Source organism: Allomuricauda sp. XS_ASV26 (assembly GCF_041224615.1).
GTDB lineage: Bacteria > Bacteroidota > Bacteroidia > Flavobacteriales > Flavobacteriaceae > Flagellimonas > Flagellimonas alginolytica.
In genome coordinates, this window is record NZ_JBGFGK010000031.1 from 115,344 (window position 1) to 230,686 (window position 115,343).

Annotated in this window: 102 protein-coding genes and 2 tRNA genes (2 of these 104 cut by a window edge); 61 read left to right on the forward strand and 43 right to left on the reverse strand. The window is 42.0% G+C overall.

What is annotated here, in order from left to right:
* Both AB9K32_RS08015 and odhB read left to right on the forward strand, forming a co-directional pair.
* Positions 1-1,932, forward strand: partial view of a 2-oxoglutarate dehydrogenase E1 component gene (locus AB9K32_RS08015; protein ID WP_252078911.1) — the 3' portion only. 867 nt of this gene lie to the left of the window's left edge; the window shows 1,932 of its 2,799 coding nt (coding positions 868-2,799); its start codon lies off the left edge, out of view; the stop codon is at positions 1,930-1,932.
* A gap of 22 nt (positions 1,933-1,954) precedes the next feature.
* Positions 1,955-3,172, forward strand: a complete 1,218-nt coding sequence (gene odhB, locus AB9K32_RS08020) for a 2-oxoglutarate dehydrogenase complex dihydrolipoyllysine-residue succinyltransferase (protein WP_224835530.1) — start codon at positions 1,955-1,957, stop codon at positions 3,170-3,172.
* Between the two features lie 67 nt (positions 3,173-3,239).
* Here odhB and AB9K32_RS08025 read toward each other — a convergent pair whose 3' ends face one another.
* Complete coding sequence (locus tag AB9K32_RS08025) at positions 3,240-3,680, reverse strand: retropepsin-like aspartic protease (protein ID WP_252078913.1); 441 nt, start codon at positions 3,678-3,680, stop codon at positions 3,240-3,242.
* A 102-nt stretch (positions 3,681-3,782) separates the two neighbouring features.
* On the opposite strand from AB9K32_RS08025, the gene AB9K32_RS08030 reads away from it, so the two are divergent.
* The 9 genes from AB9K32_RS08030 to AB9K32_RS08070 all read left to right on the forward strand — a co-directional run bounded on the left by AB9K32_RS08030 (position 3,783) and on the right by AB9K32_RS08070 (position 9,491).
* The gene (locus AB9K32_RS08030; RefSeq protein WP_369884886.1) at positions 3,783-4,394 is read left to right on the forward strand and encodes a hypothetical protein; all 612 of its coding nucleotides are present in this window, start codon (positions 3,783-3,785) and stop codon (positions 4,392-4,394) included.
* Complete coding sequence (locus AB9K32_RS08035; protein WP_369884887.1) at positions 4,391-5,158, forward strand: TatD family hydrolase; 768 nt, start codon at positions 4,391-4,393, stop codon at positions 5,156-5,158. The genes AB9K32_RS08030 and AB9K32_RS08035 overlap by 4 nt, the downstream gene beginning before the upstream one ends.
* A 3-nt stretch (positions 5,159-5,161) precedes the next feature.
* On the forward strand, positions 5,162-6,193 hold the full coding sequence (locus AB9K32_RS08040; RefSeq protein WP_252078915.1) for an asparaginase: 1,032 nt from the start codon (positions 5,162-5,164) through the stop codon (positions 6,191-6,193).
* A gap of 66 nt (positions 6,194-6,259) precedes the next feature.
* Positions 6,260-6,347 (forward strand) — tRNA-Ser (locus AB9K32_RS08045).
* A gap of 77 nt (positions 6,348-6,424) precedes the next feature.
* Positions 6,425-7,153, forward strand: a complete 729-nt coding sequence (locus tag AB9K32_RS08050) for a MotA/TolQ/ExbB proton channel family protein (RefSeq protein ID WP_224835525.1) — start codon at positions 6,425-6,427, stop codon at positions 7,151-7,153.
* Between the two features lie 26 nt (positions 7,154-7,179).
* On the forward strand, positions 7,180-7,617 hold the full coding sequence (locus tag AB9K32_RS08055; protein ID WP_224835524.1) for a hypothetical protein: 438 nt from the start codon (positions 7,180-7,182) through the stop codon (positions 7,615-7,617).
* A gap of 10 nt (positions 7,618-7,627) precedes the next feature.
* Positions 7,628-8,233: a biopolymer transporter ExbD gene (locus AB9K32_RS08060; RefSeq protein ID WP_224835523.1), complete on the forward strand. Its 606-nt coding sequence runs from the start codon at positions 7,628-7,630 to the stop codon at positions 8,231-8,233.
* A 12-nt stretch (positions 8,234-8,245) separates the two neighbouring features.
* Positions 8,246-8,728, forward strand: coding sequence for a biopolymer transporter ExbD (locus AB9K32_RS08065; protein ID WP_224835522.1), 483 nt, complete (start codon positions 8,246-8,248; stop codon positions 8,726-8,728).
* Positions 8,729-8,801: 73 nt separating this feature from the next.
* Positions 8,802-9,491 (forward strand): porin family protein, encoded by a 690-nt coding sequence (locus tag AB9K32_RS08070; RefSeq protein ID WP_369884888.1) that lies wholly within the window; start codon positions 8,802-8,804, stop codon positions 9,489-9,491.
* Here the strand turns inward: AB9K32_RS08070 and AB9K32_RS08075 are convergent.
* The 10 genes from AB9K32_RS08075 to rplM all read right to left on the reverse strand — a co-directional run bounded on the left by AB9K32_RS08075 (position 9,486) and on the right by rplM (position 20,045).
* Positions 9,486-10,088 (reverse strand): hypothetical protein, encoded by a 603-nt coding sequence (locus tag AB9K32_RS08075; protein WP_224835520.1) that lies wholly within the window; start codon positions 10,086-10,088, stop codon positions 9,486-9,488. The two genes, AB9K32_RS08070 and AB9K32_RS08075, sit on opposite strands and share 6 nt — an antisense overlap.
* Positions 10,088-11,545: an RNA polymerase factor sigma-54 gene (rpoN, locus tag AB9K32_RS08080; protein ID WP_224835519.1), complete on the reverse strand. Its 1,458-nt coding sequence runs from the start codon at positions 11,543-11,545 to the stop codon at positions 10,088-10,090. The genes AB9K32_RS08075 and rpoN overlap by 1 nt, the downstream gene beginning before the upstream one ends.
* Positions 11,546-11,593: 48 nt before the next feature.
* The gene (gene asnS / locus AB9K32_RS08085) at positions 11,594-13,027 is read right to left on the reverse strand and encodes an asparagine--tRNA ligase (RefSeq protein ID WP_224835518.1); all 1,434 of its coding nucleotides are present in this window, start codon (positions 13,025-13,027) and stop codon (positions 11,594-11,596) included.
* Positions 13,028-13,117: 90 nt separating this feature from the next.
* Positions 13,118-15,517: an RND family transporter gene (locus tag AB9K32_RS08090; protein WP_369884889.1), complete on the reverse strand. Its 2,400-nt coding sequence runs from the start codon at positions 15,515-15,517 to the stop codon at positions 13,118-13,120.
* A 75-nt stretch (positions 15,518-15,592) separates the two neighbouring features.
* Positions 15,593-16,147: a ribosome recycling factor gene (gene frr, locus AB9K32_RS08095; protein WP_224835516.1), complete on the reverse strand. Its 555-nt coding sequence runs from the start codon at positions 16,145-16,147 to the stop codon at positions 15,593-15,595.
* Positions 16,148-16,189: 42 nt separating this feature from the next.
* On the reverse strand, positions 16,190-16,897 hold the full coding sequence (gene pyrH, locus AB9K32_RS08100) for a UMP kinase (protein WP_224835515.1): 708 nt from the start codon (positions 16,895-16,897) through the stop codon (positions 16,190-16,192).
* A 132-nt stretch (positions 16,898-17,029) separates the two neighbouring features.
* A complete protein-coding gene (gene tsf / locus AB9K32_RS08105; protein WP_224835514.1) occupies positions 17,030-17,854 on the reverse strand; it encodes a translation elongation factor Ts in 825 nt (274 codons plus the stop codon).
* 79 nt (positions 17,855-17,933) lie between these two features.
* Positions 17,934-18,986 (reverse strand): 30S ribosomal protein S2, encoded by a 1,053-nt coding sequence (rpsB, locus tag AB9K32_RS08110; RefSeq protein WP_338193198.1) that lies wholly within the window; start codon positions 18,984-18,986, stop codon positions 17,934-17,936.
* A gap of 217 nt (positions 18,987-19,203) precedes the next feature.
* The gene (gene rpsI, locus AB9K32_RS08115; protein ID WP_224835512.1) at positions 19,204-19,590 is read right to left on the reverse strand and encodes a 30S ribosomal protein S9; all 387 of its coding nucleotides are present in this window, start codon (positions 19,588-19,590) and stop codon (positions 19,204-19,206) included.
* Positions 19,590-20,045 (reverse strand): 50S ribosomal protein L13, encoded by a 456-nt coding sequence (rplM, locus tag AB9K32_RS08120; protein ID WP_224835511.1) that lies wholly within the window; start codon positions 20,043-20,045, stop codon positions 19,590-19,592. The genes rpsI and rplM overlap by 1 nt, the downstream gene beginning before the upstream one ends.
* A 248-nt stretch (positions 20,046-20,293) precedes the next feature.
* Between rplM and AB9K32_RS08125 the strand changes: the two genes are divergently transcribed.
* Complete coding sequence (locus tag AB9K32_RS08125) at positions 20,294-22,945, forward strand: DUF5916 domain-containing protein (protein ID WP_369884890.1); 2,652 nt, start codon at positions 20,294-20,296, stop codon at positions 22,943-22,945.
* Here AB9K32_RS08125 and AB9K32_RS08130 read toward each other — a convergent pair.
* From AB9K32_RS08130 to hppD, 6 genes are all read right to left on the reverse strand, one after another.
* Positions 22,927-24,042: a histidinol-phosphate transaminase gene (locus AB9K32_RS08130; RefSeq protein ID WP_338193202.1), complete on the reverse strand. Its 1,116-nt coding sequence runs from the start codon at positions 24,040-24,042 to the stop codon at positions 22,927-22,929. The genes AB9K32_RS08125 and AB9K32_RS08130 overlap by 19 nt on opposite strands.
* 12 nt (positions 24,043-24,054) lie before the next feature.
* Positions 24,055-24,924 carry a flavin reductase family protein gene (locus tag AB9K32_RS08135; RefSeq protein WP_252078925.1) on the reverse strand — a complete coding sequence of 290 codons (870 nt, stop codon included), beginning with the start codon at positions 24,922-24,924 and terminating at the stop codon, positions 24,055-24,057.
* A 116-nt stretch (positions 24,925-25,040) separates the two neighbouring features.
* The gene (gene fahA, locus AB9K32_RS08140; RefSeq protein ID WP_369884891.1) at positions 25,041-26,261 is read right to left on the reverse strand and encodes a fumarylacetoacetase; all 1,221 of its coding nucleotides are present in this window, start codon (positions 26,259-26,261) and stop codon (positions 25,041-25,043) included.
* A gap of 150 nt (positions 26,262-26,411) precedes the next feature.
* A complete protein-coding gene (locus tag AB9K32_RS08145) occupies positions 26,412-26,849 on the reverse strand; it encodes a hypothetical protein (protein ID WP_252078927.1) in 438 nt (145 codons plus the stop codon).
* A gap of 64 nt (positions 26,850-26,913) precedes the next feature.
* Positions 26,914-28,071: a homogentisate 1,2-dioxygenase gene (locus tag AB9K32_RS08150; RefSeq protein WP_369884892.1), complete on the reverse strand. Its 1,158-nt coding sequence runs from the start codon at positions 28,069-28,071 to the stop codon at positions 26,914-26,916.
* Positions 28,072-28,154: 83 nt separating this feature from the next.
* Positions 28,155-29,288 (reverse strand): 4-hydroxyphenylpyruvate dioxygenase, encoded by a 1,134-nt coding sequence (gene hppD / locus AB9K32_RS08155; RefSeq protein ID WP_224835505.1) that lies wholly within the window; start codon positions 29,286-29,288, stop codon positions 28,155-28,157.
* 175 nt (positions 29,289-29,463) lie between these two features.
* Here hppD and AB9K32_RS08160 point away from each other — a divergent pair, with 175 nt between their 5' ends.
* Positions 29,464-29,919, forward strand: a complete 456-nt coding sequence (locus AB9K32_RS08160) for a MarR family winged helix-turn-helix transcriptional regulator (RefSeq protein WP_369884893.1) — start codon at positions 29,464-29,466, stop codon at positions 29,917-29,919.
* On the opposite strand, the gene AB9K32_RS08165 is transcribed toward AB9K32_RS08160, so the two are convergent.
* Entirely contained in the window at positions 29,907-30,644 is a 738-nt protein-coding gene (locus AB9K32_RS08165; RefSeq protein WP_224835503.1) for a sulfite exporter TauE/SafE family protein, read from the reverse strand. The genes AB9K32_RS08160 and AB9K32_RS08165 overlap by 13 nt on opposite strands.
* Before the next feature lie 177 nt (positions 30,645-30,821).
* Here AB9K32_RS08165 and AB9K32_RS08170 point away from each other — a divergent pair, with 177 nt between their 5' ends.
* Positions 30,822-31,385 (forward strand): hypothetical protein, encoded by a 564-nt coding sequence (locus tag AB9K32_RS08170; protein ID WP_369884894.1) that lies wholly within the window; start codon positions 30,822-30,824, stop codon positions 31,383-31,385.
* Positions 31,386-31,467: 82 nt separating this feature from the next.
* On the opposite strand, the gene AB9K32_RS08175 is transcribed toward AB9K32_RS08170, so the two are convergent.
* The 5 genes from AB9K32_RS08175 to AB9K32_RS08195 all read right to left on the reverse strand — a co-directional run bounded on the left by AB9K32_RS08175 (position 31,468) and on the right by AB9K32_RS08195 (position 37,654).
* Positions 31,468-31,737 (reverse strand): thioredoxin family protein, encoded by a 270-nt coding sequence (locus AB9K32_RS08175; RefSeq protein ID WP_369884895.1) that lies wholly within the window; start codon positions 31,735-31,737, stop codon positions 31,468-31,470.
* A gap of 69 nt (positions 31,738-31,806) precedes the next feature.
* Positions 31,807-32,985 carry a nitrate/nitrite transporter gene (locus tag AB9K32_RS08180; protein ID WP_369884896.1) on the reverse strand — a complete coding sequence of 393 codons (1,179 nt, stop codon included), beginning with the start codon at positions 32,983-32,985 and terminating at the stop codon, positions 31,807-31,809.
* A gap of 123 nt (positions 32,986-33,108) precedes the next feature.
* The gene (gene polA / locus AB9K32_RS08185; protein WP_369884897.1) at positions 33,109-35,943 is read right to left on the reverse strand and encodes a DNA polymerase I; all 2,835 of its coding nucleotides are present in this window, start codon (positions 35,941-35,943) and stop codon (positions 33,109-33,111) included.
* 156 nt (positions 35,944-36,099) lie between these two features.
* Positions 36,100-36,612, reverse strand: coding sequence for a hypothetical protein (locus tag AB9K32_RS08190; protein WP_369884898.1), 513 nt, complete (start codon positions 36,610-36,612; stop codon positions 36,100-36,102).
* Between the two features lie 43 nt (positions 36,613-36,655).
* Positions 36,656-37,654, reverse strand: coding sequence for an isoaspartyl peptidase/L-asparaginase family protein (locus AB9K32_RS08195; RefSeq protein WP_369884899.1), 999 nt, complete (start codon positions 37,652-37,654; stop codon positions 36,656-36,658).
* Positions 37,655-37,694: 40 nt separating this feature from the next.
* Here AB9K32_RS08195 and AB9K32_RS08200 point away from each other — a divergent pair, with 40 nt between their 5' ends.
* The 3 genes from AB9K32_RS08200 to AB9K32_RS08210 all read left to right on the forward strand — a co-directional run bounded on the left by AB9K32_RS08200 (position 37,695) and on the right by AB9K32_RS08210 (position 40,082).
* Positions 37,695-38,414, forward strand: coding sequence for a copper homeostasis protein CutC (locus AB9K32_RS08200; RefSeq protein ID WP_369884900.1), 720 nt, complete (start codon positions 37,695-37,697; stop codon positions 38,412-38,414).
* A gap of 54 nt (positions 38,415-38,468) precedes the next feature.
* The gene (locus tag AB9K32_RS08205; RefSeq protein WP_369884901.1) at positions 38,469-39,701 is read left to right on the forward strand and encodes a metallophosphoesterase; all 1,233 of its coding nucleotides are present in this window, start codon (positions 38,469-38,471) and stop codon (positions 39,699-39,701) included.
* A gap of 84 nt (positions 39,702-39,785) precedes the next feature.
* Complete coding sequence (locus tag AB9K32_RS08210; protein WP_224835494.1) at positions 39,786-40,082, forward strand: co-chaperone YbbN; 297 nt, start codon at positions 39,786-39,788, stop codon at positions 40,080-40,082.
* A 43-nt stretch (positions 40,083-40,125) separates the two neighbouring features.
* Here the strand turns inward: AB9K32_RS08210 and AB9K32_RS08215 are convergent, their stop codons facing one another.
* A complete protein-coding gene (locus AB9K32_RS08215; protein WP_369884902.1) occupies positions 40,126-43,452 on the reverse strand; it encodes a DUF2723 domain-containing protein in 3,327 nt (1,108 codons plus the stop codon).
* A 189-nt stretch (positions 43,453-43,641) separates the two neighbouring features.
* Between AB9K32_RS08215 and AB9K32_RS08220 the strand changes: the two genes are divergently transcribed.
* Positions 43,642-43,713: transfer RNA gene (locus tag AB9K32_RS08220), tRNA-Gln, on the forward strand.
* A 389-nt stretch (positions 43,714-44,102) separates the two neighbouring features.
* Here AB9K32_RS08220 and AB9K32_RS08225 read toward each other — a convergent pair.
* On the reverse strand, positions 44,103-44,810 hold the full coding sequence (locus AB9K32_RS08225) for a ribonuclease activity regulator RraA (RefSeq protein WP_369884903.1): 708 nt from the start codon (positions 44,808-44,810) through the stop codon (positions 44,103-44,105).
* 116 nt (positions 44,811-44,926) lie between these two features.
* On the opposite strand from AB9K32_RS08225, the gene AB9K32_RS08230 reads away from it, so the two are divergent.
* From AB9K32_RS08230 to AB9K32_RS08290, 13 genes are all read left to right on the forward strand, one after another.
* On the forward strand, positions 44,927-47,266 hold the full coding sequence (locus tag AB9K32_RS08230) for a polysaccharide lyase 6 family protein (protein WP_369884904.1): 2,340 nt from the start codon (positions 44,927-44,929) through the stop codon (positions 47,264-47,266).
* A gap of 25 nt (positions 47,267-47,291) precedes the next feature.
* A complete protein-coding gene (locus AB9K32_RS08235) occupies positions 47,292-49,505 on the forward strand; it encodes an alginate lyase family protein (RefSeq protein WP_369884905.1) in 2,214 nt (737 codons plus the stop codon).
* A 13-nt stretch (positions 49,506-49,518) separates the two neighbouring features.
* Positions 49,519-49,869, forward strand: a complete 351-nt coding sequence (locus AB9K32_RS08240; protein ID WP_369884906.1) for a cupin domain-containing protein — start codon at positions 49,519-49,521, stop codon at positions 49,867-49,869.
* 402 nt (positions 49,870-50,271) lie between these two features.
* Positions 50,272-53,445, forward strand: a complete 3,174-nt coding sequence (locus AB9K32_RS08245; protein WP_369884907.1) for a SusC/RagA family TonB-linked outer membrane protein — start codon at positions 50,272-50,274, stop codon at positions 53,443-53,445.
* Between the two features lie 10 nt (positions 53,446-53,455).
* Positions 53,456-54,796: a RagB/SusD family nutrient uptake outer membrane protein gene (locus AB9K32_RS08250; protein WP_369884908.1), complete on the forward strand. Its 1,341-nt coding sequence runs from the start codon at positions 53,456-53,458 to the stop codon at positions 54,794-54,796.
* A 233-nt stretch (positions 54,797-55,029) separates the two neighbouring features.
* A complete protein-coding gene (locus AB9K32_RS08255) occupies positions 55,030-55,737 on the forward strand; it encodes a FadR/GntR family transcriptional regulator (protein ID WP_252078945.1) in 708 nt (235 codons plus the stop codon).
* A 233-nt stretch (positions 55,738-55,970) separates the two neighbouring features.
* Positions 55,971-57,281, forward strand: coding sequence for an MFS transporter (locus AB9K32_RS08260; RefSeq protein WP_369884909.1), 1,311 nt, complete (start codon positions 55,971-55,973; stop codon positions 57,279-57,281).
* 37 nt (positions 57,282-57,318) lie between these two features.
* Positions 57,319-58,083, forward strand: coding sequence for an SDR family NAD(P)-dependent oxidoreductase (locus tag AB9K32_RS08265; RefSeq protein WP_369884910.1), 765 nt, complete (start codon positions 57,319-57,321; stop codon positions 58,081-58,083).
* Between the two features lie 24 nt (positions 58,084-58,107).
* Positions 58,108-58,857 carry an SDR family NAD(P)-dependent oxidoreductase gene (locus tag AB9K32_RS08270; RefSeq protein ID WP_252078948.1) on the forward strand — a complete coding sequence of 250 codons (750 nt, stop codon included), beginning with the start codon at positions 58,108-58,110 and terminating at the stop codon, positions 58,855-58,857.
* 27 nt (positions 58,858-58,884) lie between these two features.
* Complete coding sequence (locus tag AB9K32_RS08275; RefSeq protein WP_369884911.1) at positions 58,885-59,931, forward strand: PfkB family carbohydrate kinase; 1,047 nt, start codon at positions 58,885-58,887, stop codon at positions 59,929-59,931.
* Between the two features lie 21 nt (positions 59,932-59,952).
* Positions 59,953-60,621 carry a bifunctional 4-hydroxy-2-oxoglutarate aldolase/2-dehydro-3-deoxy-phosphogluconate aldolase gene (locus tag AB9K32_RS08280; protein WP_369884912.1) on the forward strand — a complete coding sequence of 223 codons (669 nt, stop codon included), beginning with the start codon at positions 59,953-59,955 and terminating at the stop codon, positions 60,619-60,621.
* 27 nt (positions 60,622-60,648) lie between these two features.
* Complete coding sequence (locus tag AB9K32_RS08285; RefSeq protein WP_369884913.1) at positions 60,649-61,653, forward strand: sugar kinase; 1,005 nt, start codon at positions 60,649-60,651, stop codon at positions 61,651-61,653.
* A 38-nt stretch (positions 61,654-61,691) separates the two neighbouring features.
* Positions 61,692-62,975 carry an Nramp family divalent metal transporter gene (locus AB9K32_RS08290; protein ID WP_369884914.1) on the forward strand — a complete coding sequence of 428 codons (1,284 nt, stop codon included), beginning with the start codon at positions 61,692-61,694 and terminating at the stop codon, positions 62,973-62,975.
* 187 nt (positions 62,976-63,162) lie between these two features.
* Here the strand turns inward: AB9K32_RS08290 and AB9K32_RS08295 are convergent, their stop codons facing one another.
* From AB9K32_RS08295 to AB9K32_RS08365, 15 genes are all read right to left on the reverse strand, one after another.
* On the reverse strand, positions 63,163-63,543 hold the full coding sequence (locus AB9K32_RS08295) for a group III truncated hemoglobin (RefSeq protein ID WP_369884915.1): 381 nt from the start codon (positions 63,541-63,543) through the stop codon (positions 63,163-63,165).
* Positions 63,544-63,567: 24 nt separating this feature from the next.
* Positions 63,568-63,891, reverse strand: a complete 324-nt coding sequence (locus AB9K32_RS08300) for a hypothetical protein (protein WP_369884916.1) — start codon at positions 63,889-63,891, stop codon at positions 63,568-63,570.
* Positions 63,872-64,333 carry a hemerythrin domain-containing protein gene (locus AB9K32_RS08305; RefSeq protein WP_224835490.1) on the reverse strand — a complete coding sequence of 154 codons (462 nt, stop codon included), beginning with the start codon at positions 64,331-64,333 and terminating at the stop codon, positions 63,872-63,874. The genes AB9K32_RS08300 and AB9K32_RS08305 overlap by 20 nt, the downstream gene beginning before the upstream one ends.
* Positions 64,334-65,065, reverse strand: coding sequence for an iron-sulfur cluster repair di-iron protein (gene ric, locus AB9K32_RS08310; RefSeq protein WP_369884917.1), 732 nt, complete (start codon positions 65,063-65,065; stop codon positions 64,334-64,336).
* Between the two features lie 51 nt (positions 65,066-65,116).
* Positions 65,117-65,551 (reverse strand): Rrf2 family transcriptional regulator, encoded by a 435-nt coding sequence (locus AB9K32_RS08315; protein ID WP_369885327.1) that lies wholly within the window; start codon positions 65,549-65,551, stop codon positions 65,117-65,119.
* A gap of 88 nt (positions 65,552-65,639) precedes the next feature.
* Positions 65,640-66,842 (reverse strand): hypothetical protein, encoded by a 1,203-nt coding sequence (locus AB9K32_RS08320; protein ID WP_369884918.1) that lies wholly within the window; start codon positions 66,840-66,842, stop codon positions 65,640-65,642.
* Positions 66,843-66,863: 21 nt separating this feature from the next.
* Positions 66,864-67,646 carry an ABC transporter permease gene (locus AB9K32_RS08325; protein WP_293296703.1) on the reverse strand — a complete coding sequence of 261 codons (783 nt, stop codon included), beginning with the start codon at positions 67,644-67,646 and terminating at the stop codon, positions 66,864-66,866.
* The gene (locus tag AB9K32_RS08330) at positions 67,639-68,352 is read right to left on the reverse strand and encodes an ABC transporter ATP-binding protein (RefSeq protein WP_293296702.1); all 714 of its coding nucleotides are present in this window, start codon (positions 68,350-68,352) and stop codon (positions 67,639-67,641) included. The genes AB9K32_RS08325 and AB9K32_RS08330 overlap by 8 nt, the downstream gene beginning before the upstream one ends.
* A complete protein-coding gene (locus AB9K32_RS08335) occupies positions 68,349-69,536 on the reverse strand; it encodes a nitrous oxide reductase family maturation protein NosD (protein WP_338198086.1) in 1,188 nt (395 codons plus the stop codon). Before AB9K32_RS08335 ends, AB9K32_RS08330 begins: the two co-directional genes overlap by 4 nt.
* A gap of 118 nt (positions 69,537-69,654) precedes the next feature.
* Positions 69,655-69,948 carry a cupin domain-containing protein gene (locus AB9K32_RS08340; RefSeq protein WP_252078960.1) on the reverse strand — a complete coding sequence of 98 codons (294 nt, stop codon included), beginning with the start codon at positions 69,946-69,948 and terminating at the stop codon, positions 69,655-69,657.
* 23 nt (positions 69,949-69,971) lie between these two features.
* Positions 69,972-70,406: a nitrous oxide reductase accessory protein NosL gene (locus AB9K32_RS08345; RefSeq protein WP_369884919.1), complete on the reverse strand. Its 435-nt coding sequence runs from the start codon at positions 70,404-70,406 to the stop codon at positions 69,972-69,974.
* 10 nt (positions 70,407-70,416) lie between these two features.
* On the reverse strand, positions 70,417-71,028 hold the full coding sequence (locus tag AB9K32_RS08350; protein WP_293296696.1) for a hypothetical protein: 612 nt from the start codon (positions 71,026-71,028) through the stop codon (positions 70,417-70,419).
* 122 nt (positions 71,029-71,150) lie between these two features.
* Positions 71,151-73,103, reverse strand: coding sequence for a Sec-dependent nitrous-oxide reductase (gene nosZ / locus AB9K32_RS08355; RefSeq protein WP_252078963.1), 1,953 nt, complete (start codon positions 73,101-73,103; stop codon positions 71,151-71,153).
* 32 nt (positions 73,104-73,135) lie between these two features.
* A complete protein-coding gene (locus AB9K32_RS08360; protein WP_369884920.1) occupies positions 73,136-73,717 on the reverse strand; it encodes a fasciclin domain-containing protein in 582 nt (193 codons plus the stop codon).
* A 6-nt stretch (positions 73,718-73,723) separates the two neighbouring features.
* Entirely contained in the window at positions 73,724-74,233 is a 510-nt protein-coding gene (locus AB9K32_RS08365) for a cytochrome c (RefSeq protein ID WP_252078965.1), read from the reverse strand.
* A 310-nt stretch (positions 74,234-74,543) separates the two neighbouring features.
* Here AB9K32_RS08365 and AB9K32_RS08370 point away from each other — a divergent pair, with 310 nt between their 5' ends.
* From AB9K32_RS08370 to AB9K32_RS08415, 10 genes are all read left to right on the forward strand, one after another.
* Complete coding sequence (locus tag AB9K32_RS08370; protein WP_224835478.1) at positions 74,544-75,398, forward strand: AraC family transcriptional regulator; 855 nt, start codon at positions 74,544-74,546, stop codon at positions 75,396-75,398.
* A 91-nt stretch (positions 75,399-75,489) separates the two neighbouring features.
* Positions 75,490-75,891 (forward strand): DUF5367 family protein, encoded by a 402-nt coding sequence (locus tag AB9K32_RS08375; RefSeq protein WP_369884921.1) that lies wholly within the window; start codon positions 75,490-75,492, stop codon positions 75,889-75,891.
* A gap of 12 nt (positions 75,892-75,903) precedes the next feature.
* A complete protein-coding gene (locus AB9K32_RS08380) occupies positions 75,904-76,419 on the forward strand; it encodes a DUF1772 domain-containing protein (protein ID WP_369884922.1) in 516 nt (171 codons plus the stop codon).
* 2 nt (positions 76,420-76,421) lie between these two features.
* Positions 76,422-77,264: an NmrA family NAD(P)-binding protein gene (locus AB9K32_RS08385; protein ID WP_369884923.1), complete on the forward strand. Its 843-nt coding sequence runs from the start codon at positions 76,422-76,424 to the stop codon at positions 77,262-77,264.
* Positions 77,265-77,450: 186 nt separating this feature from the next.
* Entirely contained in the window at positions 77,451-77,735 is a 285-nt protein-coding gene (locus AB9K32_RS08390; protein WP_369884924.1) for a hypothetical protein, read from the forward strand.
* A 675-nt stretch (positions 77,736-78,410) separates the two neighbouring features.
* Positions 78,411-79,889, forward strand: a complete 1,479-nt coding sequence (locus AB9K32_RS08395) for an amidohydrolase family protein (RefSeq protein ID WP_369884925.1) — start codon at positions 78,411-78,413, stop codon at positions 79,887-79,889.
* 90 nt (positions 79,890-79,979) lie between these two features.
* On the forward strand, positions 79,980-80,870 hold the full coding sequence (locus AB9K32_RS08400) for a DUF5050 domain-containing protein (RefSeq protein WP_252078972.1): 891 nt from the start codon (positions 79,980-79,982) through the stop codon (positions 80,868-80,870).
* A 244-nt stretch (positions 80,871-81,114) separates the two neighbouring features.
* Entirely contained in the window at positions 81,115-81,327 is a 213-nt protein-coding gene (locus AB9K32_RS08405; protein ID WP_369884926.1) for a hypothetical protein, read from the forward strand.
* A gap of 7 nt (positions 81,328-81,334) precedes the next feature.
* Positions 81,335-82,279 carry a hypothetical protein gene (locus tag AB9K32_RS08410; protein ID WP_369884927.1) on the forward strand — a complete coding sequence of 315 codons (945 nt, stop codon included), beginning with the start codon at positions 81,335-81,337 and terminating at the stop codon, positions 82,277-82,279.
* A gap of 35 nt (positions 82,280-82,314) precedes the next feature.
* Positions 82,315-82,767 (forward strand): GNAT family N-acetyltransferase, encoded by a 453-nt coding sequence (locus AB9K32_RS08415; RefSeq protein ID WP_338193236.1) that lies wholly within the window; start codon positions 82,315-82,317, stop codon positions 82,765-82,767.
* A gap of 7 nt (positions 82,768-82,774) precedes the next feature.
* Here the strand turns inward: AB9K32_RS08415 and AB9K32_RS08420 are convergent, their stop codons facing one another.
* On the reverse strand, positions 82,775-83,875 hold the full coding sequence (locus AB9K32_RS08420; protein WP_369884928.1) for an adenylate/guanylate cyclase domain-containing protein: 1,101 nt from the start codon (positions 83,873-83,875) through the stop codon (positions 82,775-82,777).
* A 239-nt stretch (positions 83,876-84,114) separates the two neighbouring features.
* Between AB9K32_RS08420 and AB9K32_RS08425 the strand changes: the two genes are divergently transcribed.
* Positions 84,115-86,046 carry a propionyl-CoA synthetase gene (locus AB9K32_RS08425; protein ID WP_369885328.1) on the forward strand — a complete coding sequence of 644 codons (1,932 nt, stop codon included), beginning with the start codon at positions 84,115-84,117 and terminating at the stop codon, positions 86,044-86,046.
* A 9-nt stretch (positions 86,047-86,055) separates the two neighbouring features.
* Here the strand turns inward: AB9K32_RS08425 and AB9K32_RS08430 are convergent, their stop codons facing one another.
* Positions 86,056-89,463 carry a PA14 domain-containing protein gene (locus AB9K32_RS08430; protein ID WP_369884929.1) on the reverse strand — a complete coding sequence of 1,136 codons (3,408 nt, stop codon included), beginning with the start codon at positions 89,461-89,463 and terminating at the stop codon, positions 86,056-86,058.
* A gap of 338 nt (positions 89,464-89,801) precedes the next feature.
* On the opposite strand from AB9K32_RS08430, the gene rimP reads away from it, so the two are divergent.
* Genes rimP through infB form a run of 3 tightly spaced genes read left to right on the forward strand, consistent with a single transcriptional unit; the run spans position 89,802 to position 94,301 of the window.
* Positions 89,802-90,263 carry a ribosome assembly cofactor RimP gene (gene rimP, locus AB9K32_RS08435; protein ID WP_369884930.1) on the forward strand — a complete coding sequence of 154 codons (462 nt, stop codon included), beginning with the start codon at positions 89,802-89,804 and terminating at the stop codon, positions 90,261-90,263.
* 12 nt (positions 90,264-90,275) lie between these two features.
* Entirely contained in the window at positions 90,276-91,508 is a 1,233-nt protein-coding gene (gene nusA / locus AB9K32_RS08440; RefSeq protein WP_224835464.1) for a transcription termination factor NusA, read from the forward strand.
* A 42-nt stretch (positions 91,509-91,550) separates the two neighbouring features.
* The gene (infB, locus tag AB9K32_RS08445) at positions 91,551-94,301 is read left to right on the forward strand and encodes a translation initiation factor IF-2 (RefSeq protein ID WP_369884931.1); all 2,751 of its coding nucleotides are present in this window, start codon (positions 91,551-91,553) and stop codon (positions 94,299-94,301) included.
* Positions 94,302-94,350: 49 nt separating this feature from the next.
* Here infB and AB9K32_RS08450 read toward each other — a convergent pair whose 3' ends face one another.
* Positions 94,351-94,725: an SPOR domain-containing protein gene (locus AB9K32_RS08450; protein ID WP_369884932.1), complete on the reverse strand. Its 375-nt coding sequence runs from the start codon at positions 94,723-94,725 to the stop codon at positions 94,351-94,353.
* A 235-nt stretch (positions 94,726-94,960) separates the two neighbouring features.
* Here AB9K32_RS08450 and AB9K32_RS08455 point away from each other — a divergent pair, with 235 nt between their 5' ends.
* From AB9K32_RS08455 to AB9K32_RS08530, 16 genes are all read left to right on the forward strand, one after another.
* Positions 94,961-96,316, forward strand: a complete 1,356-nt coding sequence (locus AB9K32_RS08455; RefSeq protein ID WP_369884933.1) for a c-type cytochrome — start codon at positions 94,961-94,963, stop codon at positions 96,314-96,316.
* A gap of 32 nt (positions 96,317-96,348) precedes the next feature.
* Positions 96,349-99,468 carry a TAT-variant-translocated molybdopterin oxidoreductase gene (locus AB9K32_RS08460; protein WP_369884934.1) on the forward strand — a complete coding sequence of 1,040 codons (3,120 nt, stop codon included), beginning with the start codon at positions 96,349-96,351 and terminating at the stop codon, positions 99,466-99,468.
* Positions 99,469-99,501: 33 nt separating this feature from the next.
* Entirely contained in the window at positions 99,502-101,253 is a 1,752-nt protein-coding gene (gene nrfD, locus AB9K32_RS08465; RefSeq protein WP_369884935.1) for an NrfD/PsrC family molybdoenzyme membrane anchor subunit, read from the forward strand.
* A 2-nt stretch (positions 101,254-101,255) separates the two neighbouring features.
* Positions 101,256-101,783, forward strand: coding sequence for a DUF3341 domain-containing protein (locus tag AB9K32_RS08470; protein ID WP_224835458.1), 528 nt, complete (start codon positions 101,256-101,258; stop codon positions 101,781-101,783).
* Between the two features lie 4 nt (positions 101,784-101,787).
* Positions 101,788-102,357, forward strand: a complete 570-nt coding sequence (locus AB9K32_RS08475; RefSeq protein ID WP_252078982.1) for a c-type cytochrome — start codon at positions 101,788-101,790, stop codon at positions 102,355-102,357.
* 17 nt (positions 102,358-102,374) lie between these two features.
* Positions 102,375-103,709: a quinol:cytochrome C oxidoreductase gene (locus tag AB9K32_RS08480; protein WP_224835456.1), complete on the forward strand. Its 1,335-nt coding sequence runs from the start codon at positions 102,375-102,377 to the stop codon at positions 103,707-103,709.
* A 28-nt stretch (positions 103,710-103,737) separates the two neighbouring features.
* Complete coding sequence (locus tag AB9K32_RS08485) at positions 103,738-104,865, forward strand: cytochrome c oxidase subunit II (RefSeq protein ID WP_224835455.1); 1,128 nt, start codon at positions 103,738-103,740, stop codon at positions 104,863-104,865.
* Positions 104,866-104,903: 38 nt separating this feature from the next.
* Entirely contained in the window at positions 104,904-106,727 is a 1,824-nt protein-coding gene (locus AB9K32_RS08490) for a cbb3-type cytochrome c oxidase subunit I (protein WP_224835454.1), read from the forward strand.
* Between the two features lie 125 nt (positions 106,728-106,852).
* Positions 106,853-107,674 carry a GIN domain-containing protein gene (locus AB9K32_RS08495; protein WP_369884936.1) on the forward strand — a complete coding sequence of 274 codons (822 nt, stop codon included), beginning with the start codon at positions 106,853-106,855 and terminating at the stop codon, positions 107,672-107,674.
* Positions 107,675-107,749: 75 nt separating this feature from the next.
* Positions 107,750-108,772 (forward strand): Holliday junction branch migration DNA helicase RuvB, encoded by a 1,023-nt coding sequence (gene ruvB, locus AB9K32_RS08500; protein ID WP_293296657.1) that lies wholly within the window; start codon positions 107,750-107,752, stop codon positions 108,770-108,772.
* Between the two features lie 210 nt (positions 108,773-108,982).
* Positions 108,983-110,062, forward strand: a complete 1,080-nt coding sequence (locus AB9K32_RS08505) for a c-type cytochrome (protein ID WP_369884937.1) — start codon at positions 108,983-108,985, stop codon at positions 110,060-110,062.
* 12 nt (positions 110,063-110,074) lie between these two features.
* On the forward strand, positions 110,075-110,758 hold the full coding sequence (locus AB9K32_RS08510; RefSeq protein ID WP_369884938.1) for a Tat (twin-arginine translocation) pathway signal sequence containing protein: 684 nt from the start codon (positions 110,075-110,077) through the stop codon (positions 110,756-110,758).
* A 5-nt stretch (positions 110,759-110,763) separates the two neighbouring features.
* A complete protein-coding gene (locus AB9K32_RS08515) occupies positions 110,764-111,174 on the forward strand; it encodes a DsrE family protein (protein ID WP_369884939.1) in 411 nt (136 codons plus the stop codon).
* A gap of 44 nt (positions 111,175-111,218) precedes the next feature.
* Positions 111,219-112,139 (forward strand): tRNA epoxyqueuosine(34) reductase QueG, encoded by a 921-nt coding sequence (queG, locus tag AB9K32_RS08520; RefSeq protein WP_369884940.1) that lies wholly within the window; start codon positions 111,219-111,221, stop codon positions 112,137-112,139.
* A gap of 121 nt (positions 112,140-112,260) precedes the next feature.
* Positions 112,261-113,586 (forward strand): MFS transporter, encoded by a 1,326-nt coding sequence (locus tag AB9K32_RS08525; protein ID WP_369884941.1) that lies wholly within the window; start codon positions 112,261-112,263, stop codon positions 113,584-113,586.
* Between the two features lie 122 nt (positions 113,587-113,708).
* On the forward strand, positions 113,709-115,343 hold the 5' portion of the coding sequence (locus AB9K32_RS08530) for an NADP-dependent malic enzyme (protein ID WP_224835447.1). It continues 663 nt past the right edge of the window; only the first 1,635 of its 2,298 coding nucleotides appear in the window; its start codon is at positions 113,709-113,711; its stop codon lies beyond the right edge, outside the window.

Below are 115,343 nucleotides of genomic sequence, written 5' to 3' on the forward strand. Positions count from 1 at the left end.
GGTTGGACCTCTACGCGAGAAACCGATTCAGGGAAAATAGTGAACATGAACATTGCCCCGAACCCATCACATTTGGAAACCGTTAACTCCATCGTGGAGGGAATCTCAAGGGCAAAACAAGACCGTGACCACGGAGATAATATATCTGAAGTATTACCGATTTTAATTCACGGAGATGCCGCATTCGCTGGACAGGGCGTCGTGTACGAAGTAATCCAAATGGCGCGGTTGGACGGTTATACCACAGGAGGTACCATCCACATTGTAGTGAACAACCAGATCGGGTTTACCACCAATTATTTGGATGCAAGGTCCTCTACCTACTGTACCGATGTGGGTAAAGTGACCCTGTCGCCCGTACTGCATGTAAATGCCGATGATGCCGAAGCGGTAGTGCATGCCACAACATTTGCCCTAGAGTATAGAATGCGTTACAAACGCGATATTTTCTTGGATTTATTGGGGTACAGAAAATATGGGCACAACGAAGGCGACGAACCCAAATTTACCCAGCCCTTATTGTACAAATCCATTTCCAAACACGATAATCCTAGAGATATCTATGCTGCTAAATTGATAGCGGAGGGTATCATCGACGAGAATTATGTGAAGGATTTAGAGGAGAAATATAAAAACGATCTCGAAGAAGATCTTTTGGACTCCCGTAAAATTGAAAAAACCAGGATAACACCTTTTATGCAAGATGAGTGGGAAGGCTTTGAGCAAGTTACCGAAGAGGTAATGCTAAAACCTATGGATACCACTTATGATCTTAAAAAGATGGATCAGATTGCACAGAGCATCACAAAGCTTCCAGAAGATAAAAAGTTCCTAAGGAAATTGGTTCGACTGGTAGAAGGTCGTCATAAAATGTATTTTGAGGACAACAAACTCGATTGGGCCATGGGCGAACTATTGGCCTATGGATCATTACTGGAAGAAGGGTACGATGTAAGGATGACAGGTCAGGATGTCGAGAGGGGAACTTTCTCCCATAGGCATGCTGTCATCAAAACAGAAATGCACGAGGAGGAAGTAGTCTTGCTGAACGAAATGGGCGAAAACCAAAACGGAAAGTTCCATATCTATAATTCATTGCTATCGGAATACGCCGTGATGGGGTTCGATTATGGTTACGCCATGGCAAGTCCAAAAACGTTGACCATTTGGGAAGCCCAGTTTGGAGACTTCAGTAATGGGGCCCAAATCATTATTGATCAATATTTGTCATCCGCAGAAGATAAATGGAAGTTGCAGAATGGATTGGTACTGTTGTTACCGCACGGTTACGAAGGACAAGGTGCCGAGCACTCGTCTGCCCGTATGGAAAGATACCTGCAATTGTGTGCCAAGGACAACATGTTCGTGGCGGATGTAACCACACCCGCCAACCTGTTCCACTTGTTCCGTAGACAAATGAAAGCCAATTTCCGCAAACCTTTGGTGGTATTTACCCCAAAGAGCTTGCTAAGACATCCAAAAGTAATGTCCACCAAAGAAGAAATGGCCAACGGAAGTTTTCAAATGGTCATTGATGATGCCGAAGCAAAAGCGGCCAAAGTAAAAAGCTTGGTATTTTGTACCGGTAAATTTTACTATGATCTTTTGGAGAAAAAAGAGGAACTTGGTCGAGATGATGTAGCTTTGGTAAGGGTGGAACAATTGTTCCCGTTGCCGGCGAAGCAAATGCGGGCCATAATCAAAAAGTACAAGAACGCCGACGATATTGTTTGGGCACAGGAAGAGCCAAGAAATATGGGTGCATGGAGCCATATGTTAATGCATTTGGACGAGGCCAAACAATTTAGGGTGGCATCACGTAGGTTTTACGGTGCGCCGGCAGCAGGTAGTGCAGTTCGTTCCAAGAGACGACATGCCCAAGTATTGGACTATGTGTTCGATAAGAGTAAGGACAATATGTTAATAAGATAATTCAAGTATAAACTATAATAGAATGGTTTTAGAAATGAAAGTTCCCTCACCAGGGGAATCCATTACAGAGGTAGAAATCGCCGAGTGGTTGGTAGAGGATGGAGACTATGTGGAGAAGGACCAGGCCATAGCCGAGGTAGATTCGGACAAGGCAACATTGGAGCTTCCTGCAGAGGAGAGCGGAATTATTACCCTAAAAGCTGAGGTAGGCGATGCCGTAGCGGTAGGTGAGGTCGTTTGCCTTATCGATACCAGTGCGGAAAAACCAGAAGGCGCAGGGTCATCGGCCAAAAAAGAAGAGCCGAAGAAAGAAGAACCAAAAAAGGAGGCTGCCAAAGCAGAGGAACCCAAGAAAGATACATATGCTTCTGGGACCCCGTCTCCAGCGGCCAAAAAAATATTGGACGAAAAAGGAATCGAGCCATCATCTGTTTCCGGTAGTGGAAGAGATGGCCGCATCACAAAAGACGATGCGGTAAAAGCCAAGGCCTCCATGGGTACGCCAACAGGCGGAAGCCGTGGGGAAAGCCGTTCCAAGTTGTCCATGTTGCGCAGAAAAGTTGCCGAACGTTTGGTAGCTGCCAAAAATGAGACTGCCATGTTGACTACCTTTAACGAGGTGGACATGACGGCAATCTTCGAACTGCGAAAGCAATACAAAGAAGAGTTCAAGGAGAAACATGGGGTTAGTCTTGGGTTTATGTCTTTCTTTACCAAGGCCGTTATCCGTGCATTGCAAATGTATCCTGCGGTAAACTCCATGATAGATGGAAAAGAAATGATCTCTTACGATTTCTGCGATATCAGTATAGCGGTTTCGGGGCCAAAAGGATTGATGGTTCCGGTAATCAGAAATGCAGAAAATCTTACGTTCCGTGGTGTTGAATCCGAAGTTAAACGTTTGGCGATAAGAGCAAGGGAAGGGGAGATTACAGTAGACGAGATGACAGGAGGTACCTTTACCATTACCAATGGAGGTGTTTTTGGTTCCATGTTGTCTACCCCGATCATTAATCCTCCACAGAGTGCCATTTTAGGAATGCACAATATTGTGGAACGTGCCATTGTTAGGGATGGTGCCATTGCCATAGCCCCGGTTATGTATGTAGCACTTTCTTACGACCATAGGATTATCGATGGAAAAGAATCCGTTGGTTTCTTGGTTGCGGTAAAAGAAGCGTTGGAAAGCCCGGAAGAATTATTGATGGACGGCAACGTGAAAAAAGCGTTGGAACTATAATATAAAGAGAGTCAAGTGCCCTGAGTATAGTCGAAGGGCCTTGTATTGCTCGAACTTGCAAATGCCTTTACTTTTTTAAGTAGAGGCATTTTTTGTTGTAATCGATTATGGCCTTGCCTTTTTTAAGAATGTCCGCACCGATAATTCCGTCTACGGGCAATGCATTATGTGCAAGCAGTGCATGGTTCACATGTGAAAGATCGAACACAACTACCTTCTGTTTTTTCTTTGTCCACTCCCCGATCTGTATTTTGTTGCTGGAGGATATCAAAGTTTCCATTTCTGTGGCCCCGGCTCCCGCCGCCTTAATATCGGTAGCTTCCGAAATCATTTCAAAAAACTCGATTTTATCCATTCCAACACAAGTGTTGGAGGCACCGGTATCCAAAATAAATTTGCCTGTAATACCATTAATGCTGGCCGTAAGCTCAAAATGATCGGTTTGCGTAAATGTCAAGGGGATTTTAATATAATCTTTAGATCTCAGGAATTTTTTAAGTGATGTCATATTATTATATGCGGGAGTGTTGAACCTTGAACGATCAAAACATCTTTTAATATAATCGTAAACAAAGTTTTTGGACGTCTAAGATAAACCTATTTTTGTGTTATGGTTTGTTTTAACAGCAATAAGGTCGTCCTTTCGGTTTTTGCCATGTATTTGTTGGTCGCATGTGATTTTAACAAAAAGGAAATCGATAAGGAGGCTATAGCAAAAGCTTACATCCATGGATTGAATACCTCCAACTATGATCAAGTGGTAGGTTTGTTTTTGGACAGTGTTCGGTTCAACGAAATGGATTACAGGAGAACTTTTTCCAAACAAGGGTACAGAGATCTGTTCCAGTGGGATTCTGTATTTAGGCCAAAGTATGTCATTTTGGAAATAAAAGGTAAGGATAACGAACTCCATTTAAAGGTTTCCAAAAAGTGTGACCGCATACTCTTTTTGCAGAATAAACCATTTGTCACACATGAGGTCATGAAGATGAAAGAAGGCAAAATACAAAGTATTGATGTAGTGGAATATTTGGATTTTAATGATGACCTGTGGGTAAGAAATAGAGAACAATTGGTCAACTGGGTCAGTGAGCACCATCCCGAATTGGATGGGTTTATCTATGATCAAACCAAAGTAGGTGCACAAAACTTCACAAAAGCAATGGAATTATACGGCAATAGGAACAATGTTGCTGCAGAGCAAGAAAATAGCAGTAAATGATCATAACAGATACGCATACCCATTTATATAGCGAAGCCTTTGAGGAGGATAGGGCGGAAATGATGCAGAGGGCTTTCGATCAAGGAGTGCAAAGGTTTTTTGTACCGGCAATAGATTCTACCTATATAAAATCCATGCTGGATTTGGAAGCCGGTTATCCCGAGAATGTTTTTCTGATGATGGGATTGCACCCGACCCATGTAAAGGAAAACTACAAGGCAGAATTGGCCATTGTGGAGGAATGGCTGGCAAAACGAAAGTTTTACGCCGTAGGAGAAATTGGAGTGGACCTATATTGGGACAAAACCTTTTTGAAAGAACAACAAGAGGCATTTGCGCATCAGATCCGACTGGCAAAAAAATATCAATTGCCAATAGTAATACATTGTCGTGATGCCTTTGATGAGGTCTTTGAAGTGCTGGAGCAAGAAAAAGGAGAAGGGCTTTTTGGTATTTTTCATTGTTTTACCGGAACCATGGAACAGGCTCAAAAAGCCATTTCCTATAATATGAAGTTGGGCATCGGTGGGGTGGTTACGTTTAAAAACGGGAAGATTGACCAGTTTTTGCACAATGTTGGACTGGAGCATATTGTTTTGGAAACCGATGCTCCCTATTTGGCACCCACCCCATATCGTGGCAAACGGAACGAGAGTTCCTATATTGTAAATATATTGCAAAAACTATCCTCCATTTATGGAATGCCGGAGGAAGAAATTGCCGAGATTACGACTAAAAACTCCAAGGACATATTCGGGATCTGACCTATGAAAAAAAAGCCCAACATATTATTGATCTACACCGGGGGTACCATTGGTATGGTAAAGGACTATAAAACCGGTGCGCTCAAGGCTTTTAATTTTGAGGAGCTGGTAAAAAATATCCCGGAGTTAAAACAATTGGATTGTAATTTGCACGGAGTGTCGTTCGAAAATCCCATAGATTCTTCCAACATGAATCCGGAATACTGGGCGGTCATTGCATCAATTATCGAGTCTCATTACGAAGAAAACGATGGTTTTGTGGTGTTGCACGGTAGCGATACCATGAGTTATTCCGCGTCGGCACTCAGTTTTATGTTGGAAAATCTGGAAAAGCCCGTCATTTTCACAGGTTCCCAATTACCCATTGGAGATTTGCGCACCGATGCCAAGGAAAACCTGATAACCTCAATAGAAATAGCGGCACTTCAAAAAAAAGGCAGGCCGGTTGTGCAAGAAGTCGGATTATATTTTGAATACAAGCTCTACAGGGCCAACCGAACCACTAAAATAAATGCAGAACATTTTGAAGCATTTGATTCATTGAACTATCCGCCCTTGGTGGAATCCGGGGTACATTTAAAGGTGAACGAGAATATTTTATTGAAGAAAACCACCAAAGGCAAGTCGTTGCAGGTGCATAAAAATATGGACAACAATGTGGCGATTTTAAAATTATTTCCGGGATTAAACCGAAAAGTACTGCATTCAGTGCTCCAAATTCCCGAATTAAAGGCGCTTATTTTGGAAACTTATGGTGCAGGAAATGCCCCAATGGACAAATGGTTTTTGTCAGAATTAAAAAAGGCTGCAGAAAAAGGATTGCATATTATTAATGTAACCCAATGCTCGGGAGGCAGTGTTTTTATGGGACATTACGAAACCAGTGAAAAACTCAAGGAGATGCAACTGGTTAATGGAAAGGATATTACGACCGAAGCTGCCATTGCCAAGGCAATGTACCTTTTGGGGACAAGGGTTCCGGACAAGTTGTTCAAGACGATTTTCGAGACACCGCTCCGTGGTGAAATGCTGTAAAATTAACGCCTCAAATTTCTATAACTAATAATTTTTTTGTTTATTGGTCGCCCTAAAAGAAACAATAGAGAGGTGGCCGAGTGGTCGAAGGCGCACGCCTGGAAAGTGTGTATACACCAAAAGTGTATCGAGGGTTCGAATCCCTTCCTCTCTGCAAGGTATTTTAGTTTTTCTATTATAAAATTTTATATCTTTAACATTATTAACTAACTAAATTTAAGTTTAAGTAAAATGAAAAAAATATCCTTTTCTCTGGCTGCTGCCGGAATGTTTGTGATGGGAACTACAACTGCATCTGCAGCAATGTTGCAAGAAGAAGCTGAAGCCAGCAAAGGTTTCACCCAAGTGTTAAAAGAGCAATTTATCCAAGGAGGTCCTGCCTTTATGGGTATCGTGTTGCTTTGTTTGATTTTGGGATTGGCCGTAGCCATCGAAAGAATTATTTATTTGAATTTAGCAACCACTAATTCCGCTAAATTGAAGCAACAAGTTGAGGATGCTTTGGCTTCAGGTGGTGTTGAGGCCGCTAAAGAAGTTTGTAGAAACACTAAAGGACCTGTTGCTTCTATCTATTATCAAGGTTTGGATAGAGTTGACGAAGGATTGGAATCCGCAGAAAAAGCTGTTGTAGCTTATGGTGGTGTACAAATGGGTCAATTGGAGAAAAACGTTTCTTGGTTATCCTTGTTTATCGCTATTGCTCCCATGCTTGGGTTCATGGGTACGGTAATCGGTATGATTCAGGCTTTCCAGAAGATTGCTGCAGTAGGTAACTTGAGTGCCTCATTGATTGCAGGGGATATCCAGGTGGCGTTATTGACGACCGTATTCGGTTTGATCACGGCGATTATCCTACAGATTTTCTACAACTATATTATTGCTAAAATCGATAGTATCGTAAACGATATGGAAGACAGCTCAATCGCTTTGATCGATATGTTGGCTGCCCACAAGAAATAATTACGAATTAAAAACTATCGAGAATCATGAATAAAATAGTAAAAATATTACTCATCGTCATCGGATTGCTTGCGGCCGTTCTTTGGTTCTCCCTTCCGTCTGCCGATGATCCAGGAGCCATAAATAGCGGCTCAATGAACTTCATGTTCATTATCATGTACATCCTTTTGGCTATTGCAGTTGTAACTTCAGTAGTATTTGGATTTGCAAAATTGTTTTCCACAAAGGGAAGCTTAAAGAAAGCTCTTTTTGCCATTGGTGGATTGGCCATTGTAGTGGCCATATCCTACGGGCTTTCTTCAGATAACATGGCTGTGGTAGAAGCTATGTCCGAAAGAGGCGTAGAGACCACGGAAGGCACTGTGAAAAACATTGGAATGGGATTAAATGTATTTTTTATCCTTACCCTAGTAGCGGTAGTTCTAATGGTAGTACCAGGTTTGAAAAGAATGTTTGTAAAGTAAAAAGTTAATTATGCCTAGAAGAAAAGGAGCACCGGAAGTAAATGCCGGCTCCATGGCGGATATCGCGTTCCTCTTGCTTATCTTTTTCTTGGTGACCACCACCATAGAAACTGATGCAGGTCTGGATCGAATGTTACCGCCGATCGAGCCGCCAGACACAGATGTTGTTATTAAGCAGAAAAACATTTTTACTGTTAATATCAACAAGAATGGACAACTTTTGGTTGAGGATAACTTGATGGAAATTAAGGATTTAAGAAAAGCTGCTACCGCGTTTTTGGAAAACGGTGCAGACGGTACTTGTGCATACTGTAAAGGTAGAAAAGATCCTTCCTCATCAGATAACCCGACCAAAGCCATTATCTCATTAAAAAATGACAGGGAGACCAAGTATAGTACATACATTACCGTTCAAAACGAACTGGTGGGTGCGTACAACGACTTGCGTAACCGTGAAGCACAACGTTTGTTCGGAAGGGATTTTACCAAAATGGAAGCAGAATACCTTAATCCAGAAACCCCATCCAGCGTTAGAGATGATTTGAAAGACAAAGTGAAACGTATCCAGGATATGTTCCCACAAAAACTTTCAGAAGCAGAAACCACAACCAATTAACAACTATTTAATATGGCTAAGTTTACCAAAAAGAAGGATGGCGATTTGCCAGCGGTATCAACGGCATCGTTACCAGATATCGTTTTCATGCTACTGTTCTTCTTTATGACCGTGACCACGATGAAAGATAGTTCTTTAATGGTTGCCAATACTCTTCCAAACGCTTCGGAAATAAAGAAGTTGGAAAAGAAAGATCGCGTGATTTATATTTATGTGGGGACACCTACGCAAGAATATCAAAAGGTATTTGGTACAGAACCAAAAATCCAATTGAATGATAAATTTGCCAATGTGGACGAAGTAGGTTCATTTATTTTGGCAGAACGTGCAAAGAAACCGCAAGAACTTCAAAACGTATTGACTACGGCTTTAAAAGTTGATAAGGAAGCAAACATGGGCCTTATCACCGACATAAAGCAACAATTGAGAGAAGTGAACGCTTTAAAAGTGAATTATACCACTTATGAGGGGGATGCTTTTAACAATCTACAGTAGGCAATAGCTTAGATTTAGTGGGAAACGCTCCAAATTTTAATTTGGGGCGTTTTTTGTTTAAATTGTTAATGTAATGCTTCGTAAAATTCTACAGATTTTTTTGGGTATGGTACTTTTGGTATCGTCCTTACCCGGCAATGCCCAAACAACTACAACCAATCAGCGTTATTTGGAAGACCAGTTTTATGTGGGGGTAGGGTATAATGTTTTATTTGATAAGCCCGAGAATGTATCGCAACGAAACCTCTCTTACAATCTGCAGTTTGGCTTTATTAAGGATATTCCGTTCAATGAGCGAAGAAATATTGGGATTGGTCTGGGATTGGGGTACGCCATTAATGCCTATTACTCCAACGTGATGGCTACAGAAGGGGATAATATAATTACATATGGGATTGTGGACGAGGCCGATTTTAACCGTAGTAAGCTGGGAACCCATGCAATTGAACTTCCATTAGAAATTAGGTGGCGTACTTCCACAGCTGAAGACTATAAGTTTTGGCGGATCTATGCAGGCGCACGTTTAGGGTATGTTTTTTCCGGTAGATCCAAATTGGTTACCGATATGGGGAATACCACCTTTAAAAATCCAGATATCGAGGAATTCCATTACGGTCTCACCCTTAGTTTTGGATACAATACCTGGAATTTACACGCTTATTATGGATTAAATAATTTACTCAAGGAGGGAACAGAGTTGGAAAATGGTGAACCTATCGATTTTAGTCTGCTCAGGGTAGGTTTAATATTTTATATCCTATAACCAGTACTTCAAAATAATCAGCTGGGAACAGCAACCCAATAAAAAGCCAATCAATAGTTCGTTCTTAGTATGTGCTCTAAGATATAGACGAGAGGTTGCTACCAAGCCTGTAAAAAGGGTGAATAAACTTATTGCTATGGTAATGTTGATCTCAAAATGAATGCTTAGTGCGATCATAAAGGTGAGAATACTTCCCATGCCCAATAAGTGCATGCTTGTCTTAAACCTAAAAAATAGTAATATCAGCGTGGCGCTAGTAGCTGTTAACAAGCCTGTAAAGTAGTAAAAGAGCTCGTGTACGTAATTATTGGGGATTACCTTATAAAGTATCATTAAAAAGATGATACAGCTTATATAGAGCGGGTATTTTCGTTCCTGAACAGTAGGTAAAAAAATGGAATTGATTACCCCGAGATTTTTTAAGATCAAAAAGAAAATGATCGGGATGATCACCGTAAGTATAAAAATCGGTAGAATATTGCCGCTCTGTACTTCCAAGGTGCTGTAAGGGGCGATCATAAAATACACAATGGTTCCTCCGATAGGTACGAACAATGGATGGAACAGGTAAGAGATAATATGGAATATGTGGCGCATCAGATTTCTTTTCTTAACCGTGCCACAGGAATCCCAAGTTGTTCTCTATATTTGGCCACGGTACGCCGGGCAATTGGATACCCCCTATCCTTTAAAATGGTGGCTAGTTTCGCGTCTGTTAATGGTTTTTTCTTCTCCTCGTCCCGAATAACGGTCTCCAAGATCTTTTTTATTTCTTTGGTGGATACATCTTCTCCCTGCTCATTTTTCATAGACTCCGAAAAGAAATCTTTGATCAATTTGGTGCCGTATGGCGTATCCACATATTTGCTGTTTGCCACCCGGGAAACGGTAGAAACATCCATATCGATTTTATCGGCAATATCCTTAAGGATCATGGGGCGGAGCTTTCGCTCATCACCGGTCATAAAATATTCCTTTTGATATTCCATTATGGTGCTCATGGTAACAAACAATGTCTGTTGACGTTGCTTTATCGCATCGATGAACCATTTTGCCGCATCAAGCTTTTGTTTGATGAACATTACCGTATCCTTTTGGGACTTGGACTTTTCCTTTGCATTTTTATAGCCTTCCAACATATTGCTGTAATCTTTGGACACATGGAGTTCAGGGGCATTTCGGCCGTTAAGCGAAAGTTCCAGTTCGCCATCCACAATTTTTATGGAAAAATCTGGGACAATATGTTCGATCATCCGGGTGTTGCCCGAGTAGGACCCACCTGGTTTGGGATTGAGTTTTTCTATTTCAGAAATGGCATCTTTTAGCTGTTCTTCGGTAATATGATGCTTCTGGATCAATTTGGAATAATGCTTTTTCGTAAAATGATCAAAAGATTTTTCCAAAATGCTTGTTGCTAGCTCTATGGACGGTTTCTGACTTTTACGCTTTAGTTGAATGATCAAACATTCGTCCAACGATCGTGCTGCCACCCCTGGTGGGTCCAGGTCTTGTACAATCTTGAGTACTTGCTCTATCTTCTCTTCCTCTACGTAAATATTCTGAGTAAAGGCAAGGTCGTCCATAATATCGGTAAGTGGCCTTCGAATGTAGCCACTTTCATCCACGCTGCCTACTAGGAACTCGGCAATGGCCCATTCTTGATCATCTAAATAGACGGTATTGAGCTGATTGAGCAAATATTGGTTGAACGATGTGCCTGCAGCATACGGCACGCTCTTGTCATCATCTTCCGCACTATAATTATTGGCTTGTGTGCGGTAATCGGGAATCTCATCGTCACTTAAGTAATCGTCAATGTTGATTTCTTCAGTATCAATGTTTTCACTATCCGCGGAATCATCGTAAGTATCCTCATAAACATCATCCAACGCATCGGATTCTTCCTTGCCGCTCTCCAATGCAGGGTTTTCCTCCAACTCTTGCTTTAACCTTTGTTCAAATGCCTGGGTCGGCAATTGAATAAGTTTCATGAGCTGAATCTGCTGAGGAGACAGTTTTTGTGAAAGCTTAAACTGTAGATGTTGTTTTAGCATGCGGATTGATGATTAGCAATCTTTCCTATGTAAAATAATAAAATCAAATTAAAACTCGGCATTCTGGGGTGTCCTTGGGTAAGGTATCACATCTCGAATGTTCCCCATTCCTGTTGCAAACTGAACCATACGCTCGAACCCAAGGCCAAAACCACTGTGGACCGCTGTGCCGAATTTTCTTAGATCCAAGTACCACCAAAGTTCTTTTTCGTCAATATCCAGTGCTTTTATTTTTTGTTGAAGTACATCCAAACGCTCTTCACGTTGGGAGCCTCCAACAATTTCGCCGATTCCAGGGAAGAGTACATCCATGGCGCGAACCGTTTTGCCATCCTCGTTCAAGCGCATATAAAATGCTTTGATGTTGGCAGGGTAATCAAAAAGAATTACTGGACATTTAAAGTGTTTTTCTACCAAAAAGCGTTCGTGTTCGCTCTGCAGATCTGCGCCCCATTCATCAATAGGGAACTGGAATTTTTTCTTTTTGTTGGGTTTGCTGTTCTTTAAAATATCGATGGCCTCCGTGTAGGACACCCTTTTAAAATTGTTCTCAACAACAAACTTTAATTTTTCGATCAGGGCCATTTCCGAACGCTCGTTCTGTGGCTTGGTCTTTTCCTCGTCCAAAAGGCGTTTTTCCAAGAATTCCAAATCATCCTGACAGTGATCCAGCACATATTGGATGATATATTTTATAAAATCCTCTGCAAGGTCCATGTTGGCATCCAGGTCGTAAAAGGCCATCTCGGGCTCTATCATCCAGAATTCTGCCAAGTGGCGGGATGTGTTTGAGTTTTCCGCTCTAAAGGTGGGGCCAAAGGTGTATACCTTGCCCAAGCCCATGGCGTAGGTCTCTGCCTCTAACTGACCAGATACGGTAAGGTTGGTCTCCTTTCCAAAAAAGTCTTGGGAATAATCCACATCCCCGGCATCGTTCAAAGGTGGGTTTTTGGCATCCAAAGTAGAAACACGGAACATTTCACCTGCACCCTCGGCATCGGAACCGGTAATGATTGGGGCATGCATATAGTAAAAGCCATTTTGCTGAAAATAGCTGTGTACGGCAAAGGATAGCATAGATCTTACGCGCATTACGGCCGAAAATGTATTGGTGCGTACCCTTAGGTGGGCTTTTTCGCGTAAAAACTCCAACGAATGTTTTTTGGGCTGGATAGGGTAGGTCTCCGGGTCGGCTGTACCATGCACGAATATATCCGTAACCTGGATCTCCACACTTTGTCCACGACCTTGACTTTCTTCCAGGGTTCCTGAAATTTTTAATGCAGCTCCTGTAGAAATTTGTTTGAGGATCGTATCGTCCAAATTTTCAAAATCAACTACACATTGTAGGTTATGAATGGTGGAACCATCGTTCAAGGCAATAAACCTGTTACTTCTAAATGTTTTTACCCATCCATTTACTTCAACGGAATCTCCTACGGGTTGCTTTTCCAGCAATTCTTTTATGGAATAAGACATCATTCTAAAACTATCGTAATTAAGTTGGTAAAGATAGGTTTTTGATAAAAAATGATGGCAATGGAACGGCTTAATTTATGGACATTCCGCTCACTATTTGTCCTTGAGGTTATCCTCTTCCTTTGGTAAAATGTCGATTTGAGGTTTTTTGAGCACTTGTTTATTGGCAATGCTTCTTTCTAAAGAAAGCAGAAGTGATGGCAATAAGATCAAATTGGAGAGCATAGCGAACAATAAAGTTGCCGAAACCAATCCGCCCAAGGCCTTGGTTCCCCCAAAACTCGAAATAATAAAGACCGAAAACCCGAAGAACAATACAATGGAAGTGTAGAACATACTAACACCGGTCTCTCGAAGAGCTGCATACACCGACTTTTTAATGTGCCAACGATTGGCAGTGAGTTCTTGGCGGTATTTAGCTAAAAAATGAATAGTATCATCCACTGAAATACCAAAGGCGATACTAAAAACGAGAATAGTGGATGGTTTTATAGGGACACCCAAAAAGCCCATAACACCTGCGGTGATAACCAAAGGCAATAAGTTGGGGACCAAGGATATGATTACCATTTTATACGAGCGGAACAAATAGGCCATGAACAGGGAAATAAGTCCGATCGCCAAAGCCAGGGATAATAATAGGTTTTTCACCAAATACTTGGTTCCTTTTAGGAAAAGCAGCGCCTTGCCTGTCATAAAAACATTGTACCGTTCCGATGGGAACTGTTTGGTAATGGCTTCCTGTACATCCTTTTCTATTTCCTCCATGCGATCTATTTTAACATCGCGCATGTAGGTGGTCAAACGTGCAGTTTGCCCAGTGCTGTCCACAAAACTCTGTAGGAGGTCGGCTTCTCCGGTTGACGATTTTTGAACAGTGCTCATTATAAATGTGTTCTCTTGACTGGTAGGCAGTTGATAGTATTTAGGGATGCCATTGTAAAATGCCTGTTTGGAATATTTTACCAGATCTACAATGGAAATGGGCCTAGAGAGTTCGGGAATTTCATCGATTACCGTTCCAAGTTGGTCCATACGCTTTAAAGTGGCTGGTTTTGTCACCCCATTTTTTCGTTTGGTATCCACTACAATTTCCATGGGCATTATACCATCAAACTCGGCCTCAAAAAATTGGATATCCTTATAAAAATGACTTTTCTTTGGCAGGTCCTCGATCCTACTTCCTGTAATCCGCATCTGATAAATTCCGATAATGCTCAAAACCAGAACCGCTACGGTGGTAATGTACACGGCAATTCTGTGGTTTCGTACCATATTTTCCATCCAATTGACAAAAAAGTCCATCCATTTTTTGTTCAAGTGCTTTAAATGCTTGGTCTTGGGCAACGGCATAAAGCTATAAATGATAGGTATGATCAGTAGGGATAATATAAATATTCCGATAATATTGATAGAGGCTACAATGCCAAATTCCCGTAACAATTGGCTGTCTAAAATGATGAAGGTGGCAAAACCAGATGCGGTGGTAATGTTTGTCATTAATGTGGCATTGCCGATCTTAGAGATAACCCTTTGTAGGGAGAGGGCTTGGTTGCCATGCTTTTTTACTTCTTGCTGGTATTTGTTGATCAAAAAAATACAGTTGGGAATACCGATTACAATGATCAATGGAGGTATAAGGGCCGTAAGTATGGTGATCTCATACTGCAAAAGTCCCAATATGCCAAAAGCCCACATTACACCTATGATCACAACACACATAGAGATAAATGTGGCCCTAAAGCTTCTAAAGAAAAAGAAAAAGATAATGGAGGTGACTAGAAGGGCGCCTACAATAAAAAGGCCAATTTCATCTACAATGGACTTAGTGTTCCAAGTTCTTATGTAGGGCATTCCGGAAACATGGACATTCATTTGGGTCTCTTCCTCAAAATCGTTTACCAGTGCCCCAAGGTCGTTAAGGATAAATTCGTTCCGAACGGCAGTGTTCATGATGTCCTTGTCCAGGTACACTACGGTTTGAATGGTACCTGTTTCGGGATTGTACACCAAATTGTCGTAAAATGGCAGTTCTTTGAACAAGTGGTTTTTAAGGGACTCAATTTCCTGTGCGGTTTTTGGTGGGGCCGGAATAAGCGGCTGCATTACAAAAGCCTGGGTGATGCTGTCCTTGACAAGTTCTTTCAAGTTCTCGAGAGAGATCACATAATCCACCTCTGGAAATGCGTCGAGCTGTTTGCTCAAAGTATTCCAGCGGTTAAAATTTTTGGGGGTGAACAGGGCCGGATCCTTAACGGCCAGTACAATGGCATTCCCTTCTTCTCCAAAAATTTTGGTAAAGGAATTGTACTCAATAGTAGCCGGGTGGTCATCTGGAAGAATATTGGCCTCGGTGTTGGAAAAACGCATATTTTTCCACTGCATCGCCAAGAAAACAGTGAATCCGGCAACCCCCAAAAGAATAAGGATTCTATTTCGGAGAATAATTCTTGCGACCTTAGGCCAAAATCCTTTAGTGAGCTTTGCTACCATGTGGGTTTTGTTGGCCGCAAAGGTAGAAAATGATATGTTGTGTTCCTAGAAAAGACCGTAGTCAAAATTGAAGTTTTACACCTTCATGATCTCGGCTTCTTTTGCCGTTAAAATGCTATCGACTTTTTCACTGTAGGAATTGGTAAGTTCCTGAACATCGACCTCGGCATTGCTCAAAAGATCCTCGGAAATATCCAGTGCTTTAAGCTCTTTGTTGGCGTCTTGCCTTACGCTTCGGATACTCACTTTTGCATCTTCGGCCTCGGATTTTGCCTGTTTGGTCAGTTGAACCCTTCTTTCTTCGGTCAAAGGTGGAACGTTGATGATGATCATGTCGCCATTGTTCATTGGATTGAAGCCTAAATTGGCATTCATAATGGCAGTTTCGATTTCACCAAGAAGATTTTTTTCCCAAGGTTGAACGGACAAGGTTCGCGCATCGGGAGTATTGATGTTGGAAACTTGCGAGAGCGGAGTCTGTGATCCATAGTAATCTACCATTACAGTAGATAGCATCATTGGGCTGGCTTTGCCGGCCCTGATCTTTGTCAATGCTTTTTGCAAGTGAGCGATGCTGGCATCCATGCTTTCCTTTGCACTATCAAGAATAAATTTTACTTCTTCGTCCATAATTATAAATATATAAAAACTGAATCCATTATCTGCGTTCAACTACACGTTGACCACTGTTCCAATATTTTCTCCTGAAACTATTTTCATTAAGTTGCCACGTGTGTTCATGTCGAAAACAACGATGGGCAATTCGTTTTCCTGACTGAGGGTAAAGGCGGTTGTGTCCATTACTTTGAGGCCTTTGGAAAGCACTTCGTTAAAAGAGATGGAGTCGAATTTGGTAGCCGTTTTGTCCTTCTCTGGGTCAGATGTATAAATTCCGTCCACTCGTGTACCTTTTAAGATAACATCCGCTTTGATCTCAATAGCTCTCAGTACGGCTGCGGAGTCGGTGGTAAAGTATGGATTTCCGGTTCCCCCTCCAAAAATCACCACTCTGCCTTTTTCCAAATGGCGAATAGCTCTTCTTCTGATAAAAGGTTCTGCAACCTCATTGATTTTTATGGCCGATTGTAACCTGGTCTGCACCCCTCTTAGTTCAAGGGCACTTTGCAGTGCGAGGCCGTTGATCACTGTTGCCAACATGCCCATATGGTCTCCTTGGACCCTATCCATACCTTGGCTAGCTCCGGCCAATCCCCGAAAAATGTTTCCCCCGCCAATTACGATGGCCACTTCTACACCTTTATCGATTACTGATTTTATTTCTTCGGCATATTCATCCAATCGCTTGGCATCTATACCATATTGTTTTTCGCCCATTAGGGCTTCGCCGCTTAGCTTTAATAAAATTCTTTTGTAATGCATTAAAAGTATATTGAAGTCCGGACAAAAATAATCAAAATATTTTACGGGAAATGAAGAATTCTAGGTTTGATACCATCACAAAAAAACCGCTTCTTTTGGGAAGCGGTTTAGTGAAATTATGTTGCAGGCAAATTAACCAAGTGCCACTCTTGCGAATCCTGTAACTTCCAAACTGGAGTCTACAGACTTAACATATTGGGAAACACTTTGCTTGCTGTCTTTGATAAAATCTTGGTTTACCAAGGTGTTGTCCTTAAAGAAACGCTTCAATTTACCTTGGGCGATCTTGTCCAACATTTCTTCTGGTTTGCCTTCTTGGCGCAATTGATCTTTTGCGATTTCGATTTCTTTGTCAATGATCGATTGGTCAACACCATCCTCGTTCAATGCAACAGGGTTCATAGCAGCAGCTTGCATGGCTACATCTTTTGCGGCTTCGGCGGCACCGTCAACATTGGCGGACAAACCTACCAAAGTCGCGATTTTGTTACCAGCGTGTATGTATGAACCTACGAAAGGGGCATTCAATTTTTCAAAGCTTCCGATTTCGATTTTTTCACCGATAACCCCGGTTTGCTCAGTCAATTTATCAGCTACGGTCATTCCATCGAAGGAAGCAGCTAAGAAATCGTCTTTGCTTTCGAAACCTAGTGCGATATCGGCCAAATCGTTGGCAAGCTTTACAAAACTATCGTTCTTGGCAACAAAGTCAGTTTCGCAGTTCAATGAAATTGCAACTCCTTGTGTATTGTCGCTGTTTACCTTTGCAATGGCAGCACCTTCTGAAGATTCTCTATCAGCTCTTTTTGCTGCTACTTTCTGACCCTTTTTTCTAAGGATCTCTATTGCCTTATCAAAATCACCTTCTGCTTCGACCAAAGCTTTTTTGCAATCCATCATTCCAGCTCCGGTGGTCTTTCTTAATTTATTTACCTCTGCGGCGGTAATCTTTGCCATTTTCTTTTCTTTTTAAATTTTATATAAAGTAAAACACTATTGCCGTGTTTTGGATTAGGACAATGTTAAATAAGTGGGTTTATTCAACACCGCCTTTTACGCTGTCTTGCCATTCTTTAAGTTCGTCCCATTTTCCATCGGCGGCCATTTTAGCTTGTTTTGGCCAAGAAGTTGGGTCCAAGTGAGCTAAAGTTGAGCTAGCTTCGGTCAAGATTTCCTTGATTTTTTCAGCGTCTGCATCAGCTAGGTCTGCATAGGATTTTACACCACTTGCTGCCAAAGCTTCGGCGGCTTTTGGTCCAACACCTTCAATTTTGGTAAGGTCGTCCGCTTTAGCTTCAGCTTTTGGAGCGGCTTCAGCTTTTTTTGCAGGTTTATCCTCGGTGGCTTTATTTTCCTTGTTGGTGTCCTCTTCCTTGTCTTTACCGTTGTTTTTCTCGCTCTTGCGCTCTTCCAATCCTTCTGCTACGGCTTTTGTAACAGACTCTAGGATAGCTTCAATGGATTTACCGGCATCGTCGTTGGATGGGATGGCATAATCTACATCACGTGGGTCGGAGTTGGTATCTACCATTGCAAAAATTGGAATGTTCAATTTTTGGGCTTCTTTTACGGCAATGTGCTCACGCATGGTATCCACGATAAACAGGGCTCCTGGCAAACGTGTCATATCGGCAATGGAACCTAAGTTCTTTTCCAATTTTGCACGCAAACGATCTACCTGCAATCTTTCTTTTTTGGATAGGGTGTTGAATGTACCGTCTTTCTTCATTCGGTCGATAGCTGCCATCTTTTTAACAGCTTTACGAATGGTTACAAAGTTGGTCAACATACCACCTGGCCATCTCTCTGTGATGTAAGGCATGTTTACCTTGGATACTTTGTCCGCTACAATGTCCTTTGCTTGTTTTTTTGTGGCTACAAAAAGGATTTTTCTTCCTGAGGCTGCAATTTTTTTAAGGGCCTCGTTGGCCTCCTCAAGTTTTGCAACTGTTTTGTAGAGGTTGATTACGTGAATCCCATTTCGCTCCATGTAGATGTACGGAGCCATGTTCGGATTCCACTTTCTTGTTAGGTGTCCAAAATGCACACCTGCTTCCAGTAAGTCTTTTACTTCAATTTTACTTGCCATTTTTGTACTTAGTTTACGTTCCGTTGTAAGTAGCAATGGGTTGGTGGTCACAAAAAATGTTCGCCCGGCCCATTTAGATGCTAAACTAGTTTCCAAAAGTCGATTTGTTTTTCCTTTTGGAACAACGACAACTTTGTTAAAAATTTAACCCTGAAATATGTACACTTTCAGGGTTTTCAATGAACTTATATATAGATGGGCAAAGGCCCAAAGTATATTAACGTTTGGAGAATTGGAATTTCTTACGGGCTTTCTTCTGACCGAATTTCTTCCTTTCCACCATTCTTGGGTCTCTTGTTAATAACCCTTCTGGTTTAAGAACAGTTCTGTTCTCTGCATCTATTTCGCACATTGCTCTGGACAAAGCCAAACGAACGGCCTCTGCCTGACCTGTGATACCACCGCCGTAAACATTTACTTTTACGTCGTAGTTGCCTTCGGTTTCTGTTAAGGCAAAAGGTTGTTTTACTTTGTATTGCAATGTACCTGTGGTAAAGTAATCGTTAAGATCTCTTTTGTTGATGGTAATGTTTCCTGAACCTTCGGAAACATATACTCTGGCCACAGCTGTTTTTCTTCTACCTATCTTATGAACCACTTCCATTATTTGTAGTCGTTTAAGTTTATAGCTTTTGGTTTTTGCGCTTCTTGTCCGTGCTCCGCCCCTGCGTAAACCTTAAGGTTTCTGAACAGGTCGGCTCCTAATTTATTTTTAGGAAGCATTCCTTTTACGGAGTTTTCGATAATGCGCTCAGGATGTTTTTCCAATACTTCTAGTGCGGAAGCAGAACGTTGTCCACCTGGATACCCAGTGTATCTTTGGTATTCTTTATCGTTCCATTTGTTACCTGTCATGTCGATTTTCTCTGCATTGATGACGATAACATTGTCTCCACAATCAACATGGGGGGTAAAGTTGGTCTTATATTTCCCTCTAAGTATTTTGGCTACTTTAGACGCCAATCTTCCTAAGGTCTGTCCTTCAGCATCAACCAATAACCATTGCTTGTCAACAGTAGATTTATTGGCGGAAATAGTTTTATAACTTAATGTATCCACTTCTCGAATATTATTGATTTAAATAACCTATCCCGATTAACGGGCTGCAAATGTACAATTATTAGATTGAATTACAAACGGTTGATTGGGAATATTTTTCCACTTTTTTCAAATTCAATCTTTAGGGGTGGAAAACGGCTGTAAGATAATCTTGAAAGGTGTTAAAAAAAGATTAAAAAAATTGGTAACTGTAACGCATTCCGATTTATAGTGTCTTTACCATATCAATCTAACCAAAAAACGAACAAGTGAGATATGAAGTCCTAATAATCCTGGCCCTATTATTCCTCAATTACTCTCTAGCACAAGACTCGACCCAAGTCGTTGCCAAAAAAAGATATGTTACCCAAAGTTTAGGCGAATATGCCGCACCCGACATTAATGGAATTTTAGAAGATGATGCTTGGGACTTGGTGGAATGGGGCGGTGATTATATAGAATTTCAGCCCGATGAAAACACCCCGCCTTCGCACCAGACCAAATTTAAAATTTTATATGATAGCAAGAACCTATATATAGGTGTTCGTTGTTATGATAGTGAACCGGACAAGATCGTAAAAAGGCTGTCCCGTAGGGATGGTTTTGATGGTGATTGGGTAGAATTCAATATTGACAGCTATTTTGATAAGCGTACTGCCTTTTCTTTTACCATAACCGCCGCAGGGGTAAAGGGTGATGAGTTTATATCAAATAACGGTAACAATTGGGACCCGAGCTGGAACCCTATTTGGTATGCCAAAGCCCATGTTGATGATGAAGGATGGACGGCAGAATTGAGGATTCCTCTTAGCCAATTGAAATTTGGAAGAGCAGAAGAGCAGGTATGGGGCTTTCAGTCTACTCGACGCTTTTTTAGAGACGAGGAACGTTCCCTGTGGCAACGTAAGCCCATAGATCAACCCGGTTGGGTGAGCGAGTTTGGGGAACTACATGGGCTAAAGAATATACAGCCCCAAAAACAGTTGGAAATCCAGCCCTATACCGTGGCAAAAACGGAAACTTATGAAGCCGAGGAGGGGAATCCGTTTCGGGATGGTAGCGAAAGTGATATTACCGCAGGTCTGGATGCCAAAATTGGAATTACCAACGATCTTACTTTGGATTTAACGGTTAATCCCGATTTTGGGCAAGTAGATGCCGATCCGTCGGCAATCGCCTTGGATGGGTTTCAGATATTTTTCCAAGAGAGACGCCCATTTTTTGTCGAGAACAAAAACATCTTCGATTTTAGGGTGTCTCAGTCCCAAGCGGGAAACACATTCGGTTCCGATAATATTTTTTACTCCCGAAGAATCGGTAGAAGCCCACAAGGCTATCCCGATACCTCGGATGGAGAATTTGTAGATCAACCAGATAATACTCCAATGATTGGTGCCGCTAAATTTAGTGGAAAAACTAAAAATGGTTGGGCAATCGGGGTGTTGGAGAGTGTTACTTCGCGAAGAAACGCCACCATAATTAATGGCGAGGGAAATACCAGAAAAGAAATGGTGGAACCTTTGACCAATTATTTTGTAGGAAGACTTCAAAAGGATTTCAACCAAAGAAATTCTTATATCGGAGGAATCTTTACGGCCACTAACCGAGAAAACTTGCCCGAACAGCTCAATTTTCTGCACGATGCTGCCTATACAGGAGGCCTGGACTTTAAACATCAATGGGCAAACCGGGATTGGTATGTAGGTGGAAACCTTACCATGAGTCATGTTCAGGGAGGTAAAGAGGCCATCGCCAATACGCAACGATCCATAACGCACTTGTTCGACAGGGTGGGGGCAGACCATGTGCAAGTGGATACTACAAGAACATCTTTGACAGGTACCGGAGGTAATGTACAAATAGGAAAGGTCGGCAATGGACATTGGCGGTTCGAATCTGGTGCTACATGGAGGTCGCCCGAACTGGAGCTCAACGATATTGGCTTTCAGCGCCAGTCGGATGATATTCGCCATTATACATGGGTCGGATACCAGACCTTAAAGCCCGATAGTACCTTTAGACGCGTGGGTATCAACTATAACCACTGGACCGCCTGGGATTTTCAAGGAAACCATAATTACTTGCAGTTCAATACCAATACATGGCAAAACTGGAAGGGTAACTGGAATACCAATATCGGATTCAATTTTGCTCCTATAGAATATTCCAACTTTGCACTAAGGGGCGGACCAAGGCTACGGCAGTCTCCCTGGGTAAATTTTTGGAACAGTATTAATACCGATTCCAGGAAAAAAATCAGGTTTTCTTTTTTCCATAATGGAAGAAAGGCCTTGGACAATTCCATAAAGACCTATTATATGGAAGGTGGTTTTGTGTATCAGCCCATTAATGCACTGCGTATTTCTGCATTCCCTTCTTTGAGGATAAATCGTGATAAATTGCAGTTTATTGACAATTTTGACGATGTGGGCGGTTCTCCGCGTTACCTGAACGGTGAGATCAGACAGCGAACTTTGAGTATGTCGGTACGTTTGAACTATACCATAAACCCCAATTTGACCATTCAATATTGGGGGCAACCTTTTATTTCCAGAGGCCGATATTCAAACTTTAAGCATATTACCGACCCTATTGCCAAAACTTTTGAAGATCGATTTATCCAGTACACGGCCCAACAAACCTCTTTGACCGATGGTGATTATGCCATTGATGAAGATTTGGATGGTGTTACCGATTTTAGTTTCAGCGACCCGGATTTTTCCTTTGTGCAATTCCGTTCCAATTTGGTGATCCGGTGGGAATATATTCCCGGATCGGAGATGTTTTTGGTGTGGTCTCAAGATGTATCAAGGAGCGGAGACCCTACCGAAGGACTTTTATCGAGCTTGGGCGATAACATTTTTGGGCAAAAGCCACAGAATATCTTTTTGCTGAAGGCTACTTATCGGTTTGTACTATAAGTGTCCATCAACTTCGTTAAAGCTTTCACCAAAGCACCATTTGCTTCAGGATTACCTATGGTAATGCGCACTTTTCCTGGGGCGCCAAACTGCGATACCGGTCGTACCATAATACCCTCATTCATCATTTTATCGGTAAACTCCATCTCGGGCAGAGGTGGGTCTATGATAAAAAAGTTAGCTTGGCTTGGCCAGTATTTAATGCCTAATTCATCAAATGCTCTGGAAATAAAAGCTCTGCCATCCAAAACGGTTTCTACTGTTTTTTGTATGAATTCGGTATCGTTCAAAGCTCCAATGGCAGCTTCAATGGAAGTCAGGGGCAATAAAAAGGGTTTGTGTATCAATCGCACATAATTGGCAATGGTGGGTGTGGTGTATCCATACCCGATGCGTTGTCCGGCCAAACCATAGGTTTTGGAAAAACTGTTGAGCCCGATCACATTGTGGCCTTCCAACACGTATGGCAAAGCGGTCACATAATCTTCCGCATCCGCAAAATGTCTATAGACCTCATCAAAAATGACGATAATATTCTTGGGAACACGGGAGATAAAATCGTCCATTACCGGTTTTGGAATATAAGTGCCCGTAGGATTATTGGGACTGGTCAGGAATATCACCTTGGTCTTTTCGTTGATGGCATTCAAGATTCCCTCCACATCCAAATCGTAGTTGGGTGATAGCAAAGGAATATCTACTTGCTTAGCGCCGTACCATCTGGAAAAAACGGAGTAAGGCAGAAAGCAGGGGTTGGAAAAAATAACTTCGTCCCCTTCGTTGATAAATGCACGAAGCAGCAGATCTATAACCTCAGAGCCACTATTTCCGCACAAAAACTGGTCGGCGCTCAATTGGCCGTCAAAGTCTTTTGCCAGGGCTTCCCGTAAACGAATATCGGTCTGGTCCGGATATATATCGATAGTGTCGGCAGCAATTTTCATCGCGGCAACGGCTTTGGGTGATGCTCCCAATGGGTTTTCGTTAGAGGATAGTTTGTATATTTTTTTATCGGTCGGGGGAATGTTTTTTCCACCTTTATAAACCTCTTTCGGCACCAAATGGGCCTTGAAAATGGATGAAATATCTTTCAGCATATTTAGTAAACTTTATAGGCTTTCCGCAAACAATAAATAAGCTATTGCATTTTTTGTATTGCCCGCTTCCAATACTTTTTTTGCCAAGGTGTGCAGTTCAGTTTTGGAGGCATTTTGCACCCCTTCGTTGGCTATGATGGTTTTTATCTCATCCGAAGATGGAACGCTTTCCAAATTCCCCAAACGGCCTAAATTGTTCCCTGTTAGAACATCGCTCTCGCGAATCCCTTTGGGGAGCGCATCCACGCCAATACCTTGGGACCGGATAGGTTTAGGAACCTCGAACAGGGACTCTTTTATGGCTCGGATATACCAATTGCCACCCATACGACCCACTACATCGAGTTTTTCGGTATCCAACACGTTATTTGTTAAATATTCATCGTTAATGTGGATCATGTCCACTTGTGCAATCACCAAGTTTCCGGCTCCGGGAATCTGTCCTAATTCCACCACCTCCAATACCCTGCACTCAAAAGAAACGGGGGCTTCGGCTACTCTTGGTGGTTTAACTTTTACACTGGGGATTTCGGTAAATCCGGCCTTTCTAAATTCGTTTACCCCTTTGGCGTAGGCTGTGCTCGAAAGGGACATCTGCTCCACCATTTTATGGTTCACTACATTGATCACCACTTCTGGTACTTCCATTACATTTTGGTGGGTGTGTTTTAAAGAGTTGTCCCTGCCACTTCGCGTTGGCGAGAACACCATTACGGGAGGATTTGAACTAAAAACGTTGAAAAAACTATACGGACTCAGGTTCACATTGCCTTCGGCATCAACTGTGCTGGCAAAGCAAATGGGTCTTGGAGCCACAGCTGTCGATAGTATACTGTATAGTTCCGGTTGGGGTATGGTAGTTGGGTCTATGGTTTTGATCATATTTTGGTTTTCTGTAATTTCCGTGAAAACGGGAATCTTAATTCATTTTATATCAAGGTGACTGAGCGAGGTCGAAGTCACCGTTCAGTAGCTTCGACTCAGTTCAGCTACCAAAGTTATTTCGCAGGGAGCACTTTAGTGGTCACTTCACCAAACCCTACCCTTATATCGTCTTTTTTGGCGTAACCTTTCAATGTTACAGTGTCACCATCTTCGATAAACTTTCGTTCGCTTCCATCATTTAGTTTGATGGGTTTTGTACCTCCCCACGACAATTCCAGCATAGAACCAAAACTGTTTTCTTCCATACCGGAGATGGTACCCGAAGCCATTATATCCCCAATGTTGATGTTGCATCCATTTACCGTATGATGTGCGAGTTGTTGCAGCATATTCCAGTACATATGTTTAAAGTTACTAAAGCAAACGGTGGTTTTTTCACCTTTTTCCGGTGTGATGATAACCTCTAGATTGATGTCATAATTCTTGTTGCCCTCAAATTGCAAATATGGCAATACTTCGGGTTCCTGTTTGGGCCCTGCCAGTTTGAAGGGTTCCAAAGCTTCCAAGGGAACTACCCAAGGCGATATGGATGAGGCAAAATTCTTGGCTAAAAAGGGCCCCAACGGTACATATTCCCACTTTTGAATATCGCGCGCCGACCAATCATTAAATAAGACAAGGCCAAAAATATAATCCTCGGCCTCTTTTGTGGAAATAGATTCGCCCATCGATGTTTCCTTACCGCATATAAAGCCCATTTCCAGTTCAAAATCCAAGCGTTTTGTTGGGCCAAAAACGGGTGTCTCCGTGCCTTTGGGCATGGTTTGGCCTTTAGGTCTATGAATGGGTACCCCACTTACAACAATGGAGCTTGCCCTGCCATGGTAACCCACTGGAATATGTTTCCAATTGGGCAAAAGGGCATTTTCTGGGTCACGGAACATTTTGCCCACATTGGTGGCGTGCTCCATGCTTGAATAAAAGTCGGTATAATCGCCTATAGAAACCGGCATATGCATTTGGGCTTCGGATTGCTTTACAAAGAGTTCAGGTTTTCCGGCCAAAACGGATTCGTCATCTTTTAGCCAATATTGGATTTTTTTGCGCACACGGGTAGTGATTTCCTTTCCAAGGGAAATAAAATCATTCAAAGTGTCTTTTTCCAATAGGGCTGTATTAAAGTCGAACACATCCAGTTCGGCAACAGCGGCCAAGTCCAAGATATGCGCTCCAATGGCCACACCAATACGTGGACTTCGGTCTTGGGTGGAAAAAATCCCAAAAGGAATATTGTGAATCGAAAAATCTGAGTTTTCGGGTATATCTATGATCATATTTTTTAGATATGAGTAGTTAGAATTTAGATTCTTGGTTTAGATTGATTTTTATGTTTCTATTATCTAGTATCGGTCTCGTATAACCGTCGGTTACGGGTTAATATGCGGTAATTGCGGTTATACATTGTTGCCAGTAGTACTTTATTCTTATTGCTGAAACTCTCCAAATTTGCTATTCTTTTCAGTCCATAAAAAGTATTCTCCAAACAAAGTTCCAGATAAAAATTCAGTCGTTATGTTCTCTACTTGGTGTCCGTTTATTGTTAACCCTAAACTTTTACTGTCATTTAAGTTTTCTTCAATTTCTCTCAAGAAATTAAACGCAGTCGAATCCAAAATATTCAGGACAAGTCGGTTTAGGATTTCTATTTGTCTTTCATTCAATCCGTTAAAAAATTCAAATCGTTCGTCTTCTAATTTTTGAAATTCAGGTGCTAAATTCGGATTTCTAGGTAGTTCAGAGTATTCTTTTTCAGACATAGATTTTCCAAAGTCTCTATTTTTTTCATAGTATTCAAAGTTTTCATCGCGTAATTTCTTTACGATTATTTCTCCGAGTTCTTTATAGTCTTTTGAAAAATCCATTCGTTAAATATTAGTTTTGATTTGTGTTCTGCGTATTACTGGCAACTAATGTCTAACTACTAAATTATTCCAACCAAGATTTATAATATTTGCCATCATCAATTTTGAGGGCGTTTTTGGTTACTTGCAAGGGTTTAAAGGTGTCTATCATCACTGCCAGTTCCTCGGTACCTTTTTTGCCGATACTGGCTTCGTAGGTTCCTGGGTGTGGGCCGTGGGGAATGCCTGCGGGATGCAGGGAAATATACCCTGGTCCGATGCCCGTTCTACTCATAAAATCTCCGTCCACGTAATAGAGCACTTCGTCGGAATCTATATTAGAGTGGTTGTAAGGTGCCGGAATGGATTTAGGATGGTAATCGTACAACCTGGGACAGAACGAACAAACCACAAAAGCACTGGTCTCAAAAGTTTGGTGCACCGGTGGCGGTTGATGCACACGTCCCGTAATCGGCTCAAAATTATGGATCGAAAAGCCATAGGGGAAATTATATCCGTCCCAACCCACTACATCAAAAGGGTGTGTGGCGTACACTAGCTGGTGCAACATCCCCTGTTTTTTGATTTTCATCAAAAACTCTCCCTTTTCATCAAAAGTTTGAAGGTCTTGCGGCAATTTGTAATCGCGTTCGCAAAAGGGTGAATGCTCCAATAATTGCCCGAACCAATTGCGATATCGTTTTGGGGTGTATATGGGATGGAAGGATTCTGCATATAAAATGCGGTTATCTTCTGTGTCAAACTCGATTTGATAGATCATTCCTCGTGGGATGATCAGGTAGTCCCCATATTCAAAGGAAATATTTCCTAAAAAAGTCTTTAATGTTCCGGACCCTTTGTGGATAAAGAGCATTTCGTCGGCGTCGGCATTTTTATAGAAGTAGTCCGTTAGCGATTTTCGCGGAGCGGCCAAACCTACATGTACGTCATTGTTTACCAAAAGTGGTTCCCGTGCCTCAAGAAAATCATCTTTAGGAGCAACATCAAAACCGATGAACTTTCTACTGGTGATGTTCTTTTCAACCGCAATTTTTGGGTTTACGTCCAGTGCTTTACCAATTTCTTTTACTTGGGTGGGACGATGAACATGATAGGATAGCGAAGACATGCCATCAAAACCAATAGTGCCAAAAAGCTGCTCGTAATACAGGCTGCCATCCGGTTTTTCGAATTGGGTATGCCGCTTTTGGGGAACTTTCCCGAGTTTGTGATAAATAGGCATTTTAAAACAGTTATTTTATTTTAAAGTTATGGGGTTATAGGCCTGAAAAACAATAGCCCATAACCCATATCCCTTAAATTTGATTAATGCAATGTGCCTCTAAGCTCTTGCTCGCGTTCAATAGCTTCGAACAATGCTTTAAAGTTACCTTTTCCGAACGATTGAGCACCTTTTCTTTGGATAATTTCGAAGAACATGGTCGGTCTGGGTTCCACAGGTTTTGTAAAGATCTGCAATAAATATCCTTCATCATCACGGTCTACCAAAATACCTAATTCCTTTAATGGGGCGATATCCTCATCGATCTCACCGACCCGATCGGTAACCGCATCGTAGTAGGTGGCGGGTACCCTTAAAAATTCTACGCCTCGGCTTTTTAGGTCGCGAACGGTGTTAATAATATCGTCCGTGGCCACAGCAATGTGCTGAACACCTTCGTCTTCATAAAAATCCAAGTATTCCTCGACCTGCGATTTTTTCTGCCCCTCTGCGGGTTCGTTGATCGGGAATTTAATTCTTCCATTTCCATTGCTCATCACCTTGCTCATCAAAGCGGTATATTCCGTGGATATGTCCTTGTCATCGAAGGATAGGATGTTTTTAAAGCCCAGTACATCCTCATAAAATTTAACCCAGTGGTTCATTTTGTTCCACCCAACGTTGCCAACCATGTGGTCCACAAATTTTAACCCTGTAGGTTTTGGGTTATAGTCCGGGGTTTCCCATTTTTTGAAACCTGGAAGGAATGTTCCATTGTAATCCTTGCGTTCCACAAAAATGTGAACGGTTTCACCGTAGGTGTAGATTCCGGAGCGAACCACTTTTCCGTCTTTGTCCTCTTCGGTTCGTGGTTCCATGTAGGAAGTGGCACCTCTTTCCATGGCATTGTTGTAAGCTATGGTCGCATCTTCTACCCAAAGGGCAACCACTTTTACCCCATCGCCGTGCTTGTCGATATGTTTACCGATCTCCGTGCCACTTTTTAGGGGCGAAGTAAGTACCAGTCGGATCTTATCTTGTACCACTACATAACTTTCACGGTCTTTCAAACCGGTTTCCAAACCTGCTTGGGCATAGGATTGAAATCCGAATGCTGTTTTGTAGTAATGGGCGGCTTGCTTGGAATTCCCTACATATAGTTCAATATAATCTGTGCCGTTAATGGGCATAAAATCTTCGGAAGTGTTGTTTTCTAGTGGAAGTGTGGATGTTTCCATGTTCGATATGTTTTTTATTGTTCAGTTTTATTTTGTTGCATTAACAACAAAAATAATCATTTTGACATACGAAAACGATTTTGTAGACCGAAATTTGAGTTAAAATTATAGTTGTTGTTATCGATTTCAGGTAAAGAAATTTCGAATCCTTATTTTTACGACCATTCTTGGAATTTTGCTGAACCGTATAGATGAAATACATGGAATGGGGTTCCATTTGGATTTGGTGCTCCGAAAAATTCAAAAGGCCTATCTGCGTACTTTTGATGCGCTTGGTGTGAATATAACCATTGAGCAGTGGGTAATTTTGTATCAAATCCATGAATTGGGCGAAGAGGCAAGTCAACGCGATATTGTCAACGAAAATTTCCGAAACCGTGCTACTACATCACGGGTGATTGGAGGATTGGAGAAAAAAGGTTGGATTTCCAAGGCCCGCTTTGAAGGTGATCAAAAACGTTTTAAGTTGGAACTGACCGAAAATGGACAAAAAATATTGGACCTGACCCTGCCGAGTGCAATTCAATTGCGAAAATTGGCACTTAAGGACTTAGACCCTGCCGAGTTTGAGATCTTTTTAAAAGTTTTGGACAGTATTGGGGAGAATTATGAGGAACATCAGAACCAATGATCAATGGCCAAGGTGCTTATTGTGGCCAAACCGATCATCAGAATAAAAATCAAACTAAGTTTACGGAATTTATCTTGTGGTATGTACTTCAGAACTTTTTTTCCCAAATAGGTGCCCACCAACCCAATGGCGAACAAAAAAGGTAAATAGGTCAATTCCAATTTTCCAATATACCCGTTGCTGTAGTATACAAAGGTCCGAGAGAAATCAATCAAAAAATCGATGAACGCAGAGGTAGCAATAAAGGCACTTTTTTCCAAATTGAAGGCCGCCATGGTCAATCCGCGGATGGCCCCACCTGTACCCAAAAGCCCTGCAGAAAATCCTGAAAGCGCTCCTCCAATAAGGGAGTTCTTTTTGTTGGGCAGGATAATGATTTCACTTTTGATAAGGAAAAGAAGGCTAAAGACAACCAAAAATATGCCCAGAACTATTTCTAGGGCATCGCTATTCACAACTTTTGATAAAAACCCACCGATAATAACAAAAACAACGGATGGAGCGCCAATATAGAGCAATAGTTTTTTGTCCAACCCTTTTTTGAACAAGAAAATTTTACTGATGTTGCTCGATAAATGGAAAATGGCGGTCATGCCCAGGACCGAATAAAAATCAAAATAAAAATTGCCCAACGGAACAAAAAACACCGAGGAGCCAAAACCGCCAATGGTACCTATAATTTCGGCAACGAGTGCGAGCAGAAGAAAAATATAGTTGACCTTCATTTGTCCGAAAGATAGTATTGAATCGATTGATAATCATTTTGTTGTTCCATATTAACAAAAATTTTCATAAAATACAGAATTAGGGGTAACACAGCATATAAAGAGGATAATTTATTGGACGTAGGATCAATTAAACCATCGCAACTTTGTACCTGTATAATTGTATGTACAACAGCTATGAAAACACAGAATTTTTATCCTACTATATGGTCGATACCACTCTATACTCCCGGGTTAATGGAGGCTGATTTTGGTGTTAATGGGCAGATTGCCGATCTAATTTTAAGCAATGAGGCCGCCACAGCACTCAAGGTGTCGGAGATAACCTTGAATATTACCAGGTTCTCGGCAATCGATGAACAGGGAAACGAACATTTTATAATGGATTTTCCCGGACAAAACCCCGTGGACCTAAAAGGTATGGCTTCCGGGAATTTTATACGGTCCAAAAGCGTAGTTTCCTTGCCCGAGGGCAAGTACATTGCCCTACGTTTTTATATGGCAGGGTGGGGCAACCGGTTTGTATACGAGGATGGTATGGCCGAATCGGCCAATACGTTCGAACGTTTGGATTTTGAGATCGAGAATGGATTGACCATTGAAAAAAACAAAGCGCCAGAAGTTAAACTGTGGTTCAACTTTGCTCCCTACCAGTGGAAGCGACACTTTAAACCGCTATCGGATTTGTTTATTGGGAGTAAAAGCCAAAAGCCACGGTTGGCCAATGGTGTTTGTAATTGATGAATTGCTATGTTAATGATAGTAAAAGGCACCATATGGTGCCTTTTTTAATTTTTGAAGTTTTAATTTTAGGGTGTGGGTGTTATTTCCCACCAAGGCGTTTTAGTTTGTCCAACACCTCATATACTGCAAAACTTCGGGCAAAGCGGGCCATTTCCCTGCCGTCTACTTTAATGATAACAACGGGCAGGGTAAATACCATGGACTGTCCTGTAAACTCAACTTCTTCCTCCACATCAACTACACGAATATTCACATTTGGAAAGTTTCCCTGTACAGCTTCCAACAGTTTTGGTTTTAGCGCCTTGCAGACACCGCAGGTTTTTCCGGTAAAAAATAGAAGTTCTATCATTGCACATTACATTGGTCGGGAATGAAAATCCAGATAATTGGAATGAAAATTACTTAATTTAAAATATAGTTAGAGTATCGCTTTGTTTTTTGATGACAAGGCAATCAATCCCAAAATTGGACCTGCGGCCAACATCATATAAACCATATTGGAACTTGTCCAGATTCGCATTTCATTGAGTAGCAGAATGCTGGCGATGGTAATGGCAAAACCGATGCTGTTTACTATAGTCAATGCCGTTCCCTTTATTTCTGGTAATGCACTTTGTGCCACCAAGGTGGAAAATAGGGGAGAGTCTGCAATCACCACCATGCCCCAAAAAAGAAGAAAAGCAACAAAAACCACTTCGGAACCCTGTACAAAAAGCAAGGGAGAGATCAAGCAACAAATACAGGAAAGCAGCAGGGCCATAAATGCCACCTTTTTAGTTCCGAATACTTGTGCTAAATAGCCGCCCAATACACATGCCAAACCACCGATAGCAATAATTAAAAACGACAATAAGGGGATATTGAAGGTAGCGTTCGGGTGAACCATCGTATAGGTTTGCAACATAATTGGAACAAAGGCCCAAAAGGTATAAAGTTCCCAACAGTGACCAAAATATCCGAAGGCTGCCGAGCGGAAGCTTCGGTTTTGAAACACTTTTAGAAATGCGGACAGGTTGATTTTTTGACCCGGTTTTCGGAATGGGCCATTGGGAACTAAAATTACCATTAAAGTGCCCCCCAAAACGGCCAGGATTGAGGTGGCCACCAACACCGTTTTCCACGATAATGTATGGGTCATCTCTTTTAATAAATGTGGAAACCCTGTGCCGACCACAAGAGCCCCGACCAGAAAACCCAAAGATTTACCCAGTCCTTTTTCGTAATAATCTGCAGCTATCTTCATGCCTACGGGGTAGATACCCGCAAGAAAGAATCCCGTAAAAAAACGAAAGGATAGGATGCTCGCCAGTCCGTTTTCGTCCCAAATGATGCCCAAATTGAACAAAGCTCCCAAAACGGCGCAGCTAAAAAATACTTTGGATGGCGAAAACCGATCGGCAATCGATAAAATGGCAAACACCAAAGTTCCGGCTATGAATCCAAATTGTACTGTTGAGGTCAAATGCCCTACCGCGCTTTCACTTAACCCAAAGGTGGATACCAAATCGCCCATTACCCCATTGCCCGCAAACCAAAGCGAGGTGCAGCAAAATTGCGATAGCACGATAATGGGAAGGATGCGGTTGGAGGGGTTCATTTTAGTTTAATCTGAAAGCAAGTCTTGTAGAAAGTTTTTGTCTTAAATATTGAATAAGACTTACAACCCAAAAGCATAAATTTTTTTAATTCTCCATTCCATATTTAAGGAAAAGACTATGCTCTAATGCGCCTCTAACCAATTCTCGCCAATACCCACTTCCACATCTAGCGGCACGGAGAGTTTATAGGCGTTTTCCATTTCGGTTTTAATGAGTGCTTTCATTTCCTCTAACTCAGGTTTGTAACAATCGAACACCAATTCATCATGCACCTGTAACAACATCTTGGTTTTGTATTTTCCTTCGGAAAGCTTTTTATGGATGTTGATCATTGCAATCTTAATAATATCCGCTGCACTTCCTTGGATGGGAGCGTTCACGGCGTTACGTTCCGCTGCCCCGCGTACCACTTGGTTACCTGCATTAATATCCTTTAAATAGCGACGTCGTCCCAATACGGTTTGCACATACCCATGCTCACGCGCAAAATCAATCTGCTCGCTGATGTAATTGCGCAATTTGGGATAGGTCTTGTAATAGGTGTCGATCAGTTCTTTGGCCTCGGTACGGCTCAAATCGGTTTGGTTGCTCAATCCGAAGGCGGAAACCCCGTAAATAATCCCAAAGTTCACCGTTTTTGCATTGCTACGCTGTTCGCGGGTCACTTCATCAATGGGCACATTGAATACCTTGGATGCCGTGGATGCGTGGATGTCCTCCCCATTTATAAAGGCAGAGATCATGGTGTCCTCCTCGCTCAATGCTGCAATAATGCGCAATTCTATTTGGGAGTAATCCGCTGCCAACAAAACATAGTTTTCATCCTTAGGGACAAAAGCTTTTCGTACTTGTCGTCCGCGTTCGGTGCGAATGGGGATGTTTTGCAAGTTCGGATTGTTACTGCTCAAACGGCCCGTTGCGGCCACCGTTTGCATATAATCGGTATGCACCCGACCCGTTTTTTGCTGGACTTCGTTGGGCAGCGCATCCACATAGGTGCTTTTTAGTTTTGCCAATCCGCGGTAGTCCAGGACATTTTGGATGATTTCATGGTCCTTGGCCAAATAAGAAAGTACATCTTCCGAAGTGGAAAACTGACCTGTTTTGGTCTTTTTTGGTTTGTCCACCAACTTTAACTTACCAAAAAGAATTTCTCCCAACTGTTTTGGGGAGGCAATATTGAATTCTTCGCCGGCTTCTTTATAAATTTTCTGTTCCAGTGTTTTGATGTCCTTGTCCAATTGCTCCGAAAGGCCGTTCAAATAATCTTTATCCAGATTGATACCTTCCAGTTCCATATCTGCCAATACGCGGAGCAAAGGAATCTCTATCTCATCGAACAATTTATCGGTATGTGCTTCTTTGAGCTCTGGAGTAAATTTTAATCCCAACTGAAAGGTGATGTCGGCATCTTCCACGGCATATTCCGTTTGCTTTTCCAAAGGAACATCGCGCATACTGAGTTGGTTCTTGCCTTTTTTGCCAATAAGTTCGGTTATGGAAATAGGTGTGTAGTTGAGGTAAGTTTCTGCCAGTACGTCCATATTATGGCGCATATCGGGGTTGATAAGGTAGTGGGCCAACATGGTATCGAACAACTTGCCCTTGACCTCCACGCCATAGTTTTGCATTACCTTGATATCGTACTTGAGATTTTGCCCCACCTTTTCTATGTTTTCCGATTCAAAAAACGGACGTAGTTTTTCGATCATAGGTCGGGCATCGTTCTCATTATCCGGAAAGGGAACATAAAAACCCTTGCCTGGGGACCAGCTAAAAGCTATGCCCACCAATTCAGCTTCCAAAGGATTAAGGGAAGTGGTCTCTGTATCGAAACAGACGGAAGGTTGCTTCATTAGCATTTCCAAAAATAGGTCCAAGCCCAATCCGCTTTGTACATTTTGATAAAAGTGAGATACATCGCCGATGTTTTTTCTACTGTTTACATCCTTTAGGGTCGCCGCGGCTTCCGAGGGATCGCCGCCAAAGAGCGTAAACTGTCCACTACCGGCAACATTGGCCTCTTGCTTGGCTGTTTTAGTGCTGGTTGCCGGGGAGCTGGCTTCTGCTTCTTCCGTAAATAGTTTGATGAATTGGTCCTTAAGCCTGCGGAATTCAAGTTCTTCGAATATTTCTTGCACCTTTTCGGCATCTGGAGGGCACATTTCATAATCCTCGGCATGGAACTGCACGTCACAGTCGACCTTGATCTCTGCCAATTTTCGGGATAAACGTCCCAGTTCGGCATTTTCCTCCACTTTTTCTTTCATTTTGCCCTTGAGCTGGTCGGTGTTGGCCAATAGACCTTCCATGGAATCGAATTGTTCCAAGAATTTTTTGGCCGTTTTGTCGCCCACACCAGGTAATCCCGGGATATTGTCACTGGCATCGCCCATCATGCCCAAATAATCGATTACTTGCTCGGGACGCTTGACCCCGAAGCGTTTTTGTACCTCTGGGATTCCCCAAATTTCGATACCGTTGCCCATCCGGGCCGGACGGTACATAAAAATATTTTCGCTCACCAATTGCCCAAAATCCTTGTCGGGCGTAACCATAAATACTTTGTAATTTTCTTTTTCGGCCTGCTTGGCCAAAGTGCCGATAAGGTCATCTGCCTCGTAGCCCTCCAATTCTACCACGGGAATCTTCATGGCTTCCAGAATTTGTTGGATATAGGGCACGGCGATTCGGATGGCATCGGGTGTTTCATCCCGGTTGGCTTTGTAGTCTTCGAACAATTCGGTACGTTCCACGCTACCTCCCTTATCGAAGGCCACGGCCAAATGGTCGGGCTGTTCCCGTTTGATTACATCAAAAAGAGAATTTACAAACCCCATGATCGCTGAGGTATCCATTCCCTTGGAGTTGATTCGTGGGTTTTTTATTAGGGCGTAATAGCCTCGAAAAATAAGTGCGTAGGCGTCTAAAAGAAACAGTCGTTTTTGCTCGGACATTTTATTCAGTTAACAATGATCAATAAACAATTAGTGATACCCAAAAATTTGGTGGGGGATTAAAAGTACGAATTGCGTTTTAAAAGATGTTGGATTTGTGAGGATTTGCTCGTAGAACCAAGATTCAAGAGTAAAGAACAAAGAGTCAAGATGTAATTATAATGTTTCTTTAATATGTTTTCTGTATTTGGGACCAAATATTTTTTCATTTAAATAATGGTCTGGTGGAGTTACCGAAATTTTGATTTTAGGATTTTTTGTTTTCAGCCATGAATAAAATTCAACAAATTCATCATTCATAGTAATTGCTTGAAACTTTTTGGACTTTATACCATTCATTGTTTTGAAATATATCCTGTTCATGTCGGGGGATTTTTGAACAGATATGTACTTAATTTCAACTAAATCAGGATATTTCAATCTAGTTTTTTGCTTTTTTAAATGATAGTCTATTATTATTTCGGCCTCTTCAAAAAAAATGCTAAACACAATATTCCTTAGGTATAAACCAATTAAAGCCAAAATAAACAATGTGATGCATATGGTAATTGTCTTTAAAAATATTGAAGCGGTTGCAGAGAATAAGGTATATCCAATCAAGCTTAATATGATTGAGGCAAAAATTGCTTCAAAAATAAAATAGCTGGATGACGAATGGTATTTGGTCATTATTTATCTTATTCTTAAATCTAAAAGCGAAGCGTTCTAGTATCTATTTGTAGAAACTGGTCACCTCTCGATTCTCGTGCCCGTTTTCGGAATACTCCCGATACGTAAAGCCAGGATGCACACAATATCCGCCCGTTTCGCCATTTTTGTTGATGGCCAAAAATCCGATTTGGAAATCTTTGCGGCCTTCGTTTTTCTTCATAATGCGTTTTACGCCTTCCTCACATGCTTCTTGCGGACTTTTTCCCTGTCGCATCAACTCCACGATCAAAAAACTGCCCACGGTGCGAATGACTTCCTCGCCAACCCCAGTGGCCGTGGCGCCACCGACTTCGTTGTCAATAAACAACCCTGCCCCAATAATTGGGGAGTCCCCAACGCGCCCCGCTACCTTGTAGGCCATTCCGCTTGTGGTGCATGCCCCGGCCATGTCGCCTTTTTCATCTATTGCCAACATACCGATGGTGTCGTGGTTCTCTATATTGATCGTTGTCTCGTACTCCGATTTTTTTAGCCACTCTTCATATTGTTTTTTGGTACTTTCGGTAAGTAGGTCCTCTTTTTTGAAGCCCTGTTCGTAAGCAAATTTCTCTGCGCCTTTTCCTGCCAATATAATGTGTGGGGTTTCTTCCATTACCTTACGTGCCACCGAAATGGGATGCACAATATTTTCCATACAAACAACAGAGCCGCAATTGCCATCCTTGTCCATAATACAGGCATCCAGGGTGACGTTTCCGTCCCTGTCCGGCCTACCGCCTTTGCCCACGGTCTCGTTGGTTTCATCCGCTTCCTCGACCCTAACGCCCTGCTCTACGGCGTCTAGAGCATTTCCGCCCGATTTTAGTACTTCCCAAGCTTTATTTGTAGCATTCATAAAATTCCAGGTACATACCACAATGGGTTTGGTTGGGTTAGACGTGGTTGGTTCGGATATGGCTGTTTCCAGTTTAGTATCGGTTTTACACGCCATCAAAGTGGAGGTGGAAAGCAGTCCTGCCGCCGAAAGGCTGGAATTTTTAAGAAATTTGCGTCGTTCCATAGGTTGGTATGTTTATTTTTAGGGTTCATAAATATACAATATGCTGGTAGAAGTCTGTGCCAATTCCTTAGCGTCTGCAAGACATGCCGAAATAGCGGGAGCAGATAGGGTCGAACTTTGTTCGGAACTTGGGGTTGGAGGCGTAACCCCATCGATTGGTCTTATACAATTGGTTAAAGGTGAGCTAAATATTCCCGTTCATGTTTTGATTCGTCCAAGAGGAGGGCATTTCACGTATTTCGACGCTGAATTTGAAGTAATGAAAGCCGATATTTTGGCATGCAAGGAATTAGGTGTTGATGGTGTTGTTGCTGGGGTTTTGAGGGATGATTTTTCTATTGATGTTAAAAGAACCAAAGCACTGGTGGAATTGTCCCAAGGAATACATTTTACCTTTCACCGTGCTTTTGATTGGGTGGCAAAACCTTTGGAAGCCATAAAGCAACTTGAGGATATTGGCGTCCAGACTATTTTAACGTCCGGAGGCAAGCCCTCATCCGAAGAAGGGATATTAAACCTAAAGGTTTGGCAACAGCGTTCCAAAATAACTATAATGGCTGGGGGAGGGGTGTCGCCCAGCAATGCATCAAAATTTAAAGAAATAGGTCTCAGCGCTATTCATTGTTCGGGAACAAGCTTTGAAAACCCTTTAGATTTGGAAGGGAAAATCAGTATGAATTCCAGTAAGCATTTGGTGGAGGATAAAGTGGCGGTTTCGAATTTAGATATCCTCAATTCAATAGTTCGAGCCGTTAAATAAATTTAAAATACACTGTTTAATAGGAGATTAGCGCTAATTTTGTAAAAAAATTGTATGTCCCGATTTATCATTTTGGCAATCCTATATGTGGTACTCGCCGTGTATGGTTTTCAAGCCTTTAAAACATTGTTCAAGAGTCCTTTGTTGCACTGGACCTATATTATATTGTTTTTAGGAGCCTTGGTTTTTTTGACCGTAAAAGTGGTTACCCACGATCCAGGTGATGGTTTTAAAGGCACGGCCGCTATAGCGGGAAGTATATTTGCCGCCTTCTTTTTGTTGGCCTTGGTATTGGGTTTCTTTCTACTTTTGGAAGATATCGTACGTTTATTGGGTTTTGGCTACAATAAAATGGTAGGCCTATCCAGTTCTGCCGACGAGTTTTATCCTTCCCGTAGAAAATTTGTGAGCGGCATTGCCTTGGGCTTGGCGGCCTTGCCTTTTGGGGCTCTTTTGTACGGTATGTACCGCGGTAAATATAATTATCAGGTATTAAAATACGAGTTGGAGTTTGAAGACCTTCCCGACGCTTTTCATAATTATCAGATCACGCAGATTTCGGATGTGCACAGCGGTAGTTTTGATGATTATAAAAAGGTGGAATACGGAATTGATCTCGTAAACGAACAAAAGAGCGATGTTATTTTTTTTACGGGTGATATTGTAAACAACCGTTCAAGTGAACTGGAGCCTTGGAAAGAGGTTTTTTCCCGATTGAAAGCTAATGATGGTGTATTTTCGGTTTTGGGAAATCACGATTATGGTGATTATGCCGTTTGGGATACCGAGGAAGAAAAGGAACAGAACCTCGAAGATCTAAAGACGATGCAAAGGGAAATGGGATTTGATCTATTACTGAATTCCAATCGCATTTTAGAAAAGCAAGGAGATAAAATTGCACTTGTCGGGGTGGAAAACTGGGGACGTGGCGGATTTAAAAAAGCCGGCGATCTGCAAAAGGCCAAGGCGGGTGTTGCCAAGGAAGATTTTAAAATACTTTTGAGCCATGACCCGTCCCATTGGGAAGATGTGGTACTACAGGACGATTATCATTTTCACTTGACCCTCAGTGGACATACCCACGGCATGCAGTTTGGAGTGGAAATACCAGGTTGGATAAAATGGAGCCCGGTAAAATGGAGGTATAAATACTGGGCGGGTATATACAAAGAATTGGGCCAGTTTATCAATGTGAACAGAGGGTTTGGTTTTATTGGTTATCCAGGCCGTTTTGGTATCTGGCCGGAGATATCCGTTATCACCTTAAAGAAAAAGGGGTTGGCCTAATTTTATTCGCCATGGTGCCAAAGAAATGTTTAACTGTTAAACATTAACATTTTTTCTTACTTTTGACTGTAAACCTTAGAATACATGTCCAAATTCGGAGAACTTATAGATTTACAAGTACCTGTATTATTAGATTTTTATGCAGAATGGAACGAGCAGTCCACTTCTATGCATCCTGTGTTGAGCGATGTGGCCGCTGCCCTAGGTGATAAAGGCAAAGTAATAAAGATTGACGTGGATAAAAATAAAGAGCTCTCACAGGCACTGCGTATTAAAGGGTTGCCAACGTTAATGATCTACAAAAAGGGTGAAATGGTCTGGCGCCAAAGTGGTGAGCAGGACGCCAATACCCTCATTGGTATTTTAAACGAATATATTTAAATAAAAAAGCGAGGTTTTTACCTCGCTTTTTTTTGCTGTTACCTTATTTTATCGTGGAGTCGGGCACCCTTTCTATGGTGTCCAACGGAATGGAATCTTCCATATCGGGGTCCAAGGTTATTGGTTCGTCCAAAACATCTTCTTCCTCATCAACAAATTGGGAGAACATATCGATGTACTCATTAAAGATAATGGTTTCCGACTCGGCCAGTTCTTTATCTCCATTTTCTATTAAGATGTCAATATTTCTGCGGTAGGCCTGCATATCGGTAAGGATGTCGTCAATTTTATCATATTGTTCGTCCAGAGGAATATTGGCATAATATTCCAAATGTTCTTGATATATTTTTTTGAGTTTTCCGAACAGCTCCCGGGCTTTTTCCGTTTCGCCAACTTTATAATATCCGTCCACAAAAGGTTCAACAAAGGCGTAAAAATAGAAGTGTTCCACCGGAATATTTTCCATGGCGATATTGATCACATCCTTGGCTTTATCAATTTTGTTTTCTGCAATAAGGGTTTCCATTAAACGGGCCAAATTACTACGGAAAGATAATCCTTGTGAACGAGTCTGTGGGTCGTGGTAAATATCGTCGCTACCAGAATTGCCCCAATCCCAATCCTTTACGATGTCGTACATCAACTCGGAGTCGATACGTCCCATTTCAAAGGAATTACGGTTCGGGGTTTTTATGGGCACCAGTTTGTACACCAGACCATCCAATTGCAAGTAATCCTTCATCCAAATATATTCGGCGCTGTCAAAACTGCCTCCCGAGAAGTAGATGGGTCGTTTCCAATCGTTGTTGGCAATTAAGTCCAACATCAAAATTCTGTTTTTTGGAAGTGCACCAGTTGGAAGGTCAATGTCGATGTAATCCACGATCAAGGCGGAATCCTTTTCTTTTACCAGACCACTTTCGAGAACGTTTTGTTTGTTGACCGGTATCCTGATTTTATTGGTAGGGTAGTATACAATATCCAAAGTGCTTTCCGAATACTGGCTCAAATCGGCCCCTTGGTTGGTTAAAATATGTCGGAACTTGGTCTGGGGCTTATCGCTACCGATCCAATTCATAAAATCCTTGATATTCCAACGATTTTCGGTTATGCCTTGATAATACACCGCATCCCTTGTGCCATAACTGTACTTGTCGTGGGTTAATTGAGATGGTATAGGGTCGCTTTCATAGGCCTTTCGTTTCATTTGGTCAATGTACCAATCGGTGGCAAAAAGGCTGGTGTTTACAATGCGGACGTCGGTCCTGTAATTTTCGATTTCCTGAGCATACCAAAGCGGAAAGGTGTCGTTATCGCCAATAGTGAACAATATGGCCCCTGCATCTTCTTGACAGGAATCGAGGTAAGCTTTTGCTGTTGATGGCGCAGTATATCGGTTAGACCTATCGTGATCGTCCCAATTTTGGTAGCCCATTAACAAAGGCACGGCCAAAAGGCACAATGTGGCAATGGCAGGTGCAGCGATTTTGGCGGAAATCAGCTTTTTAAATTCATCGAAGAGGCCGTATACGCCAATACCGATCCATATACAGAAAACATAGAACGATCCAACGAGCGAATAATCGCGTTCTCGAGGTTGGAAAATGTATGGGTTGGTATAGAATTGAATGGCCAGTCCTGTGAACAAAAAGAAAATAAACAGCGCCCAAAATTGCTTTGGGTTTTTGGAAATTTGGAATACAATGCCCAAAATACCCAGCAGTAGTGGCAGAAAGAAATAGGTGTTACGGCCTTTGTTGTTTTTCCAATCGCTGGGCAGGTTTTCTTGGCTTCCCAACCTAATATTGTCTATAAAATTGATGCCGCTCAGCCAGTTGCCATTTTCATCGTATCTACCTTGAATGTCGTTTTGCTTGCCAACAAAGTTCCACATAAAGTACCGCATGTACATGTAGCTGAACTGGAAATCAAAAAGATATTTTAAGTTTTGGCCCAGGGTCGGGGGCTCAACTTCGATGTATTCCCCAAATTCCCTTAAAAACCGAATGTACTGTTCTGTATCCAATTCTCCTTGGGAGTATGCGGTCTTAAATTGGTTCACCGCTTCCCTAAGATCGTTGTTGGAAATGTATTCGGATTTTATGCGGAAATCCAGTGCGCCAAAATAGCGCATATAGTTTTCGGCATGCTGGTCGCTCCACATTCGGGGCAAAATACCTACATGTTTCTCATTGGGTCCGGGAATAGCACCTTTGTAATGGTTAACAATTACATATTTGCCCAACTTGAGGTCTTTTTCGTATTTGGGGCTATCGTCCCGATCTTCTCCAGATGGGGCAAAAGTATCGGAATAGTACGCTCCATATACGGGACTGTCCACACCGGGATATTGTTCCCTGTTATAATAGGCCAAAAGGGCACGCGCGTCCGAAGGGTTGTTTTCGTTTACTACGGTTTTTGCATTTGCTCTAATAGGAAGCATCAACCAAGAAGAAAAGCCGAGGATTAGGAACATTAGGCAGAGGACAACAATATTGGCATTGTAGTAATTATGTTTTCGGGTATATTTCAAACCAAAATAGAAGGCGGCAACAAACAATAGTCCCATGATTATGGATCCGGAGTTGAACGGAAGCCCAATTTCGTTGATAAAGAAAACCTCACTCCAGCCAAATAGTTTTAAAACATAGGTGAGCGAGAATTTATAGACCAATATAAGTATGGCCACTACGATGATATTGGCCAATAAAAAATTCTTTATTGTTGTGGTCTTGTATTTTTTGAAATAGTACAAGAGCCCAATGGAGGGAATGGCCAAGAATCCCATAAACTGTATCCCGAAGGTTAGGCCGATCACAAAGCAGATGAGCATTAACCAACGATGTCCTCGTGGATCGTCTAAATTATCTGTCCATTTTAGGCCCAACCAAAGCAAAAGTGCCATTATTAAACTGGCCATGGAGTATACTTCGGTCTCCACTGCATTGAACCAAAAACTGTCCGAGAAAGTAAAAGCAAGTGCCCCTACAAGTCCACTTCCCAAAATAGCGATAGCTTTGCTATTGTTTATTGTCTCTTCTTTGGAAATGAGTTTTCCGACCAAATTGGTAATGGTCCAAAATGTGAACAATACGGCAAATGCACTGGATACTATGGAAACTGCATTGACCATGAGCGCTATCTTGGTAACGTCTCCAAAGGCGAACATGGCAAAAAAAGCACCTATCATTTGGAGCAGCGGAGCTCCAGGCGGGTGTCCTACCTGCAACTTTGCGGAAGTGGAAATATACTCCCCTGCGTCCCAAAAACTTCCAGTGGGTTCAACGGTAAGGGCATAAACTATAAACGCGATGGCGAAAGAAACCCATCCGAGGATGGTGTCCCATTTTTTAAAGTCTTTTGCAAACATAGAGTTGGTTGTTAACCGAATTGTGGCGAATTTAGTAAAACTATAATAGAAGATTAGCCATTTTTGGAAAACCTTTAACACCCATGCATTGGAAAATTAGCAGGGATTCTTTTAAAAATATTTGTTGAAACCAAAGTTTGTTTTAAATTTGCACGCTCAAAAGCTGAATCAAGTTTAGCTTTTTGGTACTGGCCTATGGTGTAATTGGTAACACAGCTGATTTTGGTTCAGTCGTTCAAGGTTCGAGTCCTTGTAGGCCAACGGAAAGCCCCGCGGATGTAAATTTGCGGGGCTTTTGTTTTGTTAGGTGCTTAGGAACTGAATTTTTTCCTTGTTAGAATATAGTGCTAGAGACTGGATGAACACTTTGGTGTGTTTTACGCTGGACAAACAAAAACATGCAACTTTTCTATTTATAGTCCAATACATATATAATTAGGTAATTAGAATTTGGTTAAATCTACCTCCTGCTTTAATGTCGCGAGGGTTCCGGGAAGGCCTCAGTTTTCAATCCTCGCCATAGTGAGTCCTTAAAAATTTGGGTCGTGACCTGATACTTGCGAAATGCGTATCAAACGGAGTTTATATGGGGAGATCAAAGAATGTTTTTAAGATGCTCATTTCTTTTGTTTATCAGACATATGGTTGTTTTACTTTTTCCATTCCTCAAATTCTTTACGTAAATCATTTGATGTCAACGGGTACAAACCAATTATTGGCGTTCCTTGGTTTACTTTTTCAAGTACAAATTTTTCAAATAGCTCCATTTTCTGGCATTCGCTTACAACGTCATCGACCAAGTGTTGTGGAATAACCATAACACCATCGTTATCCCCTACAATATAATCGCCGGGGAAAACCGCTACATCTCCGCACCCGATAGGTTCGTTGATGGCAATGGCTTGGTGCAAGGTTAGGTTGGTAGGAGCACTAGCCCTTTGGTGGTAGGCCGGCATAGGTAGATTAGAAATTTCTTCGGAATCCCGGAACCCCCCATCCGTTACAACCCCCGCGGCACCTTTTTTCATAAGTCGGGTGGCCAATATGGCTCCAGCGGATGCAGCTCTGGGGTCTTTTCTACTATCGATTACCAATACATGGTTCTCTGGGCATTCTTCAACCGCTACGCGTTGTAAATGTTTTGGGTCTTTAAATACTTCAATGGGGTTTAGATCTTCTCTCGCAGGTATATATCTTAATGTATATGCTCTTCCCACCATGTTCGATTTCAATTTTTTTAAAGGAGTTACATTTTGTATGTATTGATTGCGCAATCCCTTTTTAAAAAGACAGGTGGCAATACTGGCCGTACTAATCTTCTTTAATTGCTGTATAATCAATTCTGATTGTGTTTTCATAATTTCAAATATTTAGGTGCTAGGTAATACAGTTTCCATATTTTATTGCCAAAATTTTTGCGTACCTCGTAAATATACATATATTTGGTAAACCAAATTGGTAAACCAATTATATCATGCACCTAAACAAACTATCCATTTTATTATTATCCGCAATCGTTGTAGTGGGTTGTGGGCCAAAATCGACAAATAAGCAAAACTTGGTCAAGACCGTTGATGAATTCAACAACGTTGTTTCCAATCTTGAGCCTGGAGATGTAGTGACCCTGGCGAATGGCGTGTGGCAAGATGCCGAGCTATTGTTCGAAGGAGTCGGTACTGCCGAAAAACCTATTAAACTGACGGTTGAAGAAAAAGGTAAGGTAACCTTGGAAGGACAGTCCAATCTGCGAATGGCCGGCGAACATTTAATTGTGGAAGGTCTTGTTTTTAAAAATGGGTTTACCCCCACCACTGAGGTTATTTCATTCAAAAAAGATAAAAATACCTTGGCCAACAATAGTAGGTTAACGGAGTGTGTAATAGATAATTTTAATAATCCAGAACGGCACGAGCCCGATACTTGGGTGGCCATTTATGGTAAAAATAACCGAGTGGATCATAATCATTTGGTAGGTAAACGCAATCGTGGAGTAACCATGATCGTACGTTTAAATTCCGAGGCCAGTCAAGAGAACCATAACCAAATAGATCATAATTATTTTGGTCCCAGACAAAACCTTGGTTCTAATGGTGGGGAGACCTTGAGAATTGGAACAAGTCATTATTCAAGAACAAATTCCAATACCGTAGTGGAATCCAACTACTTTGATCGGTGCAATGGCGAGCATGAGATTATTTCCAATAAGTCGGGGATGAATACTTATAAAGGCAATGTATTCTTCGAATGTACTGGAACTTTGACCATGAGGCATGGGGAGAATACCCTTGTGGATGGCAATATCTTTATTGGAAACAACAAGCCCAGCACAGGCGGTATACGAGTGATCAACGGTAAGCAGACCGTTATCAATAATTATGGGGTAGGTTTAACGGGATATCGTTTTCGTGGCGCTTTTGTGATCATGAACGGTATTTATAACTCTCCTATCAACAGATACGATCAAGCTAAAGATGCCATTGTTCGCAACAACACCTTTATCAATAGCGATCATATCCAACTTTGTGCCGGTGCAGATGCAGAACGAAATGCACCCCCTGTGGATTCTTTTATGGAGAAAAATATTTTCTACAATGAAAACCGTGACAATCTTTTTACGGTTTACGATGATATTAGCGGAATTACCTTCAACAACAATCTTGTGAGCAAAAATGTAATTCTGATCAACGAGGATGGATTTTTTAAACAAGACCTGGACTTGGCCGAGAACCAATCTGGGTTGTTGGTGCCGGTGAACGCGCCAGAAGGAGTAGGTGCCGATATTCCGGAAAAGATATTGTCCAAAAATGAAACTGGTGTTTCTTGGTATCCCAAAGATGATACCGATGTAGCCTTATCTTCGGGTAGTACTATTGAGGTGCCTGCCGCCCTTAACGCTCTTTTTGATGCCGTCAAAGGGGCCAATGCAGGTGATATTTTGGTTTTGGAAGGAGGAGCGTCCTATCCGAACACCAAAACCATAGAAGTGGACAAGCCCATAAGCATTACCTCCAAAGGGTCGGAGAAGGCCAAGGTGTTCTTTGAGAAAAAGTCATTGTTTCAAATAAACAATGGAGGTAGTCTAGCATTGTCCAATTTAGTGTTCGATGGGGAAGATGCTCCTGACAGAACAGGCAATTCTGTTATTACAACGAGCAAATATTCCATGAACAAAAATTACAAACTTTTCATAGACGATTGCGATTTTGTAAACCTGGACGTTAACCATTCTTACGATGCCATCCGTGTGTACAAAAATACGTTCGCCGATACCATAAGTATCAAAAATTCCAGGTTCAAGACCATTACCGGCAATGTGATCGCCCTGGATAAGGAGACTGATGATATCGGAATATATAATGCGGAATACGTTATCCTTAAAAACAATAGCTTCTCTGATATTGGTGGAGCGGCATTGAGATTACATAGGGGAGGAAAGGATGAGAGTACCTTTGGGCCGTTCTTGGAAATGGAACATAACGTTTTGGACAACGTAGGATTCGATGATCGTAATAAATACGATGCTGCTGTGTCGCTCTACGGAGTTCAGGTCATAGATGTCCAGAACAATATCTTTGATAAGACCAAGGGTGTCAATATGCACTTGGTGGTCGGTGAGCCTATTGTAAATGTACTCAACAATAACTTTTACCAATCCGATAAGCTTACGGTTACCGGTAATCAAAAATATCGTGCAGAGAATCTGTGGGAAATGGCCCCGATGTTTGTAAAAGACGGATATGAATTGCAACCAGGTTCCCCATTAAAAGGAAAAGGAACCGATGGAAAGGATGTTGGATTATTGTTCGGTCAGTAGGATGAAGCTCGTAAAACACTTAACGATGTTCTTGGTTGTTGCAACGTATTCTGTTGGTTCGATGGCCCAGGACCACCCAAAACTCATTTTGACCCAAGAAGGTGTAAAAGAAATAAGGGCCAAAATGGGCAATCTGCCCATTTTGGATAAGACACTTGCCACCATAAAGGAGGAAGTTGACACAGCAATAGAACAAGGTATTGATGTGCCCGTGCCCAAAGATTATTCTGGCGGTTATACCCACGAGACCCATAAACGCAATTATAGACTCATGCAAAAAGCGGGTATTTTGTATCAACTTTTGGATGACTATACATATGCCGTATATGTGCACGAAATGCTCAAGGCCTATGCAGACCTCTATCCCAACTTGCCCATACACCCTAAAGAGCGCTCATATGCCAGGGGCAAATTGTTCTGGCAATGTTTGAACGATTCCAATTGGTTGGTATATGCAAGCCAAGCATACGATTGTATTTATGATTATTTGAGCAAGAAAGAACGTAAGCATCTGGAAAAGAATTTGTTCAGACCCTTTGCGGATTTTATATCGATAAAAAACCCACAATTTTTTAATAGGATCCATAATCATAGCACCTGGGGCAATGTAGCTGTGGGAATGATCGCCTTGGTCATGGAGGACGATGCATTGTTGGAACGGGCCTTATATGGAATTAAAGATGTTGAGCTAAACACAGGAACCAAGGACAACGACGGTGGATTCATTATTGAAGAGGGGAAAGAAGCTGGGTTTTATGCCAATTTGGACGAACCTTTTTCTCCAGATGGCTATTATACCGAAGGACCTTACTATCAAAGGTATGCCATGTATCCATTCCTGATTTTTGCCCAAGCTTTGCAAAATGTAAAACCAGAATTAAAAGTTTTTGAGTACAACAACAATGTACTGGTTAAAAGTGTATATGCGTTGTTGGATCTATCGGACATGGACGGGGATTTTTTTCCAATTAACGATGGACAAAAAGGAATGTCCTACTACAACACCTCATTGGTCAATGCGGTGGATGTAGCCTATTATTATGGAAATAAAGACCCGAAACTATTGGATATAGCACAAAAACAGGGAACAGTTGTTCTCAACGATGCTGGATTGTCCGTGGCAAAGGGACTCAAGAATAATCAACAATTGCCCTATGTTAAAAAAAGTATTGATTTGCGTGATGGTCCAAATGGTGAAGAAGGTGGAATCTCAGTGTTGAGAAAAGATAAGTTGGAACTTGTTTTTAAATACACCGCACAGGGATTGAGTCATGGACATTATGATAAATTGTCCTATTCTTTTTATGAGAATGGAGACGAAGTTGTACAAGACTATGGACTTGCCCGTTTTGTGAACATAGAGCAAAAAGGTGGAGGCAATTATTTAAAGGAAAATAAAACTTGGGCCAAACAGACTGTGGCCCATAATACACTGGTACAGGATCAAACCTCCCATTTTGGCGCAAAATATGAGGTTGGAAGCAAAAATCACTCAGAACATTATTTGTTCAATATAGAAGACCCTAAAATTCAGGTGGTAAGTGGTATCGAGAAAAACGCGTATCCCGGCACCAAAATGCACCGTACCATGGCCATAATACAAGATACGGGTTGGCAAAAACCTATAGTGTTGGATGTATTGCAGGTGGAATCGGATAGGGCCCATCAATATGATTTGCCTTTTTATTACTTGGGCCAGTTAATGACCTTGAACGTTCCATATAAGGCCGAGGATACGTTGCGACCTTTGGGAGGGGATTTCGGCTATCAACATATCTATAAGGAAGGCAGCGCCCAGTTGACCGACGATAATCTTAAATTTTCTTGGATGGCCAACAACAAATTTTACACCTTGACATCTCTTGCCACGGCAAAGGATAGTTTGATTATGGGTAGGGTAGGGGCTAGTGATCCAGAATTCAATTTACGGAGGGACCCTGTTCTAATCCATAGAAAGAACGATCGATCAAATACCATGTATGCATCCGTATTGGAGTCGCACGGAACCTATAGTCCGGTCACGGAATTGGCGGTAAATGCCACGTCAAATATTAAAAAGTTGTATAAACTATATGAACAGGATGGCTATTGGGCCGTTGGCATTGAAACTGTGGATGGACGTACTACTGTCTTTGTGTTTTCAACATTGAACAATACATCAGATAAATATCATAGTATCAATATAGAAGGTCGAGAATTAAAATGGAAAGGACCTTTTACTCTAATCAATTTAAATTAAAACAAGAAGTAAGATGAAATCATTTGGATCAAGTAAGGAATTCATTTTTGGGGATGAAATGGAATGGGAAACCGTAGGTGAGCGGGTGAAAAGAAAAATAATGGCTTACGATGACAAAATTATGCTCGTAAATGTACAGTTTGACGAGGGGGGGGTCGGGCCCATGCACGACCATTATCATTCACAGACTACTTATGTGGTAAGTGGTGAATTTGAACTTACTATAGGCAAAGAGACTAAATTAATGAAGGCTGGAGACGCCTTTTATATTCCGCCCCATGTGAGTCACGGAGCTATTTGTAAAAAAGCAGGTGTTCTTATTGATGTATTTAGTCCAATCAGGGAAGACTTTATGGAGAAATAGTCAAAAATTGGCAGCATAAAATAAGGTAAAGACATTTTTGAACCCCTTAAAATAGGATATCAACAAAAACTTTAACGCTTTTTTCCTACAATAACTTTCATTTAACATTTTTATCACATATATTTGGTAAACCAATTTGGTAAACCAATTCAAAACAACAAAGACGATATGATTTGAATAACAAAAAAAAGGATAGGTGCACGCCTATCCTTTTGGAATATCACTTCTTAGGAGGGAAGTAATATGTAACAAATACACTTTTAGTGTACATGTAGAATTCAAAATTACTAAAATTCGATTGATTTTGACTTTTCATTTGCCTAAAGGTGGGATTGGACAACTATCATAGCCGCACACTATGAATGAATTTTTTTAAACTAATAATTCTAACTAGCTAAACAAATGAAATTTAAGTTAAAACTATTGCTTGCAATAGTATGTTTATTCAACCTGCAGTTGTTTGCACAAGACGCTTACACGGTTTCCGGTACAGTGTTCGATGCCAACGACGTTCCGATCGCGGGTGCCAATGTATTGGTGGTAGGTACCACCAATGGAACTCAAACAGATTTTGACGGGAATTATACCATAGAGGTGTCCCCTGGTGACGTCCTTAGATTTTCCTATATAGGTTTTGCGACCCAGAATATTACCATTAATCAGAGCCAAACCCTAAATGTAGTACTGCAAGAGGATATGGCACTTTTGGATGAAGTAGTGATCGTGGGATACGGTACACGTAAAAAATCCCATTTAACGGGAGCAGTGGCCAAAGTAGGAGGGGATGACGTCGCAGCAATCCAGGCAACGAGGGTAGACGATGCCTTGGCGGGAAAATTGCCCGGGGTACTGATCCAGAATCAAAATGGATCCCCTGGAGCTGACCCAAAAATTCAGATTAGGGCGGCATCGTCCATATCCGGAGATTCCAACCCATTGATCGTTGTTGACGGTTATCCAATTTCTGGAAGTCTTGCTACGGTGAACCCAAACGATATTGAGAGTTTGGAGGTACTAAAAGATGCCGCATCTGCTGCCATATATGGATCTAGGGGGGCAAATGGGGTTATTTTGGTGACCACTAAAAAAGGTAGATCCGGCAAAGCTAGCTTTAGCTACAATGCCTACACCAGTTTTTCCAGTAAATACCGTGATAACATAATGAAATCCGGACCCGAATGGGCTGCATACTCCAGAGAACAGATTGCAGCAGGGAATTGGGACCTTTCTCAAATAGACCCGGACTTTGTGGAGTTTAGGCTCAATGCCTACGAAAATTCGCCCGGAGCCATAAGCCCAGAGGATTGGCTTTTCCAGAGTGGCAGTATAATGAGTCACGATTTTAGCATGAGCGGTGGAACAGATGATGTAAACTACTTTGCTTCAATTGGTTATCAGAATACCGAGGGTATTATTATTACAGAAGGCTTCGAAAGATTGAATGCTAGGGTAAATGTGGACGCCAAGTTGGGCGAAAAGTTCAAAACAGGTATAAACTTTAACGGGTTTACTTCGCACAGAGATATCTTGGGCCATGACATGCGGGATTTATTAAGATCTTATGGGGTGCACCCCGTATATCACACCGAAGAATCCATTGCGTTTGTTCAGGCCTTGGATGCAGAAGCACAGGCTTTGGGGCTGTCCCCATTTGATGATGGTTTTAGAGGTTCTACCTATGAAGCCAGTAGCATTTACGATTTGGTTCCTGGCATGGCGGCGCAAGATTGGCATTATGGAAGGGCCAATAATGGTATCGGAGGTTCGGGGGATGCTGGCCCAGCAGCAAAATTGGACAATACGGAACGATGGGAAAAAACCTTCTTTGGTAACGTAAGTTCGTATTTGCAATACAATATATTGGATGGGCTCAACATAAAAACGGTTTTGGGGGGCGATCTACGTGATACCCAGTTCTATGAGCATAGATTGTTGGGGTACGATTCTAGGGCAAGAACAAGTCAAACCTACATGGACCAGACCGATCTAAAAGTAACCACGGTATTGAGCGAAACTACCCTTAACTATTCTAAAGTAATCGGGAAACATGATATATCGGCAGTGGCCGGTATCGAATTTCAAACGACAAGATTGGTAGGTACGGCCTTGGATGGTGCCAATGTACCCGATACGGACATACAAAATTATAACCTCTTTGAGCCAGCGGATATTACAGTTACCGAGCGCGATGAGAAGAGAGTACGGGAAAGTATATTTGGTAGGGTACAATATGCCTACGACAATAAGTATTTGTTTTCTGCGTCCTTAAGAAGGGATGGGGATTCGCGTTTCGGTGCGAACAACCGTTACGAAACCTTTCCGGCTCTTTCATTGGGTTGGAACGTCCACAACGAGGCATTTTTGGCGGATAACGAAACACTTAGTCAGTTAAAATTGAGGTTCAGTACAGGTTCATTGGGAACAACTTCATTTTTGGGCTCTTACGACTCTCTGAGCCTATTGGACCCCAGTGCGACCATATTCGGAACAGGATATTTAATTCCATCCAACATCGCAAACCCAGATTTAACCTGGCAGACCAATACAGAGACCAACTATGGTGTGGACCTAGGCTTTTTCAACAATCGCTTAAGATTGGGTGTAGATTACTATACATCCGATATTGAGGATATTTTGATCAATCAAAGTGTTTCAGAAGTATATGGAACAACCTCCATCGTACTTAATTCTGGTGATGTTCGAAGCTCTGGTATGGAATTCGAGTTGAATGCCAATGTTATCAATAAAGATAATTTTTCTTGGAGTTTCAACGCTAACCTATCCACAGTTGAAACAGAGATCAAGGAATTGGGCGGACTCGAAGAATTGCCGCAGGCCATCTATGGTGTAAGTGGTAGAGGCCCTGTCTTTAGAAACTATGTTGGTGGCGAAATAGGAGAAATGTGGGGGCTGGAAACCATTGGGGAGGTAGAAATGATCTATCTGGAAGACGGGACACGGCACCCAAATAACACCACGGGAGAATCCTATGTGGTGGATCAAAATGGCGATGGTGTTATCGATGCCACAAGAAGTGTTGAAGATGGTGGGGATTTGGTCAAAATTGGTCAAAATACGCCAGATTTTTACTGGGGTATGGCTCACAATTTTCGATATAAGAATTTTGATATGTCCATGCAGTTTCAAGGATCGCATGGAGCAGAGGTGTACAATATAGATCCTCTTTATTACGAATCGCAGTGGAGTGGCAGATTGGTGGATAGTTTTGATGCCAACAGTGATGGTATAGCCGACCACAATGGAGAATACTATATAGGAAACAGATACCAGACCGATGCCATGATACAGGATGCCTCATACATTGCATTGAGAAACCTGACAATTGGGTATACACTGGATCAAGATTTGATCAGTTCAATAGGTTTAAATTCTGTTAGACTTTATGCAGCGGCCACTAATTTATTGTACTTATGGGCAGATGACTATACCTCGTACAATCCAGAAGGTGTGCAGACATCGGGAAGCGATTATTTAGGGCCTACTACGTATGGATCCCAATTTGGTGCAGCTCCGGTTGTGAGAAGTTTTACACTAGGTTTAAATGTTAATTTCTAAAAAAAGAACTATGAAATCTATATATAAATTATTGGGGCTGTTGTTATTGATAACAGCATGTGATAGTGATTTAGATCAATTTCCGCCCAATATTGCAAGCTCAAACTCATTGACCAATTATGATGGGGTTTTAAATGCAGCTTATTACTATCAATTGGGATCTGTGACCCCAATGGCGGTTATGGGAGAATTTAGATCGGACAATGCATTTATGTTCGAACCTCCCTACACGGAATTTGATGAATACGATAACGGACTTACGGCCATGGAAGATCAATTTTTTGGACCGTTCTATACCGCAATGTACAAGTCGATACTGAGTGCAAACAATGTAATAGAAAACTCTACCGATGCTACATTGGTAGGTGAGGCAAAGTTCCTTAGGGCCCTGTCTTACTTTAAGTTGGTGCAGGTATTTGGAGATGTTACCGTAAATCTTGAGGCAGATCCAAGTATAACGGACTCATCCATTTTGGTAAGACAACCGGCAGATGAAGTTTACAATAACGTAATTATACCCGATTTGCAAGATGCAATTGCAGCTCTAGATTCAGAAATAACGAACGGGAGAGCTTCCAAATATGCAGCACAAGGCCTTTTGGGAAAAGTTTATGTTACCAGAGGTGACTTTGCCAGTGCCGAAACACATTTGGCCGCCGTAGTAAACGGAGCTGCATCGGCAGGAATAAGTCTAAAGGAAAACTTCAACGAAATTTTTGGTGCCGCCAATGAGGTCGAAAACCCGGAAATTATATACTCCACCCAAATATCAAGTTCAATAACCGACGAATATAACTTTGGTTCTGATTTTTGGAATTGGTTTGTTGGGGACGACTCAAAGTCCGATTTACCTGTAGACCAAGATTTGGTAGCTGCTTTCGATGAGAGCGATGCCAATGGTGGGGGCACCGATTTACGTAGGGCGGTAACCCTTAGCGAGGATGGATTGACCGCGATCAAATTCCCAAAAGACGGAGGTCTAGGGGCAGAACATGATTGGATAGAGCTTAGATATGCCGATATTATTCTGATGTATGCCGAAACACTGAATGAAAATGGTAGTTCGGCCGAAGATGTACTTGATTTGCTAGACCCCATAAGGACAAGAGCAGGGTTAAATCCATTAGATCATACTGTGTTGAATACCCAAGCTCTGGTTAGGCAGGCAATTTTAGATGAAAGAAGATTGGAGTTGGCATTTGAGGGACAACGTTGGTTCGATTTGGTAAGAACAGGAACTGTCGATGCGGAAATGGGACAAACTATAAATAGTAACTATCATGTTTTTCCGATCCCGGTATCGGAAATCCTGGCAACAGACGGTGTAATAACGCAAAATCCGGGGTATTGATACATTGGGGCAAGTCAAAACATATTGGCATGGTCCACATGGTAAAGTGCATATATTGAGTTAGTTGGTTTAGTTATTTTTAGAAAGTTTACTGGCCATGGGATTGGCCAGTGGACTTTTGTTCTAAACATTAATTTTCACATTGTTGAGATGCATGAAAAAGCTATGCTGATTGGACTTTTTTTCATAAATTTAACAAACCAATCTGGTTAACCAATTTTTAAATCGAAGGCATGAAGTTAGAAGTGCTCACCAAAGGTGAAAATACAGATGTGCAACAAGCAATAATTGCAGGTTTAAGGGACTATATCGAGTATAAAAACTTGGAACCAGGGGATAAGCTCCCTTCGGAGAGAATGCTTTCGGAGAAATTTGGTGTAAGCCGCAGCAATATAAGGGAAGCTATCCAAAGACTTGAATTTTATGGCATTTTAAAATCAAGACCGCAAAGTGGAACCTTTATCGCCGATATAGGTAGGGTGGCCATGAAGGGTATGATAGATGATATCCTAAAGCTGGAAGAACCAAGCTTTAAATCATTGGTGGAAACCCGAATTTTGTTGGAATTGAAGACGGTAAAATTGGCGTCGTTAAGAAGAACGGAAAAAGACTTGATCAACATGCGGGAGACCTTGGATGCCTATAAAGAGAAGGTCATGAATGGTCAGGATGCCGTCGAAGAGGATTTGCTTTTTCATTTGGCCATAGCCAAGGCCAGTAAGAACAGTACAATGAATACCTTCATGTTGATAATTACACCTGAAATCATTACCAATTTTGAGAAGTACCATGTCTGCGATAAAAATCAATCAAAGATGGCGATCAAGGAGCACGAAGATATTTTTGAAGCAATAAAAGATCAAGACCCGCAGAGAGCAAGAGAAAAAATGAAGATACATTTCAAGGTTTTATATCAATATTGTTACAATACATCAGACTGAATATAATGTAGCGTCAAGGATAAAAAGTGCACGATTTTGTCTTTGGTCGATCAATGGGAGGGAATTAAAATAGAACAAAGAACACTTTGGGTGTCAAATATGCACTTCAATTGCAAACAGGGGCATTATTATCCTGATCGCCCAGAGCTCAAAGTACACCAAATGGAAACTTCAAAAGGTTTTCAAAGATGGTTCTATGTGCCCTCGCTCCCGTAACCAATAAATACAAAAGAATGAAAATTAAAGGCTTAAGGTGGTGGGTAATTGCTTTGATCGCACTTGCAACGGTCATAAATTATATTGATAGACAGTCGATTACAGTATTGTGGCCGCAAATTGCCGAGGAGCTATATCCCAATAAATCAGGAGATGAACGCAAGGAAATCTATTCATGGATTTCTATAATTTTTGTGTTCAGCTATGCATTCGGACAAGCCATTTTTGGTAAAATATTCGACTGGATAGGTACCCGATTGGGGTTTGCCCTGTCCATTGGGGTTTGGTCCATTGCCACTGCACTACATGCAATTTCAAAAGGGTTTTTGAGTTTTGCAGTTTTTCGTTCAATTCTCGGTGTGGCCGAAGCAGGTAACTGGCCCGGTGCGGCCAAGGGAAATGCGGAATGGTTCCCAACAAAGGAAAGAGCCTTTGCGCAAGGACTTTTTAATTCAGGGGCTGCAGTTGGCGGAATTATCGCAATTCCGGTTATAGCATATTTGACCATTTATTTCAGTTGGCAATCCATCTTTGTTTTAGTGGGAATAACAGGATTGTTGTGGCTAATTCCATGGATGATTATTGTTAAGGCACCTCCAAAGTACCATTCTTGGATAACCGATGAGGAAAAAAAATATATCCTCGATGGGCAAAAACATCAAGAACAGGACAAAGAGGGGAATTTGGTTGATCAAGAAGCCTATAATCCAGATACCAAAGAACTTTTGTCAAGAAAGCAGAGTTGGGGGGTAATTGTAGCTTCCGCTGCCATTGACCCGATTTGGTGGCTATTTGTTTTCTGGATACCAATTTACCTTTTTGAAGTATATGGAATGGATGTAAAAGCTATCGGTATTTACGGATGGGTGCCCTATGTTGGTGCAATGTTGGGTGCATGGTTCGGGGGATTATTGGCGCAAAGTTTCCTGAAAAAAGGATGGACCGTAAACAAAACACGAAAAACGGTAATAACCATAGGATGTTTGATCATGTTGCCCTCTTTGTTGGCCATGGCCAATCCGGGAGCACCGGTAATGGCAGTTATCATTATGGCAATTATACTTTTTGGTTTCCAAACTGCCATTGGTAATGTACAAACACTGCCTAGTGATTTCTTTAGTGGAAAAACAGTAGGAACCTTGTCCGGTTTTTCTGGAATGGCGGCAAAATTGGCTGCTGTAGGATTGACCTATTTGGTGCCGATCCTAACCAAGGGAGGAAATTATACACCTGCTTTCATTATTGGAGCAGTATTGGCAATTCTTGCCTTGATAAGTGTATGGGTGCTCTGTGGAAAAATTGAACCGTTGAAGGCAAAAATTCAATAAGAAAATTTAAAAACATAATAACTATAATAACTTAGTAATGAGTAATTCTAAAGAGAAAATAGCATTGATTACCGGCGCAACCGGAGGTATTGGGTTCGCAGTGGCCAAAAGACTTGGAAAAGATGGTTTTACGGTTATTTTGAACGGTATCGAAGATGAAGCCGGAGCCAAGAGGGTCAAAGAACTGGAAGCAGAGGGCATAACCGCCGAGTATTATGGGTTTGATGTGACGGATGAGGAAGCCGTAAACACCAATATCCAAAAAATCGGGGATAAATATGGAAAAATCGATGCGCTGATAAACAATGCAGGAGGTCTTGGAGGAAGGTCGAGATTCGAAGAAATGACCACAGAATTCTACAGATTCGTTATGGCTTTGAATTTGGACTCTACATTTTTCGCTTCAAGAGCTGCTATACCTTATCTTAAAAAAGGAGATAGTCCAACAATTATTAATTATACCTCAATCGCAGGTTGGAACGCAGGTGGTCCAGGGGCTGGTATTTATGGAACATCAAAGGCAGGTGTACACGCCATAACAAGAGCATTGGCAAAAGACCTTGCTGAATATGGAATTAGAGTAAACGCAGTATCACCAGGTACCATAGATACCCCTTTTCATACACAAATCAAATCCACTAAACCAGAAGTGTTCGCATCTTGGAAGAACAATATTCTTTTAGGACGATTGGGGCAGCCCGAAGACGTTGCATCGGTAGTTTCATTTTTAGTGAGTGAAGATGCCGCCTTCTTAACTGCAGAAACCATTCAAGTAGGTGGTGGTCAAGGATTGGGAATCTAAAATTCAAAAAAAACAAAACAAAGTATGCTAAAAGGTAAAGTAGCGGTAGTAACAGGAGGATCAAGAGACATTGGTCGTGCCATTTCGATTAAACTGGCCAAACAAGGAGCTAAAGTGGTGGTGAATTACCATAGTTCGGAAAAAGGAGCCAACGAAACAGTGGCCGAGATCCAATCGTTGGGACAAGAAGCAATTGCGGTAAAAGCCGATGTTTCCAAAATGAATGAAATTATTCATTTAAAAGAGAAAACTGTGGAGGCTTTTGGTGATAAAGTAGATATTTTGGTCAACAATGCAGGCGGTCTTTTCGAAAGACGATCTCTTGAAGAATTTGATGAGGATTTTTATGATTTGGTCATGGGAGTTAACTTCAAGTCGACCGTGTTCGTAACACAAGCTTTCGAGCCTTTAATGGAAGAGGGCGCCTCAATAATCAACCTTTCTTCACAAGCAGCTCGAGATGGCGGTGGCGCAGGATCAACACTATACGCATCCTCCAAAGGAGCCGTGAGTACATTTACCAAAGCAATGGCAAAAGAATTGGGACCAAAAGGCATACGAACAAATGCAATATGTCCTGGATTGATCGGAACCAAGTTCCATGATGATTTTACCAAGGATGAGGTAAGGGCCAAAGTTGCTGCGAGTACCCCCTTGCGCAGGGAAGGTAGTGCAGAGGAAGTGGCGGATTTGGTAGCTTATTTGGCATCGAACGAGTCATCTTTTGTAAATGGAAATAATATTGATATTAATGGAGGTTTGGCCTTTAGCTAAGCCTTAAACGATAAGTAATACATAAAAATGAAAAAAGTAGTAACGTTCGGGGAGATCATGCTTCGTTTGGCCCCTCCGGGATTTTTAAGGTTTTCACAAGCAAACTCATTTGATGTGGTCTATGGCGGCGGGGAGTCCAACGTAGCGGTTTCGCTGGCCAATTATGGAGTTCCGGTGGATTTTGTGACGCGTTTGCCCAAGAACGACATAGGGGATTGCGCACTGATGGAGATGCGCAAAAGGGGCGTTGGCACTGACAAGGTCATATTTGGAGGCGATCGTCTGGGTATCTATTTTTTGGAGACCGGTGCCGTTACCCGTGGCAGTAAGGTGGTCTACGACCGAGCACATTCGGCCATGGCCGAGATCGAGCAGGGCATGGTAGATTGGAAAGCTGTCTTTGAAGGTGTGGAATGGTTCCATTGGACAGGTATCACCCCTGCGATCTCCCAAGGCGCGGCCGATGCCTGTCTGGAGGCTGTAAAGGTGGCCAGTGATATGGGAGTTACCATATCCACGGACCTGAACTACCGTGCCAAGCTGTGGAACTATTGCGATGATGCCAAACGAGAGGAGATCATGTCCGAGCTCACCTCGTACTGCGACATAGTACTGGGCAACGAGGAAGATGCGGAGAAGCACTTTGGGATAAAGCCAGAAGGTCTGGACATTACCACCCAGGGAGAGCACGTAAAGGCCGAGGCCTTCCTATCGGTCTGTGAGCAGATGATGAAACGTTTCCCACGGGCCAAGAAGGTGATCACCACACTAAGGGGCTCCCTATCGGCATCGCACAACACATGGGCAGGAGTACTTTATGACGGGAAGACCATGTACAAGTCCCCCGAATACCAGATCACCCACATAGTGGACCGTGTCGGAGGAGGGGACTCCTTTATGGGCGGATTGATCTACGGACTGCTCAAGTACCCTGAGGACGACCAGAACGCACTGGATTTTGCCGTCGCGGCATCCTGCCTAAAGCATACCATAAAGGGAGATGCCAACTTGGCAACAGTGGCCGAAGTAGAAAAATTGATGAGTGGAGATGCCTCCGGAAGGGTGGCCAGATAAAAAATCACAAAGCACATAAAAATGGCACAATTTTCAAGAATTGATGTAGTGAACGCAATGAGGGATACAGGAATGGTCCCTCTTTTTTACCACCCCGATATAGCGTTGGGCAAAAAGGTGCTCAAGGCCTGTTACGATGGCGGGGCAAGATTGATGGAGTTCACTGCCCGGGGCGATTTTGCCTATGAGGTGTTCTCCGAGCTGAACAAGTATGCGATCAAAGAACTGCCCGGAATGATCATGGGGGTCGGCTCCATAACGGATGCTGCAGCAGCATCGCTGTACATGCAGATGGGGGCCAATTTTATAGTGACCCCTTCCTTAAGGGAAGACATAGCCCTGGCCTGCAACCGCAGAAAAGTACTTTGGTCCCCTGGCTGCGGATCTTTGACGGAGATCAACCGTGCGGAAGAGCTGGGCTGCGAGGTGATCAAGCTTTTTCCTGGTTCTACCTATGGCCCCGGGTTCGTGAAGGCGATCAAGGGCCCCCAGCCCTGGACGAGCATCATGCCCACCGGTGGCGTGAGCACCGAGGAGTCCAATTTAAAAGGATGGTTCGATGCGGGTGTTACCTGCGTGGGCATGGGATCCAAACTGATCAGCAAGGATATTTTGGCCAATAAAGATTTTGAAGGTCTTGAACATTTGGTCAGGGAAACTTTGGCTACCATTATCAAAATAAGAAACTGATAGCCCTTAACTGATTTTCCTAAAAGTATGTCCAAAAAACTAGTCACCTTCGGAGAAGTAATGATGCGCTTATCTCCGCCAGGATATTCAAAATTTGCACAGGCAACATCATTGGAGCTAGTGTATGGCGGAGGTGAGGCCAATGTAGCTATTTCCTGTGCCTATCTTGGCATGAAAGCCTCTCATGTTACGCGATTTCCCGATAATGCCCTTGGAAAAGCCGCAACGCAATTTCTACGGCAACATTGGTTGAGCACGGAGCACGTGATCTATGGAGATGAAATGATAGGTAAGTATTTTCTTGAAAAAGGAGCAGTACACCGATCTAGTGAGGTAATTTATGAAAGACAAGGTTCCGCATTTTCATTGATCGAACCGAAAATGGTGGATTGGGAAGAAGTGCTTAAAGATGCAGATTGGTTTCATTGGACAGGTATTACACCTGCTATTTCCGATGGAGCCGCCAAATGTTGTCTTGAGGCAATTAAAACCGCCAATAAATTGGGCATTAAGGTTTCTGGCGATATTAATTCCCGAGATAATATGTGGAAGTATGGCAAGACTATGCAAGAGGTAATGCCAGAATTGGTAAAACATTGTGACATTGTGATCACCAGTAGTCATGGAATTCATGAAATTTTTGGTTTAGGAGATCCCGATGGTAAGTTTCGTTTGGCTGCCAAAGACCTCATGGATGCCTTTCCAAATATTGAAAAGGTTGTGGGAAAGACAAGGAAGTCTATCAGTGCATCACACCAACAAATACAGGGTAAGGTATGGAACGGGGAAACCTATACCAAAACAAGGACCTTGAACATAACCCATGTGATAGATCGTGTTGGAACAGGCGATGCATTTGCATCGGGTCTTATTTACGGCCTGCTCCATTATGATGAAGATATCAAAGCACTGGATTTTGCCACTGCGGCATGTGCTTTAAAACACACAGTTCCCGGAGATGTAAACATGGTGTCGTTGGAAAATGTTGCCAGCTTAATGGATGGAAATACCTCTGGAGCCATAAAAAGGTAAAGCCATCAAATCCCGATATTTAAAGCTAAATCCAAACCATGAAAAATACAGCTGCCAAAACTTCTATTTTTAAAAAACTACTAGGTATAATACTTGCTTTTGGACCAGGTATTTTTGCGATTGGATACACGATTGGAACCGGTAGTGTTACATCGATGACCGTTGCAGGTAGTACCTATGGAATGCAGCTTTTATGGGTCTTGGTACTGAGCTGTTTGTTTTCTGGGGCTTTGATCTATGCTTATGGACAATTTGCTTTGGTTACCGGTGAAACTGGACTCTATGCTTTTAGGAAACACTTGAAATGGGGTAAATTGGTCGCCATTTTGGTGCTTGTAGGTATTTCTTTTGGTCAATGGAACTCCCTAATGGGAATATTGGGAATTTCATCAAGTATCTTTTTTGAAATTTTAGCAATTTATTTTCCCAGTATAGAAGAAGCGGGCATAAATGTGCCTTTTATTATTGCAGCACTTATCATTGTGATTATGTATGCGCTTTTATTGCAAGGAAAGTACACTTTTTTTGAAAAAATACTGGTCATATTCGTCACAATAATGGGGTTTTCGTTCTTGTTTTCCCTGTTTTTCGTTCATCCATTACCTACGGAGGTTTTAGAAGGATTGGTACCAAGTATTCCTAATGTAAAAGGTGGTAAAATGATGGTTGCGGCCTTTGTGGGAACAACTATGGCTTCTGCCACCTTTTTATCAAGACCTTTATTTGTTAGGGGTAAAGGGTGGAACTTGAAAGAAAATGAAGGACAGCAGAAAAAGGATGCCATTCTAGCTGCATTTTTGGTTTTTATGATCAGTGGGGCGATTATGGCTGTAGCCTGTGGAGCATTGTTCCACGATGGAAAACCGGTGGTTACAGTTTTGGATATGGTGGGTACTTTAGAGCCTGTGGCAGGAAAATTTGCCCTTACCCTCTTCTTTTTTGGAACCTTAAGTGCGGGGCTTTCGTCTATATTCCCTTGTTTGTTGATTGCACCTATTTTGTTGGCCGATTATCAATCGGGCGAACTGGATACTACATCCAATCAGTTTAAGATCATTACCGCGTTTGCCTGTTTATTTGCCTTGATAGGTCCCGCAATAGGAGCGGATGCTATAGAAGTTCAGATTTTATCCCAAGTATTCAATGTTTTTGTATTGCCTTTGGTTGTTATTGCTATTCTTATTTTATTGAACAAAGCTTCTTTAATGAATGGCTATAAACCCCATTGGTTGCTAAATACTCTTATTGGTGCAGCTTTTATTTTTGCTTGTGTTATTTCGTTTAATGGCGTTATAGCTTTATTGGAATACTTCAACGCTTAAGTTAAAGACGGATATAAGAAGAGTTGATGTGGGGTGAAATAGATTAATTGTATTCTATGTACTTTTAGATAAAAGGAAAGCCCTACAGATGTAAATTTACGGGACTTATTTTTTCAGAATACCAAATGGCTTACACATATCCATTTTTGGGGTTTTGGTGTCTTCGACAAGATTGAAGTATCAAGAATTAGTTGTTCTGCTGTATGTAGGCAATCTTCAATTGGAACATTTCTGCCATTTTAGTAGCTCTGAATTTGGCTTCTTGTGCTTTTTCGCCTGAAAAATTATCATCGATGGTCTCAAAAAACAATTGTTTCCAACGATCAAAATGCTCGGCTTTGACCGGCAGTTGTGCATGTGGAGCAAAGGGACTGCCCTGATAGGTGTGCTTCTGCAGTAAAACGGTTTGCCAAAACCGATACATTTTTTCCAAATGTAACGGCCAATTTTCTTTTATTGCTCCATTAAAAATATCGGCAAGTAAAGGGTCCCTGCGTACTTTGTCATAAAAAAGGTCTACCAGTAGTTTAATTTCTTCTATAGTTGTGATCTCTTTTCTTTCAGTCATGGCAAATTTATACTTGGTGTTTGATTAAAATAAGTGGGCGAGTATCACCAAAGTGCTAAAAACAATACTTAGGATCAATAAATTAAAGGTAGCCTTTGCTTTTAATTGTGCCAAAACGGCTCCATTGAAAGCCATGCAGAATATGGTCACAAAGAAGAGTATGATCATTTTTAGCAGCATAGTCGTTTCTCCCATTAATAAAATCATTGCTGCACCAGAACCCAGGCAACTTTGTCCGATAATTGCTATGGTAGAATATCCAAGTTGTTTCTTTTTAAACTCCAGATACATCTGTTGGTATAGATTCCTTGGATTTTTTGCCTTGAATTTAGAGCCAGAACGGGTCATGGGTATTGTCGTTAAATTTTTCGCCATTATGTTGTTTATTGATCAGGTCCAGTTGGGCAGAGTCGGCAACCTCTTGTATGTGATTAAAAAGTTGCCGTTCTTCGAACCTAATATGTTCCTCAAGTTTTTTTTCGATTTGTTCCAATGTGTTCACGTCCAATTTTGAAGAGGTGAACCAATTTTTTAATATTTCATGGTCGCTAAGTGCTTTTTGTACCCAAGGATGTCCATTTCCAATAATGGGGAAGAGGTATGTTTCTTCCATATGGAAATGAGGGGCCAAATGGTTTTGATAGAACCAATCCATATATTTTTTGATTCTTTCTGGAGCAATATTTTTCGACAGCCCTGTTCTGATCTTCCAGGATAAGAGCAACCCATGATGATGCTCACGGCTCACTCCCTGTAGGGCTTTGTGTCGTTTTATTGGTTTAATTCCCATTTAATTATGGTTGAGTAAGTGGGCTTCGAGCAACTCTGCTTTTGGAAAAAGAATATTGTTTTCCAAATGGATGTGACGATGTAGATCGTCCTCAAATTCTTGTAATAATGCGAATGCTACGCGATAGGTATTGCATGCATCCGAGGGCGGGGTATAGTCCTCGCTCAACTTAGCGATTTTCCTAAACCTTTCCCCTTCGTTATCGTGTTCTTGCATCATGCCAGCAATGGGATTGCGTACCGAACCAAAGCGGGGAGCTTCCAAATGGGCATCGGTCTCTGGCCTGTTCACCATTTTTTTTATGTAGGGAAAAAGAACAAGCTCTTCTTTCTTCATGTGCATGGCCAACTCTCCGGCGGAAACATTGAAATGTTCGGAAATCTGGAACAGCTCGGGGTGCCGTTCACCATGAACTTTGCAAAGTTTGGACAGATACTGTTTTAGAACCGGTATTTGTTTTTCCACATATCGATGGTGCTTTTTTTCTATGTAATCAATTAAAAGATCTAAGGGCCAGGTTTTAAAGTTGGGTTGGTCGGTTTGGTTTGCTTCCGTAACCGCAGCGAGCTCTTCCAAAATTACTTCTACTTGTAATCCTTTTTTTGAGGCAGCTTCGGCTAGGGTCCTGTTGCCGTTGCAACAAAAGTCGATTTTGTGGGCCTTGAATATTTCTGCGGTTCTGTAGTTGTCCGCTACCATTTGTCCGATGGTTTTTTCTTTTGTTCGGGTCATATCGATTACTTTTATAAAGGACAATTTTATCCTTTTTTTGAATAAATGTTTTTAGCGTTTTAAATATGTCAATCCAACTTCCAGGCCGGTTGCAAGTTCATATAAACTGGTGCTTGTAAGCATTTTTCTGAGGTTACTTCTAATATCAACAAATTTGTCGTGCAAGGGGCAGGGCTGGTCTGCATTACATTTCTTTAGCCCAAGGCCACATCCCATATAAATTCCATCTCCGTCAATAGCTTTTACGATCATGCTCAGCTTTACGGAGTCCATATCCTCTTTTTCTATTTCAAAACCACCCGATGGCCCTTTAATGGATTTTACGATGTTGTTACGTGTGAGTTGTTGTAGTGTTTTTGCTGTAAAAGCTACTGGAGAATCTATTTCGTCCGCTATTTCGGCAACGCTTACCCGTCTTCCTTCCAAAGACTGCAGAGCAATATACACTGCTGCTCGAATACCATACTCACAAGCTTTTGAAAACATCATGGATAATTTTATTGTACAAAGATAGGATTAAAAATATTTAGGACAAAAAAGTCTTTTATATATAATTTCACGTGTAATCCATAACTCAAACTTTACGGTAATTTTGATAGCTCAGTATTGCCAGTGCAAAAAGAATGAGTGTTGAGCCACTGAACAATACCGTTGTATATTCTTTAAAAACCGGCCATTTGACCCAGGCAGCAAGCCCTTTATAAAAAATCAACAGTTCAGTAAGCATAAAACCAACAAGGTACATTCCCATGGATAAGTTGGACAACCTGATTAATTTGAAATAATCGCTTAGAAATAAAATTCCTAAACTTATTACCCCCAAAAATGTTAGGTGCAAGTAACCAATGGTCAGGTCCAGATAAGTTGCGATCAATTGGGCAAAATAGGGCAGGGCGGATATAATTTGCAATGTGATTTTTATCGTTAACAAAATCACTACCGTCTTGAGCAGTAGCTTTTGTTTTCCTGTTAATTTTAGTTTGAAGACAGTGCTTTTGATCATACTCCAGAAGTGGACAAAAGCGAACCATTGTAACATGGCCCCCAATCCCGCCAAAATATTGAGCCAAATCGATGCATTGGTCCAAAGTGCGGACAACAGAAAGCTCAACACTATGCTTAGGTTGATACTGATGAAGAAAATGGAGAAGGTTTTTTGGTGCAATTCCAAGTCTAATCGTTCCAATAGGTACATAAACATTCCCAGTATCGCAAGAACCATCCAGCCGTTATACTGAAAATGTAGATAGAAATAGATGGACAACCGGTACCAGACCGATTCAGGACCTACAGTGCTCATTATGGCACCTAGGGCCCATGGCCCTATACTGGAAATTATCATATAGATCAATGCAGCTTTTACTATTCTCAAGCTTTTTCTTCTTGTATGGACAGGGTCAATGTTTTTCCAAAAATGATAGGTGTAGATATAGGACAAAACCAAAAAGAGGGTGGAAAAAACTATGGAGGAAACGGCGTACCCATGAAATGGAAAAGTCAGCAGCATACCAATGAGTGTGCCCTGGGTGCCCCAAAATAAACGTTGGTATTTTTTTGAGAAAACTTTTCGGTCTACAAAAAGGTAGTGGAGCATTGTGGTCAATGCAACATAGACCCAACCTAAAAGAGCAATGTGCGAGTGCCCATGTACCATATACTTATAATTGAACCCGAACGGAAAAACGGCGTAGGAGCGGAGCAATAAGCCCAACAAGGCGGCAATCCCAAAATATAAAATTGCTATTTGTATATGGCGGTTATATTTGTTTGCCTTCATGCATTGCTATTGTGGTCCGTGTTAAAAATCCTTTCTTTTGGTTTTGTACCGTATTCCCAAAATGGGCAGAATGGTCCAAACGAGAAGTATGGCCATGGAGACCAAGAACCCGATATTTGTACCAAAAAATCTTTTAAAAATGGCACCGGTGTATCCCAAAAGCGCAGAAATGTCCAATTTTAGGAGAATCAAAATTCGTGAAAGATCTATGGGGTTGAGTGCTGTGGCCACTAACGAAAAGGTATCCAAAGGATATTCTTCAAACATAATAAGGGACATAAGAAACAGGCCATCGTAGACTACGGCCAAAAAGAGCCATAGCAACACGGCATACCCAAATCCTTTTATCTTGTTTTCGTTGCTTATGGCAATCACAAAGGACAAGCCCACAAATATAAAGGTTAAAAATGCTCCCGTAACCAATAAAAGGGTGAAGTCGAATATGGCATTGCTCCGTAACAACCCGTATAATAAGAAGGGGATACCCAGTCCCAATACCAAACTGAGGGTCAAAGAACCGGCCACACCAAAATATTGTCCCATAAATATGGAACTCCGTTTTATGGGCTGAGCCAATAAGAGTTCGGTAAATTCGCGTGAATTGTAATAGTACATTACTCCAAAAATGGTACCTATTAACGGGATGAGTACAATAATAACGTTCATTAATGTAATCACTGCTTTGGATACATCGTTGTTAAGGAACAGCAAAACAAATCCGAGTGAAAGGTAAAAAAGAAAATAAACATAGCTCCAACGGCTACGGATAAGATCGTAAAAACTATATTTTAAAATTTTAAGCATGGCTGTCGGGAGTTGTTAGGGCCGCAATGGCATGTTCAAACGTGTTTTGGCGGGTCTGTTCCATCAATGTGTCGATACTACCTTTAAAATAGATTTCCCCCTCTAGCAGGTACAAAATCTCATCGGCAATTTCTTCAACAAATTGCATAATATGCGATGTGATCAAAATGGTTTTGCCCTGTTCTTTTTCCTTTTTTATAATTTTTTTTAGACTGATGAGGGCTTTGGGTTCCAATCCTGTTGTTGGTTCATCCAAAATAATAAGGGGACTATCGAACATAAAGGTCAGAACAAGGTTTACTTTTTGTTTGGTTCCCCCGGAAAGTGTTGACAGTTTTTTGTCCATAAAAGCTTCTAGGCCAAATTGTTCGATCAAGGCTTGCTCACTGCTTGGACTGTTTCTTAGGTCCTTGATCATGCCGATCAATTCCTTTACCCTAATGTTGGGCGGAAAATTGGCAATTTGGGGGAGGTAGTCTATTTTTTTGCGGTATTTCCAATCTTTTTTAATGGGTTTGCCCAGTACCTTAATACTGCCCTTATCGGGGATTACCATGCCCAGTATACTTTTGATCAATGTGGTTTTTCCAGAACCATTGGGACCTAAAATAGCATAGATGCGCCCTTCGTCCACAGAGACATCAACTCCTTTTAGAACTGTATTTTTTCCGAATTTTTTATGTAGGTTTTTTATAGCAATGGTCATGGTCGTTTGTGCATTAGTGGTTGTGGATCTTTTAGGTTGTCCGGAGTAAATACAGGAGATACTCTTTCAGAAAAGTCAATAATATCCATAAAAAGGCTTCGCAAAAGAACAATGGTCTCCGGAGTTCGGTTTACTACATAGGAGAATAATTTTACAGGTCGGTAAGGAACGTCGCCGATGCCATCTTTATCCAGATCATATCCGGTGTAGCCACTCCAAAAATTTCCTTCGAACACATTGTCGTTCAATTTACTGTTATAAGAAATATCAAAGGAGTTGTAAAGGAAGTTGTTACTCTTGAAACTATTGGTGTAACAGGCGCCGATTACCCGAATGGCCCATCCATTGCCAATAAAATCATTGTTGGTATAGTCAATGCGATTGGACCCCTCTATATTTATGCCGATGGTATTTTCCTCAAAGGTGTTTCCACTGATTTCGGCATCATTGATTTCCTTTAAAAGCATACCATAGGCCGCGGTGCCCCAATTTTTTCGGAACGTATTGTTCCTCATGGTAATAAATTTGGAAAACATCACTGCCACTCCTGCACCGTTGTTTTCGAAAGTATTGTTTGCGTAAATATCGTTGTCGGAAAACATAAAATGCAAACCGTAGCGAAGGTTGTCCATGCTAACATTGTTGGTAATGGTAATGTGATCGGAGAATTCCAGATAGATACCGTCCCGGGTGCCTTGTACATGGTTTTTTAGTACTTCCACATCGGTGGAATACCAAAGTTGAATCCCGTTCCCGGAATTGTACTCGTCAACGGCTTCACCGATAATGCGGTTGTGGTACACTTTGCCATGGGAAGACTTTTCCAGATAGATGCCAAAAAACAATTCCTCCAAAACCAAATGTTGGAGTAAGAAATTCTTGCTCTGGACCACCCGTATGGCGGCATTGTCCTTGGTATAACTAACACCAACATTGATGATGAACAGTCCATCCAAGGTTACATTGTCGGAGGTTATCCTAAAAATTTCACCTTTCTTTTCGCCGTCCACCACAGGGTAATCGACCCCTTTGATGACCAAAGGCTTGTCCACCAATATCTCGAACTCCTTGTAAGTCCCTTTTTGAACCAATAAGGTGTCTTGGGCACTGGCCATTTGAATGGTTTTTTTAATGGAGTTATGCTCACAGGTAGGGCAGATCGTCCAGCTTTTTGCCCAGACCATTTGTCCAAAAACGAGCAGGATGATCCATATTAAATTGGTGCGATGTGGATTGTTGAGTGCCATGGTGTCTTTCAGATCAAAGAATTTTGATTTTAATTTCTTGAATGGGTACCCGGTTTTATCTGATAATCAAAAATTTGGCATCTTCCTTGGCAAGAACCCAATGTTCCACTTCTTTGGAAAAACTAAAATGTTGTTGCTCTTTTAAGTTAACGGTTTGATTTTGTATGTGAAAGTTTATGTTGCCTTCCAAAACTATCAAATGGGCATCCTTGGGGGAAACGTGCTTTGGGAACATCGCATTTTTAGCCAAGCTGATGCTCAATATTTCCAAGGTATTGTTTTTGACCAATTGCTCTATTTGAAGGTCGTTGAATGGTTGCTGGGCAATGGTATTGTCTATATCGATCATATACATTGGTTTGTGATTTTTTGTTAGTCTTGGTATTGTTTTTTTAATTCGTTCCAGTTTAGTAGTTCCCCACCATTGGCGGCCAAGGTGTTCTTGGCCGCTTGTTCTTCGGAAAATGCACTTAAAAATGCACCCATGGGGCTGGGAATATTTTCGCTGATCAAATATGTAGCTTTAGTGGCATCTGTAAGTTCCCCGGGTCGATCAAAATCATTGGCAAGAAATAGGGCGACTTCATTTTCATCGAACTCCTTTAATTGGTTCATCATACATTCCACGGCATCAAAATTGTACACCTTTCCTTTTTTGGTTACCATTTGTGCAGCATGTTGCTTGTCCACGATCGTCATGCTGCAATAGTGGCAGCCCACATGGCCATAATCAATTGGTTTAGGTCCGATGGAACAACCGTACATACAGCCGAGTAGTACAAAAAATATGGAAATAGAAGGTTTCATACTCAAGGTTTTATTGTGTTTTAGTGTTTTTCCAACCTAGATAGCCCGCTGTTAGGGTTAGCATCATTCCTACGAACATGAGCCAGGCACCGGTAGATGGCAAAGAGGTTACATCAAAATTCAACATTTTTACATGTCCCAACAATGGGGGCTTATAGGTCATTGGGGTTCCATCAGGGTTGGTCAACTTCATAATGGCATTAGGATCTAAGTTGGTGCCGTAATCGACCAACCATTCGTTAAAATCGTACATACCTAATATTCCGAGGACGGACATCAAAATAAACCAGCCAAAAAACCATTGGTAGCTTACTTTTTGGAGATAGCCAAGAATACCGATTAGAACTCCAAAGGCGACCATAAACCCTATGATCATAGGGAATGTGCCGAACTCCCACATATCCTCAGGCTTGGGCAATGTGTGCATACCTATATAATGGTTGAGACCATCTATATTCTGGATGTCGAATTCGTTGACACCTCGTAGTCCACTAATATGGATGTTCAATCCAAGTGGGTCTGGATATTGTGGAGCTCCCAACATAATGTTCCATAAAGGGAAGATGTACAGCCCCAATAAGAACAATGGGCCAAGGATCATTAAAATACTTGCCTTTTTCATTTTATAAGATTTATAGGTTACAAACTGATTGTGGCTTTTTGGAGGTGGTTGATGTTCAATTTGTAAAAAAGCGGGCAGGTCTAGGACACGGCCCGCTTTGATCGTTGGTGGGTCAATCCGAATTATTCACCAAGAGACCATTTTAACTCTATATTGGAATTGGCAGGGGAAACCCTAACATACCCTTGCATTTCTTGGTGCAATGCAGAACAGAAATCTGTACAATAGAACGGCCATACACCGACCTGCTTGGGTTCCCAGACCGATGTTTTGGTCTGGCCGGGCATGATCAGTAACTCTGAGGTATTCTGACCTAAGATGGTAAATCCGTGCGGTACATCGAAATCCTGCTCATGATTGGTAATGTGGAAATATACTTTATCACCTACTTTGATACCCTCTATATTGTCCGGTGTAAAGTGGCTACGGATCATGGACATGTAAACATGTACCTCATTGCCGTCACGTACAACTTTTGAGCCGTCTGCCGTGGTTACCGCATAAGGGTGCTTGTTCTCGTCCAAGCGATATATTTTTTTGGACTTGGGGGCCAAAAGTTCAGCTGGGCACCCTGCTGCGTAATGGGGTTCTCCGTGTGTTGGAAAATCGTAGATCAATTCCATTTTGTCCCCGGAAATATCGTACAACTGTGCTGAGTGTTCCATTTCTGGGCCGGTGGGCAAGTAGCGATCTTTGGTGATCTTGTTCATGGCCACTACATATTTGCCAAAGGGTTTTCTGGAGTTGCCTCCAGGAATCATAAGGTGCCCTACAGAGTAGTAAGTAGGTTTTCTGTCTATTACTTCCCAAGTTCCCAGCTTCCATTTTACCACCTCGGAAGAAATAAAGAAGGTGGTATAGGCGTTGCCTTTGCCATCGAATTCGGTATGCAATGGGCCAAGGCCTCCGCTCTTTACTTGTCCGGCCATAATATCCTCGAACTTAAGGATTGGAATACCATAGGCTTCACCGTCGAATTTTTCACCCTCGATTGCGGCCAGCATTTTGTCGAATGAATGAACGGTCAAATCTGCGGATAGTTTCCCATTTCCAATAATATACTCACCGGTTGGGTCAACATCGCATCCATGAGGCGATTTTGGTGTTGGCAAAAAGTAAACGGCTCCTGGAACTTTGGTAGGATCTACGGTAAGCACTTCTTTTTTCATGGTAGTGGTCCCGGTATGTGTCTCCTCCTCGTACACGTTGTGTGCATAATTGGCCGGTATTTTGGTGCCGCCGCCATTGTTTACATATTCTTCAATTTTCTTCCAGTTAATGGCTGCAATAAAATCTTTGTCGTTTTGGGAGGCATTCACCTCTAAAAGGGAGTTGGCCTCTTCTGTGTTGTAAGTGGTAAAGAAGAACCATCCATGGGATTTACCTCTACCCGGATGAGAAAGATCATAATTGAAACCAGGCATCAATAGTTGGAATTTAATGTCCATCTCGCCGGTTTCTGGAGCAACACTGATAAACGTCAGGGCACCTTTAAAGTTTCCTTTATATTCATTTATGGGCATGTCGCGCTGGGGTACGGGAACTGCAAAACGTGTACCGGCAACAACGTACTCGGTATTTTCTGTGATAAAGGAAGAACTGTGGTTCCCTGCACTGTTGGGCACTTCAATAATTTCCTCCGTTTCAAAAGTGCTTAGACTGATACGGGCTATACGTGGGGTGTTGTTGCCATTGATAAATATCCAGCGACCGTCCAATTCGCCATTGGTCTGGGAAATATCTGGGTGGTGGGCATCGTCCCAAGGAACAAACCCATGAGATGTATTTAGCATGGGCTTCGTCTCTTCCGAGTATCCATACCCGGAGGTGGGAAATTGGGAGAATACTGGAATCTCCTTGAACATCCTGCCCGAAGGCAACCCGTAAACGGTAAGATTTCCACTATATCCGCCGGAGAGGAAGGCATAGTACTCGTCCTGCTCGCCAGGAGCAACATATACTTTTTCGGCAGCGCTCGATGAGAGGGCACCATTGGAACTCTGATTTTGCTGACCACATGAGATCAACATAAGCGCCGATCCAAGGGTGATGGTTAAATAACGATATATTTTCATTGTGTTAGGGTTTATTTTTTGGATTTATTGAGCTATTGACTTGGAGGCAGGATTACTTTGTCCACCACATGGACAATTCCGTTTCCTGCCGGTACGCTACCAATTATTTTAGCGCCACCGATAAAAACATCTTCCCCTTTTACATCCACAGGTACATTTTGATTGTTCGCCTGCCCAAGTTTTTTAAACTTTTTTAGAAAATCCTTGGAGTAGTTGCCAGGGGTAACGTGATACTTCAAAATATTGGCCAGTGCATCTTTGTTTTCAGGTTTTAGTAAATCTTCTACGGTACCTTCGGGCAATGCATCGAAGGCGGCATTGGTTGGAGCAAACACCATTAAAGGTCCTGCATTTACCAATGCATTTTCCAAACTTGCGGCCTGTACCGCGGCCACTAAAGTGGTGTGGTCTTCCGAGCCTATTGCAATTTGAAGTACATTGGGCGTTGATCCATCATCTGCGATAAAAGCTTGTCCCTTGTTACTTTCCACAACAGTCGTGGATTCTTCTGGCTCTGCTGCCGTCGTAGTATTTTGGGACTTTTCCTTACATCCCATACTGAGTGCCAGAAGTAAGGAAAATCCCAGTGCAGTGAGTTTAATGGTTGATTTCATATAGCTTTAATTTAAAGTTCTAAAGTACTCTAGGATGGCCCTTGCCTGTTCTTCCGTTAATCCTTGGTTGGACATAGGAGAACCGTTGAATTCTTGTAAAAGGTCACGGGCCAATGGGTCTTTCTGGACCATTTCCTGAGGGTTCAAGATCATGTTCATTACCCATTCCGGGGTTCTTCTTTCCAATATTCCGTTGGGTGCCGGACCAATGAATTTTTTGCCGATCCTGTGGCATGCCAGGCACATTTGGTCATAAACTTCCTTTCCTTTGGTAGCCATCGCTTGGTCAATATCTGCAGGTAACTCCACGGAAGTTACAGGACCAACGCCCTTGGTGCTCATATCTACCCTTTCGGAAGCTTTTACGGTGTTGGTGGTAGTTTCAACTGGTTGCTCCGTAGTTGTTTTTTTTCTCTGGACGCTAAATCCTTCTTCTTTTTGTTCTTTTTCCTTGCCGCCACAGCCAACAACCGCTAGGGCAAAGAATAGGGCCATTCCTTTCAGTAAATTATTCATGTATAGGTTTTTTAAAATTTTGTCTCAAAAGTAAATAGGCAATTCAATTCAAAACATGATTTTAATCATAAAAAGGATATTAATGTCCTTTAATCTTTTATTAATTATTAATTAATGTTTAGGGTGTATGGGTGTTTTTTAATTTAGATTGCTAATTATCATAAAATGAAATTTGTATGTATTTTTTTAGATGAAATAGGTAATCCTTACCAATTGATTTTTGGAACCAAAAATAGAAATCCATAATAGGGTGAGCAGGTGTCGAAAAGATTGGAGCAGGTTGCTTATCTTTAAGGGATTTTTCACCCGAATGACCCGAGATTTTATAGACATCAACGATTTTACCATTTTGGTCGAAGAGGCAACGAGTGATACCTTGATTGTGGACACTTGCCACTTTGATGAGCCAGTGGTCTCGGTCGCTTTTTATGGCTCCGGAAATGTAGATCTTAATGTAAAGTATGGGGAGAGAACCAAGACATACAGCCATACCAAAGGGCTTGCATTATCCTTTTATGCTGATTCCAATGTTGAATTTGAGCATACGGTTTCCGCACAAAGACCATTAAAGTGTATTTTAATTGCGACCGCTTTGCGCAACCTTGAGAATTTGCCCAATGAAGAAGGGGAAATCTTTACTTCGCTTTTAAACGAGCTCGTGAATCCATCCGATTATTATGTGGAAGGCCCCCGTTTTTTTATGACGCCGGAGATGGATCGTATTGTGGAATCCGTTTTCGATATGAAGTACCATGGAAAAACCAAAATGATGTTTTTTAGGAGCCAAATGACGGTTTTGTTGTCTCATTTTTTTGGGCAACTGGCCAGTCTGCAAACCGAAAAGATAAATACCACGGAACGTGAAAAACTGTATAGGGCCAAAGAAATTTTAATCAACAATTTGGACAGTCCGCCATCACTTTCCGAGATTTCACGACAAATTGGCCTGAACAGTTACAACCTTAAAAAGAATTTTAAAGAACTTTTTGGTGTGCCGGTTTTTAAGTACCTGCAAAACGAGCGTCTAAAAACTGCCCATAAGTTGATCAGTAACCATGAGGCCACTGTGCAGGAGGCGGCATGGCATGTTGGGTACGATAGCTTAAGTTCTTTTTCCAATGCCTTTGAGAAAAAGTTCGGTTACCGCCCTAGTCAGATCAAGTAAACTCCATTTACAACAAATTATACTCCTTTTGGAATAAATAAAGGATAGGAGGTCCATGTAGTTTTGTCCTGTAATCAATAAAAACAGGATAATGAAAACTATAAAAGCATTGGTTTTGGGTTTTTTGGTCTGGATTTTTGGCGTAGTCGCTTTTGGCTCCATTTATCAGCTTCCAATTCTCAGTGATCGCTATTTACAAGCCAACATTGGGCTTGCCTTATTGGTGCCTCCGCTGATTTGGATGGCGGCAAAGCTTTATTATGGGAAAAACGGCACCATGCATGGGTTAAAACTTGGAGTACTCATGTTGATTACCAGTACGATAATGGATGCTTTGGTAACGGTGCCGATTATGATTGTTCCCTATGGGGGAAGTTATGCCAGTTTCTTTGGCTCTTTGGATTTTTGGTTGATAGCCTTTGAGTTTGTGGCCATTGCTACACTTTATTGGTGGTTTAATGTACGTCCAACACATACTGGATCTAGCTGCTAACACGGGACAATTATGGAATTTTCAGTGAACACCATTACAACGATGAGCACTATTTTGCTAACCGGTCTGTCTGCAGGCCTGTGTTTTACTTGGACCAATGCCATAACACCGGGAATCGGTCGCTTGGATGACCTCGGTTACTTACAATCTTTTCAAGAAATGAACAGGGCCATTATAAACCCAATATTTCTGATTGTGTTTTTTGGGCCGTTTTTTTCGCACATCATCAATGTTTATCTCAATAGAAATCAACCTAGCGCTATTTTCTGGATGGTTTTTACCGCTGGCATATTGTACATCGCCGGTGTGATCGTAATAACCATTTTTGGAAATATTCCCCTAAATGAACTATTGGAAAACGCTGAACTCGAAGTGTTATCACCAGATAGTTTAAAACAATTGCGGAACAACTTCGAGAACAAATGGAACCTGCTGCACTTGATCAGGACCATTACGGCCGTACTATCTTTTGTATTGCTGATCATAACGCTTTTACAAAATCAAATTAATTCAAATACAACAATATAATTATGAAAAAAGACAATTATTTAATCATTGGTGGAACAGGGAAAACAGGTAGAAAAGTTGTTGATAGTTTACGATTGCTCAACCAAAATGTTAAAGTGGGTTCAAGGTCGTCCATCCCTTCTTTTGATTGGAACAGAGCCGATACATGGGAAAACGCACTTGTTGGGGTCGATAAAATGTACATCACCTATCAACCTGATCTTGCAGTGCCCGGGGCTTTGCAGTCTATTAAGGAATTGGTAAGACTTGCCAAGAAAAATAATGTAAAGAAAGTGGTTTTGTTATCCGGTAAAGGTGAACGGGAAGCAGAGCTTTGTGAGCAAGCAGTTATAAGTTCCGGGATGGATTATACGATTGTTCGGGCAAGTTGGTTCAATCAAAATTTTAGTGAAAGTTTCTTTTTGGAACCGATCCAGCAAGGTGTGGTTGCTTTGCCTCAAGCCAATGTGCAAGTGCCCTATGTGGACACCGGGGATATTGCCGATGTTGTGGTAGAGGCTTTATTGCATGAAGAGCACAATGGTAATATTTATCAATTGACGGGTCCCACAACCTTATCGTTCAAAGAAGCTATTCAAGAAATTGCCAAGGCCACAGAGAGGAACATAAGCTTTGTTCCCATTTCCATTGAAACTTATGTGGCGGCCATGAAAGAACATGGTATTCCTTCGGATTTTGTTTGGTTGGTAGAGTACTTGTTTACCGAAGTATTGGGCAATCCCATGGTCTCCGAAATTACCAACGATATCCAAAAAGTGCTCAAACGTAAACCCAAAAGTTTTTCGGAGTATGTGATCGAAACAGCCAAAACAGGAGTATGGTCGGGTGTAAAAGAGCCCATATAGAAATCAATAGCCTATTTTATGGATTTGATTTGTGTTTAGGGATGTTTCAAAAGTAATTTTATCCTTTCTTTTGAGACTTATGTTTAACATGGTAACGAGGTGAAATAGAAATTGCTTTGGATTGCGAACCATCTAAACCAATGGACACCAGGAATACAGTTTGTTAATCGACTTTTAAAAAAGAAAATGACACAAGAGGAACGAAACCAATTGATAAAGACCAGTTGGGAACTACATAGTCGGGTCGAAACGGCCTATTTGAACCATCCGGCCAACAAAATGGATACAGATTGGCTGGAAAAGCAGCGATTGTTGTTGGCGGACATGGCGCTTCATTTGTTACAGACCGCTATGTCCCCCGAATCCATAAAGTTAGATAGATTACGGGATAACATCCATTCTATTTTAACCATTTCCGATCAGTTTTTGCCCGAAGTGGACCTAAAACGGATGACAGAGGAACTTTATTGAGAATTTTAGAGCCTGATTATGTATAAAAACTATCCATACTCCATACTCCAAAAAAAAGAGAAATGTCAATTTATAAATAACTGCCGTTGGTTTTTAAGTTGCTTGCCTTTGTAGTACGGGGGCAAATTGCAGAACGTATAGATAGCTTGGCCAAGGTTCATCAAACCGAGGGTTTTAACGGAAATATACTCTATTCTAAAGACGAATCCATTGTATTTACCAAAAACCAATGAGTTTCTTGCAATCTTGAGTAACAACCGCTATGGGGAGACCTATGGATTCTTCTAAAACGATCTATATAAGCTCATAGAGTAATCAAATCGCCAGAGTGCGGAGTAACTATTTCAGTTGGGGTCCGAACCGGTAACCCATCTGGATTTTAAATCCGCTAAATACTTGTATTTTAGCAGTGTGCATCTGTTGTTATATATCCATGGAGAGGAGCAATAGTGGAATCATCAATCAAATCAACGAACATGGAATACATACGCACAATTGTTTTATCGACTTTTTATATTTTTCTTGTTTTATCTTGTCGGGAAGAAAGGAAATTAAACCTAACATTGTTTAGCGACCAAATTCCAATAGATATCCCACTGGTATTTGGAGAGGCAAATTAAATTTAACTAAGGCAGCTTATAATACTCAACACACAAGTTCCAACAACACATCACGATGAACAAAATAATAGGATTATTGCTCTTTACCCTCACTTTGATTTCATGTAAAACCAGCGAGGTCGAAATTATAGTGGATAATGGATTGTTGATTAAAAATGCACAGATCATATCACCAGAAGATCAAACCATATCCTCTAATGATTTTATTGTTACGGCAGGAGACAGTATCGTGTATGTAGGAGAGAAAAAGCCCAAGGTAAAAGGGGCGTTCACCACTATTGATGCAAAAGGAAGATACATAATTCCGGGCCTGATCGATAGCCATGTGCATGTGACCGGGACCGATGCACTATCCGACGACGAGGAACTGCAACACCCCGAACTAGTAAAATTATTTAGGGAACAACTTCCAAAAAGCTATTTATATTTTGGATATACCACCTTGATCGATTTGGGGACCGCCAAACCCGACAGATTGGTCGATTTTCAAAAAATGGAAGTAAGGCCAGATCTATATTATGCAGGGGGAGGCGCTGTAATCGGAAACGGCTATGGACTGTCCAATTGGGAAGATGAGGTTCCCAATTTTGTTTATCAGGAGAACGAGGCCTATCCCTTTCCGGATAGTTATGTAAAAGAAAACCATACCCCAGAGGCCGTGGCGAAAAGAATAGCTGAATCCGGTGCAATTGTTTTAAAAACCTATTACGAGCCAGGGTTTGATCCTGCACAGCCGCGTTTTCCCATACCTTCCCAAAAATTGATGTCTAATTTGAAAAAGGAAGCGCACAAAAACAACTTGGTTTTGGCGGTTCATGGAAATTCGTTGGAGGCCCACGGATTTTTGGCAGAAGCAGAAGTAGATGTTATGGCCCATGGATTGTGGAACTGGGGCAACCATAGGTTGGATTCCACTATGGTGCTTCCTATGGAGATAAAAGAGGTACTGGATGCGGAAATTAAAAGTAAGATAGGGTATATGCCAACCCTACAAGTGATCAATGGACTTTGGGAACTAACCAATGCCGAATATCTGGACAATACGGAGTTGGAACATGTGCTGCCAAAGCCGTTGCTCGATTACTACAAGGCAAATTCCAATATAATGTATGCCAATGTATTTGGTAATGCCCCAAAACATATTATCGCAACCAATTTTAACCGTATCTCTGAACAAGGCAAGCTCAGCATGAAATATATGAATGACAATGGCGGAAAGTTGCTGTTCGGCACAGATACACCATCCTCACCCACCTATGGAAATCCTCCGGGGTATAATGGATATTTGGAAATGTTGGAAATGGCAAATGCAGGAATTCCCTTGAACAAAATTTTGGCTATGGCGACCATAGAAAATGCAAAAGCATTCCACCTTCAAAAAAGATACGGTACGGTAGAAGTGGGTAAAAAAGCCAATCTTCTTATTCTTAACAAGAATCCATTACGGGATATCACGGCTTATAATGATATTTCGCAGGTTGTTATCAACGGTCGTCCAATGAATAGGGAAACACTCTCTGCCCATAAAGATTAAGAGCGAGCAGAAGGGACATTTTTTGTATTGTATTTTTGTAAGCAGTAGCCACAGCACTGGACATAGTAGTAAACTTTAACGATCAATACATTGAAAAAAGTAAAAACCTTAATCAGTGCGATTTTAGTATTTGGCTTTATTGCTTCATGCAAGAAAAGTGACAGTCATAAATCCATTACCCATCCGATTGCTTACTCGTCAAATGAATCAGGTAACAGAGAAATTTACCTAACCGATACCGAAGGTAAATCAAAAATAAAAATAACGAATTACTCAGGTAGTGATGGTTACCCTGAGTGGTCTCCAAACGGAAAACGAATTGCTTTTTATGCAAAATATGATAAAAATAAAACATGGTCTATCCATACAATGAATAGCGATGGTACCGATAGAAAGCGATTGACTCATGCAAAAAATACATGGGACGCTTCACCTACGTGGTCCCCGGACGGAAAGAAAATTGCTTTCGGCAGGCATTATAAAAATGCAGAGGGTATAGATCAGGAAGAAATTTGGATCATGAATGCAGATGGTAGCGAACAGACTCGGATAGAACCACTAACTGGCGGGTCCCCTTGTTTTATGAAAGATGGAAGGATACTTTTTCATTCTAAATCCGAAGACAGTGAAATTTGTATCGCTAATAGCGATGGTAGTAACATTATTACATTGACCAATAATACCGCAGAGGATTGGTGGCCTAAAATTTCACCAAATGGTAAGCAAATAGCCTATTCTTCGGATAGAGACGGCAATTTTGAAATTTATGTTATGAACACGGATGGTTCCAATCAAAAACGATTGACGTTTAATACTATCCTAGATGGTGATGTATCCTGGTCACCTGATGGCAACAAAATTATTTTTATATCGGACACCGAAGATTATTTTGATATCTACCTGGTCAATAAGGATGGCTCAGGATTAAAAAAAATAATTGATAATGGTTCACAGCCCTCATGGTTTAAAGCTATGAGATAATGATATTGAAAAATATAATTACTATATACCTATTTGTCTTCACATTTGTGGCATCGGCACAAACAGGCGAAACAAAAACAAGTTTGATTGACAGGGCAACGTCGTTTATCAACGCTTACAGTGCCAAACAACAGCCAAATGGCAATGTAGATCACTTCCTAGCTTTTTTTATGGATGATTTTAAGCATGAATACATAAAATACGATGTGATTGTCGAGGATAAAAGGAGTTCAAAAAGGGGTTGGTGGACAAACTACAGAACAAAGTGCATTTTCGCAGGGTAACCATAGAGGATATGATAATTGGAAACAATGGTATTTTTGTCAAAATAAAAATATGGGCCAAGGTAGAACCTTTTCACATGGATACCATTGTGGAACATACCACCGGCCAAATCATGTCCATGGAATTTGATGAAAAAAGATTAATAAAACACTTAAGGAGACATTATAATTAAAAAACAAATGAATAGAAAATATTTGCTACTATCTATAATAGGATTCAATTTAATGTTCTTTGGCTTTGGCCAAACCAACGTCAATAAATTGTATTTAGATCAAGAGCCGCCCCAAGCTGGTCCTAAATTATTTGCTCCCTCAATCGTGAACACGGACAGTATTGAAATCAATACAGTATTTAACCCGTCATTCACGGAACTGTTTTTTACAAGAATAATCGATAAGAAATTTGTCATCCACCATGCTGAATTCATTGAGGGTAAATGGAGTGAACCGAAACCCCTACAAATGTTTAAAGAGCAAGATAAAGAATCCGTTGCCATCGACCCCTCCATTAGTAAAGATGGAAACACCATGTATTTCCTTGGTATAAGTCCAGAAGATAACTCCAAAAAATCCAAACCTGATATCTACAAAAGTCAGAAAATAGATGGCAATTGGCAATTGGCCACAAAAGTTGGCCACCCCATATCCACTCAGGAATATACAGAATCGTACCCGGTTGTGGTCGCCGATGGCAGCTTGTATTTTACATCCAACAGACCTGGTGGCCTGGGCAAGGGAGATATCTATCGTGCTCAATATTTAGGAAATGGAAAGTTTGATACACCAGTGAATATTGGTCCACAAGTCAACTCTGAAAAAGGAGAAAGAAGCACTTATGTCTCTCCGGATGAAAGTTTTCTGATCACTGCAAATACGTACACTGATGAAAAAGGATTTGCGGTCTCGTTCAAGAAAAATGGCAAATGGCAGAGACCTGTTCCTTTTGAGCTTGGTGAGAATATAGATGAAAATTGGGTGTACTATTGCCCTTATATGTCACCGGACAACAACTATTTTTTCTTCTCAAAAAGATATAGTTCCCCACCAAACAGTGGTTGGAACGGGGTTACAAAAGGAGAAGTATACTGGGTGAATTCCGATGAAATTTTTAAAAAAGATAATTGAAAAGGAGTTGATAAAAATTAGGACCGGTAATAATTATGAAATTCAGAAAAGCTAGCATCAACGATGTCCCGACCATCATAGAAATGATTGCGGACGATACATTGGGCAGCAAACGGGAAAATTATACCATCCCATTGCCCAAAGCCTATTATGATGCTTTTGAACGAATCGATACTGATAAAAACCAAGAACTCACCGTGGTTGAAAACGAAGTTGGAGAGGTGATTGGAGTTTTTCAAATGACGTTTATTCCCTATCTCACCTACCAAGGCGGTATTCGGGCCCAAATTGAAGGTGTACGTGTGCACAAGGAGCATCGTGGTATGGGAATAGGTAAAAGTGTATTCGAATGGGCCATAAATAGGGCAAAGGAACGTAATGCGCATCTATTGCAGTTGACCACGGATAAAAAACGGCCAGATGCCATTCGGTTTTACGAATCACTAGGGTTTAAAGCCAGCCATGAAGGTATGAAAATGCATTTTTGAACCCGACTTATACCTTATTTTTGGGAGTATAAAGCGCCATAGGTTCTTGCCTTCCTTCGAGTTCCATATTGCCCAACGGAACAAATTCTATATCACTAAACTTCCAAAGCGATACCAATTTTTCCGAAACAATGATCTCCTGCTCCATGGGTTTGCATAATTTTTGAATGCGAGCGGTAACATTGAGAACATCACCTGTATAGAAAATCTCTTTTTTTAGAGCACCGATCTCCCCTGTGGTAACCTTGCCCATATGCAACCCGGCCCTAAAAGAGGGAACAACGCCATATGTCTCTTCAAAATAGATTGATTTTTGTTGTAGACTCTTCCGCATGGCGTAAAAGCACAACAAACAGTTTTGGTTTTCAATGCCCTTCTGTAATTCCCAAGTAATTACAATTTCATCCCCAATATATTGATAGACCTCGCCCGTGTGTTCGATAATTGCATTGGACAGTTGATCATAATAATCCCTTAAAAATTTAAAATATAGCTCGTGTCCCAGTTGTTCAGCGAAAGAGGTGGAAGACTTCATGTCCAAAAACATAAAAATCCGGGATTCCTCCTTTGGAGTATGGTATTTTCCGGTTATGAGATTGATCATAAAGGTATGGCCCAGATATTCATTGATGTCCGAATACAGTAAGGACAAGAATATACTGAACGATAAAGAAGTAAATGTGCTCAAAAATGTAATGCTAGCAACGTATTTGGAAAACTTTTGCCAAACCTCGGTGTCCAAAATGGATGTGCCAAGTTCAATACTTGCCGCCAAGGGAAAGGTAACTAGGTTGATAATAAGTATAAACAATAAGTAAAATCCCATTTTATAAAGGATTTTCTTCCAAAACGATTTGTTCTTGAATCGTTTGTCCAACCAAAGTACCTCTACTGCTCCCATTACGGTTCCCATTAAAAAAACGGCCAGGGAGGCAAAAATCAGAATGTCCCAAGATAGCGTAATGTCCGTTTCCGGTCGTTGATTTTGGTACTCGGTTGCCATGGATTCGATCAGGAGGATGAACCAACTCAATATCAACCAAATTGCCCCAAAGGGAAAAATTCGTTTAAAAAGATAACGCTGTTTGGGGTTTAAGAGTGGTTTCATATGGTAAAGGTATATGGAAATAGCATATGTATGGACCATTTGATTGCTATAAACCTTAAGATTTACCATCAAAAAATTATAGGTATATCAATTTAGCGATATTTATCGGTGCTCCAGTACTATAAATTACTACTTTAGGAGAATATGCTCTCAAGGATTTCATTATCAGTTTGTTGAAATTGTATGTGTAATGAGTTCCATGTTGCGCATGCACATAAAAAAACTATTCAAACAATACTATAATGGAGAAGATCATGTACGATCGGGAATTTAATAGGTCTATTAAAGACCCCGAGAATTTCTGGATGGAACAAGCAGCAAATATCAGTTGGTTCCAAAAACCGCAAAGGGCATTGACCAAAGATGAAAATGGATTTTATCGTTGGTTCAAGGGAGGAAAGCTCAATACCTCATATTTGGCATTGGATGCCCATATAGAAAACGGTAGGGGTGAGGAAATTGCACTTATTTACGATTCTCCCGTTACGCAAACGATCGAGAAAATTACCTATTTAGATCTGAGGGACAGGGTAAGCCGTTTGGCAGGCGGAATGAAGCGGCTAGGCATTGAAAAAGGCGATACTGTGATTATTTATATGCCGATGATACCACAGGCAGTGATTTCCATGTTGGCCTGTGCCCGCTTGGGTGCCATCCATTCGGTAGTATTTGGTGGTTTTGCGCCCCACGAACTTGCTATTCGCATCGATGATGCCAAACCTAAATTGATCATTACGGCAACCTCCGGTATAGAAGTGGATCGAATAATACCCTATAAACCTATGGTGGACGAAGCTATAGGTTTGGCAGCGCATAAGCCAGAGCACGTAATTGTCTACAACAGACGTTTGGGAGCAGCGCGTCCGGATGGAGAAAACGATATCGACTACTCCACTTTAATGAAGATTGCCGACCCGGTTCGGTGTACCGAGGTAGATGCCACAGACCCCTTGTACATATTGTACACCTCCGGAACTACGGGGAAACCAAAAGGAATCATTCGGGATAATGGAGGACATGCCGTAGCCATGTACTATAGTATGAAAAATGTGTACGGTATTAATCCCCGCGAAGTATTCTGGGCCGCCAGCGATGTGGGTTGGGTAGTGGGGCACAGCTATATTGTATACGCCTCCTTGATATATGGTTGCACAACGGTTCTTTTTGAAGGGAAGCCGGTCCGTACTCCGGATGCCTCAACTTTTTGGCGTGTGGTCAGTGACCATAATGTAAAGGTGATGTTTACCGCCCCAACAGCAATTCGAGCAATCAAGAAGGAAGATCCCCAAGGCTCATTTATAGGTCAATTCGATATGAGCGGCCTTCGGTATTTGTTCCTGGCAGGTGAACGATGCGATGTTTCCACCTTAAAATGGGCCGAAGGGAAACTTAAAGTACCGGTAATCGATCATTGGTGGCAAACAGAATCAGGTTGGCCCATTGTGGCCAACATGATGGGCTTTAAAGAACATTTCAAAGTAAAACCGGGGTCTGCCACGAAACCGGTATGTGGTTATGATGTACAGATTTTGCGTGCAGATGGTACGGCAGCCGATAAAGGAGAAGAAGGATATGTTGCGATAAAACTACCTCTGCCCCCAGGAACTTTGCCCAATTTATGGGGAGATACCAACAGATTTGTAAAAGGGTATCTTGACAAGTTCGATGGCTACTATTTTTCAGGGGATGGGGGATATTTGGATGAAGATGGATATGTTTTTATAACTGGGAGGGTAGACGATATTATCAATGTGGCAGGTCACCGATTGTCCACTGCAGAAATGGAAGAGGTGGTAGCCAAGCATCCGGATGTTGCCGAATGTTGTGTTGTGGGAATTGAGGATGATTTAAAAGGACAGATTCCCTTGGCCATAACCGTGCTTAAAGCAGATGCGGACATCGAAAGTTTTCAGTTACAGGCCGAAGTCGTGGCCGATGTAAGAAAGGAAATTGGTCCGGTGGCGTCTTTAAAAAAGGTGTTGGTGGCCGAAAGATTGCCCAAAACCCGATCGGGCAAAATTTTGCGCAAAGTGATACGCGCCATTGCAGATGGAAAACCATATACAACACCTTCCACCATTGATGACCCCGTTATTTTACAGGAAATCCATAATCTATTTGAAGAGCAAATGGTAGGTTCATTTGAGCAAAAGGCGAAACAGTCGAGCTAGATATTATGCTCAGTTTTTGTTGACTCTGAAGGTTACACCTCTGTTGGTTATCACTCTTCCCGTTTTCACGGTCAAGAGGGCTTCATCAGAAATGATCGGGGTACAGCTTCCACTGCTGTTCGAAACAAGTACTCGGTAAATAAATCCGTTGGAGTTCACATCCGGAGTGTTCAAAATAAGATTGGCGGTTTGCGTTCCGGTGTATTCGGAGCCATCGATTATGGTGCTAAAATTACTGCCCCCATCCGTGCTCACTTCCCACTGATAGGTGTCCGCGTTTGTTGTTGCCACGGTAAAACCTCCACTATTGCCCACTACTACCGTTTGATCTGTTGGTTGTGTGGTTATGGTGAACGGCGTTACCGTTATGGTTTGTTGCACATCAATACTGTTCCCGGCATCATCGATTACCCTATAGGTACGGGTAATGGTTTCGGGGTTGGTACCTCCATCACTAACGTCACTTATAAAGGTCACTGTCGGATTTGAGGCACAATTATCGGCCTCATCGGAAATAACCGTAATATCCGCTGCAGGAATATCATCGCTACAATAAACAGAGATAGGTGATGGTGCACTGGCAGTTGGGGCAATTGTATCTACCGTAATTGTAGTGGTAGCCGCAATATTTGGATATGGAGGGTCGCCTGCCATACCGCCATATTCCACCAAATACCCTTTAGGTTGATAACTTCCGCTGGATGCCCCTGTGTTGGAAAGGTCGTTCCAGGAACCATCCAGTCCAACTCCCGGAGCAGTGATATGGGCATAATCCTCATCTCCAGATTGATTGGGCTCCCCGGTATTCCAAAATTCATACCCAAAGGCTGTTCCTCCAGAGGTTCCTCTCCAAAAGAGAGTTCCAGCTTCCGGTCCGGTTACCCAATACCAATCACCTTCGGTGGCGGCATCGCTGGCACCTATCCAACCAGCACCGGGGGCTTGAGCACCCAATAGATCGGATTCGTCCTGCACCGTAATAGTGGCCAAGTAACCTTGTAAACCATAAAATGTCCGTAAGGCAGCGGCATCCCTAGCTGCTGTCCAAGTAATGCCCAAAGAGGGAACATATTCGTAGTAGTGGCCTGTAGACTCCAAATAATTGGCCTCGTTCAATACTATGGAAAAAGTCCGGGTATCTCCAGAACTTACCGTGGCCGTAGTCTGGAATTCAACGGCCGAGATCGCTGCTTCAAATTCGGCCAAGGTAGCAGGTCCGTTCAACAATAATCTTCCTTCGGAAGTATCCCAGCTTGCAGTGATGTTGGGGTGTGTGCCGGTAAGGTTCAAGACATCGCCCGAAACATCGTAGTTGGAGGTTATTTGAATATAAACAGCATCCACTGTACTGCTATCAGGATCTGTAATACTAATCGATTCCACTACTTGTATGGCATTTCCCGGGCAATATAATTGGTCTCCGGTTGCGGTTATGCTCGGTGGGTCGTCTGCGTCCACGGTGTCATCCCTAAAATCCAGATCGCCGCCGGATCCAAGGTCTCCATCGGAATCGGGTAATATCAAGGAACCTCCAATGGCATTCGTAGGGTCGTCAATATCCCCTCCGGGGTCACCATAGCCTGTTGTGGTATCCACGGTATTATCTAATCCGTCATTATCGTTATCCGACCCTGATAGTGTTAGGGATGCTTCTGTCGTGTCACCTGTGCCATCATTGTCGCTATCGGTATCCAAAAAATCGGGAGTACCGTCACCATCCGTATCAATTGCGGACAAGCCACTGCTTTCATAGGCATCGTCGAGACCATCGTTGTCGGCATCATTGCCCGACGGTGCCGTATACCCTGTCGATGTTTGGGCCTCCACATTATCGGGAATGCCATCGCCATCACTATCCAGGTCTTGATAGTTAGGAATGCCATCACCGTCGGTATCTACTGTGGTGCAGTCTACCGTACCGGGGTAACTGGCACCATGGACCCTTGCGCCAATCTGATAGGCCATGACCCTAAACGATTGGAAATTATTAGTGCTGACATTAAATGTAATCTCTGTAATTGAACCCGATGGTATTCCATTGGCGCTTGCCAACCAGCTTCCATTATTGTATTGTATTTGCATATCGGAGGTGGATACTACCGGGTCGGCACTTAAGAATACACTTACCGTGGTGCCGATGGGGATCACTTGTGAAAATTGAAATGAAATGATCGATTGCCCCGGATATGTGGTCGTAGAGTTATAGGCATACGTGGTGCTTGGGTTTCCTTCGGCATTGGAAGCATCACTGAAGTTTTGAATATTTGTTGCGGTCTGTACAAAATTTCCCGTAGCTCCACCACATTCATCCACATTCAGGACGCCATCATTGTCATCATCCACATCGCTGGCATCGTCAATGCCATCACCATCTAAGTCGGCACTGCCTACACTGCAAGTGGAGTACAATTTGGAAAATGGAATGTTCTGTTTGGAAATAGAGGGGCCTTGGTAGGCAACCGATAGGTTTTCCCCTCCGCCATTTTCAAAGAAAAGTACCTGGATATCGTGCAAACCGGTTGTTAGTGTAATGTTCCCCGATCGCTCTCGGGAACTATGTGCCCCATCGTTATTGACCACCTGGGTCCCATTTATATATAATTTGGAGCCATCGTCCGATGTGGTATAAAAAGTATACGAGCCCGGAGTGTCTATTTGGATAAAACCGGTATACCGAATACTAAAGTTATCTCTATCGCCCGGGTCTTCTTGGTTTTGCAGATTATCCACATTAAAACTGGTGTACGTGCCGGATCCAATATATCCAGTCGTTGGGATATTGTCAACAGTACTTCCGGAAGGTGAACTATCGTAGAACTCAAAATCCACTTCACCATTACATATTCCGGATACACCTTCAACCATTACATTATCTATAAAATACTGTTCGTTGTTGTTATTGTTGTCCATCCGTACCCGAATTTCAAGAGTTGAGTTTCCTGAAGTTGGAATGTTTACCGTATACGATGAATCCAAAGGGTCGGAGGCGGATCCAGATGCATTGACAAATTGCTGCCATGTCCCACCATCTAGGCGGTATTCTCCTATAAAATAATCACTCCCGTTTTCCATTTGCGACTGATTGTTTACCCAAGTGTCCAAACTAAAGCTGATAAAGCCGTAGCCTGATATGTCAATTGGGCTAACCGCCCAAGTACCTTCTGATCCCACGTTTCTTCCTCTTAGAGCATTGCTTCTTACGGACAAATTATTGCCGCGGTCAGTTGTCCAGTTGGAAGATGAGGGACCTGTTGCCGTTCCACTTTGGGTATTGTTGGAGTAGCTATCAAAGTTTTCGCTCCAAATAGTGGTTTGTGAAAACGAAAAAAAAGTACCTAAAAGAAAAAATGCCAATAATAGCATCCATCCAGTCGGGAAATGGTTCATTTTCTTTTTGGAGACTGAGGTTGTGCCCATGTAGATTTTAGATATGGTACAAAATTATAAGCCTAAGGCGCGGTGCAAAATAATTGTTGTGAAAGACGGTAAAAGGAAGGTTAACCCTGTAAATATGTGGACAATGTTGAAAATTGATTGGACTTGCCAAAAGCCAACGGGCAGTGAAAAACGGAAATTGAACATCATTTAATAGACTTTGTTATGGTAATTGGTTGAAAAATAGATGGACTAACCTCTATTTTTGTTTGTGGCGAGGTTGCACAAGCGATATAAATTGTTGTATATTTGCAAAACTGAACGGATATAAAAGTATTCATGAGGGGACCTTGAGTCCCCTCTTTTATTACTCATTTCTTATGTTGAAGGATAAAGTGGAATCATTATTGAACCAAGCGTTGGAAGAGTATCAGTCCTTGTTTTTGGTCGATTTTACCGTAGGGGGCGATAATGGGATCAAGGTTGTTTTGGATGGGGATAATGGAGTTAGCCTACAGGATTGTATGAACGTGAGCAGGGCCATTGAACACAACCTAGATCGCGAAGAGGAGGATTTTTCTCTGGAAGTTACATCTGCGGGCGCTACGTCGCCTTTAAGATTGCCGCGTCAGTACAATAAAAATGTTGGAAGAAAATTACAGGTCAGGACCAACTCCGAGGAATTGGAAGGTACGCTGGTCGAAACCTCGACAAATAGCATTACCCTAGAGTGGAAGGCCCGCGAGCCAAAACCAGTGGGTAAAGGAAAAGTTACGGTGCAGAAAACGCAGGAAATTGCCTTTTCTGATATTAAAGAAGCAAAAGTTAAATTAAAATTTTAATTGTAGTAGAATATGGAAAACCTAGCGCTCATCGAATCCTTTTCGGAGTTTAAGGACGATAAGTTTATTGACAGGGTGACCCTTATGGCGATTTTGGAAGAAGTCTTCCGAAGTGCGCTCAAGAAAAAATTTGGTTCTGACGACAATTTTGATATCATTATCAACCCCGATAAAGGTGATTTGGAAATTTGGAGAAACCGAATCGTGGTCGAAGATGGCGAGGTAGAGGAGCCAAATGAAGAAATTTCCTTGTCCGAGGCCAGGAAAATAGAGCCGGATTTTGAGGTGGGTGAAGATGTTTCCGAAGAAGTGAAATTGATCGATTTGGGTAGGCGAGCGATATTGGCATTGCGCCAAAACCTGATTTCTAAGATCCATGAGCACGATAATACCACTATCTACAAGCAATTTAAAGACTTGGAGGGTGAGATTTATACGGCAGAGGTGCATCATATTAGGCACCGTGCCGTAATTTTGTTGGATGACGAAGGCAACGAGATCATTCTTCCAAAAGAAAAACAAATCCCGGCCGATTTTTTCCGTAAAGGAGATAACGTACGAGGTATTATTGAAAGCGTGGAACTTAAAGGAAACAAGCCGGCGATCATAATGTCCAGAACTTCCCCGAAATTCTTGGAGCAATTGTTCTTTCAGGAAATTCCTGAAGTTTTCGATGGTTTGATCTCCATTAAAAAAGCCGTTCGTATTCCAGGCGAAAAAGCAAAGGTCGCTGTGGACTCTTACGATGATAGGATCGATCCCGTTGGGGCTTGTGTAGGTATGAAAGGTTCAAGGATCCATGGAATTGTCCGTGAATTGGGTAATGAGAACATCGATGTAATCAACTGGACCAATAATCCCCAACTAATGGTTACCCGGGCACTAAGTCCTGCCAGAGTATCATCCGTTAAGTTGAACGAGGAGAAGAAAACAGCTCAAGTTTATCTAAAGCCAGAGGAAGTGTCCAAGGCTATTGGTAGAGGAGGTCATAATATTAGATTGGCTGGTCAATTGACTGGTTATGAGATAGATGTGTTTAGGGAAGGTGTAGAGGAAGATGTTGAGCTTACAGAGTTCTCCGATGAAATAGAAGGCTGGGTAATAGAGGAGTTCAAGAAAATAGGATTGGACACTGCACGCAGCGTTTTGGAGCAGGACGTAAAAGATTTGGCGAAACGAACAGATCTTGAAGAAGAAACAATCCAAGAGGTAGTTCGTATCCTCAAGGAAGAATTTGAAGATTAGGCTTATATTAGCAGCGAAAAATTAGGGCAAGTAAAATAATTTATGGCAGAAAATCCAACAATACGACTTAATAAAGTTCTTAGAGAATTGAACATTTCACTGGATAGAGCGGTCGACTATCTCAACTCGGAAGGGCATGAGGTAGAGGCACGTCCTACCACCAAGATTTCCAATGAAGTGTATCAAGTTCTGTTGGATGAATTCCAAACGGATAAGAGCAAAAAGGTTGCTTCCAAGGAAGTTGGTGAAGAAAAAAGAAAGGAGAAGGAAGCTATCCGAATGCGAATGGAGAAAGAGCAGGAGGAGCGCAGATTGGCCAAAGAAAAGAAAGAAGCCGAGCAGCAGGTCGTGAAGGCCAAGGCCGAATTATCCGGTCCAAAGACTGTGGGTAAAATTGATTTGGACAAAAAACCCGAACAACCTAAAAAGGAAGAGCCCAAGAAAGAGGAAGCTCCAAAACCCGAACCGGAAAAGGTTCAGGAAAAAGCTCCTGAAAAAGCTCCTGAAAAAGAAACGCCAAAAGTCGAGGCTCCAGCTCCCGTAAAAGAAAAGCCAGAAGAGAAAACAGAGCAAAAGGTCGAGGTAAAAGAGGAAGAAAAGCAGTCTACGGAAGAGGTAGGCACAGGAACCATAAAGACCAATTATCAAAAACTCTCCGGACCAAAAATAACCGGGGACAAAATAGACTTATCGCAATTTAAAAAGCCTGCGAAAAAGAAAAAAGAAGATACCCAAAAGTCAAAAACTGGCGGAGGGTCTTCCGATGGGGCAGAGCGTAAAAAGCGAAGAAGGAGAATAGTTAAGAATGGCCCACAAGCTGGTGGAGGTCGTAATAACAGAGGAGGCGCGGGTAGAAAAGGACAGCGTTCCAATGCACCCAAGGTAGAGCCTACTGAAGAAGAAGTACAAAAACAAGTACGTGAGACCCTCGAAAAACTACAGGGTAAATCCAACAAAGGTCGAGGAGCAAAATATAGAAGGGAGAAAAGAGATCAGCACCGTCAGCAAACGGAAAAAGATCTTGAACAACAGGAATTGGAAAGCAAGATTTTAAAGGTGACCGAATTTGTTACCGTGAACGAACTTGCCACGATGATGAATGTATCCACTACCCAGATAATTTCAGCGTGTATGTCTTTGGGCATCATGGTAACCATGAATCAGCGATTGGATGCTGAAACACTTTCCATTGTAGCAGACGAATTTGGTTATGAGGTCGAGTTTGTAACGGCCGAGATCGAGGAAACCATCGATGAGGTGGAGGATGCTCCCGAAGACTTGAAACCAAGGGCGCCCATTGTTACTGTAATGGGGCACGTAGACCACGGTAAAACATCGCTTCTGGATTACATTCGTGAAGAAAATGTAATCGCAGGGGAAAGTGGAGGAATTACGCAGCATATTGGAGCCTACGGTGTATCACTGGAAGATGGTCAAAGAATCGCTTTCTTGGATACTCCGGGTCACGAAGCGTTTACCGCAATGAGGGCTCGTGGAGCACAGGTAACCGACATTGCCATTATCGTAATTGCAGCGGATGACGATATCATGCCGCAAACGAAAGAAGCAATCAGCCATGCCCAAGCAGCCGGGGTGCCCATAGTATTCGCGATCAACAAAGTGGATAAGCCTACGGCAAATCCTGATAAGATAAAAGAAGGATTGGCGCAAATGAACCTTTTGGTCGAAGATTGGGGGGGTAAAGTGCAATCGCACGATATTTCCGCAAAAACTGGTCAAGGAGTTCAAGAGCTTTTGGAAAAAGTTTTGCTTGAGGCCGAGTTATTGGAATTGAAAGCAAATCCAGAACGTTTGGCAACGGGAACCGTGGTAGAAGCATTTTTGGACAAAGGCCGGGGTTATGTGGCGACCATTTTGGTCCAGACCGGTACATTGAACATTGGTGATTATGTATTGGCGGGAACCTGTAGCGGTAAAGTTAAGGCCATGCAAGATGAAAGAGGACATAATATTACAAGTGCCGGACCCTCCACGCCAATATCTATTTTGGGATTGGACGGGGCGCCGCAGGCAGGTGATAAGTTCCATGTGTTGGAAGATGAGCGGGAAGCCAAGCAAATTGCGGCAAAACGTTCCCAATTACAACGCGAACAATCCGTAAGAACACAACGTCACATTACATTGGACGAAATTGGACGTAGAATTGCGTTGGGTGACTTCCAGGAGCTGAACATTATCCTAAAAGGTGATGTAGATGGTTCTGTAGAAGCTTTAACGGATTCCTTCCAAAAATTGTCCACAGATGAGATACAAGTCAACATCATACATAAAGGCGTAGGAGCGATAACAGAATCCGATGTATTGTTGGCTAGTGCCTCCGATGCGATTATAATCGGATTTAACGTAAGGCCGATGGGCAATGCTCGAACCATTGCCGATAAAGAGGAGATCGATATCAGGACCTACTCCATTATTTATGACGCCATCAACGATCTTAAAGATGCGATGGAAGGCATGTTGTCTCCAGAGATGAAAGAAGAAATCACCGGTAATGCCGAGATTAGGGAGACTTTCAAGATTTCGAAAGTGGGAACCATTGCTGGATGTATGGTCACCAGTGGTAAAATCTTTAGAAACTCCAATATTAGGCTGATCAGGGATGGTGTAGTAATCTATACCGGGGAGCTCGCCTCGTTGAAGCGATTCAAGGATGATGTAAAAGAAGTTTCCAAAGGATACGACTGCGGACTACAGATCAAGAATTACAACGATATTAGGGAAGGGGATATAGTAGAGGCCTTCCAAGAAGTGGCAGTGAAGAAAAAGCTGTAACGAGTATAATTCTAATTAAAAAAACCCGCTCATCGAGCGGGTTTTTTAGTTATTTAGAAGTGCTTTCTTCAGGTTTCAGGAGCATGGCGTCCGGATATTTTTTTCGTACTTCAAGATATTTCCTCTCGGCCTCCAATTTGGTCCTAAATTTTCCTAGCCTTACACGGTAGGTGGGAGATTCAAACTCTATTTTGGAATACCAGTCAGGGAAATCTACTTCTACTTGGTTCAATAGGTCTTGAGCCTTTTCAAAACTCCCAAAGCCCACTTGTATTTGATAAAAACCACTGTTTGCATTTACCTTGGCATACAGTTGAACCAATTGATCGATTTTCGGGTCTTGTTGAATGGTCACTTGGGCTTGCTGTGCCGAAAGGTGAGTGGCAAAGCCTATAATTAGTGCTGTGAATAGCGTGGTTTTCATAGTGTTTCAGTATTGTGATTATAACGCTTGTTGCAAAAGTAAATTATTATAGGTTAAACAAGTTGAAGCAAAGTTATTTAGAATCTTTATAAATTATGAGTTATAAATACCTTAACATTTCAAAAAATGCTTGTATGTCTTACTTTTGTGACCACTCTTGGTAGGGTGAAAAGCTATTGTTCTCAAACTCAATAGAAAGAATCGTGCCAAGGATTTCGATAGAAATTTCACGAATATGAAAAAGGTTTTATACCGCCATCTATTTTCAAAAGTTTTAGGTTTAACTTTCCTATTGTTCTCCACATCTTTTTATGCTCAAGAAGAGGCTGATGCCGCTGCTGAACAAACAGTGGAAGCTGTCGGAGGAGACCCGGTAAAGGGGAAACAACTGTTTAATCAGAACTGTGCCGCCTGTCACGCATTGGAGCGTAAAATGACGGGGCCTGCACTGGCCAATGTAGAAACAAGGTTGGCTGAGGATGAAGGTTTGGACAAGGAATGGATCTATCAATGGATCAAGAATAGTCCTGCCATGATTTCCGCTGGAGATGCTTATGCTGTAAAAATATACGCAGAGTACAATCAAGCGGCAATGACCCCGTTCCCGACGTTGTCTAATCAGGATATCGATGATATTTTGGCGTATACTGCCGCTCCGCCGCCCGCGCCTGCAGCTGCTACAGCTGCTGCCGCCACTGGAGGTGATGCTGGTGGATCAACTTCCGGTATTTCCAACGAAATGATACTTGGCGCATTGGTGTTGGTGTTCGGTCTGTTGGTCATGATGTTGATCTTGGTGAACAAGACCTTGCGCAGAATAGCCGAAGCAAATGGTGTTGTAATTGCGCAGGAGAAAGAAAAGCGCTTGCCAATTTGGAAAGCATTTGTTCAAAATCAGTTCTTGGTGCTGGTAAGTGTAGTGTTCTTGCTTTTGGCAAGTGCGTACTTTGCTTACGGTTGGATGATGCAGGTAGGTATCGATCAGGGATATGCCCCGGTTCAGCCAATCCATTATTCGCACAAAATTCACGCTGGAGATAATAAGATTGAGTGTAAGTATTGTCACTCTTCCGCAAGGACTTCCAAGCATTCCGGGATTCCTTCCCTTAATGTTTGTATGAACTGTCACAAATCTATCTACGAATACACCGGTAATCCAGAAGGTCCTTCAGCTGAAGATTTGGCCAATGGATATACCAATGAATTTTATACGGGCGAAATCAAGAAATTGTACAAAGCGGTCGGTTGGGACGAGGAAAACCAAAGCTATACTGGTGAAACACAACCAGTGGAGTGGGTTAGAATCCATAACTTACCGGATTTCGCATACTTTAATCACTCTCAGCACGTATCCGTTGCAGGAATTGAGTGTCAGACATGTCACGGTCCAGTAGAGGAAATGGAAGTTATGTATCAGCATGCTCCATTGACTATGGGTTGGTGTATCAATTGTCACAGGGAGACCAATGTGAAGGTTGAAGGTAATGATTACTACGAGGCAATTCATGAAGAATTGTCCAAAAAGTATGGTGTTGAGGAATTGACCGCTGCCATGATGGGCGGTTTGGAGTGTGGTAAGTGTCACTATTAAGAATTAAAAGAAGATAATCTCAGATATATCGTATGGCATCAAACAAAAAATATTGGAAAAGTGAAGCGGAGTTGAATCCGAACGATTCCATTGTTGAGGCGCTAAGAAACAACGAGTTTACAGAGGAGATTCCCGTTGATGACTTTTTGGGGGACAAGGAAAAACTGTCCGCCTCCAATACTTCAAGAAGGGATTTCTTGAAATATGTCGGCTTCAGTACTGCGGCAGCAACCGTTGCAGCGTGCGAGGGACCTGTTCACAAATCTATACCGTATGTGGTCCAGCCGGACAATATTGTTCCGGGTGTGGCCAATTACTATGCTACAACTATAGCGGATGGTTTTGATTTTGCCAGTATTTTGGTGAAGACCCGTGAGGGAAGACCGATAAAAATTGAAAACAATACAGATGCAAAGGTAAATGGTGGGGCCAATGCGCGAGTGCAAGCCTCTGTTTTGTCTCTGTATGATAGTAAAAGGGTCCAAGGGCCAATGGCCAATGGTGAGCCTATGGAGTGGAAGGTGCTGGATGCTACGGTGATGGCCAAGCTGAACTCTTTGAAGGGTTCCAGTAAGCAAATTGCCCTTTTGACGCAGACATATGCAAGTCCGTCCACAGCAAAATTAATTTCCGAATTTAAAGAGGCTTACGGAGAAAACGTGAACCACGTGGTTTACGATGCAATTTCCGAAGATGCTGCACTTAATGCATTTAATAAGGTGTACGGTGAACGTGCCTTGGCCGATTATGATTTTGAAAAAGCTGAATTGATAGTGTCCTTCGGAGCTGATTTCTTGGGAGATTGGCAAGGTGGGGGCTATGATTCCGGTTATGCAAAAGGACGTATTCCAAAGAACGGGAAAATGTCCAGGCATATTCAGATGGAGTCCAATATGTCCTTGGCCGGCGCCAATGCCGACAAGAGATATCCAATGACCCCAACCCAGCAGAAAATTGCGCTGGCCAAATTGTATGGCAAGTTAAATGGTAGCAGTGTAGGTGGTGGTACATCTGATGTGGATGCTGCCGTGGACCAAGTTGCTGCCGAAATCAAAAAAGCAGGCAGCAAAGCAGTTGTTGTTACCGGATTAAATGATGAGAATGCACAATCCGTTGTATTGGCGATCAATAAATTGTTGGCTAGTGAGGCATTTGATCCGATCAAGCCAAAATATGTGCGCCAAGGAGATGCTGCAAAGGTGAATAAATTGATATCGGATATGAATGCCGGTCGTGTAGGTATGTTGATTACCGACGGTGTAAATCCAGCGTATTCATTGCCAAATGCAGAAGAGTTTGTTGCTGGTTTGGATCAGGTAGATATTTCTGTAGCTTTTGCGTTCAATAATGATGAGACGGCACAGTCGTCCGATTATGTGGCGGCATCATCCCATTATTTGGAATCATGGGGCGATGCAGAGTTCAAAAAAGGACAATATAGTTTAATGCAGCCAGCCATTCGTGAGTTGTTTGATACGAGACAGTTTCAGACGGCACTTTTGAAATGGATGGGTGTGGAAAAAACATACTACGAATACATTAAGGAAAATTGGAATACTGCTATTCTGCAAGGAGGTTCTTGGAACAAAGCTTTGCAGGATGGGGTATTTGAGGTTTCCGTGATGAATACAGAAAATGACGAGGTTGCTTCGGTGAATGAAGGCGAGGAAGAGCAACCGGAAATTGTACCAATAGCGTCCGCGATACGTTCTTTGGTGAATTCCACAAGCCCGGGCACGGAGCTGGTACTTTACTCAAAAGTGGGTATGGGCGACGGTCGCCAGGCGAACAACCCTTGGTTGCAAGAGTTCCCTGATCCGATTTCGAGGGTGTCTTGGGACAACTATGTTACCGTTTCCAAGGCCGATGCTGAAACTTGGGGATTGGAGAACACCATAGTGGCCGATGGCGGTCTAAATGGTAGTTATGTCAATCTTACTGTTGATGGAAAGGTCCTGGAGAATGTTCCTGTGATCGTTCAGCCAGGACAAGCAGTGGGTACTGTAGGGCTTTCGTTTGGATACGGTAAAAAAGCCGGAATGCAGCAAGAGATGGCCACAGGGGTCAATGCATACGCTTTATATAGTAATTTTTCCGATGTACAGTCGGTTACGATAGAAAAATCAGCAGGAGTTCATGAGTTTGCCTGTGTGCAATCTCAAAAAACACTGATGGGTAGGGGGGATATCATCAAAGAAACTACTTTGGAGATTTTCAATACCAAAGATCATGCGGAATGGAACCCAATGCCGCATGTATCATTGAATCATCAGGAAATACCTGTTACCTCTCCAGATGCAGACCTTTGGGAGGAGTTTGATAGAAGTATAGGGCATCACTTTAACTTGTCCATCGATCTAAATGCATGTACCGGATGTGGTGCTTGTGTCATCGCATGTCATGCCGAGAACAATGTTCCGGTTGTCGGAAAGATGGAGATGCGCCGTTCCAGAGATATGCACTGGTTGCGAATAGACAGGTACTACTCTTCCGAAGAGACCTTTGAGCAAGATAACGAGAAGAAAGAAGGCATGGATGGCCTTTGGGGAGAAAATGGTTCTCTTGGAGGCTTTAGGGAGATGGAAGATCCGTCGGCCAATCCACAGGTAGCCTTCCAGCCGGTAATGTGTCAACATTGTAATCATGCACCTTGTGAAACTGTTTGTCCGGTAGCGGCAACATCGCATAGTAGACAGGGTCAAAACCATATGGCTTACAACCGTTGTGTAGGAACAAGATACTGTGCCAACAACTGTCCTTATAAAGTTCGTAGATTCAACTGGTTCTTGTACAATAACAACGACGAGTTCGATTTTAATATGAACAATGATTTGGGTAAAATGGTACTTAATCCAGACGTTAATGTGCGTTCTAGGGGGGTTATGGAAAAATGCTCAATGTGCATCCAAATGACCCAAAAGACCATTTTGGACGCGAAGAGAGACGGTCGAGTGCTGAAAGATGGTGAGTTCCAAACTGCTTGTTCTGCAGCATGTAGCAGCGGGGCTATGGTGTTCGGCGATGTAAACGATCACGATAGTAAAGTGGCCAAATTGAAAGAGGATGATAGGATGTACCATTTGTTGGAGCATGTGGGAACAAAACCAAACGTGTTCTACCATGTTAAGGTAAGAAACACCAACGAGGCTTAATCAATAAAAAAAGAAGTAACTAGAAGATAAATTATGGCGTCGCATTACGAAGCACCTATTCGAAAGCCCTTAGTAGTCGGAGACAAAGGTTACCACGATGTAACCGTGGATATTGCCCGTCCGGTTGAGGGAAAGGCCAACAAACAATGGTGGATTGTTTTTTCTATCGCATTAGTGGCATTCCTTTGGGGTCTAGGATGTATCATTTACACCATTTCAACAGGTATTGGGGTTTGGGGTCTTAACCGAACCGTAAACTGGGCCTGGGATATTACCAACTTTGTATGGTGGGTAGGTATTGGTCACGCAGGTACACTGATTTCAGCAGTACTTTTGCTTTTCCGTCAAAAATGGAGAATGGCAATTAACCGTTCGGCGGAAGCTATGACCATTTTCTCGGTTGTGCAGGCGGGTTTGTTCCCGATCATTCACATGGGCCGTCCTTGGTTGGCATATTGGGTACTTCCCATTCCTAACCAATTTGGTTCCCTTTGGGTAAACTTTAACTCACCATTACTTTGGGACGTATTTGCGATATCGACCTATCTTTCTGTATCGTTGGTATTCTGGTGGACAGGATTACTGCCCGATTTCGCGATGATCCGCGATAGAGCGGTAAAACCATTCCAGAAGAAAATATATAGCTTATTGAGCTTTGGTTGGACAGGTAGAGCCAAGGATTGGCAGCGTTTTGAGGAAGTTTCCTTGGTATTGGCCGGTTTGGCAACACCTTTGGTACTTTCTGTACACACCATTGTATCCTTTGACTTTGCCACATCGGTGATTCCTGGATGGCACACGACCATTTTCCCTCCTTACTTTGTTGCGGGAGCAATTTTCTCTGGATTTGCCATGGTGAACACGCTTTTGATCATTATGCGTAAAGTGTGTAATCTTGAGGCTTACATTACCGTACAGCATATCGAATTGATGAACATTGTAATCATGATTACAGGTTCCATTGTAGGATGCGCCTACATAACTGAGTTGTTCATTGCTTGGTATTCCGGAGTGGAGTACGAGCAGTACGCTTTCTTGAACAGGGCTACAGGACCTTATGCATGGGCTTATTGGGCAATGATGACCTGTAATGTGTTCTCGCCTCAGTTTATGTGGTTCAAAAAGTTGCGTACCAGTATTATGTTCTCTTTCTTCATTTCGATTGTGGTAAACATTGGAATGTGGTTCGAGCGTTTTGTGATCATCGTTACATCGTTGCACAGGGATTATTTGCCATCCTCATGGACCATGTTCTCCCCAACATTTGTGGATATTGGAATTTTTATTGGAACCATCGGATTCTTCTTTGTCCTGTTCCTCTTGTATTCAAGAACATTCCCTGTAATAGCGCAAGCCGAGGTAAAATCAATTTTGAAATCATCTGGAGAGAAGTATAAAAAATTAAGGGATGCTGGTCAACCTCTTTATCAAATGCCACAAGGTGTAAATAAAGTAGTGGGTTATGAAGAGCCCATAACGGATGACGTGTTGATGGGCGAAGTAAAGCCTACAGAAGGTGATAATGTAGGTGTGACCGAATTGCTGAGCAGTATAGGTACATTCGATGCCGCTACGGAAACACCGGACGATTTGAAAGAAATCAAGGGAGTTGGGCCAGAAATGGAGCGAACCTTGAACGAAATAGGTATTTACACCTATGCACAGGTCGCCAGAATGACCGAAAAGGAGTATAATCTGTTGGACTCTATTACCGGAAGGTTCCCAGGTCGTGCGCAACGTGACGATTGGGCGGGTCAAGCGAAGTTGTTAAACGATAAAAAATAATTATGGCATCAAAAGTTATACAAGCACTTTATACCGATGACGATGTGTTGATGCATGCCGTAAAAAAGGTTAGGGCAGAACACCATCATATAGAGGAGGTGTACACCCCGTTCCCTGTTCACGGTCTAGACAAAGCAATGGGATTGGCCGATACAAGAATCGCTATCACTTCATTCCTGTATGGATGTTTGGGATTGACCGTGGCCGTGGTTATGATGAACTTTATTATGATCGAGGATTGGCCACAGGATATTGGAGGTAAGCCAAGTTTTAGCTACCTGGAAAACATGCCGGCCTTTGTACCGATTATGTTCGAGCTTACCGTTTTCTTTGCAGCCCACTTAATGGTGATCACATTTTATCTTAGAAGTAGGATGTGGCCCTTTAAAAAGGCGGAAAACCCAGATAAAAGAACCACTGATGACCATTTTTTGATGGAGCTAGGTGTTCACGATAACGAGAATGAACTTGCCGAGCTGTTATGGGAAACAGGAGCGGTAGAAGTAAAAGTTACAGAAAAGGAGTCTTAATAATATGAAGCAATTAGGTAAAATAAGTCTTGCTTTGGCCTTGGTACTGTTTGCAGCCTCTTGTGCAGATAAGAACAGTCCAAACTACCAATTCATGCCAAACATGTACGAAACCGTAGGGTACGAAACTTATCAAGGTGTTGATAATGGATTGTTTCCTGATGGAACAGAGGCCATGTTGCCCGTAGAGGGGACCATTAATAGAGGTTACATGCCCTACGAAATAGAAAACACTCCGGAAGGTAAAGAAATGGCAAGGTTGAACCCAAGTCCATTGGATTCGCTCAATAGTGAAAAGAATTTAGCAAGAGGCAAGGAGCTGTACGATATTTATTGTGCCATATGTCACGGAGCTAAAGGAGATGGTCAAGGAAACCTTGTAAAAAGAGAAAAAATATTGGGTGTTCCCAGCTATGCAGATGCAGCTAGAAACATTACTGTCGGAACTACATATCATGCCATTTATTACGGGTTGAACTCAATGGGTTCTTACGCCTCACAGTTCGCCAATGAAGAAGAAATGTGGCAAGTGTCCGAATATGTGATGAAATTAAAGGAAGACCTAACAAAATAATAGGATAAGAAGAAACTATGTATACCTTTTCAAACAAACTTAGACTTGGATCTTTCATAGCCATGGGGCTTGGATTTATTTTCCTAGTAATTGGTTTTGTATCTGCCCCATCAACGGTGGAGGAAGCCAAGGCCATGGTAGCAGTGCATGACGATGGTCATGGAGGAGGGCATGCAGAAGCAGCCGATGCCCATGGCGTAGCAGAAGGTCACGGAGCCGAAGCTGCACATGGAGAAACACACGATGCTTCTCACGATGAGCATTTGTTGCACCAGTTGCAAAACCGTCCATGGTCCGCACTTTACGTAGCAGCATTCTTTTTCTTTATGATTTCTTTGGGAGTATTGGCCTTTTACGCCATACAACGTGCTGCACAAGCAGGATGGTCCCCATTGCTCTTTAGGGTGATGGAGGGTATTACGGCATATCTTGTTCCCGGAGGTATCATTGTATTTGTAATATTATTGCTATCGGTATTGCACATGAACCACATGTTCGTATGGATGGATGCAGACACAGTGGCACACGATAAACTATTACAAGGCAAGGCGGGGTATTTGAACCCAACTTTCTTTTTGATAAGAGCAGCTATATTCTTAGGTGGATGGATTTTTTACCGTCAGTATTCCAGAAAATTGTCCTTGGCGCAAGATGAGTCGGACGATAACAGTAATTTTGTGAAGAATTTTAGATGGTCTGCCGCTTTCTTGGTATTCTATTTAATTTCTGAGTCCATGATGTCTTGGGATTGGATCATGAGCTTGGACCCACACTGGTTCAGTACCCTATTTGGATGGTATGTTTTTGCAAGTATGTTCGTATCCGGGATCACTGTTATTGCCATGGTAACCGTATACCTAAAATCAAAAGGATATCTAGAGCAAGTAAATGATAGTCATATCCACGATTTGGCCAAGTTTATGTTCGGTATCAGTATATTCTGGACGTACTTATGGTTCTCTCAGTTTATGCTTATTTGGTATGCGGATATACCAGAAGAGGTAACTTACTATATAGCCCGTTTCCAGGACTATAAACTGCCTTTCTTTGGAATGTTGGTTCTTAACTTTGTGTTCCCATTATTGGTTCTTATGAACAGCGACTATAAAAGGGTAAACTGGTTTGTTATCATGACGGGAATAGTGGTGCTGTTTGGGCACTATTTGGATATTTTTAATATGGTAATGCCTGCAACGGTAGGGGATCAATGGTATATTGGTCTTCCAGAAATAGGAGGTATTTTGTTCTTTGGAGGTTTGTTCGTTTACTGGGTATTCACAGCGTTGACCAAAGCGCCATTACAACCCAAACGAAACCCATTTATTGAAGAGAGTAGACATTTTCATTATTAATACGATTTAAGTCTTAGATAGATATACGATGACTGCATTATTAACATTGACTGTTTTAGTATTGGTTGCGATTGCCATTTGGCAGATGACCAAGATTTTTGAATTATCGCAAACTAAAACAGAAAACGCTGAAATAGCCAACGATTCCGATAACAAGAACAATGGATACCTATTGTTTGCTTTTTTGATCTTTATCTATGGAATCACCATTTTCAGTTTTGCCAAATATTCTAAAATGTTATTGCCCGAAGCGGCATCAGAGCACGGTGGTGAGTACGACCAATTGATGTGGGTCTCAATGGCCATAATTTTCTTTGTACAGACCATTACACAAGCTTTGTTGCATTACTTCGGATACAAGTACAGAGGGCAAAAGGGCAGAAAAGCACTCTTTTTTGCCGATAATGATAGACTGGAGTTTATCTGGACTATTATCCCGGTAATCGTGTTGGCAGGTTTGATTCTGTGGGGTCTTTACACTTGGACCAATATCATGGATATTAACGAGGACGATGATCCGTTGATCGTTGAACTATACGCCCAGCAGTTTAACTGGACAGCCCGTTATGCCGGAGAGGATAACGTACTGGGTGATGCAAACGTACGCTTGATTGATATAGGTAAAGCAAATGTTTTAGGTTTGGACGAATCCGACCCCAATGCAGAGGACGATATTATTGTAAAGGAATTGCACTTGCCCGTTGGACGCAAAGTAAACATTAAAATGAGGTCTCAAGATGTATTGCACTCAGCATATATGCCGCACTTTAGAGCTCAGATGAACTGTGTGCCCGGTATGATCACACAATTCTCCTTCACACCTACGGTTACAACCGAAGAAATGCGCTTAAACCCGGATGTTGCGGACAAAGTAAAGCGAACCAATGCCCTTAGGGCAGAATGGGCTGCAGAGGGTAAGCCTAATTCGGACCCATGGGAGTTCGATTATGTTCTATTGTGCAACAAAATATGCGGAAAATCCCATTATAACATGCAGATGAAGATTATAGTGGAGACCGAGGAAGAGTACAATAAGTGGCTTGCCGAGCAAAAAACGTTCAAAGAAACTGTTATGGTGGACGAGAGCGGAGAGCAAGCATTCAACACCGAAGACGGCGAAGAAGTAGCTTTGGAAGAAACAACTTCGGTAGAGTAACAAGCAACAAAAAATAACAAAAAAAAATTAATTGAAATATGTCTGAAGTAGCCCATGTAAGTCACGATGATCACCACGATGATCATGGACATCACCATAAGGAAACTTTCATTACAAAATACATTTTCAGTCAGGACCATAAGATGATATCCAAACAGTATCTCATCACTGGTCTAATTATGGGATTCATTGGTATAGCCATGTCATTGTTGTTTAGAATGCAATTGGCCTGGCCGGGTGAATCTTTCGGAATATTTGAAGCTGTTTTGGGGAAATGGGCCCCGGACGGTGTAATGGATGCCGATATTTATTTGGCATTGGTTACTATACACGGTACCCTAATGGTGTTCTTTGTACTCACACAGGGTCTTAGTGGTACGTTCAGTAACTTACTTATTCCATTACAAATCGGAGCAAGGGATATGGCTTCCGGATTTATGAACATGCTTTCTTACTGGATGTTCTTTGTTTCGTCTGTAATTATGATTATTTCTTTGTTTGTGGAAGCAGGACCGGCCGCTGCAGGTTGGACCATTTATCCACCATTGAGTGCACTGCCCATGGCCCAACCGGGTTCTGGTATGGGTATGACACTTTGGTTGGTTTCCATGGCAATATTCATCGCATCTTCACTTTTGGGATCTTTGAACTATATCGTAACGGTAATCAACCTTAGAACAAAAGGGATGTCCATGACACGTTTGCCATTAACGGTGTGGGCTTTCTTTGTAACTGCGATAATCGGTGTGGTATCATTCCCGGTATTGCTTTCTGCCGCTTTGTTATTGATCATGGATAGAAGTTTTGGAACATCATTCTTCTTGTCCGATATCTTTATTCAGGGAGAAGTATTGCATTACCAAGGAGGATCTCCAGTACTGTACGAACATTTGTTCTGGTTCTTGGGACACCCTGAGGTGTACATTGTATTGTTGCCAGCATTAGGTATTACATCCGAAGTAATGTCTACAAACGCAAGAAAACCTATTTTTGGATATAGAGCAATGGTTGCATCGATTTTGGCAATTGCATTCTTGTCCACAATAGTTTGGGGACACCACATGTTCGTGTCCGGTATGAATCCATTCTTAGGATCCGTATTTACATTTACCACATTATTGATCGCCATACCATCGGCGGTTAAGGCCTTTAACTATATCACTACATTATGGAAGGGAAATCTGCAGTTGAATCCTGCAATGTTGTTTTCCATTGGGTTGGTGTCAACATTTATCACCGGAGGTCTAACAGGAATAATATTGGGAGATAGTACATTGGATATCAATGTTCACGATACATACTTTGTAGTGGCACACTTCCACTTGGTTATGGGTATCTCCGCATTGTACGGAATGTTCGCAGGAATTTATCACTGGTTCCCGAAAATGTTCCAAGGCCGTATGATGAACAAAAACTTGGGCTACGTCCACTTCTGGATTACTGCAGTTTGTGCTTATGGGGTTTTCTTTCCAATGCACTTTGTAGGTATGGCCGGAGTACCAAGACGTTATTACGAAAACACGGCGTTCCCAATGTTCGATGAATTGACCAACGTCCAAGTATTAATGACCGTATTTGCACTGATTGCTGGCCTTGCCCAATTGATTTTTGTGTACAACTTTATATCCAGTATTTTCTACGGTAAAAAAGGACCGGTCAACCCATGGGGATCAAATACATTGGAATGGACTACCCCACGCGAGCACATCCACGGAAACTGGCCTGGGGAAATCCCACATGTGTACCGATGGGCTTACGATTATAGTAAGACATACGAAAATGGTGAGTATATTATTGCGGGACAAGATTTTGTTCCACAGAACGTTCCATTGCAAGAGAACGAGGAAGAACTCAATCATTAAGATCAAGAATATATTATTGTACAAACTGAGCCCGTCCCATAAGGATGGGCTTTTTTATTGGATTAGATTTTATGCTGAATTGTATATCTTTAAAGGAAGATCCCCTTATCAAAAAGCAAACCATCATGAAAAAGATTGTAATCTTAATATTGATCACCTTCCCAATATTATCCAATGCACAACGAAAGCCTAAAATAAAGGGGAGCAGAATTGTCTCCGAGCTGAGCGAAGAATTGCCTCCCTTTAACGCCATTGTGCTCAACGATGATCTGGATATTCGATTGAACAAAGCACTAGGGCCAGGGTATCACTTGATCGCCGATGATAACTTGATCGATATACTCAAGTTTGAAGTGCAAGAAGGCACTTTGGTAATTAGTTCTTACTATAATATTACGGCAAAGAAACAACTGGAAATTACAATCAATTATACAGATTTACAGGCAATAACAGTAAAGAACGGCAGCGTGGTTTCCAACGAAGTAATAGATACCGAGCAATTGTTTGTGGATGGATTTAACAACACCAAATTGGATATTCGGGCCAATGCAGCTATAATGGATATAAATTTGGAAGATACCAGTAGTGGAACATTTAATGTGGAAGTGGATTCCCTTAATGTAAATTTACGGGCCCGTTCAGATGCCTATGTATATGCGCAGATGGATTCTGGGGCATTGGATTTGGAAGATAATTCATCTTTGACCATCGAAGGTACATCCGATAGGTTGCAAGCCAATATATTGGATTATGCAAAATATAAGGGCGAGACCATGGAAGTAGGGTCTTATCAACTTATAATTAGCGGAAACTCCAATGCAAGGGTCTATGCATTTAAGGATATTGCTATTAAAGCAACACAAGATGCTAGAATTTACCTGTACGGAACGCCCAAGATAGCAATAGATGAGTTTTTGGACACAGTACAACTCATAAAAAAGGAATAGCTTTAAAAATCACCGTTAATTGAAAAGGTCATCAAGTTGTGCATAGCAGAGCTTTTCAATTATATTTGTTGAACGATGAACGAAAATTTAGATCCTACCGCCGAAAACCTATCACCAGAAGAGTTCGATATAGAAAGAGCTCTCCGGCCAATTAGCTTCGATGATTTTACAGGACAGGCTCAAGTGCTCGAAAACCTAAAGGTTTTTGTGCAAGCGGCCAATTTAAGGGGTGAAGCTTTGGATCATACTCTTTTTCATGGTCCCCCCGGCTTGGGTAAAACAACCTTGGCCCACATATTGGCCAATGAACTTGGAGTAAATATTAAGGTTACATCTGGGCCTGTTTTGGATAAACCTGGGGATTTGGCAGGCCTTTTGACCAATTTGGATGAACGTGATGTACTGTTTATAGATGAAATCCACAGATTGAGCCCCATTGTAGAGGAATATTTGTACTCCGCCATGGAGGATTATAAAATCGATATTATGATCGAGACGGGGCCGAATGCACGTACCGTTCAAATAAACCTGAGCCCTTTTACATTGATAGGGGCAACTACGCGGTCCGGATTGTTGACTGCCCCCATGAGAGCCCGATTTGGAATACAGAGTAGGCTGGAATATTACAACACCGAACTATTGTCCACTATAGTTGAGCGCAGTGCCGAGATACTAAAGGTCCCCATTACCAACGATGCAGCCATCGAAATTGCGGGACGAAGCAGGGGGACACCGAGAATTTGCAACGCACTTTTAAGAAGGGTCCGGGATTTTGCCCAGATCAAAGGGAATGGCAACATAGATCTCGAGATTTCACAATTTGGACTCAAAGCACTTAATGTGGATGCACATGGCCTAGATGAAATGGACAATAAAATTTTGAGCACCATCATCGATAAGTTTAAAGGAGGTCCAGTGGGAATAACTACCTTGGCAACCGCTGTATCCGAAAGTGCAGAAACCTTGGAAGAAGTATACGAACCATTTTTAATACAACAAGGGTTTATTATGCGAACACCAAGAGGTAGGGAGGTTACAGAACTTGCTTACAAACACTTGGGCAGAGTAAAGGGAGGTACTCAGGCGGGATTGTTTTAAAGCTGATGGTAGTAACAATCCTATTAACTTTTACCGTTACGTTAAAAATCTTTTTGTATCTTGTTTATTGTATTCATTTACAAGGTTCTATTAGGTTATTTAAACCAAAGAAATTCCCTACTTTTCCCTCATGCCAATTAAAAGTACATAAGGTTGTATTCCCAAAGTACACCACATTTTATTAAGATCAACGTGCATTTTTCTAAGTAGATGACGGGAAACCATCCTAAATATTCGCCAATATCCAATTCTGATAAGATTCCGGAGCTTTCCGGTCAAATACGTAAGTTAATGGTCCAAGTAGGTATTGGGGTAGGCCTTATTTTGATATTGGCCATTACATTGTTATTGTTTCAGTTTGGGATTGGTAGCACTAATGGTAACCTGGCCCCAGTTCCCGATGATGTATACCGTATGGATTACAATGTGTACAATCTATCATCCACTATAAAAAATGAAAAAATCAAACTTGGATTCGAGATTTTTAGAAATACAACATTGCATGTAGGACCCAAACAAAAAGATTCAGTCAAAATGTATGCAGGCAATAACTTGGCCTGCGCCAGTTGCCATATAAACGGAGGAACCAAACCCTTCGCGGCACCATTGATCGGTGTGGTAAAACGTTTCCCACAATTTAGAGGTCGAGAAAACAAAATGGGAACCATTGAAGAAAGGGTCAATGGCTGTCTGGAGCGGAGCATGAATGGTAGAATATTGCCTGTAGCATCACAAGAAATGCAAGCCCTTATAGCTTATTTGGATTGGTTGGGCCGAGCAACTCCCCCGAACGGCAAGATCGAGGGACAGGGCTTCTTGAAGATTCAAATCCCTAATAGGGCAGTAGATCTTGCTCATGGCGAATCCGTTTACAAAGAACATTGCGTTATCTGTCATGGTCTGGACGGACAGGGGCAACTATTGGCCGAAAACGACCAATATCTGTACCCTCCATTGTGGGGCAGTGATTCCTATAACAATGGTGCGGGCATGACCCGCGTAATCACCGCGGCCCAATTTATAAAAGGTAATATGCCATTTGGCACTACATACGACAAACCTGTTCTTACCGACGAGCAAGCCTACGATGTGGCAGGGTACATCAATCAGAAAATAAGACCTACCAAGCCCAATAGAGAGGCAGACTTTCCAGATCTGGTCAAAAAACCCGTATCTACGCCCTATGGTCCTTATGTGGATCCCTTCTCTCCCGAGCAGCACCAGTTAGGCCCGTTCCAGCCTATCATGGATTACTACCTTAAGGAACATCAACTTCGTAAAACCAAGTAAACACTACAAGCAATGAAAACAACAAGAACAACATCAAGACGAAATTTTATGGGAGCTATGATGCTGGGTGCCTCTGCATCCACATTAATGACCTTTACCAATCCCGTTTTAGCGGGGATGGCCGATTACACCGAGTCGGAAATGAACGATGCGGAGGCATGGATGAAAACAATAAAAGGAAAACATAGAGTGGTATACGATGGTTCATATCCACATCACGGATTTCCCATAATTTGGAACTGGGCCTATTATTTGTCCAACAACGAGATGGGTTCCATGGATAATGAAATAACGGCCATGACGGTACTACGGCACGACGCTATTCCGTTTGCTTTTCACACCGACCTATGGAAAAAATACCCCTTGGGCACTATGTTCCATGTAAAAAAAGCGGACGGCACAGTATATAATCGCAACCCGTACTATGAACCGCAGGAGGGAGATTTCCCCATGCCTGTTATACAGGGTATTAAGGATATGATCGGTCGCGGGGCCATGTTCTGTGTCTGTAATTTGGCCATAAAGGTCTATAGCGGAGCCGCGGCACAACAAATGGGCAAAGATGCATCGGAAGTGTACGAGGAATGGAAAGCAGCTGTATTGCCTGATATTCAGATTGTTCCTTCCGGCGTGTGGGCCTTGGGCAGGGCACAGGAAGAAGGTTGTGGTTATATTTTTGCAGGGAACACAATTTGATCAAGATGAAGAAACTACTGCTAATTTTAACACTATTGATGTCGGGCACAGTGCTCGGACAAACAGAGCCCATCAAATTGGTATTTGATGTAACCAGTAGCGATCCGGATGTCCATCGCATGGCCGCAAAACATTTGCAGTTGATGGCCGAAGCCTATCCGCAATCACAATTTGAAATGGTAATTTACAGTGGAGCCTACCAAATGGTAGATAAAAAAGCCTCCGTGGCAGGAGAAATGCTATCGGCCGCAGTAAACAGGAAAAATGTGGATGTTGTAATTTGCGAACAGACCATGAAACGGCATAAAATGACGATGGGCGATCTAATACCCGGCGTAGGCTCGGTGCCCGATGGTATTTATGAGATCGTGATGAAGCAAAAAGACGGTTGGGGCTATATTAAAGAAGCAAAATAAAAGGGATTTTCGGGAGAAAAAGTTTAATCGATTAACTTTAGGGCATGAATGCCACCAAAAGGACACATTTGATCAAAACCGAGGCAAAACGCCTCGGTTTTTTATCTTGCGGGATATCCAAAGCGGAATTCTTGGAAGACGAGGCGCCACGATTGGAAAAATGGCTTAAACAAAACATGCATGGAGAAATGCAGTACATGGAAAACCATTTTGATAAACGTTTGGACCCCACAAAACTCGTCGAAGATTCCAAATCGGTTATCTCTCTATTGTTGAATTATTTTCCAGAAGAAAAGCAAAACCCGGACTCCTTTAAAATTTCCAAATATGCCTATGGGATGGATTATCACTTTGTGATAAAGGATAAACTAAAGAGTCTTCTCCATTTTATACAAGAAGAAATTGGCGAGGTGCATGGGCGGGCCTTTGTAGACTCTGCACCCGTACTGGATAAGGCCTGGGCCGCAAAAAGTGGACTCGGTTGGATCGGGAAACATAGTAATTTGCTTACCCAACAAGTGGGGTCTTTTTATTTTGTGGCCGAACTGATAGTGGATTTGGAATTGGAGTACGACGCACCTGTGACCGATCATTGTGGAACCTGTACGGCATGTATAGATGCCTGCCCAACAAAAGCCATAATTGAACCCTATGTGGTCGATGGCAGCAAGTGTATTTCTTACCTTACCATAGAACTTAAAAATGAGATTCCGAGCGAGTTTCAAGATAAAATGGACGATTGGATGTTCGGTTGCGATGTGTGCCAAGATGTATGCCCTTGGAACCGTTTTTCGAAATCACATAACGAACCACTCTTCAACCCAAATCCGGAACTGCTATCGTTCACAAAAAAAGATTGGGAGGAAATCACAGGGGAGATCTTTAATAAAGTTTTTAAAAAATCAGCGGTAAAAAGAACCAAATTGTCTGGATTGGAACGGAATATTCGCTTTTTGAAGAAATAGGTTTACTGCGGGATTCAAAAATTCGGCGGGTCACCTCAAGAATAAAATACTATATTGAACTATATTTTGAAGGATTCGTATGTTTCCAGTCAATATTTTGATGACCAGCTAAACTTTTAGTATGATTAAGATTAAAAAACCCAAATTAAGTTTTTGGCAGATTTTTAATATGAACGTTGGATTTCTTGGCATCCAATACAGCTTCGGGCTTCAACAAAGTGCCATTAATCCTATATTTCTTTTTTTGGGTGCCGAGGAAGAATTACTTCCAATACTGAACATAGCCGGCCCTGTGACCGGATTGGTGGTCCAGCCGATTATTGGAGCTATATCCGATAAAACTTGGTCACCAAGGTGGGGCAGACGGAAACCTTTCTTTTTAATAGGGGCCATAATGGGCAGTCTGTGCCTATTTGCCTTTCCATTGAGTCCGGCTCTTTGGTTTGCCGTCGGTCTGTTATGGATCTTGGATGTGGGCAACAATATGGCCATGGAACCATACCGTGCCTTTGTGGGCGATAAATTACCGGAATCCCAATTTAGTATTGGTTATCAAATGCAGAGTTTGTTCGTCGGGGCCGGTATATTATTGGCAAACGCGTCTATTTTTTTATTTCAGGATTGGTTCGGTGGAGGGCAAGAAGTGGACGGGGCTGTACCCAAATGGTTGTACTATTCCTTTTTTATAGGGTCCTTTCTTTCCATTGCAACCATTTTATGGTCGGTTTTAAAAACACCGGAAATCCCACCAACTGACCAAGAACTTGAGGAAATCAACAAGCACAAATCTTTGCCTTTTTTGGAGCGGTTTAAAGTCCCTTTTGTGGAAATAGCGCATGCAGTTAAAGACATGCCCAAGTTTATGTGGAAACTCTCCGGGGTTTATTTGTTCCAGTGGTATGCTCTTTTTGTGTACTGGCAGTTTATAACACCCTTGTTTAGGGTTTCCTTGGGTTTTGATACCTCCGAGGCTGCTGCACAGGCTGCAAAAATGAGCACCACATATAATGTGGTCACAGCGGTGGTTGCCTTGGTTTTGGTCCCGCTTACCATGCGGTTCGGTGGTAAAAAAGTATATGCTTTGAGTTTATTTGGTACAGCATTGGCTTTGTTCTCAATACCTTATATCAAAGATCCGGTATATGTGCTGTTTCCCATGGTGCTATTTGGTATCGGGTGGGCAGCCATGATGGGCATACCCTATAGCATGGTCTCCAAAATTGTACCCCAGGAGCGAAGAGGAGTGTACATGGGTATTTTAAATATGATGATTGTTATTCCTATGGGAATACAAACACTCACTTTTGGGCCTATTTTCAAGAATCTATTAGGAGGGGATTCAATTAATGCGATGCTGTTTGCTGCCGTATTTTTTGTGATAGCGGCAATCTTGGCCATGCGGCTCAAGCTATCGGACAGTAAGGATGAGTATCCGTTGGATGCCTGATCTAAAGTAGGGGAAAGGTCCTGCTGATATTATCGTGCGTTTTGGTATTGTTTAAATTGATTCATTGTATTTTAAGATAAAACCAATGAATGTCCTAACTTTACCAATTCATTTTTGACTATATGAGCAAGGAAAAGCAAAGACGTGAGGCATTACTCTACCACGCAAAACCACAACCCGGAAAAATTAAAATAGTACCAACAAAACCATATTCCACACAACGGGATTTGGCATTGGCCTACTCGCCAGGAGTAGCGGAACCCTGTCTGGAAATCGAAAAAAACAAGGACGATGTTTATAAGTATACCGCAAAAGGGAACATTGTTGCGGTAATTTCCAATGGTACCGCAGTTTTGGGTTTGGGAAATATTGGCCCAGAGGCATCAAAACCGGTAATGGAAGGCAAGAGCTTGCTCTTTAAGATATTTGCCGATATTGATGGAATTGACATCGAACTGGACACTACCGATGTGGAACGGTTCATAGAAACCGTAAAGACTATTGCGCCCACCTTTGGAGGAATCAATTTAGAGGATATCAAAGCTCCTGAAGCTTTCGAGATCGAACAGCGGTTAAAAGATGAGCTGGACATTCCCGTAATGCACGATGATCAACACGGTACTGCCATTATTTCCGCTGCGGCGTTGTTGAATGCACTGGAAATAGCCGACAAAAAAATCGAAGAAGTAAAAATAGTGGTAAGTGGAGCCGGAGCTGCAGCAGTTTCGTGCACTCGATTGTACAAAGCTTTCGGTGCAAAGGCGGAAAATATAGTTATGCTGGACAGTAAAGGTGTGATCCGAAGTGATCGGGATACGCTTACTACAGAAAAAAAAGAATTTGCCACAGATAGAAAAATAGATACTTTGGAAGAGGCAATGGTAGACTCCGATGTGTTTATAGGACTATCCATCGCAGATATCGTTTCGCCCAAAATGTTGAAATCCATGGCCGATAATCCCATTGTTTTTGCCATGGCCAACCCCAACCCAGAAATCGAGTATAACCTGGCTGTGAAAACACGTAAGGATATCATTATGGCGACAGGTCGTTCCGATCACCCTAACCAAGTGAACAATGTGTTGGGGTTCCCTTTTATTTTTAGGGGCGCATTGGATGTAAGATCTACCAAGATCAACGAAGAAATGAAAATGGCCGCTGTACGTGCATTGGCCGATTTGACCAGGGAACCAGTGCCTGAGCAGGTAAATATAGCCTATGATGCAACGCGATTGACTTTTGGCCGGAATTATATCATTCCAAAACCATTTGATCCTCGTTTGATCACTAAAATACCGCCAGCTGTGGCAAAAGCGGCTATGGATAGCGGTGTAGCCCGTATGCCGATTCAGGATTGGGATCGGTACGAGGAAGAGCTTTACCAAAGATCGGGCAACGATAATAAGGTGGTAAGGCTATTGCACAATAGGGCTAAGGTAAACCCAAAACGTATAGTTTTCGCCGAAGCAGAGCTTTTGGATGTTATGAAGGCCGCGCAGATCGTGCATGATGAAGGTATTGCGACCCCAATTTTATTGGGTGATAAGCAAACTATAGAAAATTTAAAAGAAGAGCTCGATTTTGATGCAGAAGTGCCGATTATAGATCCGCGTTCAGATGAATTCAGTCAGATGCGTTCCAAGTATGCCCTAAAACTTTGGGAACAAAGAAAACGGAAAGGCGAGACAAAATATAGCGCCCGTGTAAATATGGGCAAGCGAAATTACTTTGGGTCCATGATGATCAAAGAAGGAGAT

Bases quoted from the DNA above. Each gene is read 5' to 3' on its own strand.
- odhB (WP_224835530.1), top strand. From the start codon at position 1,955: ATGGTTTTAGAAATGAAAGTTCCCTCACCAGGGGAATCCATTACAGAG.
- AB9K32_RS08025 (WP_252078913.1), bottom strand. From the start codon at position 3,680: ATGACATCACTTAAAAAATTCCTGAGATCTAAAGATTATATTAAAATC.
- AB9K32_RS08030 (WP_369884886.1), top strand. From the start codon at position 3,783: ATGGTTTGTTTTAACAGCAATAAGGTCGTCCTTTCGGTTTTTGCCATG.
- AB9K32_RS08035 (WP_369884887.1), top strand. From the start codon at position 4,391: ATGATCATAACAGATACGCATACCCATTTATATAGCGAAGCCTTTGAG.
- AB9K32_RS08040 (WP_252078915.1), top strand. From the start codon at position 5,162: ATGAAAAAAAAGCCCAACATATTATTGATCTACACCGGGGGTACCATT.
- AB9K32_RS08050 (WP_224835525.1), top strand. From the start codon at position 6,425: ATGAAAAAAATATCCTTTTCTCTGGCTGCTGCCGGAATGTTTGTGATG.
- AB9K32_RS08055 (WP_224835524.1), top strand. From the start codon at position 7,180: ATGAATAAAATAGTAAAAATATTACTCATCGTCATCGGATTGCTTGCG.
- AB9K32_RS08060 (WP_224835523.1), top strand. From the start codon at position 7,628: ATGCCTAGAAGAAAAGGAGCACCGGAAGTAAATGCCGGCTCCATGGCG.
- AB9K32_RS08065 (WP_224835522.1), top strand. From the start codon at position 8,246: ATGGCTAAGTTTACCAAAAAGAAGGATGGCGATTTGCCAGCGGTATCA.
- AB9K32_RS08070 (WP_369884888.1), top strand. From the start codon at position 8,802: ATGCTTCGTAAAATTCTACAGATTTTTTTGGGTATGGTACTTTTGGTA.
- AB9K32_RS08075 (WP_224835520.1), bottom strand. From the start codon at position 10,088: ATGCGCCACATATTCCATATTATCTCTTACCTGTTCCATCCATTGTTC.
- rpoN (WP_224835519.1), bottom strand. From the start codon at position 11,545: ATGCTAAAACAACATCTACAGTTTAAGCTTTCACAAAAACTGTCTCCT.
- asnS (WP_224835518.1), bottom strand. From the start codon at position 13,027: ATGATGTCTTATTCCATAAAAGAATTGCTGGAAAAGCAACCCGTAGGA.
- AB9K32_RS08090 (WP_369884889.1), bottom strand. From the start codon at position 15,517: ATGGTAGCAAAGCTCACTAAAGGATTTTGGCCTAAGGTCGCAAGAATT.
- frr (WP_224835516.1), bottom strand. From the start codon at position 16,147: ATGGACGAAGAAGTAAAATTTATTCTTGATAGTGCAAAGGAAAGCATG.
- pyrH (WP_224835515.1), bottom strand. From the start codon at position 16,897: ATGCATTACAAAAGAATTTTATTAAAGCTAAGCGGCGAAGCCCTAATG.
- tsf (WP_224835514.1), bottom strand. From the start codon at position 17,854: ATGGCAAAGATTACCGCCGCAGAGGTAAATAAATTAAGAAAGACCACC.
- rpsB (WP_338193198.1), bottom strand. From the start codon at position 18,986: ATGGCAAGTAAAATTGAAGTAAAAGACTTACTGGAAGCAGGTGTGCAT.
- rpsI (WP_224835512.1), bottom strand. From the start codon at position 19,590: ATGGAAGTGGTTCATAAGATAGGTAGAAGAAAAACAGCTGTGGCCAGA.
- AB9K32_RS08130 (WP_338193202.1), bottom strand. From the start codon at position 24,042: ATGCTGAAAGATATTTCATCCATTTTCAAGGCCCATTTGGTGCCGAAA.
- AB9K32_RS08135 (WP_252078925.1), bottom strand. From the start codon at position 24,924: ATGATCAAAACCATAGACCCAACTACCATACCCCAACCGGAACTATAC.
- fahA (WP_369884891.1), bottom strand. From the start codon at position 26,261: ATGATCATAGATATACCCGAAAACTCAGATTTTTCGATTCACAATATT.
- AB9K32_RS08145 (WP_252078927.1), bottom strand. From the start codon at position 26,849: ATGGATTTTTCAAAAGACTATAAAGAACTCGGAGAAATAATCGTAAAG.
- AB9K32_RS08150 (WP_369884892.1), bottom strand. From the start codon at position 28,071: ATGCCTATTTATCACAAACTCGGGAAAGTTCCCCAAAAGCGGCATACC.
- hppD (WP_224835505.1), bottom strand. From the start codon at position 29,288: ATGGAAACATCCACACTTCCACTAGAAAACAACACTTCCGAAGATTTT.
- AB9K32_RS08165 (WP_224835503.1), bottom strand. From the start codon at position 30,644: ATGAAGGTCAACTATATTTTTCTTCTGCTCGCACTCGTTGCCGAAATT.
- AB9K32_RS08170 (WP_369884894.1), top strand. From the start codon at position 30,822: ATGAAAACACAGAATTTTTATCCTACTATATGGTCGATACCACTCTAT.
- AB9K32_RS08175 (WP_369884895.1), bottom strand. From the start codon at position 31,737: ATGATAGAACTTCTATTTTTTACCGGAAAAACCTGCGGTGTCTGCAAG.
- AB9K32_RS08180 (WP_369884896.1), bottom strand. From the start codon at position 32,985: ATGAACCCCTCCAACCGCATCCTTCCCATTATCGTGCTATCGCAATTT.
- polA (WP_369884897.1), bottom strand. From the start codon at position 35,943: ATGTCCGAGCAAAAACGACTGTTTCTTTTAGACGCCTACGCACTTATT.
- AB9K32_RS08190 (WP_369884898.1), bottom strand. From the start codon at position 36,612: ATGACCAAATACCATTCGTCATCCAGCTATTTTATTTTTGAAGCAATT.
- AB9K32_RS08195 (WP_369884899.1), bottom strand. From the start codon at position 37,654: ATGGAACGACGCAAATTTCTTAAAAATTCCAGCCTTTCGGCGGCAGGA.
- AB9K32_RS08200 (WP_369884900.1), top strand. From the start codon at position 37,695: ATGCTGGTAGAAGTCTGTGCCAATTCCTTAGCGTCTGCAAGACATGCC.
- AB9K32_RS08205 (WP_369884901.1), top strand. From the start codon at position 38,469: ATGTCCCGATTTATCATTTTGGCAATCCTATATGTGGTACTCGCCGTG.
- AB9K32_RS08210 (WP_224835494.1), top strand. From the start codon at position 39,786: ATGTCCAAATTCGGAGAACTTATAGATTTACAAGTACCTGTATTATTA.
- AB9K32_RS08215 (WP_369884902.1), bottom strand. From the start codon at position 43,452: ATGTTTGCAAAAGACTTTAAAAAATGGGACACCATCCTCGGATGGGTT.
- AB9K32_RS08225 (WP_369884903.1), bottom strand. From the start codon at position 44,810: ATGAAAACACAATCAGAATTGATTATACAGCAATTAAAGAAGATTAGT.
- AB9K32_RS08230 (WP_369884904.1), top strand. From the start codon at position 44,927: ATGCACCTAAACAAACTATCCATTTTATTATTATCCGCAATCGTTGTA.
- AB9K32_RS08235 (WP_369884905.1), top strand. From the start codon at position 47,292: ATGTTCTTGGTTGTTGCAACGTATTCTGTTGGTTCGATGGCCCAGGAC.
- AB9K32_RS08240 (WP_369884906.1), top strand. From the start codon at position 49,519: ATGAAATCATTTGGATCAAGTAAGGAATTCATTTTTGGGGATGAAATG.
- AB9K32_RS08245 (WP_369884907.1), top strand. From the start codon at position 50,272: ATGAAATTTAAGTTAAAACTATTGCTTGCAATAGTATGTTTATTCAAC.
- AB9K32_RS08250 (WP_369884908.1), top strand. From the start codon at position 53,456: ATGAAATCTATATATAAATTATTGGGGCTGTTGTTATTGATAACAGCA.
- AB9K32_RS08255 (WP_252078945.1), top strand. From the start codon at position 55,030: ATGAAGTTAGAAGTGCTCACCAAAGGTGAAAATACAGATGTGCAACAA.
- AB9K32_RS08260 (WP_369884909.1), top strand. From the start codon at position 55,971: ATGAAAATTAAAGGCTTAAGGTGGTGGGTAATTGCTTTGATCGCACTT.
- AB9K32_RS08265 (WP_369884910.1), top strand. From the start codon at position 57,319: ATGAGTAATTCTAAAGAGAAAATAGCATTGATTACCGGCGCAACCGGA.
- AB9K32_RS08270 (WP_252078948.1), top strand. From the start codon at position 58,108: ATGCTAAAAGGTAAAGTAGCGGTAGTAACAGGAGGATCAAGAGACATT.
- AB9K32_RS08275 (WP_369884911.1), top strand. From the start codon at position 58,885: ATGAAAAAAGTAGTAACGTTCGGGGAGATCATGCTTCGTTTGGCCCCT.
- AB9K32_RS08280 (WP_369884912.1), top strand. From the start codon at position 59,953: ATGGCACAATTTTCAAGAATTGATGTAGTGAACGCAATGAGGGATACA.
- AB9K32_RS08285 (WP_369884913.1), top strand. From the start codon at position 60,649: ATGTCCAAAAAACTAGTCACCTTCGGAGAAGTAATGATGCGCTTATCT.
- AB9K32_RS08290 (WP_369884914.1), top strand. From the start codon at position 61,692: ATGAAAAATACAGCTGCCAAAACTTCTATTTTTAAAAAACTACTAGGT.
- AB9K32_RS08295 (WP_369884915.1), bottom strand. From the start codon at position 63,543: ATGACTGAAAGAAAAGAGATCACAACTATAGAAGAAATTAAACTACTG.
- AB9K32_RS08300 (WP_369884916.1), bottom strand. From the start codon at position 63,891: ATGACCCGTTCTGGCTCTAAATTCAAGGCAAAAAATCCAAGGAATCTA.
- AB9K32_RS08305 (WP_224835490.1), bottom strand. From the start codon at position 64,333: ATGGGAATTAAACCAATAAAACGACACAAAGCCCTACAGGGAGTGAGC.
- ric (WP_369884917.1), bottom strand. From the start codon at position 65,065: ATGACCCGAACAAAAGAAAAAACCATCGGACAAATGGTAGCGGACAAC.
- AB9K32_RS08315 (WP_369885327.1), bottom strand. From the start codon at position 65,551: ATGTTTTCAAAAGCTTGTGAGTATGGTATTCGAGCAGCAGTGTATATT.
- AB9K32_RS08320 (WP_369884918.1), bottom strand. From the start codon at position 66,842: ATGAAGGCAAACAAATATAACCGCCATATACAAATAGCAATTTTATAT.
- AB9K32_RS08325 (WP_293296703.1), bottom strand. From the start codon at position 67,646: ATGCTTAAAATTTTAAAATATAGTTTTTACGATCTTATCCGTAGCCGT.
- AB9K32_RS08330 (WP_293296702.1), bottom strand. From the start codon at position 68,352: ATGACCATTGCTATAAAAAACCTACATAAAAAATTCGGAAAAAATACA.
- AB9K32_RS08335 (WP_338198086.1), bottom strand. From the start codon at position 69,536: ATGGTCTGGGCAAAAAGCTGGACGATCTGCCCTACCTGTGAGCATAAC.
- AB9K32_RS08340 (WP_252078960.1), bottom strand. From the start codon at position 69,948: ATGATCGATATAGACAATACCATTGCCCAGCAACCATTCAACGACCTT.
- AB9K32_RS08345 (WP_369884919.1), bottom strand. From the start codon at position 70,406: ATGAAACCTTCTATTTCCATATTTTTTGTACTACTCGGCTGTATGTAC.
- AB9K32_RS08350 (WP_293296696.1), bottom strand. From the start codon at position 71,028: ATGAAAAAGGCAAGTATTTTAATGATCCTTGGCCCATTGTTCTTATTG.
- nosZ (WP_252078963.1), bottom strand. From the start codon at position 73,103: ATGAAAATATATCGTTATTTAACCATCACCCTTGGATCGGCGCTTATG.
- AB9K32_RS08360 (WP_369884920.1), bottom strand. From the start codon at position 73,717: ATGAAATCAACCATTAAACTCACTGCACTGGGATTTTCCTTACTTCTG.
- AB9K32_RS08365 (WP_252078965.1), bottom strand. From the start codon at position 74,233: ATGAATAATTTACTGAAAGGAATGGCCCTATTCTTTGCCCTAGCGGTT.
- AB9K32_RS08370 (WP_224835478.1), top strand. From the start codon at position 74,544: ATGACCCGAGATTTTATAGACATCAACGATTTTACCATTTTGGTCGAA.
- AB9K32_RS08375 (WP_369884921.1), top strand. From the start codon at position 75,490: ATGAAAACTATAAAAGCATTGGTTTTGGGTTTTTTGGTCTGGATTTTT.
- AB9K32_RS08380 (WP_369884922.1), top strand. From the start codon at position 75,904: ATGGAATTTTCAGTGAACACCATTACAACGATGAGCACTATTTTGCTA.
- AB9K32_RS08385 (WP_369884923.1), top strand. From the start codon at position 76,422: ATGAAAAAAGACAATTATTTAATCATTGGTGGAACAGGGAAAACAGGT.
- AB9K32_RS08390 (WP_369884924.1), top strand. From the start codon at position 77,451: ATGACACAAGAGGAACGAAACCAATTGATAAAGACCAGTTGGGAACTA.
- AB9K32_RS08395 (WP_369884925.1), top strand. From the start codon at position 78,411: ATGAACAAAATAATAGGATTATTGCTCTTTACCCTCACTTTGATTTCA.
- AB9K32_RS08410 (WP_369884927.1), top strand. From the start codon at position 81,335: ATGAATAGAAAATATTTGCTACTATCTATAATAGGATTCAATTTAATG.
- AB9K32_RS08415 (WP_338193236.1), top strand. From the start codon at position 82,315: ATGAAATTCAGAAAAGCTAGCATCAACGATGTCCCGACCATCATAGAA.
- AB9K32_RS08420 (WP_369884928.1), bottom strand. From the start codon at position 83,875: ATGAAACCACTCTTAAACCCCAAACAGCGTTATCTTTTTAAACGAATT.
- AB9K32_RS08430 (WP_369884929.1), bottom strand. From the start codon at position 89,463: ATGGGCACAACCTCAGTCTCCAAAAAGAAAATGAACCATTTCCCGACT.
- rimP (WP_369884930.1), top strand. From the start codon at position 89,802: ATGTTGAAGGATAAAGTGGAATCATTATTGAACCAAGCGTTGGAAGAG.
- nusA (WP_224835464.1), top strand. From the start codon at position 90,276: ATGGAAAACCTAGCGCTCATCGAATCCTTTTCGGAGTTTAAGGACGAT.
- infB (WP_369884931.1), top strand. From the start codon at position 91,551: ATGGCAGAAAATCCAACAATACGACTTAATAAAGTTCTTAGAGAATTG.
- AB9K32_RS08450 (WP_369884932.1), bottom strand. From the start codon at position 94,725: ATGAAAACCACGCTATTCACAGCACTAATTATAGGCTTTGCCACTCAC.
- AB9K32_RS08455 (WP_369884933.1), top strand. From the start codon at position 94,961: ATGAAAAAGGTTTTATACCGCCATCTATTTTCAAAAGTTTTAGGTTTA.
- AB9K32_RS08460 (WP_369884934.1), top strand. From the start codon at position 96,349: ATGGCATCAAACAAAAAATATTGGAAAAGTGAAGCGGAGTTGAATCCG.
- nrfD (WP_369884935.1), top strand. From the start codon at position 99,502: ATGGCGTCGCATTACGAAGCACCTATTCGAAAGCCCTTAGTAGTCGGA.
- AB9K32_RS08470 (WP_224835458.1), top strand. From the start codon at position 101,256: ATGGCATCAAAAGTTATACAAGCACTTTATACCGATGACGATGTGTTG.
- AB9K32_RS08475 (WP_252078982.1), top strand. From the start codon at position 101,788: ATGAAGCAATTAGGTAAAATAAGTCTTGCTTTGGCCTTGGTACTGTTT.
- AB9K32_RS08480 (WP_224835456.1), top strand. From the start codon at position 102,375: ATGTATACCTTTTCAAACAAACTTAGACTTGGATCTTTCATAGCCATG.
- AB9K32_RS08485 (WP_224835455.1), top strand. From the start codon at position 103,738: ATGACTGCATTATTAACATTGACTGTTTTAGTATTGGTTGCGATTGCC.
- AB9K32_RS08490 (WP_224835454.1), top strand. From the start codon at position 104,904: ATGTCTGAAGTAGCCCATGTAAGTCACGATGATCACCACGATGATCAT.
- AB9K32_RS08495 (WP_369884936.1), top strand. From the start codon at position 106,853: ATGAAAAAGATTGTAATCTTAATATTGATCACCTTCCCAATATTATCC.
- ruvB (WP_293296657.1), top strand. From the start codon at position 107,750: ATGAACGAAAATTTAGATCCTACCGCCGAAAACCTATCACCAGAAGAG.
- AB9K32_RS08505 (WP_369884937.1), top strand. From the start codon at position 108,983: ATGACGGGAAACCATCCTAAATATTCGCCAATATCCAATTCTGATAAG.
- AB9K32_RS08510 (WP_369884938.1), top strand. From the start codon at position 110,075: ATGAAAACAACAAGAACAACATCAAGACGAAATTTTATGGGAGCTATG.
- AB9K32_RS08515 (WP_369884939.1), top strand. From the start codon at position 110,764: ATGAAGAAACTACTGCTAATTTTAACACTATTGATGTCGGGCACAGTG.
- queG (WP_369884940.1), top strand. From the start codon at position 111,219: ATGAATGCCACCAAAAGGACACATTTGATCAAAACCGAGGCAAAACGC.
- AB9K32_RS08525 (WP_369884941.1), top strand. From the start codon at position 112,261: ATGATTAAGATTAAAAAACCCAAATTAAGTTTTTGGCAGATTTTTAAT.